At 62.8% G+C, this 112,136-nt stretch carries 110 protein-coding genes (1 of these 110 running past the window's edge); 57 read left to right on the forward strand and 53 right to left on the reverse strand.

What is annotated here, in order from left to right; all coding sequences use genetic code 11:
* Together AB4Z43_RS23935 and AB4Z43_RS23940 are read left to right on the forward strand one after the other, a co-directional pair.
* Window positions 1–1,050, forward strand: a 1,050-nt coding sequence (locus AB4Z43_RS23935) for a porin (protein WP_441939093.1), incomplete at its 5' end; no start/stop codon positions are given.
* Window positions 1,051–1,290: 240 nt separating this feature from the next.
* Window positions 1,291–2,367 carry a tyrosine-type recombinase/integrase gene (locus AB4Z43_RS23940; protein ID WP_276315230.1) on the forward strand — a complete coding sequence of 359 codons (1,077 nt, stop codon included), beginning with the start codon at window positions 1,291–1,293 and terminating at the stop codon, window positions 2,365–2,367.
* 70 nt (window positions 2,368–2,437) lie between these two features.
* On the opposite strand, the gene AB4Z43_RS23945 is transcribed toward AB4Z43_RS23940, so the two are convergent.
* Together AB4Z43_RS23945 and AB4Z43_RS23950 are read right to left on the reverse strand one after the other, a co-directional pair.
* Window positions 2,438–3,337, reverse strand: a complete 900-nt coding sequence (locus tag AB4Z43_RS23945; protein WP_441939094.1) for an alpha/beta fold hydrolase — start codon at window positions 3,335–3,337, stop codon at window positions 2,438–2,440.
* Window positions 3,338–3,704: 367 nt separating this feature from the next.
* Window positions 3,705–5,735: a lytic transglycosylase domain-containing protein gene (locus AB4Z43_RS23950; protein WP_441939096.1), complete on the reverse strand. Its 2,031-nt coding sequence runs from the start codon at window positions 5,733–5,735 to the stop codon at window positions 3,705–3,707.
* A gap of 303 nt (window positions 5,736–6,038) precedes the next feature.
* Here AB4Z43_RS23950 and dapA point away from each other — a divergent pair, with 303 nt between their 5' ends.
* From dapA to AB4Z43_RS23965, 3 genes are all read left to right on the forward strand, one after another.
* Window positions 6,039–6,920 carry a 4-hydroxy-tetrahydrodipicolinate synthase gene (gene dapA, locus AB4Z43_RS23955; protein ID WP_027046657.1) on the forward strand — a complete coding sequence of 294 codons (882 nt, stop codon included), beginning with the start codon at window positions 6,039–6,041 and terminating at the stop codon, window positions 6,918–6,920.
* A 25-nt stretch (window positions 6,921–6,945) separates the two neighbouring features.
* Window positions 6,946–7,425, forward strand: coding sequence for an SsrA-binding protein SmpB (gene smpB / locus AB4Z43_RS23960; RefSeq protein ID WP_006202221.1), 480 nt, complete (start codon window positions 6,946–6,948; stop codon window positions 7,423–7,425).
* 86 nt (window positions 7,426–7,511) lie between these two features.
* Window positions 7,512–8,255 carry a glycoside hydrolase family 25 protein gene (locus AB4Z43_RS23965; protein ID WP_441939098.1) on the forward strand — a complete coding sequence of 248 codons (744 nt, stop codon included), beginning with the start codon at window positions 7,512–7,514 and terminating at the stop codon, window positions 8,253–8,255.
* Window positions 8,256–8,286: 31 nt separating this feature from the next.
* Here the strand turns inward: AB4Z43_RS23965 and AB4Z43_RS23970 are convergent, their stop codons facing one another.
* Entirely contained in the window at window positions 8,287–8,649 is a 363-nt protein-coding gene (locus tag AB4Z43_RS23970) for a winged helix-turn-helix transcriptional regulator (protein WP_064985103.1), read from the reverse strand.
* 110 nt (window positions 8,650–8,759) lie between these two features.
* On the opposite strand from AB4Z43_RS23970, the gene AB4Z43_RS23975 reads away from it, so the two are divergent.
* Window positions 8,760–9,773 (forward strand): zinc-binding alcohol dehydrogenase family protein, encoded by a 1,014-nt coding sequence (locus tag AB4Z43_RS23975; RefSeq protein ID WP_441939101.1) that lies wholly within the window; start codon window positions 8,760–8,762, stop codon window positions 9,771–9,773.
* A gap of 10 nt (window positions 9,774–9,783) precedes the next feature.
* On the opposite strand, the gene AB4Z43_RS23980 is transcribed toward AB4Z43_RS23975, so the two are convergent.
* Together AB4Z43_RS23980 and AB4Z43_RS23985 are read right to left on the reverse strand one after the other, a co-directional pair.
* Window positions 9,784–10,440: a uracil-DNA glycosylase gene (locus tag AB4Z43_RS23980; protein WP_441939102.1), complete on the reverse strand. Its 657-nt coding sequence runs from the start codon at window positions 10,438–10,440 to the stop codon at window positions 9,784–9,786.
* 11 nt (window positions 10,441–10,451) lie between these two features.
* Window positions 10,452–11,033 (reverse strand): LabA-like NYN domain-containing protein, encoded by a 582-nt coding sequence (locus AB4Z43_RS23985; RefSeq protein WP_010915096.1) that lies wholly within the window; start codon window positions 11,031–11,033, stop codon window positions 10,452–10,454.
* Window positions 11,034–11,353: 320 nt separating this feature from the next.
* On the opposite strand from AB4Z43_RS23985, the gene rpoZ reads away from it, so the two are divergent.
* The 9 genes from rpoZ to era all read left to right on the forward strand — a co-directional run bounded on the left by rpoZ (window position 11,354) and on the right by era (window position 18,905).
* Entirely contained in the window at window positions 11,354–11,755 is a 402-nt protein-coding gene (gene rpoZ / locus AB4Z43_RS23990; RefSeq protein ID WP_019857193.1) for a DNA-directed RNA polymerase subunit omega, read from the forward strand.
* Between the two features lie 128 nt (window positions 11,756–11,883).
* Window positions 11,884–14,112: a RelA/SpoT family protein gene (locus tag AB4Z43_RS23995; RefSeq protein ID WP_019857194.1), complete on the forward strand. Its 2,229-nt coding sequence runs from the start codon at window positions 11,884–11,886 to the stop codon at window positions 14,110–14,112.
* A gap of 31 nt (window positions 14,113–14,143) precedes the next feature.
* On the forward strand, window positions 14,144–14,722 hold the full coding sequence (gene pyrE, locus AB4Z43_RS24000) for an orotate phosphoribosyltransferase (RefSeq protein ID WP_441939341.1): 579 nt from the start codon (window positions 14,144–14,146) through the stop codon (window positions 14,720–14,722).
* A 66-nt stretch (window positions 14,723–14,788) separates the two neighbouring features.
* The gene (locus tag AB4Z43_RS24005; RefSeq protein WP_019857196.1) at window positions 14,789–15,169 is read left to right on the forward strand and encodes a VOC family protein; all 381 of its coding nucleotides are present in this window, start codon (window positions 14,789–14,791) and stop codon (window positions 15,167–15,169) included.
* Between the two features lie 263 nt (window positions 15,170–15,432).
* Entirely contained in the window at window positions 15,433–16,032 is a 600-nt protein-coding gene (locus AB4Z43_RS24010; protein WP_019857197.1) for a DUF2062 domain-containing protein, read from the forward strand.
* Window positions 16,029–16,442, forward strand: coding sequence for a holo-ACP synthase (acpS, locus tag AB4Z43_RS24015; RefSeq protein ID WP_064985015.1), 414 nt, complete (start codon window positions 16,029–16,031; stop codon window positions 16,440–16,442). The genes AB4Z43_RS24010 and acpS overlap by 4 nt, the downstream gene beginning before the upstream one ends.
* Window positions 16,443–16,520: 78 nt before the next feature.
* On the forward strand, window positions 16,521–17,270 hold the full coding sequence (gene lepB / locus AB4Z43_RS24020) for a signal peptidase I (protein WP_010915103.1): 750 nt from the start codon (window positions 16,521–16,523) through the stop codon (window positions 17,268–17,270).
* Window positions 17,271–17,274: 4 nt separating this feature from the next.
* A complete protein-coding gene (rnc, locus tag AB4Z43_RS24025) occupies window positions 17,275–17,988 on the forward strand; it encodes a ribonuclease III (RefSeq protein WP_019857200.1) in 714 nt (237 codons plus the stop codon).
* On the forward strand, window positions 17,973–18,905 hold the full coding sequence (gene era, locus AB4Z43_RS24030) for a GTPase Era (RefSeq protein WP_010915105.1): 933 nt from the start codon (window positions 17,973–17,975) through the stop codon (window positions 18,903–18,905). The genes rnc and era overlap by 16 nt, the downstream gene beginning before the upstream one ends.
* A gap of 184 nt (window positions 18,906–19,089) precedes the next feature.
* On the opposite strand, the gene AB4Z43_RS24035 is transcribed toward era, so the two are convergent.
* Window positions 19,090–20,595 carry a winged helix-turn-helix domain-containing protein gene (locus AB4Z43_RS24035; RefSeq protein ID WP_069091771.1) on the reverse strand — a complete coding sequence of 502 codons (1,506 nt, stop codon included), beginning with the start codon at window positions 20,593–20,595 and terminating at the stop codon, window positions 19,090–19,092.
* Between the two features lie 131 nt (window positions 20,596–20,726).
* Window positions 20,727–21,530 (reverse strand): CPBP family intramembrane glutamic endopeptidase, encoded by an 804-nt coding sequence (locus AB4Z43_RS24040; RefSeq protein WP_038645647.1) that lies wholly within the window; start codon window positions 21,528–21,530, stop codon window positions 20,727–20,729.
* A 715-nt stretch (window positions 21,531–22,245) separates the two neighbouring features.
* On the opposite strand from AB4Z43_RS24040, the gene AB4Z43_RS24045 reads away from it, so the two are divergent.
* From AB4Z43_RS24045 to AB4Z43_RS24080, 8 genes are all read left to right on the forward strand, one after another.
* Window positions 22,246–23,397: a porin gene (locus AB4Z43_RS24045; RefSeq protein ID WP_019857204.1), complete on the forward strand. Its 1,152-nt coding sequence runs from the start codon at window positions 22,246–22,248 to the stop codon at window positions 23,395–23,397.
* A gap of 133 nt (window positions 23,398–23,530) precedes the next feature.
* Window positions 23,531–24,292 (forward strand): DNA repair protein RecO, encoded by a 762-nt coding sequence (recO, locus tag AB4Z43_RS24050; RefSeq protein ID WP_019857205.1) that lies wholly within the window; start codon window positions 23,531–23,533, stop codon window positions 24,290–24,292.
* A 184-nt stretch (window positions 24,293–24,476) separates the two neighbouring features.
* Window positions 24,477–27,230, forward strand: a complete 2,754-nt coding sequence (locus tag AB4Z43_RS24055; protein WP_441939109.1) for a DUF2339 domain-containing protein — start codon at window positions 24,477–24,479, stop codon at window positions 27,228–27,230.
* Window positions 27,231–27,391: 161 nt separating this feature from the next.
* Complete coding sequence (locus tag AB4Z43_RS24060; protein WP_027046662.1) at window positions 27,392–27,910, forward strand: RNA polymerase sigma factor; 519 nt, start codon at window positions 27,392–27,394, stop codon at window positions 27,908–27,910.
* Window positions 27,907–28,698 carry an anti-sigma factor family protein gene (locus AB4Z43_RS24065; RefSeq protein ID WP_038645654.1) on the forward strand — a complete coding sequence of 264 codons (792 nt, stop codon included), beginning with the start codon at window positions 27,907–27,909 and terminating at the stop codon, window positions 28,696–28,698. Before AB4Z43_RS24060 ends, AB4Z43_RS24065 begins: the two co-directional genes overlap by 4 nt.
* A 207-nt stretch (window positions 28,699–28,905) precedes the next feature.
* Window positions 28,906–30,012, forward strand: coding sequence for a peptidase C39 family protein (locus AB4Z43_RS24070; protein WP_038645656.1), 1,107 nt, complete (start codon window positions 28,906–28,908; stop codon window positions 30,010–30,012).
* Window positions 30,009–31,472 (forward strand): RimK family protein, encoded by a 1,464-nt coding sequence (locus AB4Z43_RS24075; protein ID WP_069091775.1) that lies wholly within the window; start codon window positions 30,009–30,011, stop codon window positions 31,470–31,472. Before AB4Z43_RS24070 ends, AB4Z43_RS24075 begins: the two co-directional genes overlap by 4 nt.
* 21 nt (window positions 31,473–31,493) lie before the next feature.
* Window positions 31,494–31,766, forward strand: a complete 273-nt coding sequence (locus tag AB4Z43_RS24080) for a DUF3303 domain-containing protein (protein WP_019857211.1) — start codon at window positions 31,494–31,496, stop codon at window positions 31,764–31,766.
* A gap of 18 nt (window positions 31,767–31,784) precedes the next feature.
* On the opposite strand, the gene AB4Z43_RS24085 is transcribed toward AB4Z43_RS24080, so the two are convergent.
* Window positions 31,785–32,702, reverse strand: a complete 918-nt coding sequence (locus AB4Z43_RS24085) for a LysR substrate-binding domain-containing protein (RefSeq protein ID WP_441939112.1) — start codon at window positions 32,700–32,702, stop codon at window positions 31,785–31,787.
* A gap of 113 nt (window positions 32,703–32,815) precedes the next feature.
* Here AB4Z43_RS24085 and AB4Z43_RS24090 point away from each other — a divergent pair, with 113 nt between their 5' ends.
* Complete coding sequence (locus tag AB4Z43_RS24090; RefSeq protein WP_441939114.1) at window positions 32,816–33,706, forward strand: fatty acid desaturase family protein; 891 nt, start codon at window positions 32,816–32,818, stop codon at window positions 33,704–33,706.
* A gap of 16 nt (window positions 33,707–33,722) precedes the next feature.
* On the opposite strand, the gene AB4Z43_RS24095 is transcribed toward AB4Z43_RS24090, so the two are convergent.
* The 3 genes from AB4Z43_RS24095 to ygfZ all read right to left on the reverse strand — a co-directional run bounded on the left by AB4Z43_RS24095 (window position 33,723) and on the right by ygfZ (window position 37,425).
* Window positions 33,723–35,864: a putative bifunctional diguanylate cyclase/phosphodiesterase gene (locus AB4Z43_RS24095; protein ID WP_441939116.1), complete on the reverse strand. Its 2,142-nt coding sequence runs from the start codon at window positions 35,862–35,864 to the stop codon at window positions 33,723–33,725.
* Window positions 35,865–35,929: 65 nt separating this feature from the next.
* Window positions 35,930–36,565, reverse strand: coding sequence for an HD family hydrolase (locus AB4Z43_RS24100; protein ID WP_019857215.1), 636 nt, complete (start codon window positions 36,563–36,565; stop codon window positions 35,930–35,932).
* Window positions 36,565–37,425 (reverse strand): CAF17-like 4Fe-4S cluster assembly/insertion protein YgfZ, encoded by an 861-nt coding sequence (gene ygfZ / locus AB4Z43_RS24105; protein WP_038645660.1) that lies wholly within the window; start codon window positions 37,423–37,425, stop codon window positions 36,565–36,567. Before ygfZ ends, AB4Z43_RS24100 begins: the two co-directional genes overlap by 1 nt.
* A 75-nt stretch (window positions 37,426–37,500) precedes the next feature.
* On the opposite strand from ygfZ, the gene AB4Z43_RS24110 reads away from it, so the two are divergent.
* Complete coding sequence (locus tag AB4Z43_RS24110) at window positions 37,501–38,832, forward strand: dihydroorotase (protein WP_027046667.1); 1,332 nt, start codon at window positions 37,501–37,503, stop codon at window positions 38,830–38,832.
* A gap of 34 nt (window positions 38,833–38,866) precedes the next feature.
* On the opposite strand, the gene AB4Z43_RS24115 is transcribed toward AB4Z43_RS24110, so the two are convergent.
* The 4 genes from AB4Z43_RS24115 to AB4Z43_RS24130 all read right to left on the reverse strand — a co-directional run bounded on the left by AB4Z43_RS24115 (window position 38,867) and on the right by AB4Z43_RS24130 (window position 41,213).
* Window positions 38,867–39,658: a hypothetical protein gene (locus AB4Z43_RS24115; protein ID WP_019857218.1), complete on the reverse strand. Its 792-nt coding sequence runs from the start codon at window positions 39,656–39,658 to the stop codon at window positions 38,867–38,869.
* A 71-nt stretch (window positions 39,659–39,729) separates the two neighbouring features.
* Entirely contained in the window at window positions 39,730–39,987 is a 258-nt protein-coding gene (locus AB4Z43_RS24120) for a hypothetical protein (protein ID WP_008874920.1), read from the reverse strand.
* A 350-nt stretch (window positions 39,988–40,337) separates the two neighbouring features.
* Window positions 40,338–40,715: a TIGR02301 family protein gene (locus tag AB4Z43_RS24125; protein WP_019857219.1), complete on the reverse strand. Its 378-nt coding sequence runs from the start codon at window positions 40,713–40,715 to the stop codon at window positions 40,338–40,340.
* Between the two features lie 72 nt (window positions 40,716–40,787).
* Entirely contained in the window at window positions 40,788–41,213 is a 426-nt protein-coding gene (locus AB4Z43_RS24130; RefSeq protein ID WP_019857220.1) for an NUDIX hydrolase, read from the reverse strand.
* Between the two features lie 126 nt (window positions 41,214–41,339).
* Here AB4Z43_RS24130 and AB4Z43_RS24135 point away from each other — a divergent pair, with 126 nt between their 5' ends.
* Window positions 41,340–42,101 carry an SOS response-associated peptidase gene (locus tag AB4Z43_RS24135; RefSeq protein ID WP_038645664.1) on the forward strand — a complete coding sequence of 254 codons (762 nt, stop codon included), beginning with the start codon at window positions 41,340–41,342 and terminating at the stop codon, window positions 42,099–42,101.
* Window positions 42,102–42,172: 71 nt separating this feature from the next.
* Here the strand turns inward: AB4Z43_RS24135 and AB4Z43_RS24140 are convergent, their stop codons facing one another.
* Window positions 42,173–42,328 (reverse strand): hypothetical protein, encoded by a 156-nt coding sequence (locus tag AB4Z43_RS24140; protein WP_019857222.1) that lies wholly within the window; start codon window positions 42,326–42,328, stop codon window positions 42,173–42,175.
* A 417-nt stretch (window positions 42,329–42,745) separates the two neighbouring features.
* Between AB4Z43_RS24140 and cysS the strand changes: the two genes are divergently transcribed.
* The 8 genes from cysS to rarD all read left to right on the forward strand — a co-directional run bounded on the left by cysS (window position 42,746) and on the right by rarD (window position 49,800).
* Window positions 42,746–44,179, forward strand: coding sequence for a cysteine--tRNA ligase (gene cysS / locus AB4Z43_RS24145; RefSeq protein ID WP_019857223.1), 1,434 nt, complete (start codon window positions 42,746–42,748; stop codon window positions 44,177–44,179).
* Between the two features lie 280 nt (window positions 44,180–44,459).
* On the forward strand, window positions 44,460–44,867 hold the full coding sequence (locus tag AB4Z43_RS24150) for an endonuclease domain-containing protein (protein ID WP_441939122.1): 408 nt from the start codon (window positions 44,460–44,462) through the stop codon (window positions 44,865–44,867).
* Window positions 44,864–45,250, forward strand: a complete 387-nt coding sequence (locus AB4Z43_RS24155) for a VOC family protein (RefSeq protein ID WP_441939124.1) — start codon at window positions 44,864–44,866, stop codon at window positions 45,248–45,250. Before AB4Z43_RS24150 ends, AB4Z43_RS24155 begins: the two co-directional genes overlap by 4 nt.
* Window positions 45,251–45,253: 3 nt before the next feature.
* Window positions 45,254–45,745 (forward strand): GFA family protein, encoded by a 492-nt coding sequence (locus tag AB4Z43_RS24160; RefSeq protein WP_019857226.1) that lies wholly within the window; start codon window positions 45,254–45,256, stop codon window positions 45,743–45,745.
* A complete protein-coding gene (locus tag AB4Z43_RS24165) occupies window positions 45,742–46,218 on the forward strand; it encodes a GFA family protein (protein WP_027046669.1) in 477 nt (158 codons plus the stop codon). Before AB4Z43_RS24160 ends, AB4Z43_RS24165 begins: the two co-directional genes overlap by 4 nt.
* Window positions 46,215–47,165 carry a prolyl aminopeptidase gene (gene pip / locus AB4Z43_RS24170; protein WP_019857228.1) on the forward strand — a complete coding sequence of 317 codons (951 nt, stop codon included), beginning with the start codon at window positions 46,215–46,217 and terminating at the stop codon, window positions 47,163–47,165. The genes AB4Z43_RS24165 and pip overlap by 4 nt, the downstream gene beginning before the upstream one ends.
* Window positions 47,162–48,784, forward strand: a complete 1,623-nt coding sequence (gene cimA, locus AB4Z43_RS24175; RefSeq protein WP_441939127.1) for a citramalate synthase — start codon at window positions 47,162–47,164, stop codon at window positions 48,782–48,784. The genes pip and cimA overlap by 4 nt, the downstream gene beginning before the upstream one ends.
* A gap of 83 nt (window positions 48,785–48,867) precedes the next feature.
* Window positions 48,868–49,800, forward strand: a complete 933-nt coding sequence (gene rarD, locus AB4Z43_RS24180; protein WP_202360325.1) for an EamA family transporter RarD — start codon at window positions 48,868–48,870, stop codon at window positions 49,798–49,800.
* Here rarD and AB4Z43_RS24185 read toward each other — a convergent pair.
* Both AB4Z43_RS24185 and AB4Z43_RS24190 read right to left on the reverse strand, forming a co-directional pair.
* Window positions 49,778–50,773: a transporter gene (locus tag AB4Z43_RS24185; RefSeq protein WP_441939129.1), complete on the reverse strand. Its 996-nt coding sequence runs from the start codon at window positions 50,771–50,773 to the stop codon at window positions 49,778–49,780. The two genes, rarD and AB4Z43_RS24185, sit on opposite strands and share 23 nt — an antisense overlap.
* Window positions 50,774–50,947: 174 nt before the next feature.
* Window positions 50,948–51,238: a muconolactone Delta-isomerase family protein gene (locus tag AB4Z43_RS24190; protein WP_019857232.1), complete on the reverse strand. Its 291-nt coding sequence runs from the start codon at window positions 51,236–51,238 to the stop codon at window positions 50,948–50,950.
* Window positions 51,239–51,345: 107 nt separating this feature from the next.
* On the opposite strand from AB4Z43_RS24190, the gene AB4Z43_RS24195 reads away from it, so the two are divergent.
* Entirely contained in the window at window positions 51,346–52,257 is a 912-nt protein-coding gene (locus AB4Z43_RS24195) for a LysR substrate-binding domain-containing protein (protein ID WP_441939131.1), read from the forward strand.
* A 56-nt stretch (window positions 52,258–52,313) separates the two neighbouring features.
* Here the strand turns inward: AB4Z43_RS24195 and AB4Z43_RS24200 are convergent, their stop codons facing one another.
* Window positions 52,314–52,925, reverse strand: coding sequence for a TIGR00730 family Rossman fold protein (locus AB4Z43_RS24200; protein ID WP_019857235.1), 612 nt, complete (start codon window positions 52,923–52,925; stop codon window positions 52,314–52,316).
* A gap of 142 nt (window positions 52,926–53,067) precedes the next feature.
* On the opposite strand from AB4Z43_RS24200, the gene AB4Z43_RS24205 reads away from it, so the two are divergent.
* Window positions 53,068–54,543 carry a LysM peptidoglycan-binding domain-containing protein gene (locus AB4Z43_RS24205; protein WP_064984996.1) on the forward strand — a complete coding sequence of 492 codons (1,476 nt, stop codon included), beginning with the start codon at window positions 53,068–53,070 and terminating at the stop codon, window positions 54,541–54,543.
* 13 nt (window positions 54,544–54,556) lie between these two features.
* Here AB4Z43_RS24205 and AB4Z43_RS24210 read toward each other — a convergent pair whose 3' ends face one another.
* Window positions 54,557–55,354 carry an NAD(P)H-dependent oxidoreductase gene (locus tag AB4Z43_RS24210; RefSeq protein WP_038645681.1) on the reverse strand — a complete coding sequence of 266 codons (798 nt, stop codon included), beginning with the start codon at window positions 55,352–55,354 and terminating at the stop codon, window positions 54,557–54,559.
* Between the two features lie 93 nt (window positions 55,355–55,447).
* Here AB4Z43_RS24210 and AB4Z43_RS24215 point away from each other — a divergent pair, with 93 nt between their 5' ends.
* From AB4Z43_RS24215 to AB4Z43_RS24230, 4 genes are all read left to right on the forward strand, one after another.
* A complete protein-coding gene (locus tag AB4Z43_RS24215; RefSeq protein WP_441939134.1) occupies window positions 55,448–56,404 on the forward strand; it encodes a LysR family transcriptional regulator in 957 nt (318 codons plus the stop codon).
* 39 nt (window positions 56,405–56,443) lie between these two features.
* The gene (locus AB4Z43_RS24220) at window positions 56,444–56,791 is read left to right on the forward strand and encodes an ArsR/SmtB family transcription factor (protein ID WP_038645685.1); all 348 of its coding nucleotides are present in this window, start codon (window positions 56,444–56,446) and stop codon (window positions 56,789–56,791) included.
* A 25-nt stretch (window positions 56,792–56,816) separates the two neighbouring features.
* Window positions 56,817–58,700, forward strand: a complete 1,884-nt coding sequence (locus tag AB4Z43_RS24225) for an ABCB family ABC transporter ATP-binding protein/permease (protein ID WP_019857240.1) — start codon at window positions 56,817–56,819, stop codon at window positions 58,698–58,700.
* An 87-nt stretch (window positions 58,701–58,787) separates the two neighbouring features.
* Window positions 58,788–59,135, forward strand: coding sequence for an antibiotic biosynthesis monooxygenase (locus AB4Z43_RS24230; RefSeq protein WP_441939136.1), 348 nt, complete (start codon window positions 58,788–58,790; stop codon window positions 59,133–59,135).
* A gap of 22 nt (window positions 59,136–59,157) precedes the next feature.
* Here AB4Z43_RS24230 and AB4Z43_RS24235 read toward each other — a convergent pair whose 3' ends face one another.
* The gene (locus tag AB4Z43_RS24235) at window positions 59,158–60,021 is read right to left on the reverse strand and encodes an SMP-30/gluconolactonase/LRE family protein (protein WP_441939138.1); all 864 of its coding nucleotides are present in this window, start codon (window positions 60,019–60,021) and stop codon (window positions 59,158–59,160) included.
* Between the two features lie 330 nt (window positions 60,022–60,351).
* On the opposite strand from AB4Z43_RS24235, the gene AB4Z43_RS24240 reads away from it, so the two are divergent.
* Both AB4Z43_RS24240 and AB4Z43_RS24245 read left to right on the forward strand, forming a co-directional pair.
* Window positions 60,352–61,050: a phosphatidylserine decarboxylase gene (locus AB4Z43_RS24240; protein ID WP_019857245.1), complete on the forward strand. Its 699-nt coding sequence runs from the start codon at window positions 60,352–60,354 to the stop codon at window positions 61,048–61,050.
* Between the two features lie 3 nt (window positions 61,051–61,053).
* Window positions 61,054–61,872, forward strand: coding sequence for a CDP-alcohol phosphatidyltransferase family protein (locus tag AB4Z43_RS24245; RefSeq protein WP_032929550.1), 819 nt, complete (start codon window positions 61,054–61,056; stop codon window positions 61,870–61,872).
* 27 nt (window positions 61,873–61,899) lie between these two features.
* Here AB4Z43_RS24245 and AB4Z43_RS24250 read toward each other — a convergent pair whose 3' ends face one another.
* Together AB4Z43_RS24250 and AB4Z43_RS24255 are read right to left on the reverse strand one after the other, a co-directional pair.
* Window positions 61,900–64,122, reverse strand: a complete 2,223-nt coding sequence (locus tag AB4Z43_RS24250) for an AMP-binding protein (RefSeq protein ID WP_441939140.1) — start codon at window positions 64,120–64,122, stop codon at window positions 61,900–61,902.
* A gap of 138 nt (window positions 64,123–64,260) precedes the next feature.
* A complete protein-coding gene (locus AB4Z43_RS24255) occupies window positions 64,261–64,668 on the reverse strand; it encodes a tautomerase family protein (protein WP_038645694.1) in 408 nt (135 codons plus the stop codon).
* 114 nt (window positions 64,669–64,782) lie between these two features.
* Between AB4Z43_RS24255 and AB4Z43_RS24260 the strand changes: the two genes are divergently transcribed.
* The gene (locus AB4Z43_RS24260; protein ID WP_038645696.1) at window positions 64,783–65,646 is read left to right on the forward strand and encodes a LysR substrate-binding domain-containing protein; all 864 of its coding nucleotides are present in this window, start codon (window positions 64,783–64,785) and stop codon (window positions 65,644–65,646) included.
* Window positions 65,647–65,875: 229 nt separating this feature from the next.
* Here the strand turns inward: AB4Z43_RS24260 and AB4Z43_RS24265 are convergent, their stop codons facing one another.
* The 3 genes from AB4Z43_RS24265 to AB4Z43_RS24275 form a co-directional block, all read right to left on the reverse strand.
* Window positions 65,876–66,772, reverse strand: coding sequence for a DMT family transporter (locus tag AB4Z43_RS24265; protein ID WP_038645697.1), 897 nt, complete (start codon window positions 66,770–66,772; stop codon window positions 65,876–65,878).
* Window positions 66,773–66,832: 60 nt separating this feature from the next.
* Window positions 66,833–67,714 carry a DMT family transporter gene (locus AB4Z43_RS24270; protein WP_441939143.1) on the reverse strand — a complete coding sequence of 294 codons (882 nt, stop codon included), beginning with the start codon at window positions 67,712–67,714 and terminating at the stop codon, window positions 66,833–66,835.
* A gap of 210 nt (window positions 67,715–67,924) precedes the next feature.
* Window positions 67,925–69,796 (reverse strand): WG repeat-containing protein, encoded by a 1,872-nt coding sequence (locus AB4Z43_RS24275; RefSeq protein ID WP_081296147.1) that lies wholly within the window; start codon window positions 69,794–69,796, stop codon window positions 67,925–67,927.
* 147 nt (window positions 69,797–69,943) lie between these two features.
* Here AB4Z43_RS24275 and AB4Z43_RS24280 point away from each other — a divergent pair, with 147 nt between their 5' ends.
* A complete protein-coding gene (locus AB4Z43_RS24280) occupies window positions 69,944–70,450 on the forward strand; it encodes an OsmC family protein (RefSeq protein ID WP_027046675.1) in 507 nt (168 codons plus the stop codon).
* 50 nt (window positions 70,451–70,500) lie between these two features.
* On the opposite strand, the gene AB4Z43_RS24285 is transcribed toward AB4Z43_RS24280, so the two are convergent.
* From AB4Z43_RS24285 to rpsF, 17 genes are all read right to left on the reverse strand, one after another.
* Window positions 70,501–70,719, reverse strand: coding sequence for a hypothetical protein (locus tag AB4Z43_RS24285; protein ID WP_015318519.1), 219 nt, complete (start codon window positions 70,717–70,719; stop codon window positions 70,501–70,503).
* A gap of 172 nt (window positions 70,720–70,891) precedes the next feature.
* Window positions 70,892–71,533, reverse strand: coding sequence for a hypothetical protein (locus AB4Z43_RS24290; RefSeq protein ID WP_019857253.1), 642 nt, complete (start codon window positions 71,531–71,533; stop codon window positions 70,892–70,894).
* A 118-nt stretch (window positions 71,534–71,651) separates the two neighbouring features.
* On the reverse strand, window positions 71,652–72,392 hold the full coding sequence (locus tag AB4Z43_RS24295; RefSeq protein WP_038645702.1) for an SDR family NAD(P)-dependent oxidoreductase: 741 nt from the start codon (window positions 72,390–72,392) through the stop codon (window positions 71,652–71,654).
* 24 nt (window positions 72,393–72,416) lie between these two features.
* Window positions 72,417–73,886: an amidophosphoribosyltransferase gene (gene purF, locus AB4Z43_RS24300; protein WP_019857255.1), complete on the reverse strand. Its 1,470-nt coding sequence runs from the start codon at window positions 73,884–73,886 to the stop codon at window positions 72,417–72,419.
* Window positions 73,887–73,989: 103 nt separating this feature from the next.
* Entirely contained in the window at window positions 73,990–74,658 is a 669-nt protein-coding gene (locus AB4Z43_RS24305; RefSeq protein ID WP_019857256.1) for a CvpA family protein, read from the reverse strand.
* A gap of 47 nt (window positions 74,659–74,705) precedes the next feature.
* Complete coding sequence (gene radA / locus AB4Z43_RS24310; protein ID WP_019857257.1) at window positions 74,706–76,109, reverse strand: DNA repair protein RadA; 1,404 nt, start codon at window positions 76,107–76,109, stop codon at window positions 74,706–74,708.
* 61 nt (window positions 76,110–76,170) lie between these two features.
* On the reverse strand, window positions 76,171–76,713 hold the full coding sequence (locus tag AB4Z43_RS24315) for a hypothetical protein (protein WP_441939147.1): 543 nt from the start codon (window positions 76,711–76,713) through the stop codon (window positions 76,171–76,173).
* A gap of 20 nt (window positions 76,714–76,733) precedes the next feature.
* Complete coding sequence (locus AB4Z43_RS24320; protein WP_019857258.1) at window positions 76,734–78,224, reverse strand: replicative DNA helicase; 1,491 nt, start codon at window positions 78,222–78,224, stop codon at window positions 76,734–76,736.
* Window positions 78,225–78,423: 199 nt separating this feature from the next.
* Window positions 78,424–79,677, reverse strand: coding sequence for an RNA polymerase sigma factor (locus tag AB4Z43_RS24325; protein WP_038645706.1), 1,254 nt, complete (start codon window positions 79,675–79,677; stop codon window positions 78,424–78,426).
* Complete coding sequence (locus AB4Z43_RS24330; protein WP_027046676.1) at window positions 79,674–80,039, reverse strand: YciI family protein; 366 nt, start codon at window positions 80,037–80,039, stop codon at window positions 79,674–79,676. The genes AB4Z43_RS24325 and AB4Z43_RS24330 overlap by 4 nt, the downstream gene beginning before the upstream one ends.
* 28 nt (window positions 80,040–80,067) lie before the next feature.
* Window positions 80,068–80,781: a DUF1428 domain-containing protein gene (locus AB4Z43_RS24335; protein ID WP_441939150.1), complete on the reverse strand. Its 714-nt coding sequence runs from the start codon at window positions 80,779–80,781 to the stop codon at window positions 80,068–80,070.
* Window positions 80,782–80,923: 142 nt separating this feature from the next.
* On the reverse strand, window positions 80,924–81,895 hold the full coding sequence (locus tag AB4Z43_RS24340) for a small ribosomal subunit Rsm22 family protein (RefSeq protein WP_019857262.1): 972 nt from the start codon (window positions 81,893–81,895) through the stop codon (window positions 80,924–80,926).
* 1 nt (window position 81,896) lies between these two features.
* The gene (locus tag AB4Z43_RS24345; RefSeq protein ID WP_019857263.1) at window positions 81,897–82,220 is read right to left on the reverse strand and encodes a YnfA family protein; all 324 of its coding nucleotides are present in this window, start codon (window positions 82,218–82,220) and stop codon (window positions 81,897–81,899) included.
* Window positions 82,221–82,300: 80 nt separating this feature from the next.
* A complete protein-coding gene (locus AB4Z43_RS24350) occupies window positions 82,301–83,593 on the reverse strand; it encodes an SAM-dependent methyltransferase (RefSeq protein ID WP_038645716.1) in 1,293 nt (430 codons plus the stop codon).
* A 175-nt stretch (window positions 83,594–83,768) separates the two neighbouring features.
* A complete protein-coding gene (rplI, locus tag AB4Z43_RS24355; protein WP_010915167.1) occupies window positions 83,769–84,353 on the reverse strand; it encodes a 50S ribosomal protein L9 in 585 nt (194 codons plus the stop codon).
* Window positions 84,354–84,570: 217 nt separating this feature from the next.
* A complete protein-coding gene (gene rpsR / locus AB4Z43_RS24360; protein WP_006203718.1) occupies window positions 84,571–84,819 on the reverse strand; it encodes a 30S ribosomal protein S18 in 249 nt (82 codons plus the stop codon).
* The gene (gene rpsF / locus AB4Z43_RS24365) at window positions 84,819–85,319 is read right to left on the reverse strand and encodes a 30S ribosomal protein S6 (protein WP_010915168.1); all 501 of its coding nucleotides are present in this window, start codon (window positions 85,317–85,319) and stop codon (window positions 84,819–84,821) included. Before rpsF ends, rpsR begins: the two co-directional genes overlap by 1 nt.
* A gap of 464 nt (window positions 85,320–85,783) precedes the next feature.
* Here rpsF and AB4Z43_RS24370 point away from each other — a divergent pair, with 464 nt between their 5' ends.
* Window positions 85,784–87,430: a pilus assembly protein gene (locus AB4Z43_RS24370; RefSeq protein WP_038645721.1), complete on the forward strand. Its 1,647-nt coding sequence runs from the start codon at window positions 85,784–85,786 to the stop codon at window positions 87,428–87,430.
* A 45-nt stretch (window positions 87,431–87,475) separates the two neighbouring features.
* Here the strand turns inward: AB4Z43_RS24370 and AB4Z43_RS24375 are convergent, their stop codons facing one another.
* The gene (locus tag AB4Z43_RS24375; RefSeq protein WP_441939155.1) at window positions 87,476–89,404 is read right to left on the reverse strand and encodes an LTA synthase family protein; all 1,929 of its coding nucleotides are present in this window, start codon (window positions 89,402–89,404) and stop codon (window positions 87,476–87,478) included.
* Window positions 89,405–89,683: 279 nt separating this feature from the next.
* Between AB4Z43_RS24375 and fabD the strand changes: the two genes are divergently transcribed.
* From fabD to gmk, 7 genes are all read left to right on the forward strand, one after another.
* Window positions 89,684–90,631, forward strand: coding sequence for an ACP S-malonyltransferase (gene fabD, locus AB4Z43_RS24380; protein WP_441939157.1), 948 nt, complete (start codon window positions 89,684–89,686; stop codon window positions 90,629–90,631).
* Between the two features lie 59 nt (window positions 90,632–90,690).
* Window positions 90,691–91,428 carry a 3-oxoacyl-[acyl-carrier-protein] reductase gene (fabG, locus tag AB4Z43_RS24385; RefSeq protein WP_441939159.1) on the forward strand — a complete coding sequence of 246 codons (738 nt, stop codon included), beginning with the start codon at window positions 90,691–90,693 and terminating at the stop codon, window positions 91,426–91,428.
* 199 nt (window positions 91,429–91,627) lie between these two features.
* Entirely contained in the window at window positions 91,628–91,864 is a 237-nt protein-coding gene (locus tag AB4Z43_RS24390) for an acyl carrier protein (RefSeq protein WP_006203723.1), read from the forward strand.
* A 34-nt stretch (window positions 91,865–91,898) separates the two neighbouring features.
* Window positions 91,899–93,161, forward strand: a complete 1,263-nt coding sequence (fabF, locus tag AB4Z43_RS24395) for a beta-ketoacyl-ACP synthase II (protein ID WP_441939161.1) — start codon at window positions 91,899–91,901, stop codon at window positions 93,159–93,161.
* A gap of 102 nt (window positions 93,162–93,263) precedes the next feature.
* Window positions 93,264–94,529 carry an endolytic transglycosylase MltG gene (gene mltG / locus AB4Z43_RS24400; RefSeq protein ID WP_019857270.1) on the forward strand — a complete coding sequence of 422 codons (1,266 nt, stop codon included), beginning with the start codon at window positions 93,264–93,266 and terminating at the stop codon, window positions 94,527–94,529.
* Window positions 94,530–94,684: 155 nt separating this feature from the next.
* Window positions 94,685–95,575, forward strand: coding sequence for a YicC/YloC family endoribonuclease (locus AB4Z43_RS24405; protein WP_069093372.1), 891 nt, complete (start codon window positions 94,685–94,687; stop codon window positions 95,573–95,575).
* A gap of 21 nt (window positions 95,576–95,596) precedes the next feature.
* Window positions 95,597–96,253, forward strand: a complete 657-nt coding sequence (gene gmk / locus AB4Z43_RS24410) for a guanylate kinase (protein WP_441939343.1) — start codon at window positions 95,597–95,599, stop codon at window positions 96,251–96,253.
* Between the two features lie 6 nt (window positions 96,254–96,259).
* Here gmk and AB4Z43_RS24415 read toward each other — a convergent pair whose 3' ends face one another.
* The 7 genes from AB4Z43_RS24415 to lptF all read right to left on the reverse strand — a co-directional run bounded on the left by AB4Z43_RS24415 (window position 96,260) and on the right by lptF (window position 104,246).
* On the reverse strand, window positions 96,260–96,553 hold the full coding sequence (locus AB4Z43_RS24415) for a DUF1330 domain-containing protein (RefSeq protein WP_069091805.1): 294 nt from the start codon (window positions 96,551–96,553) through the stop codon (window positions 96,260–96,262).
* A gap of 64 nt (window positions 96,554–96,617) precedes the next feature.
* A complete protein-coding gene (rsmA, locus tag AB4Z43_RS24420; RefSeq protein WP_441939164.1) occupies window positions 96,618–97,457 on the reverse strand; it encodes a 16S rRNA (adenine(1518)-N(6)/adenine(1519)-N(6))-dimethyltransferase RsmA in 840 nt (279 codons plus the stop codon).
* Window positions 97,458–97,482: 25 nt separating this feature from the next.
* Entirely contained in the window at window positions 97,483–98,499 is a 1,017-nt protein-coding gene (gene pdxA / locus AB4Z43_RS24425) for a 4-hydroxythreonine-4-phosphate dehydrogenase PdxA (protein WP_171880394.1), read from the reverse strand.
* A gap of 13 nt (window positions 98,500–98,512) precedes the next feature.
* Entirely contained in the window at window positions 98,513–99,445 is a 933-nt protein-coding gene (locus tag AB4Z43_RS24430) for a SurA N-terminal domain-containing protein (protein WP_441939166.1), read from the reverse strand.
* Window positions 99,446–99,535: 90 nt separating this feature from the next.
* Window positions 99,536–101,962 carry an LPS-assembly protein LptD gene (locus AB4Z43_RS24435; protein ID WP_019857277.1) on the reverse strand — a complete coding sequence of 809 codons (2,427 nt, stop codon included), beginning with the start codon at window positions 101,960–101,962 and terminating at the stop codon, window positions 99,536–99,538.
* Window positions 101,962–103,047, reverse strand: a complete 1,086-nt coding sequence (lptG, locus tag AB4Z43_RS24440) for an LPS export ABC transporter permease LptG (protein WP_027046677.1) — start codon at window positions 103,045–103,047, stop codon at window positions 101,962–101,964. The genes AB4Z43_RS24435 and lptG overlap by 1 nt, the downstream gene beginning before the upstream one ends.
* A complete protein-coding gene (lptF, locus tag AB4Z43_RS24445) occupies window positions 103,044–104,246 on the reverse strand; it encodes an LPS export ABC transporter permease LptF (protein ID WP_019857280.1) in 1,203 nt (400 codons plus the stop codon). The genes lptG and lptF overlap by 4 nt, the downstream gene beginning before the upstream one ends.
* Before the next feature lie 355 nt (window positions 104,247–104,601).
* Between lptF and AB4Z43_RS24450 the strand changes: the two genes are divergently transcribed.
* Both AB4Z43_RS24450 and AB4Z43_RS24455 read left to right on the forward strand, forming a co-directional pair.
* Window positions 104,602–106,113, forward strand: a complete 1,512-nt coding sequence (locus tag AB4Z43_RS24450; protein WP_027046678.1) for a leucyl aminopeptidase — start codon at window positions 104,602–104,604, stop codon at window positions 106,111–106,113.
* Window positions 106,114–106,122: 9 nt separating this feature from the next.
* Window positions 106,123–106,572 (forward strand): DNA polymerase III subunit chi, encoded by a 450-nt coding sequence (locus AB4Z43_RS24455; RefSeq protein ID WP_441939169.1) that lies wholly within the window; start codon window positions 106,123–106,125, stop codon window positions 106,570–106,572.
* Window positions 106,573–106,650: 78 nt separating this feature from the next.
* Here AB4Z43_RS24455 and AB4Z43_RS24460 read toward each other — a convergent pair whose 3' ends face one another.
* Window positions 106,651–107,055 (reverse strand): DUF995 domain-containing protein, encoded by a 405-nt coding sequence (locus AB4Z43_RS24460; protein WP_236952095.1) that lies wholly within the window; start codon window positions 107,053–107,055, stop codon window positions 106,651–106,653.
* Between the two features lie 180 nt (window positions 107,056–107,235).
* Window positions 107,236–108,159: a glycoside hydrolase family 26 protein gene (locus tag AB4Z43_RS24465; protein ID WP_202379288.1), complete on the reverse strand. Its 924-nt coding sequence runs from the start codon at window positions 108,157–108,159 to the stop codon at window positions 107,236–107,238.
* Between the two features lie 619 nt (window positions 108,160–108,778).
* Here AB4Z43_RS24465 and AB4Z43_RS24470 point away from each other — a divergent pair.
* The 3 genes from AB4Z43_RS24470 to AB4Z43_RS24480 form a co-directional block, all read left to right on the forward strand.
* Window positions 108,779–110,653, forward strand: a complete 1,875-nt coding sequence (locus AB4Z43_RS24470) for a glycosyltransferase family 2 protein (RefSeq protein ID WP_441939171.1) — start codon at window positions 108,779–108,781, stop codon at window positions 110,651–110,653.
* 303 nt (window positions 110,654–110,956) lie between these two features.
* Window positions 110,957–111,367 (forward strand): hypothetical protein, encoded by a 411-nt coding sequence (locus AB4Z43_RS24475; RefSeq protein ID WP_441939173.1) that lies wholly within the window; start codon window positions 110,957–110,959, stop codon window positions 111,365–111,367.
* 332 nt (window positions 111,368–111,699) lie between these two features.
* Window positions 111,700–112,136 carry the 5' portion of a DUF995 domain-containing protein gene (locus tag AB4Z43_RS24480; protein ID WP_441939175.1) on the forward strand. It continues 208 nt past the right edge of the window, so only the first 437 of its 645 coding nucleotides appear in the window; its start codon is at window positions 111,700–111,702; its stop codon lies beyond the right edge, outside the window.

Here is a 112,136-nt window from a genome sequence, read left to right on the forward strand (position 1 = left end):
CTGATCGCAGTTTCCGGTGCGCGCGCCGCCGACGCCGTCGTCGTCGCCGAGCCGGAACCCGCTGAATACGTCAAGATTTGCGACGTCTACGGCGCTGGCTACTTCTACATCCCCGGCACCGAAACCTGCCTGCGCATCGGCGGCTATGTGCGCTATGACATCGGCGGCGGCGACGTCGAATCGTTCGATGGTGCGCTCGCCGTTGATCATCAGGACGGCAGCATCAATCACACTTGGCAGAAGAACGCGCGCTTCACGCTGAAGACCTGGACCGGCCAGGAAACCGAACTCGGCACGTTGAAGACCTACACCGAGACCCGTTTCAACTTCGGCAACACCGCCTTGAGCAATGAGGCCTTCAACAAGGGCGTCTCTCTGAACTTCGCCTGGATCCAGCTCGGTGGTCTCCGCGTCGGTAAGGACGAATCGGCCTTCGATACGTTCATCGGCTACGCCGGCAACGTCATCCAGGATACGCTTGTCCCGTACGGCTCGTTCGACACCAACGTCGTCCAGTACTATTTCGACGCTGGCAACGGCTTCTCGGCCGTTGTCTCGCTCGAAGAAGGCGCTGGCGCCAACACGATCGACAGCTATGTTCCGCACGTCGTCGGTGGCGTGAAGTGGACGCAGGGCTGGGGTGCGATCACCGCGGTTGCCGCTTACGACAGCAACTACGAAGCATGGGCCGGCAAGGCTCGCTTGGACGTGAACGCCACCAACGAACTGTCGCTGTTCTTGATGGCTGGCTTCGGAAACAAGGACGACGTCACGGAGCTGAACACGGGCCACAACTTCTTCAAGCTGTGGGACGGCAGCTGGGCAGTCTGGGGTGGTGGTAGCTACAAGTTCAACGAGAAAACCTCGTTCAACGTGCAGGCCTCCTATGACGATGGCAAGAAGTTCGGCCTGGCGGCCAACATTGCATATGATATCGTTCCCGGCTTCACGGTCACCGGCGAAGTTGACTACATCAACGCGTCCGCCAGCGACTGGCATGGCAAGTTCGATGGCATCGGCGGTATGCTCCGCTTCCAGCGCTCGTTCTAAGGGCTGGTTCCTTACAGGTGAAATCCAGCCCGGGCGCACAAACGCCCGGGCTGTTTTTGTTTCGTGACTGGGTCAACGCAAACGAAGGAAGAGGGGGAATCGGTAGCTGAACAAGTCCGCAGAGTGATTTCGTGGGATTCGCAGATGGGCGGATGAGATCACAACCGCGTGATTAAATCTCTTGAAAGGACGCTTCCAAGCGGATAGGGCTGATCTATCCACTCGGGGGTGAGACGAATTATGACCAACGAAGCGATTCAAGAGGGTAGCCCCCCGGATCCGTTTTCGATGTTTTCTTCTCAGAATTCAAAGATTAAGTACACTTACAACAAGATAAGAGAAGTAAAGTCGTACCGAGTCGGAGAGCTTTTTTCAGCCTATCGAGACATACTGTGGGATGATGGGCGGCATAAATACAATGTCAGCTCTTTCATCGGCGAGATAGACGAGATCCTCCTTGGGGAGCGTTTCAGCGCCTTTGACCAGAGTACCCTTGACAACCTTATCGGCACATTGCGCCAGCGCGGCAACAGCAACGCAACCATCAATCGAAAGATGGCTGCCCTTAGCAAACTGCTGCGCAAGGCTTACAAGATGGGAGATATCCACAGTCTGCCCGAGTTCCGCCGCCAGAAGGAGCGGGCGGGACGGATTCGCTTCCTCGAGAGGGAGGAAGAAGCAAGGCTGTTCGCTGCCATCAGAAGCCGCAGCGAGGATGCCTACAGGCTTTCCGTCTTCCTGGTCGACACTGGATGCCGTCTTGGCGAAGCGCTCGGACTGATTTGGAACGACATCCAGGAACATCGCGTCTCCTTCTGGATCACCAAATCCGGCCGCAGCCGCACCATTCCGATGACCGAACGGGTCAAGGAAGTGATCAAGCTGCCTCCGACCGAGGGCCGTCGGCCCAAAGGTCCGTTCACCAAGCTTAGCCAGGCGCAATATCGTGCTATCTGGAACGAGGCTAAGGCTGAAGTCGGTCTTGGTGCCGACGATCAGGTCGTGCCGCATATCCTGCGCCACACCTGTGCTTCGCGTCTTGTCCAGGGCGGCATAGACATCAGGCGCGTGCAGATGTGGCTCGGCCATCAGACCTTGTCGATGACCATGCGCTACGCGCATCTGGCCACCAATGATCTCGACGGCTGCGTTGTGGTGCTCGAAACGCCGCGAAGCGAAGAGTCGGCGCGCGACGCCGAAAGCTCTGTGTTCTCGTCACCATTGACCGCGGCTTCCGCGCCAAAGCGGGGCAAGACGAGCGAGGCGGGCGCAGCGAAGCCAGCCAAAGCGTCCGGGAAAAGCTCGAAGGTCAAATAGTTCCCCAAACAGTTCCTAAGGCCTGCATATACTGTCATGGCGGCCCCAGGACCAGGTCTGGTCTTGGGGTCTACTTCGTTTGACGCCCGCGCTCAGCCCGATCAAGGAAGGTCGCTATATCGCTGGGGAGGCTGCCGGTTTCAAGGAACGGCGCGTGGCCCTGGCCGTCGATCGTCATCGCTTCCATCATCTGATGACGCTTTCGCATCCCGTCCAGCGTTTCAGCCGACAGCAATTTCGAATTGGCGCCACGTATGGCGAGCAGGGGAATGGCGGCCAACGCCTCGAACTGCGGCCACAGCGCCGGCAATGGCTGTGACAGGTCGAGATTGGCGACCGTATCGACCAGTTTCGGATCAAAATCCGGCAACAGCCCTTGAGCCGTCTCGCGGTAGAGCGCTCCCACCATCCGCCTCCAGTCGGCGTCGCTGAGCTTGGAAAAATCCTTGCCGTGAACGCTGCGCTGGGCATCCATCGCCTCGGGGAAGGTTTTCGGCMTCGGTGCGCGTTCGAGATAGGACTGGATGTGGGCGAGGCCGGCCGGCTCGATCACCGGCCCGATGTCGTTGAGAACAATGGCTTTCAGCACGGCCGGCCGCAGCGCGCCAAGCACATGGATGATCAGTCCGCCGCGGGAGGTGCCGATGAAAGCGGCCTCCTCGATGCCAAGCGCGGCCAGCCCGGCAAGGATGTCGCTGGCCTCGACGCCGACATTGTAGTGGCTGACATCGGGATCGTAGGCCGACTGTCCGCGTCCGCGATAGTCGAACGCAACCACTTGGCGCGGTACTGGCGATCGCATCGAAAGATAAAGTGCCAGCTCATGAAAATCCCGTGCGTTGCGGGTCAAGCCAGGCAGGCAGATGACCGGCAAATGTCCGGACTTCGCTTCGCCATAGACGCGGGCATGAAGTCTCAGCCCGTCAGGCGCGGCGTAGAAGAAGTCGCCAAATTCTTCGGTGCTCGACATCTGAAAAAGACTCCCAGGCCGGATTGTTTTCGACTGCTACAGACGAGTGCAGGATCGGTCAAATGAAGGCCTTTCCTTCTCCCCTTGTCAGGTGGGAGGGGGGCGCGTAGCCGACGAAAAGCCAATTCGTTGGCTTTTCGAACTTCGAACTGTGAAGACCCGATTCGCCGTCGGGCGGATCGGCCACCATCCGGCCCTTCGCAGACTCCCAGCCTTCGGGCGTTGAACCCCTTCAAAAGGTCCACTGGATTTCCCCGCTGCTTGTTGCGTCCCGGCGTTCGCTGGTCTCTCATCGTGCCACCGGCGCGATGAATTCGCTTACGCGAGCCGGCTGCTTACCCCACAAGCGGAGAGGCACCGAGAAGCCTCAACTCCGCCCGTTCACGAGGTCGCCGACGATGTCGTATTTGCCGGAAATACGCATCTTGTAGACTTCGTAATTCTCCATCACGCGCTGCACGTAACTTCTTGTTTCCGTGTAGGGAATCCGCTCGATCCAGTCCACCACCGCATCGATGTCCTTGCCGCGCGGGTCGCCGTACTTCGCCACCCACTGGCTGGCCCGGTTGGGGCCGGCATTGTAGCCGGCGAAGGTCAGCACGTAGGAGCCGTTGAAGCGATCGAGCTGCTCGCCGAGGAAGGCCGAGCCGAGTGTGGCGTTGTAGCCGGCGTCGGTGGTCAGCCGCGCCTGCGAAAACTGCAATCCGGCCTTCTTCGCCAGTTGCTTGGCGGTTCCCGGCATCAGCTGCAGCAGCCCGCGCGCGCCGGCGCTGGATACGGCACCGATGTTGAATTCGCTCTCCTGGCGGGCAATCGCATAGGCCAGCGCCTTGCCCGAACCGGAAATATTGGCCGAATCAGGAATGACGCCGAGCGGATGCGACAACGCGCCGACATCGATGCCGCGCGCGCCGGCGATCTTGCCGACCTTCAGCGCCATGAAATGGTTGCCCTGCTTCTCGGCAAGGACAGCAAGCAGCGCCAGTTCGCCCGGGCTGGTCAATTGGCCGGCAAGGTCGCGATAGAGTGTTTCGGCATAGCGATCATAGCCTGCCTCCTGCAGCCGCTTGATCGCGCTGACCGCCTCGCGGCCGGCAAAATTCTGCCGGTCGGCGGCACTGGGCGTGGGATAGACGATGTTGAGCGCCTGCCGGCCGACACGTTCGGCGGCAAGCTGCCCGTAAAAGGTCGTGCCGTAGTTGGCGGCGCGCCCAAAATAGTCCTTGGCGTTGCCGGGACCGCCGACTTCCGCGGCACGGCCGAGCCAGTAATAGGCGCGCGACAGGGTCATCGGCCCTTGGGCAAGATCGGCGATGCGCGAAAAATGCGCCGCGGCAAGCTTGGGGTCGTTGAGGCCACGCAGCGCATACCAGCCGGCATGGAACTCGGCCTCGGCCGCATTGGCCGCACTTTCAGCGGCATGCGTGGCGACAATCTTGTACGCTGTCTTCATGTCGCCCTGGTCGACCAGTTCGCGCGACAGCACCCGGCGCTCGACCCACCAAGCGTCCGGGTCGACCAGAGCCTCGCGGTCCGTCGGCGCCTTCATCACCACGGCGGCGGCGCCGGCAAAATCCTCCTGCTTGCGCAGATATTCGGCCTGCGCGAAGAAATAGCCGGCAGAACGCTGGGATACCGGGACGGCCGTCAGCAGTTTCAACGCATTCTTGTCGCCTCTATCGGCCGCGGCCCAGGCCTCGGCAAACTGCTGGGCGCCGGCGAGGCCGGCAATGCGCAGCGCGGAATTCACCCGGTCGGCATAGAACATACGGTCCATGCGAAAACGGTGGTCGGCGGCAGGGATCAGACCGCCGAATTCTTTGATCAGCGCCGTCTCGTCCTTGGCTTCCAGGACCGTGGTGCGCCAGAACGGCGACAGGACCGAGCGCGCGGCCTTGACATTGCCCGTCGCCACATAGGCGCGGGCGAGAACCATGACGCCCTCGAATGTTTGCGGCTGGCTGCCATCGAACGCCGCAATGACGATGTCGGGAGCGGGGTTTTCTCGATAGAGCGCCCGCTCGCTGTTCTTGCGCAAGGCAATGGTACCCGGCCAGTTGGGCAGCATCTTCGCGGCGGCGGCGATGTCGCCGCTCGGAACCTTGTCGCCACCGTAAAGTGCGATCGCCCAGGCCAGAATGTGCTGGTCGAGCGATTGGGCGGGAAGCGCATCGCGCACACCGCGAGCGCCGGGGATATCGCCGGCGGCCAGTGCGTCGAGCCCAGTTTTCAACGGGGCGACGCTGGGTGAGGGGGCCTGCTGCGCACTGTCCTGCGGGCTCGGCATCGGGATCGCCGAGGTGACCCGCGCATCCACGCTGCCGCTGATCGCCACGCCGGGCATCAGCGCGGCGATGGCGCCTAGCAGTGCGAAGAGGTGAGGCCGACGGGTCGGCATGGTCTCGTGTCTTTCCTTATCCCAGCATTCTACCAGCAGGCGAAGATGCCTCGAAGCCTAAACTTAGGTCGTGAAGGGCTCGTGAACAAAGAGTTATCGAGGCCGTTCGAATTGCGCTTGCTGGCACCATGGCGATGCTTGCCGCGCAACCATGTCGAGACTATGGTGCGCCGCTTCGCTTTCGGTTAGAAGGCGCGCACGATAAACTGATCGACAAAACACCGATGCATGTCGCCCAAAAGTGGATACCGGTTTTGGGACAACGACATGCATAAACAAACTAGTCCCAAGGAGTTGGACGACATGCTGAGAGGCTCGCTTACTGCGCTCGTGACACCGTTCGAAAAGAGCGGGCGTTTCGACGAGAAAGCCTTTCGCGCCTTTGTCGAATGGCAGCTCGGGGAAGGCACGACAGGATTGGTTCCCGTGGGCACCACCGGCGAGTCGCCGACGCTGTCGCATGATGAGCATCGCCATGTCGTCAAGGTCTGCATCGAGGTGGCCAAGGGCCGCGCTCCGGTTGTCGCCGGCGCCGGTTCCAACAACACGGCGGAAGCCGTCGGCCTCGTGCAATATGCCGAAAAGGTTGGCGCCGACGCTGCGCTCGTCGTCACGCCCTACTACAACAAGCCGACGCAGCGCGGCCTCTACGAGCATTTCGCCGCCGTCGCCAGGGCGACCAAGCTGCCGATCATCATCTACAATATCCCACCGCGTTCGGTGATCGACATGATGCCGGAGACGATGGGCCGGCTGGCGCACGACTTCAAGAACATCGTCGGCGTCAAGGACGCGACCGGTAAGGTCGAGCGTGTGTCCGAGCAGCGCATGACCTGCGGCAAGGATTTCATCCAGCTTTCCGGCGAGGATGCCTCGGCGCTCGGCTTCAACGCCCATGGCGGCGTCGGCTGCATCTCGGTGACCTCGAACGTCGCACCGCGGCTGTGCGCCGAATTCCAGGAGGCGACGCTTTCCGGCGACAGCGCCAAGGCGCTTGAATTGCAGGACCGTCTCTTGCCGCTGCACAAGGCGATCTTCCTGGAGCCCGGCGTGTCCGGCGCCAAATACGCGCTGTCGAAGCTGGGCAAGGTCGAGAATGTGCTGCGCTCGCCACTGGTCACGGTGGAGGAGTCGACCGCGGCGAAGATCGATGCGGCCATGAAGCACGCCGGCTTGATTAATTGAGGATGAGGCGCCACCTCTCCACATCATGAATCAAGTCAGAAAAGCCGATCCCAACAACAAGACCGTTGCGGAAAACCGCAAGGCGCGGTTTTCCTATGAGGTGCTCGACACGATCGAGGCCGGCTTGGTGCTGACCGGCACCGAGGTCAAGTCGCTGCGCCAGGGCCAGGCCAATATCCAGGACAGCTATGCCTCGGTCGAAGGCGGCGAGATCTGGCTGATCAATTCCTATCTGCCCGAATATCTGCAGGCCAACCGCTTCAACCACGAGCCCAGGCGGCGGCGCAAACTCCTGCTCAACAAGCGCGAGATGGCCAAGCTGTCGCAAAGCGTCGACCGCGAAGGCATGACGCTGGTGCCGCTGAAAATCTATTTCAACGACCAGGGCCGCGCCAAGCTGCTGCTCGCCGTCGGCCGCGGCAAGAAACTGCACGACAAGCGCGAGACCGAGAAACAGCGCGACTGGTCGCGTGAGAAGGGCCGGCTCTTGAAGGAGCGTGGGTGAGAGACATCAGGCGGTAGCCCTCGAAAAGCCAGGTTGGCTTCCAAATTTCGGGCGAGAGCGACCGAGAGATACCAGGGGGGATCGCTTTGAAGAACCGGATCATCCTCTGGGGATCGATGAGCCTGGTTTTTGCAGCGATGGCCGTGGCCGGCGGCTTCTTTTACTTCCACACCTATTCTCCCGACCGTAACAAATATCCGGTCAGGGGCATCGACGTCTCGCATCATCAAGGCCAGATCGACTGGCGGCGGGCTGCCGCCGACGATGTCGCCTTCGCCATCATCAAGGCGACCGAGGGGGGCGATCATGTCGATCGCGCTTTTGCCACCAATCTACGTGAGGCCCGTGCGGCCGGCATCGCCGTAGGCGCCTATCATTTCTTCACCTTCTGCCGGCCCGGCGCCGACCAGGCGAAGAATTTCATCTCGGTGGTACCGCACGATCAGCCCTTGCTGCCGCCGGTGGTCGATGTTGAGTTCGGCGGCAACTGTCCGCAGCGCCCATCGCCCGAACCGTTGAATGCCGAACTCCAGGCTTTCCTCGGACCTGTCGAGGCGGCGTTCGGCAAGACGGCGATCGTCTATCTGACCGATGAGGCGGAGGCTGCCTATGCCGGGCAGATCGCTGCTCGCCCGCTCTGGCTTCGCTCGCTGCTGGTGGAACCGGACCGCCACGACTGGGTCTATTGGCAGTACCACAACCGGGGCCGCGTGGATGGCATCGAGGGTGACGTCGACCTGAACGTTCTGCAGGGCGGGCCGGCCGTGCTGGCCGCGCTGTCCACAGCATCACCGGGATCGATCCTTCCGGAAGCTCCGCCATCCCCGTGAACTCATTCAGAGGACAGCGCTCACTGCCGCTTTATGCTGCAACCTGCGGAACCTGCGGCGCCAGCGTCACATTCGCATCGCCCCACTCTTTCAGGGCTGTGATCACCGGCCCCAGGCTTCTGCCACGCGGCGTCAGGCTGTATTCCACCTTCGGCGGCACTTCCGGATAGATCTTGCGAGCAATCAGGCCATCGGCTTCCAGTTCGCGCAGCTGGTTGGTCAGCATGCGCTGTGTGCAGTTGGGAATGCGCCGGCGGATCTCGTTGAAGCGCAGCGTCCCTTCGAACAGATGGTAGAGCACGACGCCTTTCCATTTTCCGTCGATATAGCGCAGCGTTCCCTCCACGCTGCAGCCAGGGCTGCAATCGAGTCGTTCATGGCGAATACGCGGCATGACGGTATCCTTTTCGACACTATGTGCTTTATATGTGCATTCTTGCGCCTTGCGCACATAATCCGCATCTCTGCCGCATACAAAGCTCAACAGCAATTGCGGAGATCGAAATGCGCGCCGTCGGCTATCAAGTCCCAGCCCCCATCACCGATGAGGCGTCCCTTGTCGACATCGACCTGCCCAAGCCGGAGCCGAAAGGCCGTCAATTGCTGGTCGAGGTAAAGGCGATCTCGGTCAATCCGGTCGACACCAAGATACGGCGGAGTGCCAAACCCGAAGCCGGAAGCTGGCGTGTGCTTGGCTGGGACGCCGCCGGCCGGGTCGTTGCAACGGGGCCGGATGCCACCCTGTTCAAGCCCGGAGACGACGTCTTCTATTCCGGTGCGCTCGCGCCGCAAGGTACCAATGCCGAGTTCCACCTTGTCGATGAGCGCCTCGTCGGCCGCAAGCCCGGCTCGCTCGAGTATGCGCAGGCCGCGGCGCTGCCGCTGACGGCGATCACCGCCTTTGAGGCGCTGTTCGATCGCCTTGACGTGAAGAAGCCTGTCGTGGGTGCCGCGAATGCCATCGTGATCATCGGCGGCGCTGGCGGCGTCGGCTCGATCGCGGTGCAGCTTGCGCGCCAACTGACCGATCTGACGGTGATCGCCACCGCATCGAGGCCAGAGACACGCGACTGGGTGCTTGGGCTTGGCGCCCATCATGCCATCGATCATTCCAAGCCGTTGGCTGCCGAAGTCGCGGCACTTGGTATCGGCGCACCAGCCTTCGTGTTCTCGACAACCAACACCGACCGGCACCTGGCCGAGATTGCCGAATTGATCGCACCGCAAGGCCGGTTCGGGTTGATCGACGATCCCCAGACGCTCGATATCAATCCGTTCAAACGCAAAAGCGTTTCGGTGCATTGGGAACTGATGTTCACCCGCTCGCTGTTCGAGACGCAGGACATGGCCGCACAGGGCGAACATCTGAACGAGCTGTCGCGCCTGGTCGACGCGAGCATCATCCGCACCACCTTGGGTGAAACCTTCGGTCCTATCAATGCCGCCAATCTGAAGCGCGCCCATGCGCTGATCGAAACCGGCAAGGCCAAGGGCAAGATCGTGCTGGAGGGGTTTTGAAGGGCGGCGGCTATTTCTGCAGGAACGCCGCGATCTCGCTGAACACGCTGACGAACATCGCCTCCGTCAAAACGCCGGTGTTGGTGTTGTAGCGCGAGCAGTGATAGCTCGAAAACAGCGTGACGCCGCCGGCCGGCAGCTGCCCGCCATGCTTGAACGGATAGGCGGCGACGCGCCCGCCCAGCGCGCGCACGGTCGACTGGTGCGCGATGGACCCAAGCGCCAGCACCGCGCGTAGCTTGGGAAAGCGTGCGATCGTCGGCACCAGGAAGCTGCGGCAGGTCGAGATTTCGGCGCCCACCGGCTTGTTCTCCGGCGGCACGCAGCGCACTGCATTTGTGATCGCCGTGCCGACAAGCTCCAGCCCGTCATCGGGCCGCGCCTTGAACTCACCGCGTGCAAAGCCGTGCGCGATCAGCGTCGAGTAGAGCAGGTCGCCGGCATAGTCGCCGGTGAAGGGGCGGCCGGTGCGGTTGGCACCGCGCAAGCCGGGCGCCAGCCCGACGATCAGAAGCTGGACGCTGTCCTCGCCCTGCGGCGGCAGGAAGGTCGGCACCGGCGCGTTGAACCAGGACGGCTCGCGCTGCCGCCACTGCGCAATGAAATCATGCAGCCGCGGGCAGAGCGGGCAGTCGCGACCCGGTTCGGCTTGGGAGAGGGCGGTCAAGGCAACCGGCCTCAGTAGTCGTCCTCATCGACTTCAGCCGGTTCGGGCCGTCGCACGGGCCGCTCGGAAGGATCGCGGCCGACTTCGTTCTTCAGCGTCGTCAGGTCGATGAAATGGTCGGCCTGGCGGCGCAGATCGTCCGAGATCATCGGCGGTTGCGAGGCCATGGTCGAGACGATCGACACCTTGCGGCCGCGCCGCTGCAGCGCCTCGACCAGCGTGCGGAAGTCGCCATCGCCGGAGAAAATGACATAGTGGTCGACGACATCGGCGAGCTCCAGCGCATCGACCGTCAGTTCGATGTCCATATTGCCCTTGATCTTACGGCGGCCGGTCGAATCGGTGAACTCCTTGGCGGGCTTGGTCACCACCTTGAAGCCGTTATAGTCGAGCCAGTCGATCAGCGGGCGGATCGAGGAGTATTCCTGATCCTCGACCAGTGCCGTGTAATAATAGGCGCGCAAGAGATAGCCGCGCTTCTGGAAACTCGACAACAGCTTGCGATAGTCGATGTCGAAGCCGAGCGCCCGCGACGTAGCGTAGAGATTGGCACCGTCGATGAACAAGGCGATTTTTTCACGTGGGTCGAACATGGAAAATATTCCTTTTCGAAAAATGCGGCCGTCTAAACGAAATGCGGTAGCGACTATCGGTCAGGCTCATAATAAACCGGCTGACCTTGTCCATTCGAGATAACGCCAGTTTGGTGGCAATCCAAGGCGTGATGCGGCAATGCAAGCAATTGTGATCGCGGCGTCGAACGAACGACGCGGGCTGTTTGCCAGATCCGGTGTTTGGGCAGGGATTGAGCACCCAATAGTCCCGCCAATGCCATGATGCTTGTATTTTGGCCGCGTTCGGGTTATGGACCGCCCCTGTTTTCCATCAAATCCAGGCATGAAAGGGGCAGTCCATGGCCCGCGTAACCGTTGAAGATTGCATCGACAAGGTCGACAACCGCTTCGAGTTGGTGCTTTTGGCCGGCCACCGTGCCCGCCAGATCAGCCAGGGCGCGCAGATCACCGTTCCTCGCGACAACGACAAGAACCCGGTCATCGCCCTGCGCGAGATCGCCGACGAGACGCTGTCGCCCGACGACCTCAAGGAAGATCTGATCCATTCGCTGCAGAAGCATGTCGAGGTCGACGAGCCCGAGGCTGAAGGCGAGGTGATCGCCGATCAGACCGGCGGCGCTGTCGCGGCCGCTGAAACCGACGATGCCGAGGACAACATCACCTTCGATCGCATGACCGAGGAAGACCTGCTGGCCGGCATCGAAGGTCTGGTACCGCCGGAAAAGAGCGACGACTACTAAGAGAGTTTTCTGGACCTGCCCGGAACGCGTTTCCGGCACTTCCGTCCCGGCAGTTTCGTGGCTATCTATGACATGCGCCGTACAGCAGTGCGGCGCATGATTCATTTCATCGCTGAGAGATTCCGCCCATGATGCGTCAGTATGAGCTTGTCGAGCGCGTCCAGCGCTACAAGCCTGACGTCAACGAGGCGCTGCTCAACAAGGCCTATGTCTATGCCATGCAGAAGCATGGCCACCAGAAGCGCGCTTCCGGCGATCCGTATTTCTCGCATCCGCTCGAAGTCGCCGCCATCCTCACTGAAATGCACATGGACGAGGCAACGATCGCCGTCGCCCTGTTGCACGACACCATCGAAGACACCACGGCGACGCGGGCCGAGATCGACGATCTGTTCGGCCCCGAAATGGGCAAGCTGGTCGAGGGCCTGACCAAGCTGAAGAAGCTCGATCTCGTCTCCAAGAAGGCCGAGCAGGCGGAGAACCTGCGCAAGCTGCTTCTGGCGATCTCGGAAGACGTTCGCGTGCTGTTGGTCAAGCTTGCCGACCGCCTGCACAACATGCGCACCCTCGACCACATGCCGGAGGCCAAGCGCCTGCGCATTGCCGAGGAGACGATGGACATCTATGCGCCGCTGGCCGGGCGCATGGGAATGCAAGGCATGCGCGAAGAGCTGGAGGAGATCGCCTTCCGCTACATCAATCCGGAAGCCTATCGCGCCGTCACCGCGCGGCTTGCCGAGATATTCGAGCGCAACAAGGGCGTGCTGACCGACATTGAAAAGGCGCTGTCGGGGCTGTTTGAAAAGCATGCCATCAACGCCGGCGTGAAGAGCCGCCAGAAGAAGCCCTGGTCGGTGTTCCGCAAGATGGAGGCCAAGGCGCTGTCCTTCGAGCAGCTGTCCGACATTTTCGGCTTTCGCGTCGTGGTCGATACGGTCGAGGACTGCTACCGCGCGCTTGGCGCCATCCACACCACATGGTCGATGGTGCCCGGCCGCTTCAAGGACTACATCTCGACGCCGAAGCAGAACGACTATCGCTCGATCCACACCACCATTGTCGGGCCGTCGCGTCAGCGCGTCGAGCTGCAGATCCGCACCCGCGAGATGAACAAGATCGCCGAATACGGCGTCGCGGCGCACTCGATCTATAAGGACACCGGCGGCAAGACGAACGGTGCCGGCCATGCGATCTCGAAGGAGACCAATGCCTATGCCTGGCTGCGGCGCACCATCGAGCAGCTTGCCGAAGGCGACAATCCCGAGGATTTCCTCGAGAACACCAAGCTGGAACTGTTCCAGGACCAGGTGTTCTGCTTCACGCCAAAGGGCATGCTGATTGCCTTGCCGCGCGGCGCCACGCCCATCGATTTCGCCTATGCGGTGCACACCGATGTCGGCGACACCTGCGTCGGTGCCAAGGTCAACGGCCGCATCATGCCGCTGATGACGGAACTGAAGAATGGCGACGAGGTCGAGATCATCCGCTCCAAGGCGCAAGTGCCGCCGGCGGCGTGGGAATCGGTCGTCGTCACCGGCAAGGCGCGCGCCGCCATCCGCCGGGCCACCAAGAACGCCATTCGCAAGCAGTATTCCGGCCTCGGCGCGCGTATTCTCGAACGCGCCTTCGAACGCGCCGGCAAGAATTTCACCAAGGAAAGCCTGAAGCCGGTGCTGCACCGGCTGGCGCGCAAGGACATCGAGGACGTGCTGGCGTCCGTCGGTCGTGGCGAACTTGCCTCCACCGACGTCATGAAGGCGGTCTTCCCAGACTACAAGGACGAACGCGTCACGCCGGCCGCGCCCAAGCAGCGCGAGGAGGGCTGGTCGAAGATCCGCAACGCCGCTGGCATGCTGTTCCAGATTCCGGGCCGGGCCGCGCGCAAGGACAAGGACCAGCCGCGTGACGGCGCCGTGCCGATCCGCGGCGTACGCGGCGACCTGCCGGTGCGCTTCGCGCCGGAGGGTGCTGTGCCCGGCGATCGCATCGTTGGCATCGTCCAGCCGGGCACCGGCATCACCATCTATCCGATCCAGTCGCCGGCGCTGCAGGCTTTCGATGACCAGCCCGAGCGCTGGATCGACGTGCGCTGGGACATTGACGAGCGCACCAAGGAGCGCTTCCCCGCGCGTGTCTCGGTCACCGCCATCAATGCGCCGGGCTCGCTCGCCGATATCGCCCAGGTCGTTGCGTCCAATGACGCCAACATCCATACGCTGTCGATGGTGCGCACGGCGCCCGACTTCACCGAAATGCTGATCGATCTCGAAGTCTGGGATCTGAAGCACCTCAACCGGCTGCTGTCGCAGCTCAAGGACAATTCGAGCGTCAGCGACGCACGGCGTGTGAATGGCTGACATGGCTGATCTATCTGGGGGGCAGGCGCAGATGAAGACCGATGAAGTGCTGGGCATTTTCCGCGAGGCGGGTGCTGTTCTGGAGGGGCATTTCATCCTGACGTCGGGCCTGCGCAGCCCGGTCTTCCTGCAGAAGGCGCGGGTGTTCATGCATGCCGACAAGACCGAGCGGCTTTGCAAGGCGCTGGCCGAAAAGATCCGGGCAGCGGTGCCAGGCAAGATCGACTATGTCGTCGGCCCGGCGATCGGCGGCCTGATCCCGGCCTACGAAACCTCGCGCCATCTCGGCGTGCCGGCGATCTGGGTCGAGCGGGAAGGGGGCGAGTTCCGCCTGCGCCGCTTCGAGATCGCCAGGGGTGCGCGCGTCGTCATCGTCGAGGATATCGTCACCACCGGCATGTCGATCCGCGAAACCATCGAGTGCCTGCGCGAGCTTGGCGCCGAGGTGGTGGCGGCCGCCTGCATCATCGACCGTTCCGCCGGCAAGACCCATGTCGGCGTGCCGCTGATCGCGCTCGCCGAATACGAGGTTCCGGCCTATCCGCCGGACCGGCTGCCGCCGGAGCTTGCCGCGATACCGGCGGTCAAGCCTGGCAGTCGCAATATCTGACCATGCATGTCGCCCAAAAGTCTGCGGCGGTTTTGGGAGTGACGACATGCGTGAAGGCAATTCGAAATGATCGTCGGGATCGACCATTTCGTGCTGACAGTGGCGTCGCTCGAAGCGACCTGCGCCTTTTACCAGCGCGTGCTGGGTTTCGAGCGCATCGACACGCCGGGCCGGCCGACAGCGCTGGCTTTTGGCGGCCAGAAGATCAATGTCCACGAGATCAGCCGCACTTTCGAGCCGAAGGCGAAGGCGCCGACGCCAGGGTCAGGCGATTTCTGCCTGATCACCGAACGGCCGCTCGACGAAATCCGCGCCCGTCTCGAAGCCAATGGCGTCGTGCTCGAACTGGGGCCGGTCGAACGCATCGGGGCGCGCGGTCCGATGATGTCTGTCTATTTCCGCGATCCGGACGGCAATCTTGTCGAAGTCAGCCAGTACTTGCGGTAGTGTCTCAGACATCCGGCTGCGACAATAGGCCGAAGCCATTCTCAAATTCGCCGCGATTGTCAGGTGTTGGAGACGTGAACCTTACCAAAGATTATGGTGGCGCGGCCGCTGCACAGGTAGCCTTCGGTTGTTGTCGGGGTTGCGGATCGCTATATCAAAGTCGCGATTGCCTTCGGGTGACCGTAAAGCGCAAGATGTGGCGGTTGAAGTCCGGCTGAAGACAGCCGGAACGCAAGCTGTAACGTATCGGGAATAGGAAGAGAGTGCTTTTTCGTCGCCGCAAGCCTGATGGTCTTTTGGAGCGGGTGCGCACCTATCTGTGGCCGCGCCGCTCGTTCTCGCGCTCGCTGCAGTATTTCTCCAAGCGCATCCTGCGGCTGAAGGCCACGCCGCACGCGGTGGCAGCCGGTGTGGCGGCTGGTGTCTTCGCTTCATTCTTTCCCGTGGGCTTCCATTTCATCATTGCCGCCGTTCTGTGTTGGGTGATCGCCGGCAATCTGGTGGCGGCGGCACTGGGCGCTGTTTTCTTCGGCAATCCGCTGACTTTTCCCATTCTGTGGGGCGCGTCCTGGGAAACCGGCAAGCTCATCCTGCACGATCGCCTGCCGGCACATGGTCCGCCGGCGCATCTGGGGGAGATGCTGCACACGCTTTCTTTCGCGAAACTGTGGCATCCCGTGCTGGAACCCATGCTGATCGGCGCGGTGCCGCTCGGGCTGGTGTTTGGCCTCCTGTTCTACGGCGTCACGCGCTGGGGCATGAATGTCTTTCGCGAGCAGAGGCGCAAGCGGCTGGCCGAGCGCGCAAGCCGCCGCCAGCAACCGCCTCATCCTGGAGCAAGCATTGGTTCCGCTACGCGATGATCATCGGTGTAGGCAGTGATCTGATCGATATCAGGCGCATCGAGAAATCGCTGGAACATCACGGCCAGCGCTTCGTCCAGAGGATCTACACCGAGGTCGAACAGGCGCGTTCGGAAAACCGACGAGCCCGCGCTGCCTCCTACGCCAAGCGCTTCGCCGCTAAGGAGGCCTGCGCCAAGGCACTGGGTACGGGCATGGCGCAAGGCGTGTTCTGGCGCGACATGGGTGTCGTCAACCTGCCCAGCGGCGCGCCGACCATGGCGCTGACCGGCGGCGCGCTGGCACGGCTCGAAAAAATCCTGCCCCCAGGGCACAGGGCGGCGATCCACCTCACCATCACCGATGATTTCCCGCTCGCTCAAGCCTTTGTGATCATCGAGGCGTTGCCCGTCGAACAAGCGCCACATTGATTGCATCTGACGACCGGCATTGACGTTGCCCAGCGCGCGCCGAGACTCTATACCATCCAACGCACAATCGAGGACGACATGAGCGTGGCTGAAAAATCCCAGAAGAAATCCGGCGGGCTTGGCGAAACCGTCAGCGTCATCGTCCAGGCGCTTTTGCTCGCGCTGGTCATCCGCACGCTGTTGTTCCAGCCCTTTTCGATCCCGTCGGGATCGATGCGGCCGACGCTTCTGGAGGGCGACTATCTGTTCGTCACCAAATGGTCCTACGGCTATTCGCGCTATTCGCTGCCGTTCGGGCCTGACCTCTTCTCGGGCCGCATCTGGGGCTCCGAGCCCAAGCGCGGCGACGTTGTGGTGTTCAAGTTCCCGCCGGATCCGTCCGTCGACTACATCAAGCGCGTGGTCGGCCTGCCCGGCGACAAGATCCAGATGAAGAATGGCCAGTTGTTCATCAACGGTGTCGGCGTGCCGCGCGTAAAGACCGGCCAGATCGACAATCCCGATATCACCGAAATGCCTCAGCCGATCGACGTCTACCGGGAAACCCTGCCCAACGGCGTCAGCTACGACACGCTCGACCTCAATCCGAATTCGATCGGCGACAACACGCGCGAATTCGACGTGCCGCCCGGCCACTATTTCATGATGGGCGACAACAGGGACAATTCCGCCGACAGCCGGTTCACCGTCGGCTACGTTCCGGCTGAGAACCTGGTTGGTCGCGCCAACCTTGTCTTCTTCTCGATCGCCGGCAAGGCGAGCCCTCTCGAAATCTGGAAATGGCCGTCGCTGATGCGCGTTTCGCGCCTGTTCCATTTCGTCAACTAGGGTCATGGCGGCAACAAGACGGTTGACCGCCGATGCGCTCGCCGAAGCGCTGGTGGAACGCACGGGCCACGCCTTTGCCGACCGCCAGCGCCTGCAGCGCGCGCTGACCCATGCCAGCGCCCGCGGCGTCAATGCCGGCACCGATTACGAGCGTTTCGAGTTTCTCGGCGACCGGGTTCTGGGCCTCGTCGTTGCCGATATGTTGCTGGCGGCGTTTCCCGATGCGGCGGAAGGCGAATTGTCGCTGCGGCTCAATGCGCTGGTCAACGCCGAGGCGCTTTCCGAGATAGCCGAACATATCGGGCTGCCGGACCTGATCCGCGCCGGATCGGATGTGCGCGGGCTGGAGGGGCGCAAGCGCGTCAATCTGCGCGCCGATGCCTTGGAATCGCTGATCGCCGTGCTCTATCTCGACGGTGGCCTCGAGGCGGCACGCGCCTTCATTCACAAATACTGGCGCCCGCGTTCGCAGGCTTCCGGTGCCGCGCGCCGCGACGCCAAGACCGAATTGCAGGAATGGGCGCATCAGGCGGCAAGTGCCGTTCCGGCCTATCAGATCGACAGCCGCGAGGGGCCGGACCACGATCCGTTGTTCACCGTCAGTGTCAGGGTCGGTGCATTTCAGCCGGCGACCGGCAGCGGTCGTTCCAAACGTGAAGCGGAGCAGGCAGCCGCGGCTGCCCTTCTGTTGCGCGAAGGTGTATGGAACGCGGCATGACCGATATTGAAACTGCTGAAACCCCCGCCACGCATTCCGGCTTCGTCGCGCTGATCGGCGCGCCGAATGCCGGCAAGTCGACGCTGGTCAACCAGTTGGTCGGCGCCAAGGTGTCGATCGTCACCCACAAGGTGCAGACGACGCGTGCCATCGTGCGCGGTATCGCCACGCATGACAATGCGCAGATCGTCTTCGTCGACACGCCCGGTATCTTCAAGCCCAAGCGGCGTCTCGATACGGCGATGGTGACCACCGCCTGGGGCGGCGCCAAGGATGCCGATATCGTGCTTTTACTGATCGATGCCGAACGCGGCATCCGGGGTGATGCCGACGCCATCCTCGAACGGCTGAAGGATGTGCGCCAGCCGATGGCGCTGATCCTCAACAAGGTCGATCGGGTGAAGCACGAGACGCTTCTGGCCCTGTCCGCGGCGGCAAACGAGAAAGTGCCGTTCAAGCGCACCTTCATGGTCTCCGCACTGACCGGCTCCGGCTGCAAGGACCTGCTCGACTATCTGGCGCAGGCTCTGCCGGCCGGCCCCTGGTACTATCCGGAAGACCAGATTTCCGACCTGCCGATGCGCCAGCTCGCGGCCGAGATCACCCGCGAAAAACTCTATCTGCGGCTGCATCAGGAACTGCCCTACTCCTCGCATATCGAAACCGAGAAATGGGAAGAGAAGCCGGACGGCTCGGTGCGGATCGACCAAACCATCTATGTCGAGCGCGACAGCCAGAAGAAGATCGTGCTCGGCCACAAGGGCGAAACCATCCGCGCCATCGGCCAGGCGGCACGCATGGAGATCGCAGGTATCCTCGAGCAGAAGGTGCACCTCTTCCTGTTCGTCAAGGTGCGCGAGAACTGGGGCGATGATCCCGAGCGTTACCGCGAGATGGGGCTCGAATTCCCGCACTAGAGCAATTCCAGGAAAAGTGTAAGCGGTTTTCCGTCCGGAATTGCGTCAAAACAAAGAGTCAGAGTGGTTCGCCGTTTCCATGAAACGGTGAAACGCTCTAGCGGCCTTTGGATAGCAAGCTTACCATTGACACGGCTTTGGTCCGCCGGGGGCCTGTTCCCCGCAAGTGGAAAGGAACATCGGACTACCGCGGCTGTCCAAGCGCCAGCAACACGCCATTGGCGAGATGCTCCGCGTCAGCCCTGTTTTCGAACGGAACGACAGACCTCGCATACTCGACCGACGAGAAATCGGAGCCATCGGCGTTGACCAGCGCGGCCTGGCGCCTTGCCGCTTCCATGTTGCCGAGCTGCGCATAGCACGCGGCAAGTCGCGTTCGGATCCATGGCGTCGGCCGCGTCGCCAGTTCCAGCGCCTCGGCGGCCGGCCTGTACTCACCCAGCATGTAGAGCGCCAGCGATCGATCGTACTGGTACCAGTGCGGATTGAGCGGATCGATCCTGATCGCGCGCGCCAGCCAGGCAAGCGCCTCGAGCGCCCGCCCGCGCATGGTTAGCAGATGCCCCATCTGCCCGATGCATTCGGCGTCGCCTGGATTGAGCTGAAGCGCGATCCGCAAATGATGCTCGGCCGCCTCGTGGTCGCGCAGGCTGAGCCGCACCAGTGACTGAATGCGGTGTGCGGTTGCCTGATCGGGGGACAACGCAATACCCTTGTCGGCAAGGTCGCGGGCCTTCGCCAGCAGGGCATCGCTGGTGGGTCCGAATTCGCTGTTCAGCACATACGACAGCGCCAGATAGGTATGGGCGAGGCCATAGCCCGGATCTTTGGCTATCGCGGCCTCGAACAGCTCTGCCGCTCCTTGCAGGTCGCTCTGCGCCGGGTCGCGCAGCAAGGCGACGCCGCGCAGCACCAGCTCATAGGCGGCCAGGCTGGTTACCGGTCGTCGTGCGGCGCGCTGCAGCCCGGCATTAGTGACCCGCACCACCAGCCGGCCGACGATTTCCTCGACAATATCCTGCTGGATGGCGAACAGCCCGGCAGCCTCGGCCTGATAGCGATCGCCCCAGATCTGGGTGGCGCTGGCTGCATCGACAAGATTGACCGCGGCGACGATGCGGTCCGCCTGCCGCCGCACCGAGCCCTCGACAAGATAGTCGGCGCCGATGCGCGAGCGGATGGCCGGCCATTCGGCGGGCGAATGGGACGCAAACGAAAAGCTTGAGTTGCGCGCCAGCACCGTCACCGTGCCGAAGCGGGCGAGGCTGTTGATAATGTCTTCTGCAAATCCGTCGACGATTGCGTCGTCGGCCGGATCCGCGCTGTCATTGCGGAATCTAAGCACCGCCACGATCGGCTGTGCGCCAGGTTCGCGCACCGCTTCAGTCTCGGCCACCAGCATGTAGCCACGCTTCGACACCGTTCGCACCAACTCTTCGCCGAGTACCTTACGGATTTCGCGCACCGATTGCGTCAGCGAATCCTCGGTGACGAAAACGCCTGGCCAGACCGTGTCCATCAGTTCTGATTTCGGCACCACGCGGCCGATGTTGCGGGCCAGGTGCGTCAGCAACGCATAGGACTTCGGCCGCAGAAAGGCCGGCTGGTCGGCCCGGCTGAGCGTGCCCTTGCCCAGATCGAGCGTGAAACCGCCGAACTGAAAAATCTGGTCGGTGGCCAAGACCGCCATCAAAAGGCCTGCTCCGTGGAAGCCATGCCGGCATTGGGCTATGGCTGACGGGCTGGGTCAAGACCCATACGTGTCCAGCGGCCGACGAAGAGGCGCGGCGCCCGGCTTCGGACACCGCGCTCAATACGAGCCTAGACCGCGCCAGCCACGGCGAGTTGCGTCCTTGGCCGCCGGACGAAGCTTTCGGTGCCGTAGTAAGCGACGATGGCCACCGCGATGATTGCCCAGATCGCCACGGCGATCCACTGCTGCTGCACATAGTCACCGCCGATGAACACCTTGCCTAGGAAACGGACGCTGTTCTGGTGCGTGACGTGCATGATGATGGCAAGAAGCACGCTGCCGGTGTTCTGATAGAGCCAGGTGAACACCACGCCCGCCAGGACGACGTTGATCGTGCCGTAAAGGCTGAGGTCGCCGACAAGCCCGAGCGGGAAGTGCCAGATAGCCCAGATCACACCGAGGATCAGGCTGCCGGCGAGTGCCGGCTGACTGGCAAGCAGACGTGGCGTTGCAAAACCGCGCCACCCCGGCTCTTCGCCGAGCGGGCCGCTGAAGAGAGCGTAGAGCGCAATGATCGGCAGCATCTCGGACAGCGCCGGGACGTTGCTCCAGGCCGGCGCCGCTGCGCCAAGCATCGGATTGATCAGGATCGAGGCCAACTGCGTTCCGAACGGCAGGCCGAACGCCACCAGATACCATATCGGACGAACCCGCCACCTCACCATCGCGCTGAGGATGGCCTTGACCGAACTCCAGCCGCCGGAGACAGCCGCGACGACAAAGCCTGAGACCATCGGACCGAACGTGAACCAGGGAATGCTGTCGCCATTCGACATGTAGAACGGAATGAAGGCCAGCCAGGTGAGGCCAATCGTCAATGAAAAGAAGGCAGTCAGCTGGTGCCTTCGCACCAGGCTCAACAAGGAAGTCATCGCAGGTCCTCTCAGCGGGCAGGGATCTATGAGAGGTCGCCGGACTGCCCGATCGGTCGACATGCCTCTGGAAACAACCCAGCCGAATTGTTCAGCAGGCCGTGTTGGCCACATCGGCCGACCCAGGATTTTTGGCGCTTTTGCAGCCAAGAATCCCGAGCGCTTTCTGAAAGATTTCCGATTTTATGGCGGGCCGAGCCTGTTTGCGCCGTGTCCAGTCTGCTCCGTCACGCGATTATCAATGGGGCAGCATTCCAGGCGATGCTGGTTTGCCTCGGCAAAGCCGATCGGCTGCGCCGGCATCGTCGCAGCACTGGCGTGCCCTCAAACGATGATGAATTGCCATGGTCATTTCTGCGAAAAGCAATAAGGATATCTTCGAAAAGTCGATGTTATATTGGCGAATGCAGCGGACGTGCCAAAATACATTGCCTCGAGAATATGGTTAGCCGAGAAATTTTCGGCATATATATTTATTTTATGACGTTGTTCCGATTGTGCCGCAGCTAGTGTTATTTGTGCAACACGGCATAAAACTGTTCCGTGAATCGCCGTTATTTTCAAAACCGTCATTGAAGGCGGAAGATTGATGGGTATGTTCGCCGCGAAAAGGGGACGCGGTGCGCGCCTTTTTCGTTGTGGAGGTGAGGCGGGAAAACATATCCGCCAGCCACAAATCCGAAGCCATTTAAACTATGACTGGAGAGGTCAGAAAATGAACATCAAGAGCCTCCTTCTCGGCTCAGCCGCGGCCCTGATCGCGGTCTCCGGCGCTCGCGCCGCCGACGCGGTCGTCGTCGCCGAACCGGAACCCGCCGAATACGTCAAGATCTGCGACGTCTACGGCGCCGGCTACTTCTACATCCCCGGCACCGAGACCTGCCTGCGCATCGGCGGCTATCTCCGCTATGACATCGGCGTCGGCGATTCGGGCACGCTGGATGGTGTCAACAACGTTGCCGATCACATGGGCGACGGTAGGCACGACACCTACTACAAGAACATGCGCTTCGCGCTGAGGACCTACACCGGTCAGGAAACCGAGCTCGGTACGTTGAAGACCTTCACCGAGACCCGCTTCCAGTTCGGCAACAAGTCTGGTGACTATACTGGCGGCGCCACCGACTGGCAGGCTGTTAACAAGGCGGTAACGCTGAACTTCGCCTGGATCCAGCTCGGCGGCCTGCGCGTCGGTAAGGACGAGACGACGTATGACTCGTTCATCGGCTACGCCGGCAATGTCATCCAGGACACCATCATCCCGTATGGTATCAAGGACACCAACCTTATCAGCTACTATTTTGACGCCGGCAGCGGCTTCTCGGGCGTCGTCTCGCTCGAAGAAGGCACCGATGCTTCGGGCATCAGCGACACGATCGACAGCTACGTTCCGCATGTCGTCGGTGGCTTGAAGTACAAGGGTGACTGGGGTGCGATCACCGGTGTCGTCGCCTATGACAGCAACTACGAGGAAGTGGCCGGCAAGGTTCGCTTGGATGTCAACGTCACCAAGGAACTGACCCTTTTCGTCATGGGCGGCTATGGCACTGACGATAATCTCCGCGACTTCTCCAAGGGCCGTGGCCAGTACAAGCCGTGGGGCGGCAACTGGGCCGTCTGGGGCGGCGGCACCTACAAGTTCAACGACAAGACCGCGTTCAACGTCCAGGCTTCGGCTGACGACGACAAGAACTACGCTCTTGCGGCGAACGTCGCTTACACCATCGTCCCCGGCTTCACGATCACGACCGAAGTCGACTGGGATCACTACGGCAACTATGGCAACCCGTCCCTCTACGGCAACTGGAGCAAGGCCAACAAGAAGGACAGCGTCGGCGGCATCGTTCGCTTCCAGCGCTCGTTCTAACCGATCGACTGACCTTACCAGGCCGCCCGCAGCGTATCGCTGCGGGCGGTTTTTTATGCGTGGGTGCGAGAGCCGGCCCAGGCGCCAAGCCCATACCTTGATTTCGCCACCCGATCGGTGAAAAGCTCTGGGCATGGAATGGCGCGACGAGGGAATCATTCTCGGCACTCGCAAGCATGGCGAAACCAGCGCCATACTCGAGGTGATGACCCGTGTGCATGGCCGCCATCTCGGCCTCGTGCGCGGCGGTCGCTCGCGCAAGCAGCAACCTGTTCTCCAGCCCGGCAATCGCGTCGATCTCTTATGGCGGGCGCGCCTTGACGAGCATCTCGGCACGTTCCAGGCCGAGGCGATCGAGATGAACGCTGCCAGGCTGATGGACAGCGCCGTTGCCGTCTACGGCCTGCAGACCATGGCCGCGCATCTGCGACTCTTGCCCGAGCGTGACGCCCATGGCGGCCTTTACGAGGCGCTTTCCGTGATGATCGTCCATCTCGACGATCCCGATGCTGCCGGCGAACTGGTGGCGCGCTTCGAACTTCTGATCCTTGACGAACTTGGCTTCGGCCTCGACCTCAGCCAATGCGCCGCCACCGGCACAAGGCAGGATCTGGCCTATGTCTCGCCGAAGTCGGGCCGCGCGGTGTCGCGCGAAGCTGGCGCGCCATGGCGCGACAAGATGCTGGCGCTGCCCGCCTTTCTGCAACGCGGCTCCGGCCTGCGCGGAGATCCAGCCGCGATCGAGGACGCCTTCCGGCTCACCGGGTTTTTCTTCACGCGCCACGTCTATGAGCCGCGCGGTATCGAACAGCCCGATGCCCGCGCCGGCTTTCTCGCCGCCTTGCGCAAGCATCATGCGACGCGCAAGGCCATTGCCGGAGACAATGCCGCATGATGGAGGTCGAACTTTATCGGGGTCGGATTCGTCGCTCGGCGGCAAGCTCTTGGCTTTCGGTACCGAGACATGTTCCAGCCGCCAATCTGGCGGCGCGTTGAGTTTTTCAGCCGTTTAGCCGCCGTATTTGGATGTCAGTGAGATGAAACGTCAGTGAAAACTGGCCTGGTTTGGGGGAACCGCCATGTTTGAAAGCCTGATCGGGCTTGTCGCCATCATCGCCTTGTTCGTCATTATTTCGCGTCAGCAGAGCCGCATCGGTCTGATCGAACGCGAACTTGGCGCGCTGCGCAGTCTCGTCCTTTCAGGCGCCGTGCCGCCGGTGGCCAAGCCGGCAGAACAGATGGCGGCCGATGGCAAGGCCGAAGCGGCGCCGGTGGTCGCGGCCACGGCCGATATTGCCTCGCCGGCGGTGAGTGAACCGGTCGTACAGGCGCCGGCTACAGAAACGGAAGCTCCGGCTGGCGAGGCTGTGTCCGGCCCCTGGTCCACGAGCGAGGCTCCGAAGGCAGCAGAACCTGTCGAGCCGGTTGCAGCCTCCAAGGCCCCCGGCAAGCCGGATATCGAGACGGCACTCGGCACGCGCTGGGCGGTCTGGGTCGGCGGCATCGCGCTGGCACTGGGTGGCCTGTTCCTGATCCGCTACACAATCGAGGCTGGCATCTTCGGCCCCGGCGTGCGGCTCACCATGGCGGCGGTGCTTGGGCTGGTGCTGGTTGCCGGCGGCGAGTTCATACGCCGCACCGGCTTCAAGGTGCCGGTGCAAGGCGTTGCCGGCGCCTATGTTCCGGCGATCCTGACGGCGGCCGGTGCCTTCATCCTGTTCGGCACTGTCTATGCCGCCCATGGCATTTACGGCTTCATTGGCCCGGCGCTTGCCTTCACGCTGCTTGGGGCCATCGGTGTGGCGACGATCGCGGCTGCCCTGGTCCATGGCCTGGCCCTGGCCGGCATCGGTCTTGTCGGCGCCATGGTGACGCCGATGCTGATCGCCTCCCAGGCGCCCAACCCCTGGGCGTTGTTCGGCTACCTCGCCATCGTGCTCGCCGCCACCAGCGTCATCGCCCGCATGCGCGACTGGAAAGCGCTGGTGGCGGCGGCCTTTTTCGGCACCGGCATCTGGACCATTCTCTATATGACCGACGCGCCGGCTGCGAACCTCTCCTCCATCCTGTTCATCGACGCCGTCACCCTGGCCGTCCTCGCTTTTGTCTGGCTCGGTCGCCGTGATGAAATCGTCGCCGCCAGGGCCTTCGACTGGCCGTCCATCGTGCCTGCCCTGTTCGTTGCCTTCTCGGCGCTGGGCCTGTCGGTCGACCCAGCCTTCGCCGCGGCCGGCTATGCCTTGCCGGGCGCTGCGATCCTCGCGGCGATGGTGGCCGTCGCGCTTTATCGCCCGCTGGCGCTACCGCTGCTTTACGCCGCCGGACTGGCGACGGTCATGATCTATCTCGGCATCATCCCGCCAACCTCGATCGTGTCCGACTTTTCGGCCGGCGCACTCGGTGTCGATGGTTTGCCCGTGGCGACGTCCAATGCCCTGACCTTGCGCATCGGCATTGCGCTCGGCCTGGTCTTCATCGGCGCGGGCCTTTGGGCCGCCCGCAAATTCGCGGCATCTTCCTCGCTTCGATCCGCCTCATGGGCGGCATCGGGTGTCATCGTGCCGTTGGTCATCCTGCTGGCGCTCTGGTTCACCTTCGGCAATCTCGACCGCGACTTTGTCTACGCCGCCGCCGCAGCACTGCTGGTCGTGGTTTTCGCCGCCGGTGGCGAGTGGATCGCGCGCGCCGAAGAGCCGCCGCTCAAGGGCGGCATAGCGGTGTCGTTTGCCCTCGGAGGCGCGGCGATCGCCGGCCTCTTGATGCTGCACATGGCTTTCAATTCCGGCTGGACCACCATTCTGCTTGGTGCAGCAGTCATAGTGCCGGCGCTGGCCACGCGTTGGCGCTCCTACCCGGTGCTAGGCTGGATTTCGGTTGGCGCGGTGATCGCCGTGCTTGGCCGCGTCGCCTTCGATCCGACCATCGTCGGCGCCGAGTTCCTGTCGACGACACCGGTGTTCAACTGGCTGCTGCCGGGCTATGGCGTCCCGGCGCTCGCCTTTGGCTTCGCCGCCTGGCAACTCGCCCGCACCACCAATGGCCGGCCGCGCCTCGTCATGGAAGCCGCGGCGGCGCTGTTTGCGCTGCTTGCCGTCGCCATGCTGGTGCGTCACGCCATGCATGGCGGTGTCATCGACACGGGTCCGATGACGCTCGCCGAACAGGCGATCTACACGCTGATTGCCATCGGCGCCGGCGCCATCCTGGTCGCCATCGACATGCGCTCGCCAAGTTCGGTGCTGCGCTATGGTTCGATGGCAGCGGGCGTGGTTTCGGTCGCCCTGATCGTCATCCGGCACTTCGTGGTGCTCAATCCGCTGTTTACGGACGAATCGACCGGCCGGATCCCGGTCTTCAACCTGTTGTTCCTTGCCTATCTCCTGCCGGCCGTCGCCGCCGGCGGACTGGCGCTCTATGTCAGGGGCAAGCGGCCAACATGGTATTCGGCAATGCTGGCACTGGTCGCGGCGCTGCTTGCCTTTGCCTATGCCACCCTGTCGGTCAGGCGGCTGTTCAAGGGTGAGTTCATCGGCCTGTGGAGCGGGCTCGGCCAGTTGGAAACCTACACCTATTCGGCGCTCTGGCTGGTGATCGGCGTGGCGCTGCTCACCGCCGGCGTCTGGCTGAAGTCGCAGGTGCTGCGCATTGCCTCGGCCGCGTTGATCGCAATCGCCGTGCTGAAGGTCTTCCTCTTCGACATGTCGGAGCTGGAGGGCGTACTCAGGGCGCTGTCCTTCATCGGTCTCGGCGCCGTGCTGATCGGCATTGGCCTGTTCTACCAGCGGCTTTTGACCAGGGCGGCGAGGGAGGAGATACCGGTCGTCGAACAATGACGGCAGGCGTTCAATCAAGCCGGGAATAAACCGGCTCCCGCCAGCGTTGTCTCATTGCTTGGGTGACCGGGGCGGTGGACCGCTTCGCGCTGGCCGCTTGCGTCGCGCAGGGAAGGCGCGTTGAATCGGGATCAACAAGGGCGATTTCAGAACCAGCGGTCATGGACGAAAAGAAGGCAGCAATCCTTGGCGAAATACCGCGCCTGCGCCGCTACGCACGCTCGCTGTTGCGCGACCGGGATTCTGCCGACGACCTTGTCCAGGACTGCCTCGAGCGCGCACTCGTGCGGCTCGACAACTGGCAGACGGGAGAAAGCCCCAGGAGGTGGCTGTTTACGATCATGCATCATTTGTTCATCGACCAGATGCGCAAGGTGAACCGTCGCGGCGAAGCGGCGATGCTGCCCCTGGAAGCGGGCGAGGCGGTGGCCCAGCCGGCAGAGCAGTTGGACGGCATCGCCTCGCGTGAGATCTTCAACGCGCTGCAGGCAATAAGCCCCGATCGCCGTGCGGCTCTTGTCATGGTCGCCATCGAAGGCTTCTCCTATGCCGAGGCCGCCAACATGCTGGGCGTGCCCGCCGGCACGCTGATGTCGCGCATTGCGCGCGGGCGTGAGGAGCTGCGCGGCTTGCTGGATGACACGGCGCGTCGCCGCGCGATAAGGATCGTCGAGAAATGATCCGCCGCGATTTTTCAGAACGTGACATCCATATGGCGCTCGACGGCGAACTGCCGGCCGACGAGCGCGCCGCCTATGATGCCTGGCTGGACGCCAACCCCGAGATGAAGGCCAGGAGCGCCCGCTTCACAGCCGACCGGGAGGCGTTGCGCTCGGCCTTTGCCGGCGTGCTGGATGAACCTGTTCCCGCGCGCTTGCGCAAGGTGGTGCTCGGCGAAGCGCCGGTTAAGACTGCGGTGCCGCGCTCGCGCTGGTGGCTTGCCGCTGCCGCGGCGGTGCTTTTGGCCACGGGTGGATTTGGCGGCTACTTTGCCGGCATGGACGGCATCGGACAGGAGGACCCGGCGGAAGATCGGCTCGCCGAACAGGCGATTGCCGCCCATGTCATCTACGCCGCCGAGAAGCGGCATGCCGTGGAAGTGCCGGCCAGCGACAAGGATCATTTGCAGACCTGGCTGTCCAACCGGGTCGGGCTGAAGCTCGTGGCGCCGGACCTGACCGCGAACGGCTTCCAACTGGTTGGCGGCCGCTTGCTGCCGGCCGGCGACAGCAAGGCCGCGATGCTGCTCTACGAGGACGACAAGGGCGAGCGCATATCCCTCTTCGTCACCGCGGAATCGGTGGAGAATGCCAAGGGCACCTATGCTTCGGCGCAGGACGGCCCGCAGGCCGTCTACTGGCTGGACAAGGGCTATGGCTGCGCCGTCGTCGGCTCGCTGCCGCGCGAGCAATTGGCAGTCGTGGCCAAGAATGCCTATGGCCAGCTTCTGGCGGGTCTCGCAAGCTGAGTTGGCCGCAATTGTTCGCAGCCGGTGGCCTATCAAACAGGGATCCTGCTCAAAGCCCGCGAGCTTCCTTGCCACCGCCGAAACTGTCACAATTCGGCCCTAATCAAGGAGCGATAGCGCTTGATGAATACTGGCGCTTCGGCCGGTGTTTGCGACGCTTTTGATCGGGGCCGTTTCCGCAACGCAATCGAGGTTTTTTCAAGTCGCATGCCTGCCGAGATCCGTACGGCCCGCGCGTCTGACGTCGATGATCTCGCCGCCATCGAGAAAGCCGTTTTTTCGAGCGATCGCATTTCCCGTCGCTCCTTTCGCCTTTTCATCGAGCGCGAGACCGCTGAGACGCTGGTCGCCGAGCTCGACGGCCGCGTCGCCGGCTACGCGATCGTGCTGTTCCGCAAGGGCAGTGGGGTGGCGCGGCTCTATTCCATAGCCGTCGGTCCATTTTTCGGCGCGCTTGGCATCGGGCGCCAGCTTTTGACTGCGGCGGAGGAGGCGGCCTTCGGGCACGATCGCATGATGCTGCGTCTCGAAGTGCGCGAGGACAACGACCGCGCCATCCGCATCTACGAGCGGGCCGGCTACCGCAAGATTGGCCGCGAGCCTGGCTATTACGAGGACGGCGCGACCGCGCTTCGTTATGAGAAAACCCTGCGCGGCGACCTTCCGGTCGCCACAAGGGTGCCGTTCTACCAGCAGACCTGCGAGTTCACCTGCGGCCCATGCTGCCTGATGATGGCCATGGCCAATTTCGACCGCGACTTCGTGCCCGATCCGGTGATGGAAATCCGCCTCTGGCGCGAGGCCACGACCGTCTTCATGATGTCGGGGCCGGGCGGCTGCGAACCATTCGGCCTGGCTGTCTCGGGTTATGAAAGCGGGCTCGCGGCGGAGATCTTTGTTTCCTTCTACGGCGCGCTGTTTCTGCAATCGGTGCGCAGCGAGGACAAGCGCCGCGTGATGGAACTGGCCCAGGTCGACTTTCGCCGCCGCGCGGAACTTTACGGCATCCCGGTGAATTACCGCTCCTTCACCATCGATGACATCAGAACCGCGATATCAGAGGGAAAACTGGTGCTGGTGCTGATCAGCGGTTTCCTGATGTTTGGCAAGAAGGTGCCGCACTGGGTGCTGGCCATCGGCGACGATGGCGATCATATTCTTATCCACGATCCCTGGGTCGAGGACGAAAGGCAGGAAACCATCCTTGATGCCGCCAACATTCCCGTGCCCTACGGCATCTTCATGAACATGGCGCAGTTCGGCCGCGACGGACTGCGTGCCGCCATCACTCTGGGGAAGCGCGACACACAATGACCTGGGTCATCCTTACCGGCCGGCAGAGCGATCTCGACCAGGTGGCGACACCGCATAAGATCATCACCAATCGCGACTATCTCGCGCATCCGTCGCTGTTCCGCGGCCAGCGGCCGAAGGTCATCAACCTGTCCAACAATTACGGCTACCAGAGCCGCGGCTACTATGCCTCGCTGCTGGCGAGTTCGCGCGGCCACAAGGTCATTCCGACCGTTGAGACGATGATCGACCTGTCCGAACGCAAGCTCTACGAACATGCGCTGCCGGAACTGGAACTGGCGCTCAACAAATGCCGCAAGGATCTCGGCGGCGCCTTTCCAGCCAAGGTGTGCATCTTTTTCGGCATCGGCCCGTCGAAAGTCTGGGACCGCTTCGCCAAGCTGTTGTTCGACTGGTTCCGGGCGCCGGCGCTCGAGGTTCACATCAAGGACAGCGCCGAATGGGCTTCGATCCGCAAGATCGGCTTCCATCCGTTGGCGCGTATGACCGAGGACGAGGAAAAAAGCTTCATCCAGTGCCTGGAGACCTACACCAACCGTGAATGGCGCGACACCAAGGGGCGCACGCCGGCGCGCTACACCTTCGCCACGCTGGTCGATCCGCACGAGGAACTGCCGCCGTCGGAAATCTCGTCGCTGCGCTACTGGGCCAAGATCGCCGAAAAGATGGGCGTCGAAATCGAGCCTATCACCAGGAAGGATCTTGCCAAGCTCGCGAACTACGATGCGCTGTTCATCCGCGAGACCACTTCGATCTCCAACCACACCTATCGTTTCGCCCGCCGCGCGCAGCAGGAAGGCATGCCCGTCATCGACGATCCGCTGTCGATGATCCGCTGCACCAACAAGGTCTATCTTAACGAGCTGATGGCCTACAACAAGGTACCGGTGCCGCCGACCGTGATGATCGCCGGCACCTCCGACTTCGAAGTGGCCGCGCAGACGCTGGGCTTCCCGCTCGTGCTGAAGATCCCGGATTCGTCCTTCTCGCGCGGCGTCAAGAAATGCGAGAATCTTGAGGAACTGACACGGCTTGCGACCGAGTGGCTGGAGGATTCCGACCTCCTCATCGCGCAGAAATTCATTCCGACCGAATATGACTGGCGCGTCGGCGTGCTCGGCGGCCAGCCGCTGTTTGCCGTGCACTATCTGATGGCCAAGAAGCACTGGCAGATCGTCAACCACAAGGCCAATGGCAAGCCCGACCAAGGTGGCATCAAGACCTTCACGCTGAAGGAGACGCCGGCCCATGTCGTCGAGACGGCGGTCAAGGCGGCGCGCTGCATCGGCGACGGCCTCTATGGCGTCGACCTCAAGGAGACCAAGGACGGCGTCTTCGTCATCGAGGTCAACGACAACCCCAATCTCGACCATGGCTGGGAGGATTCCGGCGAAAAGGACGAGGTCTGGGTGCGGCTGACGCAGTGGTTCCTGGAGCGGCTCGACCGGCCGGGGCGGTAACAAGTCCACCAAGGGGAAAACATGCAGTTCATCGTGATCGAGGATTTCACCGGCTGCGACCGCAAGGATATCTACCGCCGTTTCCGCGATCGGGGCCGCCTGAAGCCGGAGGAGCTTGTCGTTCACCACAGCTGGATCGCCGCGGACATGAGCCGCTGCTTCCTGCTGGTGGAGACGGACGACGTCACGCTGCTGCAACGCTGGGTGATCGAATGGGCCGATCTGGTCGAGTTCGAGATCATTCCGGTGGCGACGAGCAAGGAAATGGTGGCGGCCTTGAGCGGGCACCTGTGACCACGCGAGCCCGACGGGTCAATGCAGCGCCGGCGAGCCCACGGCGCGACGGCATTCCTCGATCAGCCAATCGCGGAATGCCGCCACGACATCGCGCCTGGCGCTGCGCTCGGGAATGGTCAGGCAATAGGGCTGGCGCAGTGCGATCGCCCTGGCGGCGGGCCGAACCAGCCTGCCGTCCTCCACCGCCTCGGCACAATAGACCCCTTGCGCCAGTGCCACGCCCAGCCCCGAAATGGCGAGGTCGAGGGCGGCGCGCGACGAGTTGGCCGACAGGCCCCGCTGCGCCGCCCGGCCAGGTTGGACACCTTCAGCCTCGAACCAGTTGCGCCAGGACGGAAACGAGGCGCCGGTTGGTCCCCAGTCGGTGTGGATCAGCGACAGCCCGGCGAGCGGACCGGCGTCCGCCTTGATCGCGCTGGCAAGCCTCGGTGCGCAGACCGGATAGACGGCGTCCCGGGTGATGTCCTCGGTCGGGTGCTCGCGATAATGCGGACCGTAGGAGAGCCTGATGTCAATCAGTTCGCGGTCGAACGGCACCGGGTCGTCGTCGCCGCGCAGCGAGATGTCGGCGGCGCCGTGGCTTGCGACGAAGCCCGACAGACGCTGCGAAAGCCAGCCCATCGCCATGGAAGGCGGCACCGACACCACCAGGCGCGGGCGGAAGGCATCGCCGCCCAATTCGCGCGAGACACTGCCGATTTCGTGGAAGGCCATGGTCAACCGAGGCAGCATCTCCACGCCGGCCTCGGTGAGCACAACCTTGCGGTTGACCCGATGAAACAGCTTGCGCCCCATCTGTTCCTCGACGGTGCGGATAAGCTGGCTAACGGCGGCCGCCGAGACCGAAAGCTCTTCCGCCGCCGCAGCAAAACTGCCCGTACGCGCCGCGGCCTCGAAGGCCTGAAGTCCTTTGAGCGATGGAGATGTGACCATGATCGCCAGATAGATAAGATGAACTTATCCAAATCGCAGGAATCGTCGTTTTTGGAAAGCTTTTTCACCAACTAGAGTAGGTCTTATCAAATCGCCAGCCTGGATCGAAATCGATGGACCATCGCGACATCATCGCGTCACTTACCCCGGAGGAGCGTAGTCGCCTGACCGCCAAGTCCAATGCTGTGGGTCTCGTTCAGCTCGGCGCCCATTGGGGAGCGATAGTGATCATTGGATCGCTGATCGCCGCGAAAGTGCCATTCTGGCCGCTGCTGATGCTGCCGCAAGGCATCCTGATCGTCTTCCTGTTCACGCTGCTGCACGAGACGGTTCATCGCACGGCCTTCGACACGCAGTGGCTGAACGATGCCGTGGCGCGGGTGTGCAGCCTGGCGCTGGCGCTGCCGGCCGACTGGTTCCGTTATTTCCATTTCGCCCATCACCGCTTCACGCAGGACCCTGAAAACGATCCGGAGCTCGCCTTTCCCAAGCCGGAAACGCTGCGGCAGTACCTCGTGCATGTTTCCGGCATCCCGCTGTGGTGGGGCCATCTCAAGACGCTCTACGCCAATGCGGTTGGCGGCAGCCAGGAAAGCTATGTGCCGCCGAAAGGCCGACCCAAGGTGCGGGCCGAAGCGCGCGCCACGATTGCCTTTTACGCCGTCGTTCTTCTGTTCGCCGTCTATTTCCGTCTCTCCGTGCTTCTCTATGTCTGGATCATTCCGGCTCTGCTGGGGCAGCCCTTTCTGCGCCTCTATCTGCTCGCCGAGCACGGCCGCTGTCCGTTCGTGGCCAACATGCTGGAGAATACGCGAACCACGCTGACCAACTGGGTGGTGCGCAAGCTGGCCTGGAACATGCCGTTCCATGCCGAGCATCATGCCTATCCGGGCGTGCCGTTTCACCAATTGCCGCAGTTTCACGCGCTGATCGAGCGGCATCTGAAGGTGGTCGAGCCGGGCTATGTCAGCTTCCACGAGAAATACGTGGAAACGCTGAGCTGACCTTGCGCCTACGCTATCAGCCGGTCTGGCTGCGTAGCGCACGCGCCTTCAACAGACGCTGGATGTCCGCCGCCTTCGAGGGGATACCGATCAGATAGCCTTGCGCCTCTTCACAGCCATTGTCGCGCAGCATGTCGAGCTGCGCCTCGGTCTCGACGCCCTCGGCGGTGACGACAATGCCAAGCTCGTTGCCGAGCCCGATAATGGTGCGGACGATCGCCGCCGTGTCGCGATTGCTCATGTCGCGGATGAAGGAGCGGTCGATCTTGATCTTGTCGACCGGGAAACGCCTGAGATAACCGAGCGAGGAATAGCCGGTGCCGAAATCATCCAGCGCGATGCGGATGCCGAGATCGCGCAATTGGCGCAGCGTCTTCAGCACGGTTTTGCTCTCGTCCATCAGTACGGTTTCTGTGATTTCCAGCTCCAGCTGTCCGGCCAGCACACCTGAAAAGGCCAACGCCGAGATGACACTGCGGGCAAACCCGCCGCTTTTGAGCTGCACGGCCGAGACATTGACCGCGATGCGCAAGCCGGGCGGCCAGCTGGCCGCCGCCGCGCAGGCCTTCCTCAGCGCCCATTCGCCGAGCGGCACGATCAGGCCGGTCTCTTCGGCGACGGGAATGAACGCGTCCGGCGCGACGGTGCCGCGCGCCGGGGAATGCCAGCGCATCAAGGCCTCCGCGCCGATGATCTCGCCGGAGGCGATGTTCATGATGGGCTGGAAATCGAGATCGAACTCCTGACGCGGCTGTGCGGCCTCGAGGTCGACCTCGAGAGCCCGCCGGGCCTGCACTATGGCGTCCATCGCGGGCTCGAAAAAGCGATAGAGGTTTCTCCCTTCGCTCTTGGCCCGATAGAGCGCCGTATCGGCGTTTTTCAGCAGCGTGTCGGCGTCCCTGCCATCTTCAGGGAAAACAGCGATACCCAGGCTGATGCCGATGTGCATATCCCGGCTCTTGTCGCGAAACGGTTTTGCGATGGCCTCGGCGATGCGCTTCGCCAGTTTTTCAGCATCGGCGACGCCCCTTGAGTTGAACTGCATGACGACGAACTCGTCGCCGCCGAAGCGGGCGACGACGTCAGTCTCATTGCGCAGGCAACGCTGCAGCCTTTCGGCGACGCTTTTCAAGAGCCAGTCGCCGGCGGGATGTCCCCAGGTGTCGTTGATCGCCTTGAAGCGGTCGAGATCGAGCGAGAAGATCGCCAACGGCGGTGCCGCCGCATCCTCCAGCGCCTGGTCGAGCCGCTCGCGAAACATCGAGCGGTTGGGCAGTCCGGTCAGCGTGTCGTGATGCGCAAGATGGATCATGCGCTCTTCGGTGCGTCGACGTTCGGTGACGTCGTCGAAGGTCACCACCCAGCCGCCGCCGCTCATCGGCTGGCGCGTGACCAGGACCGTCCTGCCGTCGGTTAGATAACGATAGGCCGAGTGCATTTTTGCCGCCGCCAGGCAGGCCTCGGTCTTGGCGACTTCGCTGTCGACGTCGATCTTCTGGTAGATGCCGAGTTCCAGCAGTTTTTCGAGCGCGTCGCGATGCGTCGTCCCGAGCGGAAAGTCCCCCGCGGTGACGTTGTAGAGCTCCAGAAAACGCCGGTTGCGTACGATCATCCTGCCGTCGGCGTCGTACATCAGCAGGCCTTGCGACATGTTGGCGAGTGCCGCGTCGAAACGGCGATGCTGCTCCTTGAGGTCCTGCTCGGCGCGCCGCTGTTCGGTGATGTCCTCGTAGATCGAGACCCAACCGCCCACGGCCAGCGGGCGGTGCGAGATGTTTATGATGCGACCGTCCGACAGCGTCTCTTCGTAGGTCGAGGGTTTCGCCTGGTCGATGTAGGGTTTGCGGATGGCATAGAGCTCGTCGGCGCTTTGCGAGGCGATGCCGATGTCGACGCTGTGGCGCAGAATGTCGATGAAGCGGATGCCTGGTCGTACCAGCTTGGCGTCGAGGCAGAAGATGTTGAGGTAGTTGCCGTTGCAGATGATCATGCGTTCGTCGGCATCGAACATGCACAGCCCGTGCGACATGTTCTCGACAGCGGCAGAAAAGCGTTCGTTCTGTTCGCGCAGCTCGTCTTCCATGCGGCGAGAGCGCTCCACGCCTTCGGGCGCCCGTTTCGGGACGATCGAACCATCCTTGACGTCCACGACGGGCATGAGGCGCGCCTGCGGTGCGTGATCGAACACCACACTGTTGCCGTTTCCGGTTAATTTAGCGTTCTCTACCCTACCGCCGACGTTGCAACTGGATGCCGCGACTTCTCAAGCGCCGAAAACCGCCTCAGGAAGGCATCTTGCGCCCAGGTCACCGAGCGTGGTGTGAAATCGAAGCGCTCGGCGGAGAAACCGCGCGGACGGCCGAAGAATTCGGTCGCCTCGGCGGTCGAGAAGCCGGCCAGCAGCGTTGCCTCGAAATAGGCGGCGATCTGGTCGGCGCGTTTGATGTCCCTGCGCAGTGCCGCGGCCGGTTCGGGAGGCAGCGAAAAGCGCTGATGGATGGCGCGCTGCAGGCGCAATTCGCAGTCCTTGTAGCTGCCGCCCATCACCGACTTGAACGGCGAGATCATGTCGCCGATGACATATTCAGGCGCATCGTGCAGCAGCGCGGCGAGCCGGTCGGTGGCAGAAGCCTGAGGCACCAGATGATTGAACAGGGCTTCTACCAGCAGCGAATGCTGGGCGACCGAAAACGCATGCTCGCCGCTGGTCTGGCCGTTCCAGCGGGCGACGCGGGCGAGCCCATGGGCAATGTCGGAAATCTCGATGTCGAGCGGCGAGGGGTCGAGCAGGTCGAGCCGACGGCCGGACAGCATGCGCTGCCAGGCGCGCGGCGGCGCACCGGTGCGGTCCGCCGCCATCAGGCTTCCTCCGCGCTGACGGTTTCCTGCGGAAAACTGAATTTGGCCCAGGCGGGAATGGCGAGCCTCACCGGAACATCGCCGGCCAGGATCGGCTGGCCAGCGTCCAGCGCCGCCTTGACCCTGTCGATGCGGGCAATGGCAAGCCCGATGTCGCCGGCGGTCGAGCCGAGCGTGCCGACCGGCCGGCCCTCGACGGTGAGTTCGGTGCCGGAGGCGGGCAGGGCAAGCCCAGCCTGCACGATCAGCACACGTCGCCTGGCGGTGCCGCGATGCTGCATGCGCGAGACCACTTCCTGGCCGACATAGCAGCCCTTCCTGAAGCCGACGCCGCCGGTCTCGTCGAGAAGCACGTCATGCGGGAAGGCGTCGCCCAACGCATAGTCGGCACCGCTCTCCGCGATGCCGTGGGCGATGCGGAAGGCCTTCCATGCGGCGATTTCGCCGGCATCCGCAATGCCGGCATAGGTGCGTGTGACGCTTTCCCTGGCAAAGCGCCTGTCGGCAAACGCGGTTGAATCATTTTCTGAGGCGATTGACTCTTTTCCCCACGCAACAGCGACAAGCGACTGTTCCGACTTGGCAATCTCGACCTTGGCGCGAAGCTTGTAGAGTATGAGCCGGCGCACGAAATCATCTGCAATGTCGGCTCGGCATTCCAGCCGGAAGGCGTTTTCGCCGGCACGCGAGATCAGGAAGTCGAACAGGATCTTGCCTTGCGGCGTCAACAGCGCGCCCGGCTTTGCTTCGCCGGCGCCGAGCGTATCGAGATCGGTGGTCAGGATGTTTTGCAGAAAGTGCTCGGCATCCTGGCCGGAGACGGAGATGAGCGCGCGGTCTTTCAGCAGGGCAAAGGGCATGGGGAGGATAAAAGCCTGATCTTGCAAAACGGTTGGCCATTACGTAAGCCGCTGACACTCCCCCCGCAAGAGAGCATGGCCATGACCTACGACCTCATCCTGACAGGCGGCACAGTGGTCAACCATGATGGCGAGGGGGCACGTGACGTTGGCGTGAAGAACGGACGCATCGCCGCAATAGGCGATCTCCGCCAGGCCTCGGCCGGCGAGACGATCGACTGTCGCGGCCTGCACATCCTGCCGGGCGTCATCGACAGTCAGGTGCATTTTCGCGAGCCGGGACTGGAGCACAAGGAAGATCTGGAAACCGGCTCGCGGGCGGCGGTGCTTGGCGGCGTCACCGCCGTGTTCGAGATGCCCAACACCAACCCGTTGACCACCAGCGAGGCAACGCTGGCCGACAAGGTTCGGCGAGGCAGCCACCGTATGCATTGCGATTTCGCGTTCTGGGTCGGCGGTACCCGCGACAACGCCAGGGATGTCGGCGAGCTCGAGCGGCTGCCGGGCGCCGCGGGAATAAAGGTTTTCATGGGTTCGTCCACCGGCGACCTGCTGGTCGAGGACGACGAAGGCGTCGCCTCGATCCTGCGGAACACTCGCCGCCGTGCCGCCTTTCATTCGGAGGACGAGTTCCGGCTGCGCGAGCGCCTTGGCGAACGCATCGAGGGCGACCCGTCATCGCATCCGGTCTGGCGCGACGAGACCGCCGCCTTGCGTTGCACCGAACGGCTGGTGCGCATCGCGCGCGACGTTCGCGCCCGCATCCATGTCCTGCACATCTCTACCGCCGAAGAGATCTTGTTCCTCGAACAGCACAAGGACGTCGCGACCTGCGAGGCGACGCCGCATCATCTGACGCTCAGCGCCGACGACTATCTCAGGCTCGGCACACTGATCCAGATGAACCCACCCGTGCGTGACTCCCGCCACCGCGATGGCGTCTGGCACGGCATCGCGCAAGGCATCGTCGACGTGCTCGGCTCCGACCACGCACCGCACACGCTGGCCGAAAAGGCAAAACCCTATCCAGCCTCGCCCTCGGGCATGACCGGCGTGCAGACGCTGGTGCCGATCATGCTCGACCACGTCAACGCGGGCCGGCTGACCTTGCAGCGGTTCGTCGACCTGTCCAGCCACGGCCCGCAGCGCATTTTCGGCATGGCCAGAAAAGGCCGCATCGCCGCCGGCTACGACGCCGACTTCACGGTTGTCGATATGAAGCGGCGCGAGACCATCACCAATGCGCAGGCCGGCTCCAAGGCGGGCTGGACGCCCTATGACGGCAAGGAAGTCACCGGCTGGCCGGTCGGCACCGTCATTCGCGGCCGCCGCGTTATGTGGGAAGGCGAAATCGTCACACCGGGCCAGGGCAGGGCGGTGGAGTTTTCCGAGGCCCTTGTCGTCTGAGCTTCCCTATCCCCTACAAGCAGGAGCAAGCCGCTCAGTCCCCGGCGACGAAAAATGTCCATTGCCCGGCAGGCGTGATGCCGACGCGATAGAAGATATAAGCGCCGAACTGCTTCATGTCGTCGAAATCGCCGGCGGTGACGATCTTGAACAGCTCGACCCGCTGCTTGGCGTCGAGCTTGTCCAGCGGCAGCGCGAAGAAATACGGCCAGACATAGAGTTCCTGCGCTGTTCCGGCGTCGACATGGACATAGCCGGCGCTGAGCACTTCCTCCAGTATGGCCAGGATCTCCTGGCCGTCAGGGTCGCCGGACAGCCCTTTGAGGAAGGCAATGGCGTCGCCGTCGATGTCGGCCAGTGACAGCTGGGTCATGCTGTCGCCCTTGCCGATCAGGGGCCGGAGCTTTTCGATGTCGCCGCTCTTGCAGGCCTCGATGATCAGATCATGCATGCGCCGCACGGGCTCGGGCAGCTTGCCAAGGTCGTATACGACTTCAGGCAAGGGCGCCTCGGGATCGACACGCGGCCTGTTGCTGCCGCCATCCGCTGGACTGTCGGGCTCTGCCGCGTCCGGAGCGGCAGGCTGCTGGCCGGTCGAAGGCGGCGTTCCCACCGGGTCGGGCATGGGAATCGCGCCGCCGGGCGACGAGACGTCATCATCCGCTGACGGGGTGACAGGTGAGGGAAGGTCTTCGCGTTGGATCTCGCTCAGCGCATAGGCCGGGCTGCTTGCCAGGCACGTCACAAAGGCAATCGCGGCACAGCAAGCGGCGAGACGGATGTAGAGGACCAAGCCCTTTGGCCCGCCTGACATCGGAAAATTCACTGCCCGTATCTCCTTGGCTCCCGGGCATGATGCCCAAACGGCACTCGATCGTCAAAGAACCGGATGTCGGTTCAGTGCCGCAGCCGCTCGGGTTCGAAGGCGCCAGCAATCACCTTTTCACGCATGCGGTCGAGCAGGGCAAGGGCCGATGTCTCGCCGTTGGCGCGCAGCATTTCACCGAACGCGGTCTCAAGCGCCGCCTCGGCAATGATCTCGGGCTCGATGCCGGCCGAAAGGCCCTCGGCCCAGGCTTCGCTGTGGCTTTCCACCGCCGTCAGGCGTTTTTCTTCCCTGACCAGCGCATCGATGTCGTTGACACCATGTTCCATAGCGATGTCCACCCTTTCAAGCTGCGATCCATCAGTGCGGATCAGGCTTGATCTGTTCCGTTTACACGCAGCCCTAAGTAAGTATCTGTAAATACGACATTTTTTTGATCGTCTTTACAGCAGACGGCTGTGTTTGGCGAAGCTGCGTTTCAACCCGGATCAAACTTAGCCGATTAGGCCTGCCTGCGGGGTGAAAACCTTCAGTTTGAGTTAATTTCGCATTCTTGCGGTAACGTTTGATTAACGCTGTTGCAGAAGTGCAACATCAGGATTGCACCAAGACACAGACCGCTACAAGCCAGATTTGTCTGATAGGACCGGCGACGGCTCGGATATCTGTTGATGGACGCCTAATTGCCATAGCGCGAGGCGATATCGCGCGACAGCGTCTCGCCTTCCTTCATGTAACGGCTAATGGCTTCCGTGGCTGAAGCGGTGCACTGCGTATAGGTGCCGCCGAAGGAACGATAGCCGCGATTGAAGCTGGCGATGAAGCGGGCGCGACGCTCCGGATCCGGATTTTCCGATTCGAGCAGTTTTTCCATTTCGCCACGCCACTGGTCGCCCTTCTCGCCGCACAGATTGCGCAGGAAATGCAGCGACCCCAGCACCTCCGCCAACCGCATCAGCCCCGGCTCGAACGGCGACTCGACGCTGAACGCCGGCCGCACGGCCACGGCCGTACTGACGGCAAGGCATAAAGCGACAAGAAAACGAGCACGGCTCATAAGTCTATGTGACCAAACAATTTGTCGCCTGCAAGGCGTTTCCGGCCCGGCGGTTGGGGAATTCAGCGGCTTTCAGGGGGAACCAGCAAGTCGGCCAAGCAGATCTTCCGCCACCGCGAACACCGAGCCGGCAAGCGGCAGCGCCGCCATCTCGCGGAGTGTGTAGAAGGCTGCTGTCTCGGCATCGTCGCTCGCCACGGCCTCGCCGCCGGCATAGGCGGCGCCGAAGACCGTGAGGCGGTAATCGACCGGGTGAGAATCGTCCCTGCCGTCGATATGAATTACCCGAAGCGGGCGAAAACCGGTGGCACGCAAACCGGTCTCTTCGTGCAACTCGCGCTTGGCGGCATCCTCCAGCGTCTCGCCGGCCTCGGCCTTGCCGCCGGGAAAGGCATAGAGACCCTGCGAAGGTTGCCGCGCCCGCTTGACCAAGAGCACGGTGTCGCCACGCACCACGGCTACCGAGACCGCCGGCAGTATCTTTCGTGTATCGCTCATGGCTTCCCAACCGTTCGACCGCCGCAGCCCGCTGTGGACGGGTCAGCGCCGGACAGCTTTAGCGGTTGCAGTGCGGCTGTTCCATCGCCACTTTCTGGAACCATTCGAAGGCAGGAGCAATCGATCATGTGCGGACGTTTTGCCTTGGCCGCCACACCGAATCAGACCGCCGCCTTTCTCGGCCTGGCCGAGCTGGAGGATTTCCCGGCGCGCTACAACATCGCGCCGACGCAACCCGTGCTGATGGCGACCGCCGGCGCGCCGCGTGCACCGGGCTCCAATTTGCCGGATCGGCAACCGATGCTGGTGCGCTGGGGCCTCATTCCCACCTGGGTCAAGGACACAAGGGAGTTTCCGCTGCTGTTCAACGCGCGCTCGGAAGGCGCAATCGAAAAGGCCTCGTTCAAGGCCGCCATGCGTCATCGCCGCGCGCTGGTGCCGGCGTCTGGCTTCTACGAATGGCGGCAGAGCGGGGGCAAGAAGGGGCAACCCTACTGGATCCGGCCCAGGCATGGCGGCCTGGTCGCCTTTGCCGGCCTGATCGAGACCTATGCCGAGCCTGGGGGCTCGGAAATGGACACCGGCGCCATCCTGACGGTCAATGCCAATGCCGACATCGCTCATATCCACGACCGGATGCCGGTGGTGATCGATCCCGGGGATTTCGCCCGCTGGCTGGATTGCCGCACGTTGGAGCCKCGCGATGTTGCCGACCTGCTGCGGCCGGCGCAGCCCGATTTCTTCGAGGCTATCCCTGTCTCCGACCTCGTCAACAAGGTCGCCAACACCGGCCCGGAGATTCAGCAGAGGGGCGAGGTCGGGCCGGAGCCCGAGAAGACCAGGCGCCAGAAGCCTGGCGCGGACGACAGTCAGATGACGTTGTTCTAAGGGATACCGCTATTTCGAGGCGTATGTGAGCGCCTCATGCCCGGCGCCTTTGGCGCCGGCCGCACACTCCTTCAGGCAGCGCGGGGTGATACGATCTTCGGCGCCGGCTTCTTTTTCTTCGCGGTATGAAGAAGGGCGGCGACGATCGCGGCCGGGCCGATGGCGCGATAGTGGCTGGCCAGCGCCGGTTGCTTGGCGCGGTTGGCTTCCTGCTTGCTTCGAGGCATGTTTCTCTTCCCAGGTAACGTTTTCGTGTTCGCGTTTGACCGTTGAATCCGACCAAATCGTGACGTTTGGTGATCTAGCCGGCGAATGTTTCATGACTGTGCCGACATGTTTAATAAAATGTTTCACTGCCTGATTCCGCGTGATCGGGCGACGCGTTTGCCAATCTTTACGGCGTTTTTCTTGGAAGCAGCGGCTTGACGGCAACACTGACCAAGGCGATAAAGCCGCCCATGAAAACGTCTTTCGCCATTTGTGGCATTTGCATTATTGGCTAGCCTCGCGCTGGTCCGGACGTTTTCGCCTCATCTTTCCCCAGATTGGACAAACGCCCCGGCCAGCAGGCTGGAGTCTGATTTGCGCCTCGGCGCGGGACTGGCTCCATCCAGATAAAAAGTTCTGAACCGGGAAGGCATGGAATGTCCGACGCATCGCAGGGCCTGCGCCTCTACAACACGCTGACGCGAACGAAAGAGAATTTCGTTCCGATCGATGCGCTCAACGTGCGCATGTATGTCTGCGGCCCGACCGTCTACGACTTCGCCCATATCGGCAATGCCAGGCCGGTCATCGTCTTCGACGTGCTGTTTCGCCTGCTGCGCTATCTCTATGGCGAGGCGCATGTCACCTATGTGCGCAACATCACCGACGTCGACGACAAGATCAACGCGCGTGCACTGCGCGATTTCGGCAGCGAGATATCGGCCGGAAAGCTGTCGCTCAACGAAGCCATCCGGCGGGTGACCGAAAAGACCGCCGACCAGTTCCACAGGGATGTCGCCACGCTTGGCTGCCTGGAGCCAACGGTCGAACCGCGCGCCACCGAATTCGTCGAGCCCCGCGCCGATGGCAAGGCCGACATGATCACCTTGATTCAAAGCCTGATCAAACGCGGCCATGCCTATGTCGCGGCAGGTGAAGTTCTGTTCGACACGGCGTCGATGCCGGACTACGGCCAACTGTCGAAGCGCAATCTCGACGAACAGCAGGCCGGCGCCCGCGTCGCCGTCGATGCGCACAAGAAGAACCCCGGCGATTTCGTGCTGTGGAAGCTGTCCTCACCGGAAGAGCCGGGCTGGCAGAGCCCATGGGGCAGGGGTCGGCCCGGCTGGCACATCGAATGCTCGGCGATGTCGGCGGCTTATCTCGGCGAGGTGTTCGACATCCATGGCGGCGGCCTCGATCTCATCTTCCCGCATCATGAGAACGAAATCGCCCAGTCGCGCTGCGCCCACGGCACGTCAGTCATGGCCAATGTCTGGATGCACAACGGCTTCCTGCAGGTCGAGGGGCAGAAGATGTCGAAGAGCCTCGGCAATTTCTACTCGATCCACGAACTGCTGGAGACAGAGACCTTCGGCGGCCGCAGCTGGTCGGGCGAGGTGCTGCGGCTGGCGATGCTGATGACGCACTACCGCGAGCCGATCGACTTCTCCGTGCGCAAGCTGGAGGAGGCGGAGAACACGCTGCGCAAATGGAAACGCGCCGCGGATCTGGTGCCTGCGGCCGGGCAGTTGCCGGTGGAGGTCATCAGTGCCTTGTCGGACGATCTCGCCACCTATGCCGCCTTCCAGGTGCTGACGCAGTTGGCCAGCGAGGCCGCGGAAGGCAACGAAGCCGCCGCCGCGCTGAAGGCGTCACTGCTGTTCCTCGGCTTCGATGTTGCCTCGGCAAAGGTGGATGAGGACAAGGTTGCCAAGGCGATCGCCGATCGCCTCGCCTTTATCGCGGCGAAGAACTGGGCCGAAGCCGACCGCATCCGCGACGAGCTTTTGGCGCAGGGTGTACAGTTGAAGGACGGCAAGGATCCGGCCACCGGCGAACGTGTGACGACTTGGGAGGTCAAGCGGTGAGGGTAGCGCCAAGCACCTTTGCAAGTTTGGCGGAGGCGCCGGTGACAGCCGATCTCCCCCCTTGCGGGGGAGATGTCCGGCAGGACAGAGGGGGGTGTGAAGGAACGCCAAGGTTTCCGTTTGTCCCCCCTTATTCCAATCACTTCTTGAGAAGGCAGCGGTCGCAAGCTGACAGGCCGGCGGGACAGCACCCCCCTCTGCCCTGCCGGGCATCTCCCCCGCAAGGGGGGAGATCAGCCCTCGTGGCCGATTTCGCTAGTTGCCGGCGAAGGAGTGTTTGATGGGGCACGACCTCGTTCCATCCCGTCAGCGAAGAAACGCCAAATCCATGCGTCGCGTCATGACCGATGCAGAGTTGAAACTCTGGAACGAGTTACGTGCTCACCGGCTGATGGAGATGAGCTTTCGGCGGCAAGTGCCGATTGGGCCCTATATCGTGGACTTTGCGTGTTCGGCTCATCGCCTCATTGTCGAGGTCGATGGCAGCCAGCATGCTGACGCGGAACATCTCCAGTACGACGAGGCGCGAAGCGTCTATCTGAAGGCCAGCGGCTGGACCATCCTGCGTTTCTGGAACGACGACGTCATTCGCGATATCGACAATGTCTGCCAGCACATCGTGATCGAGGCCGGTTTGGTCGGTGCCGAAGTGCCAGCACGTGAGCCAGCAAGGGAGGCATTTCCATGATCGACCATCTCGGCATCGATGTTGCCGACTTCGAGGCTTCGAAGGCTTTCTTCGACAAGGCGATGGCGCCGCTTGGCGCTTCGCTGCTCTATATGGTGCCGCTGGAATACACCGGCGGTGCCAAGGTCGGTGGCTATGGCCGTGATCGGCCCGTGTTCTGGCTGCAGGAAGGCAAGGGTGGTCAAAAGGCCCATCAACACGTTGCCTTCACCGCGCGCAGTCGCGCCGAGGTCGATGCCTTCTATGCCGCGGCCCTGGCAGCCGGCGGCAAGGACAATGGCGCGCCGGGCCTGCGCCCGCACTATCATCCGAACTATTATGGCGCCTTCGTCTTCGACCCCGACGGCAACAATGTCGAGGCCGTCTGCCATGAGCCGGAGTGAGCCATGAGCCTTGACAACCGGCCGGTCTACACAGGCGGCTGCCAATGCGGCGCGGTGCGCTTCCGCGTCGAAGGCACGCTTGGCGACGCCTCGATCTGCCACTGCCGCATGTGCCAGAAGGCGAGCGGCAATTTCTACCTGCCGTTGGTCTCGGTGCGCGGCGCCAGGGTTGACTGGACGCGCGGCGAGCCCAAGCGCTTTCGTTCCTCCAATGCTGCCTGGCGCGGCTTCTGCGCCGAATGCGGCACGCCGCTGACCTTCGAGGCGCCCGACGGCATGGCGCTGGCGATCGCCGCCTTCGACGATCCGGCTGACATCGCGCCGACCATCCAGTGGGGCACCGAGGCAAAACTGCCTTATGTGGATTCGATCCCGCAACTGCCGGGCGAGGATACGATGGCGGACATGGGTTCGGCTCCCTATCTCGCCGAGCTTGTGTCCTATCAGCATCCCGATCACGACACCGACCAATGGCCGCCGGAGGAAAGACCATGACCGAGACTGTCCGAACCGGCGGTTGCCAGTGCGGCGCCGTGCGCTTCCGCGTCAAGGGGGCGCTTGGGCGCCCGTCCATCTGCCATTGCCGCATGTGCCAGAAACAGTTCGGCTCGTTCTTCGGCGCGCTGGTGACGGCGCCCAGGGACGGTATCGAATGGACCCATGAGGAACCGAGCTATTTCCAGTCTTCGGTCAACATCGATCGCGGCTTCTGCGCCCGTTGCGGCACGCCGCTGACCTACCGCCAGCCCGGCGGGCTGGAGATCGCCATCGGCGCCTTCGACGACCGCTCGGACCTGGCGCCGCAAATTCAGGTCAATTACGCGTCCCGGCTGCCCTGGGTGGAAAAAATCTTCGAGGCGCCGGTTCATGACGATCCCGACTTTTACGCAAGGCAGGAGCAGATCATCTCCTTCCAGCATCCCGATCACGAAACGGCCAACTGGCCGCAACAGGGCCTGAAACTATGAGCTTGCGCACCCTCTACCCGGAGATCGAACCGTTCGACAGCGGCATGCTCGATGTCGGCGATGGCCATGAGGTCTATTGGGAGCGTTCCGGCACCAAGGGCGCCAAACCGGCCGTGTTCCTGCATGGCGGACCTGGCGGCACCATCTCGCCCAAACACCGGCGGCTGTTCGACCCAAAACTCTACGACGTCATCCTGTTCGATCAGCGCGGCTGCGGAAAGTCGACGCCGAACGCCTCGCTGGAGGCCAACACCACATGGCATCTCGTCGCCGACATCGAGCGACTGCGCGAAATGGCCGGCTTCGACACATGGCTGGTGTTCGGCGGCTCCTGGGGCTCGACGCTGGCGCTCGCCTATGCCGAGACGCATCCCGATCGTGTCAGCGAACTCGTGGTGCGCGGCATTTACACGCTGACCCGCGCCGAGCTCGAATGGTACTATCAGTTCGGCGTCTCCGAGATGTTTCCCGACAAGTGGGAGCGTTTCGTGGCGCCGATCCCCGAGGCTGAGCGCGGCGACATGATGGCCGCCTACCGCAAGCGGCTGGTCGGCTCGGACCGCAAGGCGCAGCTGGAAGCAGCCCGCGCGTGGAGCCTGTGGGAAGGCGAAACCATCACGCTGCTGCCCGAGCCGGAAACCAGCGACAAGTTTGGCGAGGACGACTATGCCATCGCCTTCGCCCGCATCGAGAACCATTATTTCGTCCATGCCGGCTGGCTCGACGAGGGGCAGCTGCTGCGCGATGCCTGGAAGCTCAAGGATATCCCCGGCACCATCGTCCATGGCCGTTACGACATGCCGTGTCCGGCGCGTTATGCCTGGGCGCTGCACAAGGTCTGGCCGAAGGCCGACTTCCACCTGATCGAGGGCGCCGGCCATGCCTATTCGGAGCCGGGCATCCTCGATCGGCTGATCCGCGCGACGGACAAATTTGCAGGCAAATGACCATGACCCGCGAGCGTCTCTATCTCTTCGACACCACATTGCGCGATGGCCAGCAGACGCCGGGCATCGACTTTTCCGTCGAGGACAAGATCGCGATTGCAAAACTGCTCGACGATTTCGGCATGGACTATGTCGAGGGCGGCTATCCTGGCGCCAATCCGACCGACACGGCGTTCTTTCAGCAGAAACGCACGGCAAGCGCCAAATTCGTTGCCTTCGGCATGACCAGGCGGGCAGGGGTGTCGGCATCCAACGACCCCGGCCTTGCAGCGCTTGTGCAATCGAAATCCGACGCCATCTGCTTCGTCGCCAAGAGCTGGGACTATCATGTCCGCGTAGCGCTCGGCTGCACCAACGAGGAGAATCTGGAGTCGATCAAGACTTCGGTCGAAACCGCTGTGGCTTCGGGCAAGGAGGCGATGGTCGATTGCGAGCACTTCTTCGACGGCTTCAAGGCCAATCCGGACTATGCGTTGGCCTGCGCCAGGACGGCCTACGATGCCGGCGCACGCTGGGTGGTGTTGTGCGACACCAATGGCGGCACGCAGCCTTCGGAAGTGCGTACCATCGTCGCCAAGGTCATCGCATCAGGCATTCCCGGTGATCATCTGGGCATCCACGCCCATGACGACACGGGCCAGGCGGTCGCCAATTCGCTGGCCGCGGTCGAGGCCGGTGTGCGCCAGATCCAGGGCACGCTGAATGGCATAGGCGAGCGCTGCGGCAACGCCAATCTGATCTCGATCGTGCCGACGCTGGCGCTGAAGCCGGCCTTCGCGGATCGCTTTGTATCAGGCATTTCGGCCGAAGCGCTGACCGGGATTTCGCGTCTGTCGCGTGCATTCGATGAATTGCTGAACCGCGCGCCGGAAGCGCAGGCGCCCTATGTCGGTGCCTCGGCTTTCGCCACCAAGGCCGGCATCCATGCCTCCGCCCTGGCCAAGGAACCGGCGACCTATGAGCATGTGCCGCCGGAATCCGTCGGCAACCGCCGCCGCGTCATGGTCTCCGACCAGGGCGGCAAGGCCAATTTCCTCGCCGAGCTGAAGCGGCGCGGCATCGAGGTGCCCCGGGACGATCATCGGCTCGACGCGCTGATATCAGTCGTCAAGGAGCGCGAGGCCGAGGGCTATGCCTATGAGGGCGCCGATGCATCCTTCGAGCTCCTGGCGCGCAAGATGTTGCACGGCCTGCCGGAATTCTTCAATGTCACCTCATTCCGCTGCATGGTCGAGCGCCGCTTCGACGCCAATGGTCAGTTGAAGACGGTGTCCGAGGCGATCGTGAAAGTACTTGTCGACGGCGAGGAGAAGATGTCGGTGGCGGAAGGGCATGGCCCGGTCAACGCGCTTGACATCGCGCTGCGCAAGGATCTCGGCAAGTACCAGAGCGAGATCGTCGACCTCGAGCTCGCCGACTTCAAGGTGCGTATCCTCAATGGCGGCACCGAGGCCATCACTCGCGTCCTGATCGAATCGCATGACGGCACTGGTGCGCGCTGGTGGACGGTCGGGGTTTCCGAAAACATCATCGACGCCTCGTTCCAGGCGCTGATGGATTCGATCATCTACAAGCTGATGAAGAACCGCGAGATGGCCGGACTTGTTGCTGCCGAATAAGGTTGAACCATCAGCGGAAGTCCATTGATCCATCAGAACTTTGTGATGGTCTTGCCAAGGTTACTGGGCCATAGGGTTGGGCCATGGTCACTGAAGCAATTGCCCTGGACGCAGAGTCAAAGGCCCGTCGCGGCTTCCTGCTGGCGCTGGGCGCCTATCTCTTGTGGGGTGTGCTGCCTTTCTACATGAAAGCGGTGGCGCATCTGCCTCTTGCCGAGGTGATCGCCCACCGCATCGTCTGGTCCGTGCCGATCGCCGCGGCGGTCCTGGTCTGGGCCGGCCGCACGGCGGACTTCAAGGCGGCCATTCGTTCGCCTCGCACCATCGCCATGGCGGCGCTGACGGCGGCGCTGATCTCGGTCAACTGGGGCATCTATGTCTGGGCGATCGCCGTCGATCGCACCGTCGAGACCGCGCTTGGCTATTACATCAACCCGCTGGTGGTGGTCGTGGTCGGAGCCGTGCTGCTGGGCGAAAAGCTCGACCGGTTGCAGATCGCGGCGGTCGCGTTGGCGACGGTTGCCGTCACGGTGCTGACAATCGAGGGCGGCAAGCTGCCCTGGGTGTCGCTGGCGCTGGCGTTTTCCTTCGCCGCCTACGGCTTCTTCCGCAAGACGCTGCCGATCGGGCCAAGCCAGGGCTTTCTGCTCGAAGTGCTTTTGCTGTCCGTGCCGGCTCTTAGCTATATCGTCTACCTGATCGCGACCGGACAGGACCACATCGTGTCGAGCACCGGCACCGACACGGCGCTGCTGATCGGCTGCGGTCCGGTCACGTCGGTGCCGCTGCTTTTGTTCGCGTTCGGCGCCAAGCTTTTGCGCCTCTCCACCATCGGCATCATGCAGTACATCGCGCCGACCATGGTTTTCCTGATCGCGGTTCTGATCTTCGACGAGCCGTTCGGCACGGCACAAGCCATAGCCTTTGCCCTGATCTGGACGGCGCTGGCGATGTATTCCTGGTCGATGCTGATCACCGCGCGACGGGCGGCGGCTACATCTGTCCGAGCCGCCTGACGAAGAGATAGGTCACGCCGGCGATCAGCAGCGAGACCGCGGTCACCACCCAGAAACCCATCGGCGTGTCGACCAGGGGCAAACCGCCGACATTCATGCCGAACAGGCCCGAGATGATGGTCATCGGCAACAGCACCGCCGTCATGACGGAGAGAACGTAGAGAAGCTGGTTCGACTGCATGGTCAGTTTCGCCATCAGCTCGTCCTGCAACAACCTCGTGCGTGCCTGCAACTGCTCGCCGTCATTATAGAGGGTGAGTGCCCGGTGCGAGAGTCTGGCCGCCATATCATTGATCAGATCAGGCAGCTCGTCGCGATGCGAATGGTCGAGATGCCGGAACAGGTTGGTGAGCGTCGCCATCTGCCGGTGAATCACCACCAGTTGCCGGCGCGCCTCGACCAGCGCCTGGCGTTCATTGTGCCATGCATCGCGCACGACGCGGTCCTCTATGCCGTCAAGCGCATCGCCAAGCTTGCCGAGTTCACCCGACATGCCATCGAGCGACTGGCCCATGACCGCCTCGATCAGGTCCGACGGCGAGCGGAATTTCCGCGATCCATTCTCCACCGCCTTGCGGATGGCGTCGACCGACTCCAGCGGCTGTTTGCGGGCGCCGATCAGCATCGTGTCGTTGAAAGCGAAGCGGAAATGGACGAGCCCGCGCGCCTCCGAGAAATCGTGCTTGAGGTCCGGCAGATCGCCATAGAGCCAACCATCCTCATAATCGATGTGGCAGCCATGGCTGGGGGCGAGGAATGCGTCACGCGCCGGGGCCGGCAGGGCCTGCTCGGCGCCGATCTCCTGGCGCGCGTGGAGGTCGGTGATCTGGTAGCTGCGCCAGGTCCAGTGGGCGTGCGCGGGATCCTTGGTGCGCACGCCTTCAGCGGTGAAATGGTAGATGAAGAACAGCCCGTGCTCATCGGGCAAATAGGGCGAAAGGTCGGTGCCTTCGGCGGGGAGGGCGATGTTCACTGTCGCTTCTCCAGATGGTCCAAGCAACGAACCGCGCAACCGGCTCACTGCAAGGTCTTAGCATGCGGGAAGCCGGTTTCGTGTGACAGTTTCTTGACAGTCGATCACAGTGTGTCGAGCAGGGAAGCGCGGTGGCGGCACCTTCACCGCCACCGCATTGCGATTGGGGGTAACTCAGCGCTTCGGCCCAAACCCGGGATAGGGGTTGAGGGGCACGATCGCGGTGACGTCCATCATGCCGGCCTTGATCAGCGGCAAGGTGGCGAGGTAGCCGCGCACTTCGGTGTCGTCGGCCGCCTCGAACATCATGCCGCTGCCGGGGATGTCGCCACGGTTCCAGACCTGGCGCACGGCACCTTCGGCGTAGAGCGTGCGGCGCTGTTCGGCTTCGCCGGGCAGAAGCGGTGCAAAGTCAGCGTCACTGAACTTTGCGGTGTTGCGGGTGAGAAGGGCGAAGAACTGCATGTGGGTCTCCTTTGGTTGGTGGCCGACTATCCCTGCGGCTGGTCAGACTGTCCAAGACTGATTAGGATAGAGTTCAGACCTGAAAGGACTAAATCGTCGGAGAAAAAGTGTTCGACCTGCGCCAGCTCCGCTACTTCATCACCGTCGCCGAAACCGGCAATGTCGGTCGCGCCGCCGAGATCCTGCACATCTCGCAATCGCCACTCAGCCGGCGGATCATGCAGCTCGAGGAGCAACTGGGCGTCACTCTGTTCGAACGGGCAAAGCAGCGGGTTCATCTCAACGCCGAGGGCCGAGCCTTCCTCGCCGAGGCCCGCGCTCTGATTGCCAATGCGCGGCGCGTGGAGGAGTTCGGCCGCAGCCTTGCCAGCGGCGCGGTCGGCCGTCTCGCCATCGGCTATGTCGAGGGCGCAGTGCATGCCAGGCTGGTCGCCGATATGCTCAGGCAATTCCGCCGCGAGCGGCCGCAATTGCATCTCAGCCTGATGAGCCTGCGCTCTGCCGCGCAACTGGAAGGGCTGCGCCAGCGCACGCTCGATCTCGGCCTGGTCTATTCACCGCCGCCGGCCGACTATCCTGAAATTGCCTCGATGCAGGTCCGCCGCGAGCCGATGGTGCTGGCGATACCCGAGGGCGATGCGCTTACGGATGTCGCCGACATCGGCCCGCATCATCTCGACGGACGCCCGTGGATCACGGTGGTGCGCCAGCCCGCCGACACCAACCGCGGCCAGTTCCTGGCCGCTTGCATCGAGGCCGGCTTCGTGCCCGACATCGCCTATGAGACCGCCGATCCCTTGACCTCGCTCGGCCTGGTCAGCGCCGGACTGGGCCTGGCGACGGTGCAGGAAAGCCTGCGAAGCGCCGCGCCGCCGGGAATAGTCTTCCGCGACCTTCCCTGGTTCAAGCGCAGCGTGGCGATTTACCTCGCCTGGCGCCGGCAGGATGAGCGCCCGGTGATTGGGGATTTGCGGAAGGCAGTAGGCAGTAGGCAGTGGGCAGTAGGCAGTAGGCAGTAGGCAGTAGGCAGTAGGCAGTAGGCAGTAGGCAGGCCCTATTCCCCACTGCCTATTCCCTACATCTTGTCTATCACCGACTGCACACCCTCGGTCGGGGCGTCGACGGAGGAGCCTGCCACCATGATGGCGGCGACGATGGCCTCCGGATCGTTGACGACCAGCGGCTTGACCCGTTGCGCGGTGTGGATGAAGCCCTCTGCCGTCATGTGATCAAGCAACGCCGTCATCGGGTCCCAGAATCCGTTGATATTGGCGAAGACGATCGGCTTGCGGTGATGGCCGAGTTGCGCCCAGGTCATGATCTCGACGATTTCCTCGACTGTGCCGATGCCGCCAGGCAGCGCCACAAAGGCGTCGGATTTCTCGAACATCTTATGCTTGCGCTCGTGCATGTTGTCGGTGACCAGCAACTCGTCGAGCCGGTCGAGCGCGGTTTCGGTTGCTTCTCTGTTGATCAGGAAGCGGGGAATGATGCCGGTCACCTTGCCGCCGGCCTTGAGCGCGCCTTCTGCGACGGCGCCCATAATGCCTTTGGTGCCGCCGCCATAGATCAGCCGCAGGCCCGCTTTGGCAATCGAGCGTCCAAGCAGGTGCCCGGCCTTGGCATAGATTTCATTGCGGCCCGGAGACGAGCCGCAATAGACGCAGACGGATCGAATCGTGTTCATGCTGATGATTGGTGATTGGGTCTGAAAGCGTGGTCAAGCCCTAAGGGTTGACAAGCTGAGCTTTTTCTTGACTGCCCGTTTTTCTTGTCGGCATTGGCAAAACACGCTAGACCGGCATTAGGTGGCTAAGGGGTAGGGAAATATGGCAATTAATCCATTGAAGGCGTTCCTGTTCGCGGCGGGTGGGACCGTCGCGGCCGCGGGAACTGCCTACATATCGGGCGCACTCGACCCGTATCTTCATCCAACGCCGCCGGCGAAGGTCGCGGCCTCGACGCCGCCCGAGGCGCCGAAACCGGCTGATACCGGCACGGAAGGGCGACTGCCGGCGCCGGCTGTGCCGGCCGCTCCCGCCGCGGCGCCTCAGGCGACTGCTCCAGCCGCGCCCGCGACAGAGGCTACAGCTCCGGCAGCGCCTGCACCGGCCGCACCCGCAGCGGCCGGCCCGACCGCGCCGACTTTCGATGTCGTGCGCGTCGAGGGCAATGGCTCGATCGTCATTGCCGGCAATGCAGCGCCCAATTCAAAGGTCGAGATCCTGAGCGGCACGACGGTGCTTGGCTCGACTATGGCGGGTCCCGATGGCGCCTTTGTCATCGTGCTCGACGATCCGCTGAAGCCTGGCGACTATACGATTACCCTGCATTCGACCGTCGGCACGGTCGTAACCGTCTCGGTGCAGACCGCTGTCGTTTCGGTTCCCAAGAATGCCGCCGGCCAGGTGCTGGCCATGGTCGAGGAGCCGGGCAAGCCGGCCGAACTGCTGACGGTTCCCGCGCCCGAGACCAAACCGGCAGCACCTGCCACCGGCGACCAGGCTGCCGCTCCGGCTGCACCGGCGCCAGCTCCGGCCGCTCAAGCGCCCGCAACTGCCGCTCCGGCGCCCGCCGCGCCGGCGACACCGCCCGCCGCCGTGGCCGGACCCAAGATCGTCGTCGAGGCGGTCGAGATCGACGGCAACAAGATCTTCGTCGCCGGTCTCGCCGATCCGGGCCGCAAGGTGCGCGCCTATGCCAACGACATCCTGCTCGGTGACGCGCTGACATCGCCGGACGGTCATTTCCTCATCGAAGCGACGCGCGACATTCCAGTCGGCAGCTACACCATCCATGTCGACGGCCTCGATGCCGACGGCGTAAAGGTCGTGGCCCGCGCCGCGGTGCCGTTCGAGCGCGAGCCGGGCGAAGCGGTTGCCGCCGTGGCGCCTGCCGGGACCAAGCCGGCGGATGCCAAGCCAGCTGAGACCAAGCCAGCCGCACCGGCAGCCGCCGAAGCACCTGCCGCACCGGCAGCGCCCGCTGCGGAGGCTCCGGCCGTTGTCGCTGCCACCACGCCGCCAAGCGACGTGCCGGAGGCCGTAGCGCCCAAGCTCGAACATGCCGACGGCGCCGTGATTATCCGCCGCAACGACACGCTGTGGCGGATTTCGCGACGCGTCTACGGCCACGGCGTGCGCTATTCCACCATCTATCTCGCCAACCAGGACCAGATCAGGGATCCCGACCACATCTGGCCCGGCCAGGTGTTCAAGGTCCCGGAAAAGTCCAAGGAAGGCGAAGCCGCCGACCTCAAGGCAATGGGCGAGCAGGCGACGACGGCGCCGACTAAGAAGCAGTAGGAGCCCGCATCGATCAGCTGACATCGCCTGCTTGGTTGGAGTGAAGCGCGAAACCGTTTGCCCCGGGATCGCCCAGTTCAGGGCGGAGATTCATGCTCGGAATGAGATAATCTCCGCCATTTTGCCGACGGTATGGGATGGGCGCCGTCGTCGCCAGCGTCCGCATCCTCTCACGCAGCCGTTCAGCCACGGGTTCGAAGCCGGTCTCGTCGAGACGATCGACCTGGTAGACGACGAACGGCGGAAGTACGTCGTATCCGGGGTAGTAGAGGATCCCGTGATTGATCGGGAACAGCAGATCGTCGATGGGGCCGTTGATCCCGCGTGGCGTGTAGTGCTCCTCCCAGCCTCCTGCGGTCACGATCAACATGGCGCGTTTCCCGACAAGGGTGCCCTCGCCATAGCGATCGCCCCAGCGCCGATCGCTATGCTCACCAACGCCATAGGCGAATCCATAGGCGAACACACGGTCGACCCAACCCTTGAGGATTGCCGGCATGGCGAACCACCAGAGCGGGAACTGCAGGATCAAGGTGTCGGCCCACAGCAGCTTCTCGATCTCCGCCTTTACATCTGCGGTTAGCGTGTTGGCCTCGAAACCCTTCTTGGAAGCCACGACCGGGATGAGCCGCGCATCGGGTTCCAGCGACGGGAAGTCGGCGCGATCGATTTCGGATTTCCAGCCTTCGGCGTACAGGTCCGATACGCGAACCTCATGCCCTTGAGCCTCGAGTTCCCTGATAGCGACATCACGAAGGGCGCCGCTCAGCGAGCGTGATTCAGGATGGGCGAAGACAAGCAGAACTTTCATGGGTCAGATCCGGTATTGAGGAAACTGACGCAAACGTAGCCAACGGTGATACGATCCACTATATGCAGGTAATGCATAACATTGTGCCGAATAATGGATAAATCAGACATTACATTCGAGCGCATGCGCAGCTTCGTTCGCGTCGCCGAGCGTGGCAGCCTGTCGGCCGTCGCGCCGGAGCTTGGTGTCGGGCAGTCAACGATCACGCGGCACGTTCGGGAGCTCGAAGAAGCGGTCGGCGTGCCTTTGCTCAGCCGAACGACCCGGCGGGTCACGATGACCGCCGAAGGCAGCCGCTATTATGCCAATAGCGTTCAGATCCTGCGCCTCGTCGAACAGGCCAGCGATGAGGCCCGGGGCACGCGCGGCGCGCCCGCCGGCACGATCCGGATAAGCTGTACGGCGGCTTTCGGTGTCTTGCACGTCAGCCGCCTGATCTTCGCTTTTCAGGACCGTCATCCCGACATTGGAGTGGACCTCAGCCTCACCGATGAACGGGTGGACCTCGTCCGCGAGGGTGTCGATATCGCACTTCGGCTGGGGCCGCTCACGGACAGTTCGTTGAAGCTGAGGACCCTCGGCCAGTCGCGGCGTCTGCTCGTGGCCTCTCCTGACTATCTGGCGGCGCGGGGAAGACCGACCGTCCCTTCGGATCTGTCCCGCCATGAGGGCATCCGGATGTCGAACGTGGCGGGCAGCGAAACGCTTGTTTTGCAAGGCGCCGGCGGCGAACGCCACACGGTGCCTTTCGCCGGGCGGCTGCGGATCGATCATGGACTTGCCGCGCGGCAGGCCATGATCGCCGCTCGGGGGATCGCGCCGGCGCATCGATGGCTTGTGGACGATCTTCTGGCTGCGGGCTTGCTCGAGACGATACTGGCGGATTATTCGCTGCCGTCCGTTCCGTTGAACATGTTGATCGTCCCGGAGCGCGCAGGCGTCGCAAGGGTCCGCTTGCTGGTTGAGTTTCTGGTTGAACAGATTGCCGCCATTCCAGGGATCGAGAAATCCCGGAGCATTAGCTGCCGTCCGATCTGCCCGGAAGAGTAGCTTGCGGCGGTGCCGTCCATCGTTTATCGCCGATGAACGATGACCGAATCCGCCCTTGAAACAGACCGCGCTGCCGGCGCTCTACCCAACCGCGGCTCGGATAGCCACGCCGTCGCGGCGCGATTTTCGGCGTTGTCGCATCCGGCCCGGATCGAGATACTGAAACATCTCTCGGCCAGCAATTCCTGCTGCTGCCGCGAGGTCGTCGACCGTTTCGATCTGGCGCAGTCCACCGTGTCCCAGCATCTGAAAATTCTGGTCGAGGCCGGTCTGGTCCGCTTCGAGTCCGACCGTCAGCGCTCGCGCTATGCCGTTGATCGCGCAGCCCTTGCCGATGTATCGGCATCGTTGAACGCCCTCGTCAATTCCTGCTGCTCCGGCCGCTGACCCTCTCACCCAAAAGGCAAGAAAAGTGGTCGAAAAAACCGTCTCCGCCGACACCTCAACGCTGACGACATTGCGCAATTTGTGGCCCTATATGTGGCCAGCCGAGCGCGCCGATCTCAGGGCGCGCGTGACTTGGGCGACGCTGCTGCTGGTCGTCGCCAAGCTAACGCTGGTCGCCGGTCCCTATTTCTTTAAATGGGCAACCGATGCGCTGGCGGGCGGCTTCAAGACGCCGCCGCCGCTGCCATCTTTCATGCTTGCCCCGGTGATGCTGGTCGTCGCCTACAATGTGCTGAGGCTGGTTCAGCTTGGCTTCAACCAGTTGCGCGACGCGCTGTTTGCCCGCGTCGGCCAGCATGCGGTGCGCCAGCTTGCGTTCCGCACCTTCGTTCACATGCACCAGCTGTCGCTTCGCTTCCATCTGGAGCGCCGCACCGGCGGTCTGTCGCGCATCATCGAGCGCGGCACCAAGGGCATCGAGACGATCGTGCGCTTCATCATGCTCAACACCGCGCCGACCATCCTCGAATTCGCGCTGACCGCAGGCATATTCGGTTTCACCTATGGCTGGAAATATGTGGCCGTCGTGGCAATCACCGTCTGGCTCTACGTCTGGTTCACGGTCAAGGCCAGCGACTGGCGCATCTCGATTCGCCGCGACATGAATGACAGCGACACCGACGCCAACACCAAGGCGATCGACTCTCTGCTCAATTTCGAGACGGTCAAGTACTTCACCAATGAGCGCATGGAAGCCGACCGCTTCGACCGTTCGATGGCGCGCTACGAGGTCGCCGCCACCAAGACCTGGACCTCGCTCGGCTGGCTGAATTTTGGCCAGGGCGTCATCTTCGGCCTCGGCACGGTCGTCGTCATGTGCATGTCGGCGCTGGAGGTGCAGGCCCATACGCAAACCGTCGGCGATTTCGTCTTCATCAACGCCATGCTGGTGCAGCTTTCCGTGCCGCTCAACTTCATCGGCTTCATCTACCGTGAAATTCGCCAGGGCCTTACCGATATCGAGCACATGTTCGACCTGCTCGACGTGCCGCAGGAGATCGTCGACAAGCCGGACGCCAAGCCGCTCACCGTCGGCGCGGGCAAGGTCGAGTTCCGCGACGTGCATTTTTCCTATGATCCGAACCGCAAGATCCTGAAGGGTGTTTCCTTCGAGGTGCCGGCCGGCAAGACGGTCGCCATTGTCGGGCCTTCGGGCGCCGGCAAGTCGACCATCTCGCGACTGCTGTTCCGTTTCTACGACGTGCAGGCCGGCCAGGTGCTGATCGACGGCCAGGACATCCGGGATGTCACCCAGGACAGCCTGCGCGCGGTGCTCGGCATGGTGCCGCAGGACACGGTGCTGTTCAACGACACCATCGCCTACAACATCCGCTACGGCCGCGTCGGCGCGAGCGAGGAGGAAGTGCGCAAGGCCGCCGAACTCGCCCAGATCGGGCCGTTCATCGAAAAGCTGCCAGACGGCTACAAATCGATGGTCGGCGAACGCGGGCTGAAGCTTTCCGGCGGCGAAAAGCAGCGCGTGGCGATCGCCCGCACCATCCTGAAGGCGCCGCCGATCCTGATGCTCGACGAAGCGACTTCGGCGTTGGACAGCCACACCGAGCAGGAGATCCAGGCCGCGCTCGATCTTGTCAGCAAGGGCCGCACCACCATTGTCATTGCCCACCGCCTGTCGACGGTGATTTCCGCCGATGAGATCATCGTGCTCAAGGACGGCCAGATCGCCGAACGCGGCACCCATGTCGAGCTGATGCGCAAGCACGGCCTCTATGCCTCGATGTGGGACCGCCAGCGCGAGGCGACCGAAGCCGAGGAGCGCCTGCGCCTTGCCCGCGAGGGCGACGAGCTCGGTGTTGTCGTTCGCCGGCGGACGTCGGAGGTCAATTGATTTTTCCGCTTGACCTCGACTTAGGTTGAGATTGTACGCCGTTCGTGGAGCCCGAAAACGCCATTATCCAGGAACGGAACAATCGAAATGAACGGCATAAATCAGAACGTTAACGGCGGCAGCGTGTTCAGGGTGGACAAGTTCGTCGTCCCGGCCGCCGCCCGCGAGGAGATCCTCGTCAAGGTCAAGACGACGCATGAATTGCTGCGCCAGCAGCAGGGGTTCGTGCAGGATTTCCTGCTCGAGCAATTTTCGGGGCCAGGCGAATTCAACCTGGTGACGATCGTCGAATGGGAAAGCCAGGCGGCCGTCGACAAGGTCGTTCCGATCGTCAAGGCCGCGCATGAGCGTATCGCCTTCAGTCCGCAGGAGACGATCGCGCGCCTCGGCGTGCGGGCCGACATCGCCAACTATCAGCGGATTCCCGAGGCATAGAGCAACGTGAACTGCTCTAGGCTTACGGCCAGCCAATACCGGGTGCCGGCGCTTCAACGCTCAGCACCTGGCCGGTGCGGGCGTCGCTGACCATGTGCTCGAAGCCGCGCCACTCGGCGGCGACGATGAACAGCGTCCTCCTGTCCGCGCCGCCCAGCATGCAGGCAAAGCAGCCGCGATCGACGGTGACGATCTGCAGCACCTCGCCGCCTTCGCGCACCCGTACGCAGCGCTTGTTGGGAACATCCGCGTACCAGACCGCGCCTTCGGCATCGAGGCAGATGCCGTCGGGATAGCCGTCGAGGTCGGCCCACACGCGCCGGTTGGACAGGCTGCCGTCGGCGGCGATATCGAAGGCGGTCAGCCGGTTGCCATGGGATTCGGCAAGGATCAGCGTCTTGTTGTCCGGCGTCACCGCCATGCCGTTGGCAAAGGCGATGTTGTCAGCCACTTGCCGGACCGCGCCGTCCGGCATGATCAGCACGATGGTGCCCGGGCCGAAATACTCACCGGCAGCCGGCGCCGGCCCGCCGCCATTGACATAGATGTTGCCGCGCCCATCGACGACGATCTCGTTCCACGGGCTTTTCGACAGGCCGCGCAGATCGGCATGGGTGACGAGCCTGCCATCGACCTCCTGTCGCAGCAGCAAGCCTTCCCGGCCTGAGACGACCAGCAGCCGCCCATCCGGCAGCCAGTCGATGGAATAGGGCAGGACGGCCGGCACAGTGAGCATGATTTCGCGATTGCCGTCGGCATCGATCGCTATGATCTCGCCGGTGCCCCAGTTGCAGAACCACAGGCGTCCGTCATGCCAGCGCGGCGATTCCCCGAAGGCGAGGCCAGCACTAACGAGACGCGCCGGGGTGACCGATTGTATCCGCATTACGGAACTCCTTGTTGCGCGTCATCATGGCTGAAAGCCTTGGATGTCTCACCAAGGACGGGCGAGGGGGCTTCTTTCCGACAGCCGCTTTGTTATTTCGTTTAGGAAAAGTTGCCGATAGGGCGCTGGCACCGCATCACGGTGGCTTGTTCGTTGTCATCGGTATCGGCGCCGGCGGGTGTTGACCGCGCCGCCAGCATTTTGCAGGTACTGTAGCCCATCGTCAGGCCCGCCAGCCGCAACGAATGCGGCGTCGCCGATTGTTGCGTTGCGGCGAAGGGGGCTTTCAGCTATTGAGGCCCGACCTGAAACGGAGCCCGGCCCAGCCCGATGAGCCTTGTCGATACGGTCAAGAACGCGTTCGTACCGATCCATCGCGAGGGCTATCCCTTCATCGCGGCCTTTGGCGCGGGCACACTTTTCCTTGGCTATTTCTCCTCGGTCCTGTTCTGGATCGGCCTGATCCTGACCGCCTGGTGCGTCTATTTCTTCCGCGATCCCGAACGCGTCACGCCGGTCGATGACCGCTTGGTCGTGAGCCCCGCCGATGGCATTATCTCGGCTGTAGGGCCGGCCGTGCCGCCGCGCGAGCTTGGCCTCGGCAATGTCGAGATGACCCGCATCTCGGTGTTCATGAACGTCTTTTCCTGCCATGTGAACCGCTCGCCCGTGCGCGGCCGCATCGCCAAGATCGAGCATCGGCCGGGAAAATTCCTCAACGCCGAACTCGACAAGGCCAGCACCGAGAACGAACGCAACGGCCTGGTCATCGAAAGCCCCAACGGCACGGTGGCGGCCGTCCAGATCGCCGGCCTGGTGGCGCGCCGCATCGTCTGCTGGGCCGAGGCCGGCGGCTCGATCGGCACTGGCGAGCGTTTCGGCCTGATCCGCTTCGGCTCGCGTGTCGACGTGTTCCTGCCTTTGACCGCGACGCCACGCGTCGCCGTTGGCCAGACGGCCGTCGGCGGTGAAACCGTGCTCGCCGAATTCGGCGGCGTCGCCGGCACCCCGCTGGTCAGGATTTCCTGAGCCTTGGGCGCGCCGTTCAAGAAGTTCGAGGCCCATGCCAGCGGCGGTCCGCGCATCCGCGAGATCCCGATGCGCATGGTGCTGCCCAATCTGGTCACCGTTCTGGCCATCTGCGCCGGCCTGTCCGGCATCCGCTTTGCCTTCGAGGACCGCTTCGAGACGGCGGTTGTGATGGTGCTGCTGGCCGCCTTTCTCGATGGCATCGACGGCCGCCTGGCGCGGATGCTGAAGGCGACCTCCAAATTCGGCGCGCAGATGGATTCGCTCGCCGACATCGTCAATTTCGGAGTCGCGCCGGCCTTGGTGCTTTATGCCTTTCTGCTCGACCGCGCCGGCTCGCCCGGGTGGATCGCCGCCCTTCTGTTCGCCATCGCCTGCGGGCTCAGGCTCGCCCGCTTCAACGTGCTCGACGACGAGAAGGCCGAGCGTCCGCTGTGGCAGTCGGAATATTTCGTCGGCGTGCCGGCGCCGGCGGGCGCGGTGCTGGTGATGCTCCCGCTCTATCTGTTTTTCCTGAGGCTCGGGCTGGAGCCAAGCCGGCCGGCCGCCTTCGTCGCCACCGGCTTCACCATCCTTGTCGCCTTCCTGCTGGTCAGCCGGCTGCCGGTCTATTCCGGCAAGAGCATCAAGATCCCTGGCGACAGGGTGCTGCCGGTCATTCTGGCCGTCGTGCTCTACATCCTCTTGCTGATGACCTATCCCTGGTACACGCTGACCGCATCGGTCGCGGGTTATCTGATCTTCCTGCCGTTTTCCGTGCGCGCCTATTCCAAGCGCGCCAAGCTCGAAGGCGAGAAGGTGCCGCCTTCGGACATAGGTTAGAAGGTTCGCCGAAGTCCTTGATCTGACTCAGGCCGCAATGCCCCGCCCCAGCCTGTCGATCGCCAGCTTTCTGGTCGAGACATAATCGGTCTTGCCGGAGCCCAGCACCGGGATTTCCTCCACCTTGACGATGTCGTTGGGCACCATGAGTTCGGCGGCCCCGGCTTTCTTGCCGAACTGGCGCAGCTCTTCGGGATTGGCATCGTCGGCGGTGGTGACCAGCACGATGCGCTCGCCGCGCCTCTTGTCGGGCACCGCCACCGCCGCATGGCGTTCTTCCGGCCACAGCGACTGCACCAGCATCTCGACCGCGCCCAGTGACACCATCTCGCCGGCGATCTTGGCGAAGCGCTTGGCGCGGCCGCGAATGGTGATGAAGCCTTCGCGGTCGACGGCGACGATGTCGCCGGTGTCATGCCAGCCGCTCAGCGGCTGTAGCTCGCCGGGGCGGTCCGAGGTCATGTAGCCCATCATCAGATTGGGTCCGTCGAGCCACAACTGGCCGGCATCCGAGATGCCCTCGACCGGCTCCAGCTTCATGCGCATGGCCGGCAACAGACGGCCGACTGTACCATCGCGGCCGTGGATGGCGGTGTTGACCGCGACCACGGGTGCCGCCTCGGTCAGCCCGAAACCTTCGATGATCTCGGCCTGGAAGCGCTCGCGATAGACGCGGCGGGTTTCCGGCTTCACCGCCTCGGCGCCGGCGACGACGAAGCGCAGGCTGGAGAAGTCGCCATCCTTGGCGGTGCGCGCATAGTTGGCGAGGAAGGTGTCGGTGCCGAACATGATCGTTGGCTTCACCTTGCGGGCGATCTCGGGGATGATCTTGTAGTGGAGCGGCGAGGGGTAGAGGAACAGTTTTACGCCGGTGACCAGCGGCAGGATGGTGCCGCCCGTCAGGCCGAAGGAATGGAACACCGGCAGCACGTTGAGCAGAATATCGGCCGGCGAGATGGTGATGCGCGCCTCGGCCTGCATGGCATTGGCGAGAAGGTTCTTCTGCGACAGGACAACCGCCTTCGGCGTACCTTCCGAGCCCGAGGTGAACAGGATGACGCCCGGCTTGGCCGCATCCTGCCTCTGCAGCGGCAAGCGCCACAGCAAGGCGGCGGCAAGCTTGTCCAGCGCGGTGACGCTGGCCCGAACATCTTCCAGCCACAGCAGCCTGGCGCCGCCCTTCTCGACCGCAGCGACGATATCGGCAAGATCGGCCTTCTCGACGAAGGCGCGCGAGGAGATGACGGTGCGGATGACGGCCGTGCGCACGGCGGCGGTGACGCTCGCCGGCCCGGCGGTGTAGTTGATCATCGCCGCCACCCGGCCCGCCGAGAGAAGACCGACGAATGACAGCACGACGCCATTGGCGTTGGGCAGCATTATTCCCACCGCCTCGCCTGGCGCCGTCACCGCCTCGAAGCGCCTGCCCAGCACGCGGGCGCCGATGAACATCTTGCGGTAGCTCAGCGCGCCCGAGATGACGTCCTCGATGATCGGATGCGAGGCGCCGACCCTGGCCGCGGCATCGCGCATGGCCAGGAACAGGCCGCGGTCGAGGTCGTTGCCGAAAAGCCGGGCCTCTGCGACGCGGTCGAACAGCGCATTGGTGTTCGAGGCCTGGTCCGGATTGCGCGCCACCAGTTCGGCGATGGTCATCGGCTCCAGCACGCTCATCGCGAGCTGCGGAAACCAGTGCCGCGGGGCCTTGGCCGCCGGAGTCAGGGAAACCGGCAGGCTCCGTGCACCGGCGACAAAGATCGGCACGATGCGGGCGTCGGCCTGCATGGCAATGCGAGTGACGGCGCGAAACAGCCGAAACGTCTTGACGTCAGGCTCGACCGCATCCGGCAGATAGACGGCGAGCCGGCCCTTGCCCTTCAGCACACGCACCAGCCGGCGGCTGACGAAAAGATGTTCGGCATTGAAGGCGATCGTGCGGCCAACCTCACGCCAGGGTTCTAGCCACGGCGAGCGCGCCGAGACCTCGTCCAGAATGTGCAGCGTGTCATCCGGCAGCAGCGACAGCATCAACGCCGGTTCGAAGCGCGACTGGTGCGAGATGACGTAGATGACAGGAGCCTGCGCCTTGCGCGCGATCCTGATGCGGTTGTCGCTGATCCGGTAGGCGAGCTTGAAAGGCACGTAGAGCATCGCCTGGCTGAAACGCAGGCCGAGGCGGAATTTTTCCACCACGCCGATCAGCAGCCAGGCCAGAACGAGACCCGCAAGCAGCGCCAGTGTCAGGATCATGCCGCTTCTCTCCCAACGATCTTTGTCATCGCGGCTCTTACGCGGCCGCGTCGGCGCAGAGCCTAGCGCAAGTGGGCGCTAGGTCAATGTGGGAAGAGACGGTGTTCCTTCTCCCTCCGGAGGGAGAAGGAACGACCCCTACGCCGCCTTCAACCGCCCGCTGATGAAGCGGAACTCCTGCGTCTTGCCGCCATAGCCATAGGCGGCTGCCGGCACTTCATGCACGAAGGCATAGCTTTCCTCGTGCACGCCGCCCAGCAGGCGACCGAAGGCATCGAAGAGAGCCTTGAGATAGGCTTCCAGCTCGAGTTTGGTGTTGGTGCCGTCGACCACCTTGATATCCAGCCAGAACGTGTTGGTGCCATGCTCGGCCAAGGATTTGCCGCCGGCGAACCAGTGCTGCGGATCGATATAGGATACGGCAACGGCGGTGATCGTCGGATCCTTGCGCAATTGCGTGGCGGTGATCTCGGTTATTTCCCTGGCGATACTGGCGGACAAAGCGGCATCTGGCTTGCCGGTGACGCTGACATTGATGATGGGCATTTTTCATCTCCTTGGTTTCTGGCGGCATCTGACCGCCGTTGGAGAGATTATGTCACTGTCATTTAGTCAAAAAAATCGAATTGTTTTGAAATAAAGATTCGATATTATCGAACTATGGAAGCGCTCGATCCGGATCTGCTCAAAACCTTCCTCGCTTTTGTCGACAGCGGTTCGCTGGCGCGGGCGGCCATCAGCGTTGGCCGTTCGCCTTCGGCCGTGACCGCCCAGATGCAGCGGCTGGAGGAGATCGTCGGCGAGCCGCTTCTGGCGCCGCAAGGCAGGGGGCGCGGCCTGACGCCGGCCGGCGAGGACCTCGTCGGCCACGCCAGGCGCATTCTTGCCGCGCACCGTGAGGCGTGGCTGGCGCTGAAGGGCGCGCGGGCTGCAGGGCGTGTCGCCATCGGCACGACACAGGATTTCGCCGACAGCGGCCTGCCGGAGCTTTTGCGTGCCTTCGCCACCAGCCATCCGCGCGTCAGGATCGAATTGCGGGTTGGCCGCTCCGCCGAACTGGCGCAGGCACTGCAGGCCGGCAGCCTCGATCTGGCGATTGTCATGCGCCAGGCGGCCGCGCCGGACGAGGTCGGCGTCCTGCGTGAGCCGATGATGTGGCTGTGTTCAGGGAAAGGGCTGGCCTCGCGGCAGGAAGAATTGCCACTGGCGCTGCTCGATCCCTATTGCGGGTTCCGCGAGGCCGCACTGGCGGCGCTCGATGCTGCCGGCCGCCGCTACCGCATCGCCGCCGGCAGCGCCAGCCTGGCCGGACTGCGCACCGCGGTGAATGCCGGCGTTGCGCTGACCTTGCGAACCCCGCGCTTTGCCCATTTCGGCATTGTCGAAGCGCCGCGCGAGTTGGGCCTGCCGCCGGTTCCGATGGCCGAATTCGCGATCCGGCTGCGTGCCGGTGCCGATGCTTCCGCGGGCGATCTGGCGGCGCTGCTCAGCGGCAACCTGGCCCTGTCCCAGCCGCCCGGCTGATTTGGCGCCAGCCTATCGCAAGAAACCCCGACCTGCGGTCGGGCTCCTTGGCAAAGAAAAAGCCGACCTTGCGGTCGGGCCTATTTAGAAAGAAAAAGCCGACCTTGCGGTCGGCTTGGGAGTAGGACGGGCCGAGGGGTTTGGGGGGACTCGGGGGGTGGCCCGTCACACCAATAATGTCTGAGTCCGATGATGGTTCCGTGACCGCGTCACTTTATTAAGAAATATTTCACGCTGCCTGCTTCGAGCGGGCTGCCAGCCAGTCGCGGCCGGCATGGGCGAGCACCGCGCAGAGCACAATGGCGCCGCCGACCATGCTGGCGACAGGCGGTATCTCGGCCAGGAAAAGGAAGGCAAACAGGATCGCGAACGGCACTTCCGCCGAGCCGAGCAGGCCGGATTCAGGCGCCGGAATAAGCCGCGCCCCTTCCGTCCACAGGATCGACGACAATGCGAAGGACGCGCCGAAGGTGACGAGCAGAACGGCATCCCTTGCCGACACCGCCAGGGGATCGGTGATGAACCAGCCGAGAATGAACAGCAGGAAGGCTGAAACCGCGCCGGCCCACACCACCGGCGTGTCGCGGAAGGCGCGCACCATGATCATGTAGAGCGCGCTGCCGGCCGTCATCAGCAGCGCCAGCCCGTCGCCGAACAGATGGCCGGTGCCGAAGCCCGACCAGACCATGATGCCTACGCCGCACAGCGACACGGCCGCCGCGAGCATCGTCTGCAGGCGGAAAGGCTCGCGCACCAGCACCCAGGCCAGCAGGGCGGCAATGAAGGGCGACGTGGCGTAGATGACCGCGACATTGGCGACGTAGGTGAATTTGAACGCCGAGATGAAGGCGATGCTCGCCAGCGCGCCTTCCACCGCCAGCAGCCAGCCCCGCCAGCCAAGCCGCAGCGTGCCGCGGTTGCCCGAGCGATGGCGGCGCCACAGCACATAGAGGCTGATCAGGATCGAGCCGACAAAGCCGCGCCAACAGGTGATGGTCAGCGGATCGGCATGGATCGACTTGGTCAAGACACCGGTCAGGCCGAACACCGCCGCCGATGACGACACCAATATGATGCCAAGCGTGCGTTCGGTGGTTTCGGTTGTGGCGGCTGCGACGTCAGTCATGCCGGCAACCTACCCCGTCCGGTGCTGACATCGTAGGGTCAGCAGTGAGCGCCATCCGCATCACAGCCGCTTGCGGAAATGCTCGCCGCCGACAATCAGCAGCCCGGCGGCGATGATCAGGGCGGCACCCAGGAACACTTCGCGGCGCGGCACGTCGCCCCAGATCGCGAAGCCGAGCGCGAACGCCCACAACAGCGAGCTGTATTCGAGAGGCGCGAGGATCGATGTCGGCGTACGCTTCATGCCTTCGAAGAGGAGGTATTGCGCCAGGCCGCCAAGCGCGCCGACGCTGGCAAGAAGCAGCAACTGGGCCAGACCAGGCGTATGCCACAGCGCCGGCACCGCCGAAAACAGCAGGAAATAGAAGTTATTGAGGAGAAGCTGGATCATCGAGCGTTCGGCAAGCGCTGTCTTGCGCAGGAGCACGATGGCAATGGCCCACAAGAGGGCGGCCGCAAGCACCAGCAGCACCGGCACGGACAGGCCGAGATGGGTCGGGTCGCAAGCGACGAAGACGCCGGCAAAACCGATCAAAACCGCCAGCCAGCGCAACATCGGCACCTTTTCGCCGAGCAGGAACACCGAAAACACGGTGACGATGATCGGCGCTGCGTAGTAGACGGTGGTCAGCTCGGCGAGCTGCAGGCTGCGCGCGGCGTTATAGTAACAGAGCCAGGCGGCAAGGGTGAAGGCGCTGCGCACCAGCATGGGCCGCACGATCGGCGAGCGCACCGTGTCGGCAAACAGCTGCCGCCCGCCAATTGCCGCGCAGGCGCCAAGAATGGTGATGCTGCGGTAGAACATGATCTGCCAGACCGTCATTCCCGTGACCAGCAGCTTGATCGAGGCGTCCTGCGTCGAAAACAAGAGATAGGCGGCACCGGTCAGCAGGATGCCAGCGAGAACCCTTTCGCGTGTTTCGAGAATGGCGACATCGGCCATAGGCGCGGACCAAAGGTGCGGGAAGCGACAGGGATGGCTTGAGGACTCTGCGAAATCATGCCTCGGCTCCCAGCTATACGGGTGAAAGCCGACACCGCGCTACGCCAGCCCTGAGCTTGCATTGGCGCAGGGGCCACCGCGACCGTCCTTATGAGTGCGAGCCGGCCTGACGCATCCGCCATGGTCTTGCAGCAGCGGCTGACAAGTCACTTAGAACCCTGAGCCAACAATCTTGGGCGGTGCCTTGCGAACCCCGCGGCCATAGTCGAGAAGCGCGCGCTCCCAAAGCACGCTGCTCTCGTATCGATCATCGGAAAATTTCTCAAAACTGGCGTCAAAGATGATTCTGCCGTTGAAATTTGGGCTGCATTCAGCCGGATTGCGGATGACGCCTTGGGTATCGATCTGGCACCACATCCGACGCATGTCGTCAGCGACCCAGGCAAGACCGTTCGCGTAGCACCGCAGCGCCCGATATTTTGGCGGAACGAAAACGGTCCCGTCGGCTGCGGCAAGTCCCCACAATGTTTGGCCGGTGGTGTCGGTGCTGAAGAAGTGACCGCCATCCTCGCCGCAGGCAAGTACCGCTGCTCGATCCTTCTTGCGGGTCGGTTCGGGTACCTGCTGTCCCTGAGCATTGACCCATGACTTCCGACCATCGACGTCAATTACGAAAACGCCATCATCATCGGGCCGGAGATTGTCAAACTGCGGAGCTGCCGAGTATCTGCCCTTGGCATCGATCACGCCCCACTTTCCACCTTCCTCGACAGCGGCATATCCGTCCTGAAAATTGTAGACGTTGTCAAAGCTTGGCTTCGACATCAGCAAATGGCCGCCTGTGTCGACAAATCCCCACTGGCCGTTGAGGGTAACCGGGGTTGGCCGGTCGCAGTCCAGCTTGAGAAAAGCCTGCTCAAACAGATAGGATTCGGTGGGCTTGCCATTCGCATCGACGAAGCGAAACTTGCCTGACCGTTTTTCCACCTTGATGCCGGAAGGGCATTGGGAAAGGATTTCTCCGTCTTCCGGGTTCGCGACAATCTGGCCGCGCCGGTCGAGCCCAACCCATTGATCGCCGATGCGAACTATACTGACATCGCCTTTCTCAGCCAATCTGGCGTCGTCGAAATAACGGCTGCCAAGGAGTTGGCCGCTTATGTCGACGATTCCCTTTTTGTCATCGTTTCGAACCAGCTTGAGGCCATTTCGCCAATAGAAGGTGCCATCGAACTTGATCGGCACGACGAGATCTCCTTTGGAGTCTACCGCGCCGCATACCTTCCGCTTCGACGGATCGGACGGGGTCGGCTTTATATTGCACACGGTGGCGAACCCATCGGTGAGTGGGGACACGTCCTCATATCGGGGAGTGATTTGCCAGGTTCCATCCGATCGCAGGAGCCCGAACTCGCCCAAATTGTTGTCTTCGGTGCTGGCCCAAAGCAACAGATGGTCCGGGTCGTCGAAGTATCGAAGTCTGTAGATTTCCGAACTCAGGGATCGGGTCCGAACGTGCCAGAGGCGATATTGCGGCGAGGGGTTTTTGACAAAGTCGAGCTGCAAAGTCCGTTTAGCGTCCCTCAGGCTTTCGCAGCCATTGAAACCAGCCGCCTGCCAGGCACCTTCGCTGACAAGAACCGTATCTTCTCCGAACGGCATCGCGCGCGCATAGTTGGGTTCGACGACGAAGTTGCCCGAGCGATCTATGACGCCCGCCTTGCCATCAAGCACGACCTCGGCAAGGCCTTTTGTGAAGCCCGCAACCACGTCGAATTTGGCGGGAACCACGAGCTTGCCCGCACGGTCGATGAAGCCAAACTTTCCGTTGATTCTGACGCCGGCGAATCCGTCGGAAAAAGGCAGTGCGACTTCGAACCGCCATGGGATGACCTGATTTTTTGACTGGTCAACGTAGCCGCACAGGTTGAAACTGCCACCACAGGCGACCGTCAAGCCATTTGGCTCTGCCGGCTTTCCTGCAAACTGGCCGGGTGAACAGGACATGAGGACGAATGAGGCCGCTTGGTCGGTCGGGGCAAAGACCACCAGGGCGCCAAACCCCATCGCCAGCGCGTGCATCAGACATTTCCCAACCAATGCCGAGCTCCCTCAAACCGACCGAACGCGACAACCATAGCTTCGGGTTGTGGCAGAAATCCTATTCTGCAGATCTGCCGGAACTGTCTCGATCACGACGCTAAGCAAACAGACGAAAGAGGCAACGAAATGGACGCCACCGAACTTAAGGCGATGCAGGCGCCGCTGAAGCAGGCCTATCGCGAGGATGCCTCGCAGGCGCTGATCACGCTGAGAGCGAAGGGCTCTATCGACGACCAGTCGGTGGCCTGCAAGGTGGAGACGGGCAGGGCGATCGCTGTCGCTGGTCTGCATCCGGCAACCGGCGGCTCAGGCCTCGAGCTCTGCTCCGGCGACATGCTCTTGGAAGCACTCGTGGCTTGCGCCGGGGTGACGTTGAAGGCAGTGGCGACGGCGCTCGAGTTCAAGCTCGGCGCCGCAACGGTGGAAGCCGAAGGCGATCTCGATTTTCGCGGCACCCTTGGTGTCGCCAAGGATGCACCGGTCGGTTTTCGTGCCATCCGGCTCAATTTCGCTCTCGGCACGGATGAACCGCAGGAGCGCATTGATTCACTGCTGAAGCTGACCGAACGCTATTGCGTGGTGTTCCAGACCATCAGCCAGAAGCCGGAATTGACGGTGAGTGCCCGGCACTGAAAACAACAAGGCCCGCAGCCAACGGCTGCGGGCCTTGTTGCGACGGATGCTTACTGCGCGGCCGGTTCCTCGGCATCGCCCTCATCGGTGAAGGGCGAGGCGCTCGGCACGCACTGCACGGACCAGCCAGCGGGGGTCGGCTGCTTCTGATATTCGGTGATGGCTGCGGTGCACTGTTCGCGCTTGTCGAAGGTGCTGGGCAGCACCACCATGCCGCCCTGTGGACCGGCGATTACCAGATACCAGACCAATGCTGCGGTCGTAGCCATGGGAGTTTCCTTGTTCTGCCCAGTTTGGGCTCTCGCTGTTGTGGGAGTCGCTACGATCCTAACAACTCCGGGGAAATGACGAAAGCATGACCGCCGCGCAGCTTTTCCCCCTCAGATCACAGCCGCGTGATGATGTGGCGGGTCTCTGAGTAGGGTTTGCGACCTACGCTGCTCAGTTGGTTGCAAAGCAGTAAAACAACCCGTCGCCACCGGTGCCCTTCAGGGCTTCCTGGCTGCAGCCGCCGCGTGAGGCATGCGAGGAATTCCACGATTTTGCCGCCGCCGAATCGTCGAGCCCGGTGCGGTCATGATGACCCATCATTGCCGCCCCTTCGGCGCCGCTCATCGTCCAGTCGCCGCAGGTCTGGTCGGCAATCCTGGTGCCGTCGGGTTTCGACCCTGTCAGCATGTCATGCCGGTTCGGTGTGTCGCCGCGGCCATTCACTACTTCGCCCTTTTCATTCAGCGCCGTCTGCTTGGTGATGCCGTTGGCGTCGCCGTGCAGCGAGGCGACATCGTCGGCGATTTTCTCACCCTTGGCGTTGAACCAAGGGCCTTTGCCGATGCGGTCGCGGGCATCCTCGGCGCTTGTTGAGAGATAGGCATGCCAGCTCTTGCCGGTGACGCCGGCTGCTTCGGCCAGCGAAGCGCAATGCGCGTCGGCTCCCTTCAGGCCGCCGAGATCGGCGCCCTTGCCGGAGCCGACACTGGTGACGAAGAAACTCATCTTGGCATCTTGCGAGACGGCCACACCTGATGTCGCGCCGAGAGCGGCTGCAAAGGCGGTGGCGGCAACGAAGAGAAGTCTGCGCATATCGATCCTCCTGTTTCGAATGTCCTACGTTCGAAGAACGTAGCCGGAGGCTCTTTTAATCCCTGGCATAGGCTACCCAAATGCGGTTCCGGGAGCCGTCAAAAACCAGGGCGCGAATTTATTCGGGCTGCCTGTAGGCGACGAAGCGATTGTGCTTGGCCTGGAAGATCAACCCGGTCTCTTTCAGCTCCGGGCTGGCCAACGGCACGATACGCTTGGCGATCTCGGAAGGGTGCGGCAGCGTCTCCGGATCCTCGCCTGGCACGGCCTGGGCCCGCATGGCGGTGCGGGTGGCGCCTGGGTCGGCGGCATTGACGCGCAGCGGCAGGCTTTGCGTCTCATGCGCCCAGGAGCGCATCATGGTCTCGACCGCCGCCTTCGAAGCCGCGTAAGGTGCCCAGAAAGCGCGTGCCGAATGCGCCGCGTTGGACGACAGGATGATGGCCCGGCCGGCATCCGAAAGCCTGAGCAGCGGGTCGACCGAGCGGATCAGCCGCCAGGTCGAGGTGACGTTGATGGTCATCACCTTTTCGAAGGTCTTGGCCTCGACATGGCCGATCGGCGAGATGACGCCGAGCACACCGGCATTGGCAACGAGGATGTCGAGCTTGCCCCAGCGTTCATGGATGGCGCCGCCCAGCCGGTCGATGCCGGCCATGTCGACGAGATCGAGCGGCACCAGCGTCGCCTGGCCGCCGGCCGCCTTGATCTGGTCGTCGAGTTCCTCCAGCCCGCCGACCGTGCGCGCGACCGCGATGACATGAGCCCCGGCGGCGGCTAATTCCTTGGCGATGAAATAGCCGATGCCGCGCGAGGCGCCGGTGACGACCGCGACGCGGCCGGTAAGGTCGAGGGTCATGCGAGAATTTCCGTAAGGTCTGGCCTACGCCCCACTGTTCGCCAGCAGCGACAGCGTGCGCACATTGTCGTGGCCTTCGAAGTCGAGCAGGCGGGTCGGATACTGGCCGGTGAAGCAGGCGTCGCAGAACTGCGGTTGCTCATCGTTGCGGCTGGCCTCGCCGACCGCGCGGTAGAGGCCGTTGATGGAGAGGAAGCCCAGCGAATCGACACGGATGAATTCGGCCATCTCTTCCACCGACATGCGCGAAGCCAGGAGCTTCGATTTCTCCGGCGTGTCGACGCCGTAGAAGCAGGAGGCGCTGGTCGGCGGCGAAGCAATGCGCATATGCACTTCCCGGGCGCCGGCATCGCGCACCATCTGCACGATCTTCTGGCTGGTGGTGCCGCGCACGATCGAATCGTCGACCAGCACGACACGCTTGCCCTCGATCATACGGCGGTTGGCGTTGTGCTTCAGCTTGACGCCCATGTGGCGGATCGAATCGCCGGGCTGGATGAAGGTACGGCCGACATAGTGGTTGCGGATGATGCCGAGCTCGAAGGGAATGCCGGCCGCCTGGCTGAAGCCGATCGCAGCGGGCGTGCCCGAATCCGGCACCGGCACGACGATGTCGGCCTCGACGGGGTTTTCCTGTGCCAGCTCTGCGCCGATGCGCTTGCGCACCTCGTAGACGTTGCGGCCCTCGACCGAAGAATCCGGCCGGGCGAAATAAACATATTCGAAGATGCAGAAGCGCGTTTTCTGCGGCTCGAACGGGAACAGGCTTTCAATGCCCTTGGAGGTGACGACGACCATCTCGCCGGGCTTCAGGTCGCGCACGAAACGCGCACCGATGATATCGAGCGCGCAGGTCTCGGAAGCGAGGATCCAGGCACCGTCGAGGTCGCCCAGCACCAGCGGGCGGATGCCGAGCGGATCGCGGCAGCCGATCATCTTCTTGGCCGTCATCGCCACCAGCGAGAAGGCACCTTCAACCTGCCGCACGGCGTCGATGAAGCGCGAGTTGAGGTCGCGTTCCTTGCTGGTCGCAACCAGATGCAGAAGCGTCTCGGTGTCGGAGGTCGAGGAGAAGATCGCGCCCTGCTTCTGCAGCGCGCGCTGCACCGTCATGGCGTTGGTCAAATTACCATTGTGGGCGACGGCGAAGCCGCCATCGGCCAACTCGGCGAAGAAGGGCTGGATGTTGCGCATGCCGGCGCCGCCTGTCGTGGCGTAGCGCGTATGGCCGATGGCGCGGTTGCCTTGCAGGCTGTCAATGACGCGCTGCTTGGTGAAAGTGTCGCCGATCAGGCCGACATGGCGTTCGACATGGAACTGGCTGCCGTCATAGGAAACGATGCCTGCCGCTTCCTGGCCCCGATGCTGCAGCGCATGCAGGCCGAGTGTGACGATTGCCGCTGCGTCCTGCCGGCCGAAAATGCCGAAGACACCGCATTCGTCGTGGAAATGGTCGTCGGCCTCGGCGGAAAGCACGTCGTCTGCGTCTGCCATCTTAAGCTCCGCTAAAATCGCCATATAATGCGGGTTCGCGTCGAAAGCAACGCGCGCCGTAAAGTCGTTCACACCATCGTCTGCTCGGGCGCCCTTTCGGGTGTCAGTTTGCCGGTGCTGCTGGTGCGGCCGGTGCTGGCTTGGCTGTGTTGTCCGCGGGGCCAGCGTCATTGTCGTCCGGGGCCGGCGCATTTGCATCGTCACCTGTTGCCGGCACATCCGCCGCTGGCGCATCCGGGGCGGCCGGAGTCTCGCCACCCGCTTTCGGGCTGAGCTTCTTGAGGATTGCGTTTTCGGTGTCGGCGGGCAGCAGGTTCTCGATCTTGGCGCCGATCGATTCCAGCAATGGCCGTGATTTGGCGTCGGTCACCCAGGCCGGGGCCTTGGCGCCGGCCAGCCAGTTGAAGAACAAAAGCGCCACCGCGACGACCAGGATGCCGCGCGCGGCGCCATAGAGGAAACCGAGCGTGCGGTCGAGTGCGCCGATGCGCGAATCGATGATCCAGTCGGCCAGCTTCATGGTGATGACGGAGACGACAATCAGCGCGACGACGAAGACGACGCCGGCGGAGGCCGCCATGGCGATCTTCTCATTCTCGATGTAGGGCTTCAGATAGGGCAGGACGGGCTTGTAGAAGAAGAAAGCCGCCGCCGCCGCTGCCGCCCATGAGACGACCGACAGGACCTCGCGCGAAAAGCCGCGAACCATGGCGAGCATCGCCGAGACCAGGGTGAAGCCGACCAGGATTCCGTCAAGCAGCGTAATCGGCATGTCTTTCGCCCCACTCCGATCTCTTTTTCACGGCTCGGCGAGCCGCGTCATTCTTCGTCGTCCACGCGGCTTCGACGTGAGCCGGCTATGCGTGCCACGAGGTCGGCAAGCTCGGTGGGCTGGAAAGCACCGGCCCCGATCCCTCCGGCAAGTTCCTCGCTGCCCAAGGGCAGAACCGCGCTACCAAAACCCAGCTTTTCGGCTTCCTTGAGGCGCTGCTGCGCATGCGCGACCGGCCTCACAGCACCCGACAGGCTGATTTCGCCGAAATAGACGCAATCGGCGGGAAGGGCAAGACCAGTGAGCGAGGAAACCAGTGCGGCGGCGACCGCGAGATCGGCCGCCGGCTCGCTGATGCGATAGCCGCCGGCGACGTTGAGATAGACGTCGTGCTGGCCGAAGCGAACGCCGCAATGCGCCTCCAGCACCGCCAGCACCATCGACAGTCGAGCGCCGTCCCAGCCGACCACTGCCCGGCGCGGCGTGCCGAGCGAGGATTGCGCTACCAGCGCCTGGATCTCGACCAGAACCGGCCTCGTGCCTTCCATACCGGCGAAAACGGCGGCACCCGGAGACTTGGCATGCCGCTCGCCGAGAAACAGCTCCGACGGGTTGGAGACTTCGCGCAAACCCTTGTCCGACATTTCGAAGACGCCGATTTCGTCGGTCGGTCCGAAGCGGTTCTTCACCGTGCGCAGGATGCGGTAATGGTGGCCGCCTTCGCCCTCGAAATAGAGCACGCCGTCGACCATGTGCTCGACCACGCGCGGGCCGGCGATCTGGCCTTCCTTGGTGACATGGCCGACCAGCACGATCGCGGCACCCGTGGATTTCGCATAGCGGATCATCGCCTGGGCGGAGGCGCGCACCTGGGTGACCGTACCCGGCGCCGAATCGGCAAGGTCGGTCCACAGCGTCTGGATGGAATCGAGAATGACCAGATCCGGCCGCTTGCCGTCGGCGATCGTGGCAAGAATGTCCTCGACATTGGTCTCCGCCGCCAGCTCGACCGGTGTGTCGGCGACGCCGAGCCGCTGCGCCCTCAGCCTGATCTGCGCGACGGCTTCTTCGCCCGAGACATAGACGATGCGGTGGCCTCGCGACGCCAGCGCGGCGGCAGCCTGGGTGAGCAGCGTCGACTTGCCGATGCCGGGATCGCCGCCGACCAGAAGTGCGGAGCCGCGCACGAAGCCGCCGCCGGTGGCGCGGTCGAGCTCGCCGATGCCCGAGATGATGCGCGGCGCGTCCTCGATGTCGCCCGAAAGCGTGGTCAGCACCACCGCTCGGCCCTTGCGGGCGTTGCGCGTATTGGCAGGCCCCGAGCCGATGCCACCGGAGGTGCCTTCCTCGACCAGCGTGTTCCATTCGCCGCAGGCATCGCATTTGCCGGCCCAGCGCTGATGCACCGATCCGCAATTCTGGCAGATGAACTGGACGCGCGATTTGGCCATCAGTTTATCGATTCCAAAAGATATTTCTGGCGATCCCAATAGATCGGCAACGCCTCTTCGATCATATCGAAATGGATGCGGCGCTGACCGTTGCTTTGGGCCCAATTGTCATATGCCGACCAACACGCATAGGTGAATAATTGACGGCGAAGTTGTTCTCTCGTCTGACTTCCTCGTGGAGCGTCTCAAGTAATTTCATAAGTGCGGTCGAAAGGCGGCGTTCCTTGAGCCGTTGCATCAGAAGGAATGAACATCCGATCGCAGACACGGACGTATCGTGCCGGGATTCTTGCAGCGAAAGAGCCAAAAAGCTCAGAAGATCATCGATGTCGGCGGCCCTTCCAAGCTTCCATATTCGATAGAGACCAGTCACTGCCGCGCTTCTTGTGTAGTCGTCGACATTTTTGGCAAGGAATTTCCGCACCAATTCGATGTTCTCGGACGTCGGTTCGCTCGAATAGCAAAACACCAGCAAACCGGCGTGCGATTTCGGGCTAGAAATTGACTGGGCAGATTTCAAATAATTAGCCAGTTGAGTGCGTTCGTCCTCGGAGATTTCGTACGCTTCAAACTTCATTCTCTGATAAATATCGCTAAAGTCCAATCGGTTGCTCCGCGACCAAGCTATTCAAACCTCTCCGCAATATGATGCTCTTCCGCCAGATCGGAGAAGCGGGTGAATTCGCCGTGGAAGGCGAGCGTTACCGAGCCTGTCGGGCCGTGGCGCTGCTTGGCGACGATCACCTCGGCCTTGCCGCGCATCTCGTTCATCTCGTTTTCCCACTTGACGTATTCCTCGGTGCCAAGCTTCGGCTCGCGGTTCTTGAGGTAATACTCCTCGCGATAGACGAACATCACGACATCGGCGTCCTGCTCGATCGAGCCGGATTCACGCAAGTCGGAGAGCTGTGGACGTTTGTCCTCACGGCTTTCGACCTGACGCGACAGCTGCGACAGGGCGATGATCGGCACGGCGAGTTCCTTGGCCAGCGCCTTCAGGCCCGTGGTGATCTCGGTGATTTCCTGCACGCGGTTCTGCGAGGCCCTGGCGGATGAACCCTGCATCAGCTGGATATAGTCGATGACGATCAGGTCGAGGCCGCGCTGCCGCTTCAGGCGACGCGCGCGGGCGGACAGCTGGGCAATGGAAATACCACCGGTCTGGTCGATGAAAAGCGGGATCTTCTGCATGGTCTGCGAACAGGCGACCAGCTTTTCGAAATCCATTTCGCTGATTTCGCCGCGGCGGATTTTCGACGACGAGATTTCCGTCTGCTCGGAAATGATACGGGTCGCCAGCTGCTCCGACGACATTTCGAGCGAGAAGAAGCCAACCACGCCGCCATTGGCCGCCTTGAACGATCCGTCGGCCTGCTGCGCCGGCACATAGGCCTCGGCGATGTTGAAGGCGATGTTGGTGGCGAGCGACGTCTTGCCCATGCCCGGGCGTCCGGCGAGCACGATCAAATCGGACGATTGCAGGCCGCCCATGCGGCGGTCGAGATCGCGCATGCCGGTGGCAAGACCCGACAGATGGCCGTCGCGCATATAGGCCGCGTTGGCCATGTCGACGGCCGTCTTGACCGCGTCGGTGAAGCTCTCGAAGCCGCCATCGTAGCGGCCGGTTTCGGCCAGTTCGAACAGGCGGCGCTCGGCGTCCTCGATCTGCTCGGAGGGCGACATGTCGACCGGCGCGTCATAGGCGATGTTGACCATGTCCTCGCCGACCGTGATCAGCGCGCGGCGCGTCGCCAAATCATAGATGGCGCGGCCGTAGTCGGTGGCGTTGACGACGGTGACGGCTTCGACCGCCAGGCGCACGATATATTGCGCCACCGTCATGTCGCCGACCTTTTCGTCGGCCGGCAGGAAGGTCTTCAGGGTGATCGGCGTCGCCACCTTGCCCATGCGGATGAGCTCGGCGGCGATCTCGAAGATCCTGCGATGCAGGGGTTCGTAGAAGTGGCCTGGCTTCAGGAAGTCGGAGACGCGGTAGAAGGCATCGTTGTTGACGAGGATCGCGCCGAGCAGCGCCTGCTCGGCCTCGATATTGTTCGGTGCCTCGCGATAGAGCGGTTGCTCCGCCACGCCGAATTTCCGCGCTGCCTCTGCCATGACATCCCCGATTTCAATCCCACCTTGCCGTAGCAGACCACGTTAAGGGCGGGTGAAGATTCGTCGTCCTCTCCTGCTTGTTCACAGCACAAAAAAATCGGTGGAAAGAATCCCGATTGACTCGAATCAGGCGGCCGACCGTAGCGAATCTGCATCAGGAACAAAACAGGAAAATACACTGCAACAAGGTCGGACGAGTCTAGTCGCGCAGGGTGCGATGTTCGGCGAGTTGATCGAGACGAGTCTCTAGGAAACGTCGTTCTGCCGGCTGGCGGGTCAGGTCCAGCGCCCGCTGGTAGGAGGCGCGTGCAGCTTCGGCTAGGCCTAACCTGCGCAACATATCGGCCCGCGCCGCGTGTGCCAGATGGTAGCCATCGAGGCTGCCTTGTGCCATCACGTCTTCGATCGCCGTTAGACCGGCTTGTGGCCCGTCGCGCATGCCAAGGGCGGCGGCACGGTTCAGCGTCACCACCGGGGAGGCGGCGACGCGCCCCAGCACATCATAAAGTGCAACGATCTGGGTCCAGTCGGTGTCCGCCGTCCTCGCCGCTTCCGCGTGGATGGAGGCAATGGCCGCCTGGAGGATGTAGGGTCCAACCTGTCGCGAAGCGAGCGCCCGCCCAATGAGGCCGTTGGCTTCGCCGATCAGCCCGCGGTCCCATAGCGACCGGTCCTGATCTTCGAGCAGGACGAGGTCGCCATTCGCACCGACCCGCGTCGCACGCCTTGCCTCATGCAGCAACATCAACGCCAGCAGCCCATGTGCTTCGGGCTGGTCGAGCAAATCCACCACCAGCCGGCCGAGGCGGATCGCCTCGGCGCACAGATCGGCCCGCGTCAGGCTTGGTCCCTGGGTTGCCGCGTAACCCTCGTTGAAGATCAGGTAGATCACCTGCAACGCACTTTCGAGGCGCGCCGGCAACTGGTTGCGGTCGGGGACTTCGTAGGGGATGGCCTCGTCGCGGATCCTTGCCTTGGCCCGAACGATACGCTGGGCGACGGTCGGCGCCGGCGTCAGATAAGCACGGGCGATCTCTTCGGTGGTCAAGCCGCCCACCTCGCGCAGGGTCAAGGCAATGCGTGCGTCCGGCGCCAGCGCCGGATGGCAGCAGACGAAGATAAGCCGCAGTTCATCGTCCGCTATGTCTTCAGGCGTGATCGGTTCCGCTGTCTGTTCGCTCAAGGCCAACAGTTCCGGCAAAGTGCCGGCCAGCCGCGCTTCCCGGCGCCAGCGATCGATGGTTCTGAAGCGGCCGGCTGAGACCAGCCAGGAATAGGGATTGGCCGGCAGGCCTTGGCGCGGCCATTGCTCGGCGGCGGCGGCAAAGGCCTCATGTAGGGCCTCCTCCGCCGCGTCGAACCCGCCGAGCAGGCGGATCAAGGTCGCCAGCACGCGCCGCGCCTCGGTGCGATACACCGTCTCCAGGCAGGCATGCGTGCCGGCGACGCTCACAGCACCGGCCGGGGCTGGCTGAAGTCGACGACCGGACGGACTTCAATGTGGCCGATCGTGGCCAAAGGATGTCCGCTTGCCACTCGCACGGCCTCGTTGAGGTCGCGGGCCTCGATGACGATGATCCCGCCCAGCATTTCCTTGGTCTCCATGAACGGGCCGTCGACCGCCGACATCTTGCCGTCGCGGACCTGCAAGGTCATCGCTTCTTCTGGCAGCACCAGGGCCTCGGCGGCGACGAAATGGCCGCTGGCCTTGAGCACCTCGTCGTATCCAGCGCACTCGGCAAGCGCCGCATTGGCCTGCGGACTTCCGCCGAAGAGTGTCTGAGGATGGTAGTAGATGAGACAGGCATAGCGCATGATGGTTTCCTGGTCTTAATTTGCGATGTCAGGCGTCGAGGATCGGCGCGAAGCCGCCATGGACCCTTCGATGGTTGTCGTAGGGCATGATGTCGGCATACATGCGCGGATCGGCAATCACCTTCTTCCAGCCTTCGTCACGAACCTGCTTCGACGGCCATTCCACCCAGGAATAGACGATGGCTTCCCCGTCCGTCGCCTTCACCGCTGTCCTGTAGTCGGTGACCTCGCCGTCGGAGATGTCGTCGCCCCAGGCTTCGACGATGCGGGTGGCGCCGAATTCCCTGATCACGGCGGCATGCTTTGACGCCACGGCAAGGTAAGCGGCCTTGTTGGCGATGGGAACTGGCACCAGAGAGCCATCAACATACCCGGGCTTGCCGGAAGCGCCCTCGTCGATGATCGATGCGAAGCCGCCTATCATCATGCGCTGGCCGTCGAAGGGCATCGTTGCGACGATCTTCGCCAGACGCGGATCGCTCATCATCGTGTGGTAGGCGGCGTCCGCCGCTGCCTTGTCGGGATATTCGTGCCACGAAAAGATGACGACCTCGTCCGGCGTTGCCTTCACGGCGCGCCTGAAGTCGGTGGTCTTGCCGCCGCGCACGTCGTCACCCCAGGCTTCAACCATCCGGGTCGTGCCGAATTCCTTCAGCACCGATGCCGCGTCGGTGACATGCCTGCGATAGGCTTCCTTGCTGGCGGCGGGCACGGCGGCGACAAATCCTGCGATATAGTTCACTGTCTTTCTCCTGTTGGCTGATGCTGCTTGACGCTTTGGCTTCCCGGAAGCTCCGAGAACGCCAATGGTCGAACGGCCCAGCCCGGATTCGACATGGCTGCGAAATTTTTCTTGGGCGGCGCTGTCTGAGTGCCGTGGCGCTCTATTCGGACACCAGTCTGTCGCCCCAGTCGAGCCGCCGGGCCAGCTTGAAGTCGGCGCCGTCACGCTTGGTGAACAGTTGCTCCGTGGCCGTGCCGTCTTCCTGGCAAAGCTTGAGCAGAACCTTGCCCGAACCGGATTTCGGCGGTGCGATGACCCGCGCGGCGTGCGAGGCGGCCGGCTGGCGCGACGCGGCGACAAAGATGAATTTCTCATCTTCCCACGGAACATCGGCGTCCTTGGCCAGCCGGTGCAGGCGCGAGCGGGCGACGCGACGGGAAAAGTGGCACCAGTCGGGTGGGGTAAGCGGGCAGGGCGCCTCGTGCGGACAAGGCGCCAGCAGATGCGCCCCGGCGGCGATCAACTGCGCGCGCACCGCCAGGATGCGCTGCCAGCCCGCCGGCGTGCCCGGTTCGACGATCAGCAGCGTGTCTGTCGTCAGCTGCCACAGCCGGTCGACCATTTTGGGCAACGATGCCGGCACGATCTCGTCCAGCACATAGGCGCAAGTGACGAGGTCCGCCGGCCGAAGATCGGCAAGGTCTATCGTGACGTCGCCGGCACGCCAGATGGTTCGGGTTGTGATGGCATCGGCGGCAAGCATCTCGCCGACCTTGCGCACCGCGGCACTCGCTTCCAACAGCACAGCCTGTTCGAGATCGGGCCAGAGATCGTTGGTGGCCCAAAGCACCGTACCAGGACCGGCGCCGACATCGAGCAGGGTTTTCGGCTCGAAGTCCGGCCGGGTCGCGTTCAGTGCGTCGAGACTGGCGCGGACCGCGGCATAGGTCGCCGGCAGCCGCGTCGCCAGATAGGCTTTGACCGCCATGTCCTGCGCCATGTGCAGGCGGCCGTCGCGCAGTTCAGCGCGGTAGCGGTCCGACAGGGTTTTCGCCGCTTGCTTCAGCTCAGGCAGCGGGATTTTTTCCAGGATGCGATCGACGGCTTGTCGAAGAGGGGCCGGCAGTTCCACGCTATGCTCCTCGCGGTGCGAGCACGATGAGCGACGCGCCGGCTATGCACAGTGCGGCGCCAGCAAGATCCCAGCGGTCGGGCCGCACGCCTTCCACCAGCCACAGCCAAGCCAGCGAGGCGGCGATGTAGATGCCGCCATAAGCGGCATAGGCGCGGCCCGCCGCATTGGTGTCGACCAGCGCCAGAAGCCAGGCGAACAAAAGCAGCGAGACAAAGCCTGGAGCCAGCCACAAGGGCGATCTTTCCAGCCGCCACCAGGCCCATACCGAAAAACAGCCGGCGATCTCGGCGAGCGCCGCGGCGGCATAGAGGATATAAGTCATGAAAAAGGCCTCGCGACGATCACGAGGCCTTTTTCAGGGCATGGGCCGGGAATGGCAAGCGCCAATGGCGAACGGCGTGTCTACTCCGCCACCTTGCGGCGGCGGGCGGGCTTGACTGGCTTCTCGACGGGAGCCGCCTCGCGGCGGCCCAAGTCACGCATCTCCAAGGCCTTTTCGCACTTGGCCATGTAGTCGCGGGTCATCGGCAGCGTGTCGTTCTTCTTGGCGATCTGGAACTGGAAGATGACCAGGTCCTGCCAGCGGAAGGCGGCTTCCGAAGCGGCCAGATAGAATTCCCACATGCGGCAGAAGCGTTCGTCGTAGATTGCCTTGGCCTTGTCGCGGTTGGCGGCGAAGCGCTGGCCCCAGTGCTTCAGCGTGTCGGCATAGTGCAGCCGCAAAATCTCCACGTCGGTAACCACGAGGCCGGACTTCTCGATCGCCGGCAGCACTTCCGACATGGCGGGTATGTAGCCGCCCGGGAAAATATACTTGCGGATGAAGGCGCTGGTTGCCCACGGCACGCCGGAGCGGCCGATCGTGTGCAGCAGCATGACGCCATCGGGCTTCAGCAGCGTCGACGCCTTGTCGAAGAAGGTGCGGAAGTGGTTGACGCCGACATGTTCGAACATGCCRACCGAMACGATSCGGTCGAAGCGTTCGTTGAGTTCGCGATAATCCTTCAGCTCGAAATGGACGTGGCTTTCCAGGCCTTGCGCATGCGCCCGATCGGTGGCCACGCCATGCTGTTCGGTCGACAGCGTCACGCCCTGGACGTCGACGTCGAACGCCTTGGCCAGATAGAGGCCGAGCCCGCCCCAGCCGGAGCCGATGTCGAGCACGGTCTGGCCGGCCTTCAGCCTGAGCTTGGCGGCGATATGGCGCTTCTTGGCGGCCTGCGCTTCGTCCAGCGTCATATCTGGCTGTTCGAAATAGGCGCAGGAATACTGCATGTCCTCGTCGAGGAAGAGCCGGTAGAGATCGCCCGACAGATCGTAGTGACGCTGCACGTTGCGGCGCGAGCGCGAGGCAGTGTTGATCTGCTGCAGGCGGCGGAAGGCGTGGCGCAGGCCTTCGATGGCCTTCGACCAGGTCGCGTCGATGCCGCCGCTGCCCATGTTCTGGAAGGCGATGCGCATCAGTCCGAGCACGCCGCCTTCGAGAATGTCGAGCTCGCCGTCCATGTAGGATTCAGGCACCGCCAGCATCGGATCGAAGGTGATGGCGCGTTCGGCATGCCGGGTCTTGATGTGCATGTGCACCGGCTCGCCGGTGCCGTCGCCGAAGATGACTGTCAAGCCTTTTGGCCCGGTTACCTTGAGATTGCCCGTGCGCACCAGGCGGTCGAGAACGCGCTTCAGCAGAATGTTCATAACCAAATGTCCCCTCACGGTCAGACTGGCTGCCTTAATTCTGCAACAATATATGGGGGTTCGGAAAGTTCCTTTTGGCACAAAAATGCCCGGGCGAGAGGCCCGGGCATTGGTCCAGAACGGCTGGATTAAGACAAAGTGATCGGAGCGCTGCTCCCTCGCTTGCCGTACGCGATCAGGCGTTGTCTTCGCCGCCGTCGAATTCGGCATTCGGATCGAAGAAGTTTTCCGGCCGCGCATTGTCGTTGATGTCGTCGCCATAGATGGCTTCGGCGGTGGTCAGCGTCTCGCCCTTGGCCTGGCGCTCGGCTTCGTCGGCCGTGCGGGCGATGTTGAGCGTGACGGTGACTTCGACTTCCGGATGCAGCGCGATCGCCACATTGGTGAGACCGATGGTCTTGATCGGCTGGTTGAGCAGGATCTGGTTGCGGTTGACCGAAAAACCTTCCGCCGTCAGCAGCTCGGCGATGTCGCGCGTCGACACCGAACCGTAGAGCTGGCCGGTTTCACCGGCGGAGCGCACGGCGATGAAGCTCTTGCCGTCGAGCTTTTCGGCGACCTGGCTGGCTTCCGACTTGCGCTCGAGATTGCGGGCCTCGAGCTGGGCGCGCTGGCCCTCGAACTTCTTCTTGTTGGCTTCGTTGGCGCGCAGCGCCTTGCCTTGCGGCAGCAGGAAATTACGGGCAAAGCCGTCCTTGACCTTGACGGTATCGCCCATCTGGCCGAGGCGGGAAACGCGTTCGAGAAGAATGACTTCCATGGTTTTGTTCCTTTTGGTTGGCGTCCGTCCATGAAGGCAGGCGCCGAATTCTCTGGGAACAGGTCAGGAAGCTTGAGCGCCTTGAGCGCCGGTGTCGCTGTCCTGCCTGTCGCGGCAGTTAGAGGCCTTGACCTCAACTCGGGATTTGATGGCTGAACCGGTCATGCCCGTCATGGCCGGTGAGAGGAACGGGCGGCGAACCGCCCGTTCGGGAGAATTAGCGGACCACGTAGGGCAGCAGGCCGAGGAAACGGGCGCGCTTGATCGCCTTGGCGAGTTCACGCTGCTTCTTCTGGCTGACGGCGGTGATGCGCGACGGCACGATCTTGCCGCGCTCGGAAATGTAGCGCTGCAGCAGACGCACGTCCTTGTAGTCGATCTTGGGCGCGTTGGCGCCGGAGAACGGGCAGGTCTTGCGGCGACGATGGAACGGGCGCCGGGTCGGGATCTGGTTGATGTCGACCATTATTCTGCACCCCCTTCAAAGCCTTCGCGCGGACGGCGCGGACCACGATCGCCACCGGCGTCGCCGAACGAACGCGGCGGACGATCGCCACGGTCGCCGCGATCACGGTCGCCGAACGAACGCGGGCCACGATCGCCACGGTCGCGGTCGCCGAAGCTGCCGCGCTCGGAGCGCTCTTCGCGCTTCTGCATCATGGCCGACGGACCTTCCTCATGCGCCTCGACCTTGATGGTCAGGAAACGCAGGACGTCCTCGGACAGACCCATCTGGCGCTCCATTTCGTTGAGCGCTGCCGGCGGGCAATTGAGGTCCATGAGCGTGTAGTAGGCCTTCCGGTTCTTGTTGACCCGGTAGGTGAGGGACTTCAATCCCCAGTTCTCGACCCGGCCGACGGACCCGCCATTCGCGGAGATGACGCCCTTGTACTGTTCGACAAGCGCATCGACCTGCTGCTGCGAGAGGTCCTGCCGGGCAAGAAACACATGTTCGTAAAGAGCCATTATGTCTTCGTGCCTTTCTTCGTTTCTCTCCCGGTTCCCGGCGGCAAAAGCCTCTGCAACTTCTCTGACCCGCTTGTCCCGGTTAAAGGGGCAGGGAAGAAAGGAGCATGACGAGACGGTCGAGAGCGGAGACACGGGAGGCGGAAGCCCTTCTGGCTTCACACGAAGGCTTTGATAAAACCTCCGGCCCTCCGTTCAGCCCCCAGCTGGGACCGGCAGATTGGCGGCGTCTATACAGCAATCCACTGATAAGGCAAGGGCAGGCGGCGATCCCGATGTCGCAGGGCGCCGGAAAATCAGGCGGCAGCGCCGGAATGGCCTGGTGATTTCCGGCAACCGGCCCTTAACCACAATGTCAGGTTGTGCAGGTTGCGCCCTCGCCGTCAACGGTCGATTCATCATGGAAGGCGCAAAAACCCGGGCGATCCGCGCAGATCAAGCGGTAAGCATTTTCGGGGGTAAGGATGCTTCTCAACAGGTTCTGGCGCTCGAAGAGCGGCAATTTCGCGCTGCTGATGGGGCTCGGGCTGCCGGCCATCCTGTCGGCCGTGGCCTTCGCGGTCGACGTGTCCACCGTCATGCGGGCCAAGAGCAACCTGCAGAACGCGCTCGACGCCGCAAATCTTGCCTCCTCGCATCTCGGCGACCTCGACATTAGCCGCACCGATGCCTTCGATCGCTATTTTCAGGCCAACATCGCCGGGCATGGCGAACTCGCCAACGCGCAGGCGACGCTGACCGTCGACAGGGGCGTCAACTTCATCAAGACCAAGGCGGTTGCGTCGGCCGACGTCAATTTGAACTTCGGTTTCCTGTTCGGCCGGAACAGACACATCGCCGTCGATGCCTCGGCGGTCGAATCGAACAATCAGCTCGAAGTCGTGCTGGTGCTGGACAATACCGGCTCGATGGCCGGTGCCCGCATGACGGCGTTGAGGACAGCAACGAAGTCCCTGCTGGACACACTCGAGGCGACAAAATCGCCGACGCGCCAGATTCGCGCCTCCCTGGTTCCGTTCGTCACGGCCGTCAACGTCAATGGCGATGAATTCGACCCGTCCTGGATCGACATGGACGGCAAGTCTTCCACCAACGGCGTCAATTTCCCCGTCATCGACGGCAAGCGTCCCAATCATATGGCGCTTTTCAAGCAGCTCAAGGACACCGGATGGACCGCGGCCGGATGGAACGGCACCGGATGGAAGGGCTGTGTCGAGGCGCGCCCGGGCGCTTATAACATTTCCGATACCCCACCCGACCCGGACAAGCCCGACACGCTGTTCGTTCCGTATTTTGCGCCGGACGATCCGGAAGGTGCCCAAAAGCCATCTAGCTCCTATGGCAATGCGGCCAAATACTACAACAATTCCTATCTCGACGACGTCAGCGACAACACCAAGGTCGCCAAGCTGAAAGGCAACCGTCTCGGTATCGATCTCAGCAGTCTGGCCGACCCTGTGCCACCGGCCGACAAGGGTGCCAAGGAAAAGGTGGCCAAATACGTTGCGCCGACCAAGGAGCTCATCACCGAGACGGGTTCCGCCATCACCGTCGGCCCGAACCGCGCTTGCCCGACACCCATCGTCCCCCTGACCGACGATTTCGACAAGCTGCGCAAGGCAGCTAGCGAGATGACCGAGTGGAACGGTTCGGGAACCAATGTCTCCGAAGGCCTGTCGTGGGGCATGCGGGTGCTGTCGCCCGCCGCGCCCTACACCGATGGAGCGCCGTGGAAGACAAGCGGCATCAGCAAGATCGTGCTGTTGCTCACCGACGGCGAGAACGTCGTCTATGGCGCCAGCGAACAGCCGACGAAGTCCGACTACACATCCTATGGTTATCTGGCGGGTGGCCGTTTCGGATCGGACGACCAGGCCGCCGCGGCGCGCAATGTCGACGGCTGGACCAAAAGCGTCTGCACGCAATTGAAGAACGAGGGCGTGCAAATCTACACCATGGTGCTGCAATCCGACACTGCCGCCAACCGCGCGCTTTACAGTGCGTGCGCCTCGGACCCGAGCGGCTACTATGCCGTCAACGATCCGGCCAAGCTGCCGGACGTTTTCCAGCAGATCGCCAACAAGTTCTCAAGGCTGCAACTGACGAATTGAGTGTTTGCCCCGCCAGGTCCAGGCTGAACCCGATGGGTCGGCTGATCAACTCGTGTGGGCGACAACCTTGTCGACCGTCTCGGGGAAGAAGTCGGGCGCAGCGTGGCGCTTGCCGAACATCATGTCGTACTGGATGAGCCGGAAATCGCGGATCGCCGGGTCGATCTCCTTCTGGCGCGACCAGTCGGGCGTGGCCTCGCCGGCCGGGGTCAGAAGCAGGTTGCGGTCGACGACGCGGTAGCGCTCCCGCATCTCACCCAGGAAGCCCGTATAGTAGGGATGGGTGATGCCGGCGGCAGTCAGGATATGATAGGGCAGGAATGCCGGGCTCACCGTGCCGAGGTTCGCGACCGGACCGGACCGGTTCGACCAGATGATCAGCGGCGTTTCGTGATGGTCAAGGGCGGCCTGCGGCGTCGGCTCCTTGCGCGGCGCGACATTGTCCTTGAGGAAGCCGGTCTCGACATAGACCGGCCCGAGCGGCGGCAGATGGTCGCCGAAGAAGGCGACAATCGTCGGCCGCTCCCGCTTCTTGGCCCATTCGATCAGCCGTTCAAGGCCCCGGTCCGCGTCGGCTGAACCCTCCGCATAGCTCAACAGCGAGTCGCGCGCCCACTGGCTGATCGGCGCCTGCACCGCGTGGGTCGGGTTGTAATAGCGGTTCGGTTCATAGGGGCCATGGTTTTGCAGGCTGACCGCGAAGAAGAACACCGGCTCGTTGCTGGCGTCGGCTTCGCGGATGATCTCGTCCGTCATCGCCGCGTCGGATGCCAGCGGTCCGCGCTTTTCCATGGGCGGCAGCGTCTCTTCCGACTTGAAATCGTTGAAGCCGAAATCGGCGTACACCGCGCCACGGTTCCAGAACCAGTTGGTGCCGGGATGGATGGCACGCGCGCTGTAGCCCTCGCTTTTCAGGAAGGTCGCCATGGAAGGCGTCGGCGTGCGCACATATTGCTGGTAGGGGATGCTGCCAGCCGGCAGGAAAGCGTTGGAAAAGCCGGTCAGCGCCTCGAATTCGATGTTGGCGGTCATGCCGCCGAATTCAGGCGAGAACATCGAACCGGAACGCAATGCCCGCACGGTGGGAATGGGATCCGGCGTGATGGTGACGCCGGGCAGCCTGGTCGGATCCCAGAAGGATTCGCTCATGACGATAATGATGTCGGGCTTTTCATCGGGCACCGAGGCCGTCGTCTGCGGCCGGTCGATCGCCGCGATCGCCTTGTCCGTATAGCCCGGCGGTGCCGAGACATGCGCCATCGGCACGTTGAGCGCGAAGGCGAGCGCAAAGCCGTTGGAGGCGTAGTTTTCCTTCTGGTCCCACATGATCGGGATGATCTGCAGCCGATCCCTGGTCCAGGAGAAGGTGGCATAGTCCATGATCGAGACGAAGAAGGCGAGCAGCGGCACCGCCAGCGTCAGCCGGGCAAGGCGGCCCTTGTGGCTGAGCGCTGGAACCTTGCGGCGCCACAGCCGCCAGCCATAGACGAGCAGCGACAGGCCGGCGATGATGCCGGCGACCATGGCGAGCGCGGTCATCGGCCGGTCACGCACCAGAAGCGGCAGCAGCGCGAAGATCTGGCGAGCGTAGAGAAAGTCAGTCGGGTAGAGCGGATCGCCGAGATAATGCGATTTCTGATGGCCGACAAAGGCCAGCGCCAGCGTCAAGGGCGCGACGATCATCAGGCTCTGATGGCTGCGTCCCAGAACGGCGTCGAGACCGATGAGGATCAGCGCGAACACGACGATGGTGGTCCAACCCGGCTTGAGCGGCTGCAGGAAGAAGAAAACGGTGCCGGCGACGTCACCGCGCACGATCAATTCGATGGCGAACACCAGGATGGCGGAGATCGCCAAGCTTATCAGCCCGTAACGGACGACCGGCCATCTCCGGCCCGGCAAATAGCCGGTGGACGGATCGTCTTCCAGGAATTGAGGCGCAGCTTTGCTGGCGCGTTTCGAACTCTTTGCCACTTTACTTCCCACCCGGCGACAACCCAAGTCACGCGATTGTCATATAATTGTCACGCAAAGCTAGCGCCTGTGGCGGAAATAAGAAGAGCCAGCGAACGATTCGTGAGCGGTTTTCATCAGGAGTGATCGCCAAAAAGCCCTTTCGGAACAGGCACTCGGCGTACGGTTCGGAACTGGGGCCGGGTTGAACCGGGCTTGACTTGGCGGCCTGCCTTGCGCCACAGGCAGGGAAAATTCGTGTTATCAGGTCAAGTAAAACCAGTCTTCGGGAGCCCACGCATGGCCGTCGCATTCACCTTTCCGGGACAAGGCAGCCAGGCTGTCGGCATGGGCAAGGATCTCGCCGACGCCTTTCCCGAGGCGCGCAGGGTCTTCCAGGAGGTCGACGACGCGCTCGGCGAAAACCTGTCGAAGCTGATATGGGAAGGTCCGGAAGAGACCTTGACGCTGACGGCCAACGCGCAGCCGGCGCTGATGGCGGTTTCGCTGGCGGCAATCAGGGCGCTGGAAGCGCGCGGTTTCTCGCTGAAGGACAAGGTCGCCTATGTCGCCGGCCATTCGCTGGGCGAATATTCGGCCCTTGCCGCCGCGGGTTTCGTTTCCGTCGCCGATGCGGCTCGGTTGCTGCGCATTCGCGGCAATGCCATGCAGGCGGCTGTGCCGGCCGGCGAAGGCGCCATGGCGGCCATCATCGGACTGGAGCAGGCGGATGTCGAAGCCGCTTGCACCGAGGCTGTGCAAGGCTCCGGCAAGGTCTGCCAGATCGCTAACGACAATGGCGGCGGCCAGCTGGTCATTTCCGGCGCCAAGGCCGCGGTCGAACTGGCCGCCAAATTGTGCACCGAAAAGGGCGCCAAGCGGGCGCTGATGCTGCAGGTCTCGGCACCCTTCCATTCGGCGCTGATGGCGCCGGCGGCCAATGTCATGCGCGATGCGCTCGCCGGTGTGACGAAGCATGCGCCGGCGGTTTCTGTGCTGTCCAACGTCACGGTGACCCCGACCAGCGATCCCGACGAGATCGCCCGGCGCCTGGTCGAGCAGATCACCGGCCGCGTGCGCTGGCGTGAAACGGTCGAATGGTTCGGCGCCAACGGCGTCACCACGCTTTACGAGATCGGCGCCGGCAAGGTGCTGTCGGGCCTGGCACGGCGCATCAACCGCGACATCGCGACATCGGCCGTCGGCACGCCGGCCGATGTCGCGGCCGCACTTGCCACATTCGCATAATCCACTGGCGATTTGACCCCACCCGTGTGAAGGGTGTTTTCTCAGATCAGGAGACGAAAATGTTCGAACTGACCGGCCGCAAGGCGCTCGTCACCGGCGCATCGGGAGGCATCGGCGAGGCGATTGCCCGCGTGCTGCATGCACAAGGCGCCATTGTCGGCCTGCACGGCACCCGCATCGAGAAACTGGAGGCCTTGGCGGGCGAACTCGGCGACCGGGTCAAGCTGTTTCCGGCCAACCTGTCGAACCGCGACGAAGTCAAGGCGCTCGGCCAGAAGGCGGAGGCCGAACTCGAAGGCGTGGACATACTGGTCAACAATGCCGGCATCACCAAGGACGGCCTGTTCGTGCGCATGTCGGACGCCGATTGGGACTCCGTGCTCGAGGTCAACCTGACCGCCGTTTTCCGGCTGACGCGCGAACTCACCCATCCGATGATGCGCCGCCGCCATGGCCGCATCATCAACATCACCTCCGTGGTCGGCGTGACCGGCAATCCCGGCCAGGCCAATTACTGCGCCTCAAAGGCCGGCATGATCGGCTTCTCCAAATCGCTGGCGCAGGAGATCGCCAGCCGCAACATCACCGTCAACTGCGTTGCTCCGGGCTTCATCGAATCGGCCATGACCGACAAGCTCAACGACAAGCAGAAAGACGCGATCATGGCGGCGATACCGACGCGCCGCATGGGCACGGGTGCTGAAGTGGCGTCCGCCGTCGCCTACCTCGCCTCCAACGAAGCCGCCTACGTCACCGGCCAGACCATCCATGTCAATGGCGGCATGGCCATGATTTGACGGATATGGCGGGCCTGTGAAAAGAGACCATTTCACCTTGGACCTCAGCCATTTTTCGTGTAATGCGGCCCGCAACCCGGCGGTTCGGGCAAAAACCGGTTCGTGGCCGTTGCGTTTCCGGCAGGACCATCTTTCAGCTTGATTAGCGGCATTCTGCCCGCTAACGAAGACAGACAAACAAAAGACGAGGATGCCCCAAATGAGTGACACCGCAGAGCGCGTCAAGAAGATCGTCATCGAGCACCTTGGCGTCGATGCCGACAAAGTGACGGAGCAGGCGAGCTTCATCGATGATCTGGGCGCTGACAGCCTCGACACGGTCGAACTCGTCATGGCGTTCGAAGAAGAGTTCGGCGTGGAAATTCCCGACGACGCAGCCGAGACCATCCTGACCGTCGGCGACGCGGTGAAGTACATCGACAAGGCTTCGGCCTGACGCTTTCCGCAGTCATCACTGGGGAGGACCTGCGATGAGGCGTGTCGTCGTCACGGGCCTTGGGTTGTTGTCGCCATTCGGCATGGGCTTCGAGCACAGCTGGAAGGAACTTCTGACCGGCCGCAGCGCGGCCAAGCGCATCACCGAGTTCGAGGTGGAGGATCTTGCCTGCAAGATCGCCCACGTCATTCCGCGTGGTGACGGCAGCAATGCCACCTTCAATCCCGAGGCCGTGCTCGAGCCGAAGGAATTGCGCAAGATCGGCGACTTCATCCTGTACGGGATTGCGGCCGCCGACGAAGCGCTGAAGGACTCCGGCTGGGAGCCCAAGACCCACGAAGAACAATGCGCCACAGGCGTGCTCATCGGTTCCGGCATCGGCGGCATCGAGGGCATTGCCGAGAACGCGATAATCCTCAAGGAGCGCGGTCCGCGCCGCATCAGCCCCTTCTTCATCCCCGGCCAGATCATCAATCTCGTCTCCGGCCAGGTTTCGATCCGGCACGGGCTGAAAGGCCCGAACCATGCCGTGGTCACGGCCTGCTCGACCGGTGCGCACGCCATTGGCGATGCGGCCCGCCTGATCATGTGGGGCGATGCCGACGTCATGGTCGCCGGCGGTGCCGAGGCGCCGGTGACAAGGCTGTCAATCGCCGGTTTCGCCGCCTGCCGGGCGCTGTCGACCGAGCGAAATGACACGCCGCAAACGGCATCGCGTCCCTATGACCGTGACCGCGACGGCTTCGTCATGGGCGAGGGCGCCGGCGTTGTGGTGCTGGAAGAACTCGAGCATGCCAAGGCGCGTGGCGCCAAAATCTATGCCGAGGTGACCGGCTACGGCCTCACCGGCGACGCCTATCACATCACCGCACCGGCTGAAGACGGCGATGGCGCTTTCCGTTGCATGACCGCGGCGCTGAACCGGGCCAGGCTTGCGCCCGCCGATGTCGACTACATCAACGCGCATGGCACCTCGACCATGGCCGACACGATCGAACTCGGCGCAGTCGAGCGGCTTGTCGGTAATGCCGCGTCGAAGATCTCAATGTCGTCGACCAAGTCGTCGATCGGCCATCTCCTGGGAGCGGCGGGTGCCGCCGAAGCGATCTTTTCGATCCTTGCGATCAGGGACAATGTCGCGCCCGCGACCATCAATCTCGACAAACCGGAGCGCGAAACCGCGATCGACCTGGTGCCGAACAAGCCTCGCTCCCGCCAGATCGACGTGGCGCTCTCCAATTCCTTCGGCTTCGGCGGTACAAACGCTTCGCTTGTGTTCCAGCGCTACAATGGCTGATCGTCCGGCTGCCGGGCGATGCTTCGGCATGTCGTCAATTTTGCCATATTCGCCCCTACTCTGCCGCAGGGGATTCGTTGAGAGATCAAACGGTAGGGCGAGATGACCACAAATCCGGCGGGCAATGGAGAAGTCGGGCAACGGCCGGCGAACAATACCGGACCGATCGTGCCGAAGACAGCCAGCGAGGCCTTGCGGCCGGAAGCCGGAACGCCGCCGCCGAAGCGCTCGCGCGCTTCGCGCAGCCAGGTCGTGGTGTTCATGAACTTCGTCATCTCCCTGGTGATGCTGATGGTTCTGGCCGCGGGCGCGGCACTTTACTTCGGCAAGCAGGAATTCACTGAACCCGGTCCATCGGCCAATGGCGACACCTTCCTGGTCAAGCCGAACACCGGCGTCCAGGACATCGCCGACCAGCTTGAGCGCCGTGGACTGATCAGTGACGCCCGCGTCTTCCGCCTTGGCGTGCGTGCTTTCGGCAACGATTCCGCGCTCAAGGCCGGCGAATACGAAATCAAGCCCCGGGCATCCATGCGCGACATCATGGAGCTTTTGAAAAGCGGCAAGTCGGTGATGTACTCGCTGACCATTCCGGAAGGGCTGACGGTTGAGCAGGCTCTGCAGCGTATCGCCGATGAACCCGCCTTGAGCGGCGACATGCCGGCGACAACGCCTCCCGAGGGCAGCGTTGCCACCGACACGCTGCGCTTCACGCGCGGTGCGACGCGTCAGCAGATGATCGACAAGCTGGTGGCCGACCAGAAGAAACTGGTCGACGAGGTCTGGCAGCGGCGCGCGCCGGACCTGCCCCTGGCCAATATCGAGGACTTCGTCACGCTGGCCTCGATCGTCGAGAAGGAAACCGGTAAGGGTGACGAGCGTTCGCGCGTCGCCGCCGTCTTCCTCAACCGCTTGGCCAAGGGCATGCGCCTGCAATCCGACCCGACCATCATATATGGTCTGTTCGGCGGCAAGGGAAAGCCCGCTGACCGCCCGATCTACCAGTCGGACATCCAGAAGCAGACGCCTTACAATACCTATATGATCAACGGCCTGCCGCCGACGCCCATTGCCAATCCGGGCCGCGCAGCGCTTGAGGCCGTGGCCAATCCATCGAAGACCGACGATCTCTATTTTGTCGCCGACGGCACGGGCGGTCACGTCTTTGCGGCGACGCTCGACGAGCACAATGAGAACGTCGCCCGATATCGTGCGTTGCAGAAGAAGCAGGCCGATGACGCGGCCAAGGCCGCCGCTCCCGCTGGTGCAAACGGCAACGCCGACAAGCCTGCTACCGACAAACCTGCCGACGGCAGCACTGGTGGCGACAATGGCGACGCCGGCGGCGATGCGGGCGATGCCCAATAGGCGAAGAAAGGCATTGCCCGAAAGGCGACAGCCTGACATTTGAAGGAACGCCACGCGTCCGATTTCGACGCACCTACGGCGGGGTTATTTTCAAGCAGCACTTGCCCTGTCCGGAAACTGGTTTCGGGGTGATGCGCCAGGGATGTGCAGGCGACATGAATTTACAGAGCATGACCGGATTTGCGCGTGCGGTCGCCGAACATGACGGGACCTCGATCGCCTGGGAGGTCAAGTCCGTCAACGGCAAGAGCGTCGAGGTGCGGCTGCGGCTGCCGCAAGGTTTCGAGCGGCTGGAACCGGCGGTCAGGCAAACGCTGCAGAAGCGTTTTGCCCGCGGCAATTTCCAGGCGACGCTGACCATTGGCCGCGCCGCCGGCACGCAGGCGCAACCCGTCGTCAACGAGGCGTTCCTAAAGGACCTTGCGGGTCTCGCCAAGCGGCTGCAGGAACAGTTCGGCGTTGCTCCCGCGACGGCAGACGGGTTGCTGTCGCTGCGTGGCGTGCTCGACATTCCCGAAACCGTGGAAACCGAAGAGGCGCGCGCCGCGCTCGACAGCGCCATCATGGCTGCGCTCGACGTCGCGCTGAAAGGACTCGAGCAGGCACGGCAAAGTGAGGGTGCGGCCCTGGCTTTGCTGCTGTCTGGCCACATCGACGCCATCGAGGCACTGACGCTGCGCGCGGAGGCGGATCCGTCCCGCGAGACGGCGGCGATCCGTGAACGCATAGCCGAGCAGGTCAGGCTGCTGATCGACGCGTCCGTCAATCTGGATGCGAGCCGGCTGCACATGGAGGCGGCATTCCTCGCCACCAAGGCTGATATTCGCGAAGAGATCGATCGGCTGAAGACGCATGTCGCATCTGGCCGGGCGCTGCTTGAGGGCGGCGGCGCCGTCGGCCGGAAGCTCGATTTTCTGGCACAGGAATTTAACCGCGAATCGAATACGCTGTGTTCGAAGTCGAACGCCGCAGCCGTCACCGCGATCGGGCTGGAGCTGAAGGCGGTGGTCGACCAGTTTCGTGAACAGGTCCAGAATCTGGAGTAGCCGATGGTCGCCAAGGAACCGATGGTTCCCAGGGATTTGGGATCCCGCATCCGCCGCCGGGGGCTGATGCTCGTCCTGTCGTCGCCATCCGGGGCCGGCAAGTCGACGATCGCGCGCAACCTCCTGGAAAGCGATTCCAGCCTCGAATTGTCGGTCTCGGTCACCACCAGACCGCGCCGCGGCTCAGAGATCGAGGGTGTCCATTATCATTTCCGCACCATGCGCGAGTTCGAACGGTTGCGTGATTCCGATGCGCTGCTCGAGTGGGCGGAGGTGCACGGCAATTGCTATGCGACGCCGCGCGAGCCCGCGGAACTGGCGCTGGCGCAGGGCCGCGATATGCTGTTCGACATCGACTGGCAAGGCGCACAGCAGCTGAAGGAGAAGATGCGCGCCGACATCGTCTCGATCTTCATCCTGCCGCCATCGATGAAGGAATTGAAGGCCCGCCTGAAGCGACGCGCCGAGGACCAGGAAGAGGTGATCGAGACGCGGCTGAAGAATGCCCGCAACGAGATCGAGCACTGGAAGGAATATGATTTCGTCATCGTCAATGACGATCTCGACCGCGCCTTCGCCGAGGTGCGCGGTATCGTTGTCGCCGAACGATTGCGGCGCGACCGTCGGCCAGGTCTCTTCGATTTCGTCTCAGGGCTGCTGGACGAGAAAACCGTCTGATTGGCGTCAGGCCGCCATGCCGTCGACCAGGATCAGATGGCGGCTGAGCGCGGCGTCGCGCACATCCAGCGCTGCAGCATACTCGGCGGATGCGTACCAGCGCCGTGCCTGCTCAATGTCAGGAAATTCGACAACGATCAGCGGTGTGGGATGCCACTCGCCCTCCAGCGTATCCACCTGGCCGCCGCGTACGAGATAGCGCCCGCCATAATGGGCAATGGAAGCCGCGGCACGCGAGCGGTATGTCTGGAATGCGTCTTGGTCGCGGATGGTGACATCGGAAATGATATAGGCAGGCATTTAGGTTTCTCCGGCATGCTCGCCGGACTATCTATTCCTGCATCGTCGCAATTCCAGACCGGCGCTAAACAGAATTGGTCAGCCTGACGAATTCCTCGACGCTGAGCGTTTCGGCGCGGCGGGTCGGATCTATGCCCGCACGCTCCAGCAAGGCCTCGCCGCCGAGGCTCTTCACACTCTGCCGCAGCATCTTGCGGCGTTGGCCGAAGGCGGCTTCGGTGACGCGGCCGAGTTTCTTGACGTCAGCGGGCAGGGGCGTCACGCGCGGCTCCAGATGCACCACCGAAGAGGTCACATTGGGCGGCGGCGTGAAGGCCGGGGGAGGCACGTCGAAGGCGATCCTGGCCTTAGTGCGCCAGCCGGCCAGCACCCCAAGCCTGCCATAGGCGTCGCTGCCCGGCTCGGCGACGATGCGCTGGGCAACCTCACGCTGGAACATCAGCGTCATCGAGGCGTAGAAGGGTGGCCAGTCCACGACCGTCAGCCACCGCACGAGCAATTCAGTGCCGATGTTGTAGGGCAGATTGGCCACGATCCGTACCTGACCGCTGGCTCCGGCGGCCGCGGAGGCGAGGGCGGCGAAGTCGGTTTTCAGCGCATCGCCGGAAACCACCTCCAGCCGGCCGGGATAGTGAGCGGAGACTTCGGCCAATGCCGCCAGGCAGCGCTCGTCGCGCTCGATGGCGACAACCCGGAGGGCGCCGTTGGAAAGCAGCGCTCTTGTCAGGCCGCCGGGGCCAGGACCAACCTCGATCACCGTGGTGTTTGTCAGGTCGCCCGCGCTGCGGGCGATCTTGCCGGTCAAATTGAGGTCGAGCAGGAAGTTCTGGCCGAGCGCCTTTTTCGCCTGCAGCCCATGGCGCTCGATGACATCGCGCAACGGCGGCAGCCCGTCGATGCTCATGCGTTAGGACCCCAAACGGAGGCGCTCATGCGGCCGCGGCCTTTTTGTCGGTGTCGGCGAGCGTTCTGGCGAGCTTCAATGCGGCGATCAGGCTGTCCGGCCGTGCAATGCCCTTGCCGGCGATATCGAAGGCGGTGCCATGGTCTGGCGACGTGCGGATGAAAGGCAGGCCGAGCGTGACGTTGACCGCATCGTCGAAGGCCAGCGTCTTGGCCGGGATCAACGCCTGGTCGTGATACATGCAAAGTGCAGCATCGTAGCCTGCCCGCGCCCGCGCATGGAACAGCGTGTCGGCCGCCAGGGGGCCGAAAGCATCGATGCCCTCGGCGCGCAGGATGTCGACCGCCGGCCGCACGATATGCTCGTCCTCCAGGCCCATCGAACCGCCTTCGCCGGCATGCGGATTGAGGCCGGCAATGGCCAGCCTCGGCCTGGCGATGCCAAAGCGGCCGGCGAGGTCGGCCGCGGTGATGCGCGCTGTCGCGACGATCAGTTCTGTGGTCAGGGCCTTCGGCACCTCGGCCAGGGCGATGTGGATGGTGACGGGAACCGTGCGCAGGTCCGGGCCTGCCAGCATCATGACCGGCATTGCCTGGACACCACTGTGCCGGGCCGCCAGATGCGCCAGATATTCGGTATGGCCGGGAAAGCGGAAACCGGCATCATAGAGCGGCTTCTTGGCGATCGGACAGGTGACCACGGCGGCGGCGTCGCCGGCAAGGCAGGCGGCGACAGCGCGATCGATCGCCTCGATGGTTCCGGCCGCGTTGGCCGGATCCGGCCGGCCGGGGCTGTCGATGAACCGGGCCGCCAGTGGAACGATCGGCAAGGTGCGGGCGAAAGCCTGCGCCGCCTGTGCCGGTGTCGTCTCGACGATCGGCAACGACACGCCCAGCCGGCTTGCCCGTGAGGCGATCAGCGCCGGATCGGCCAAAAGATAAAAGGCGGGCAGGGCGACCGCCTCGCGCGCCAGGAAGGCGGCGATGGCGATTTCGGGGCCGATGCCGGACGGATCGCCGACGCTTAGCGCCAGCGCGGTCATTGCGCTCTTCACGTCAGCGCTTGACGATGCGGGCTTTCGCCTTCAGCTCGTCGACATATTTCTTGCTGAGTTCGTCGGCGGCCTTGTCGCTGGAGCCTTCGCTCTGGAACACCATCTGGGCCGTCTTGTCGTCGGACACTTCGCGCGACGAGCAGATGCCGATGAACTCGACGCCACGCTCGGTCTCGCGCGTGGTGGTCGCGCCACCGACCTTGGTCGCCTTGATCTGCTCGGCCCAGTCCGGCGGCAGCTGCGGCGCCAGCACCCGGCCCAGATCGCGAACGGTGACGTCGAGCAGGCCCTTGGCGAATTCGCGCGTCGTGTTGCAGCCGTTGAAGCGGGCGCGCATGGCATCGGCCTCGCGCTTGCGCTTGGCCAGCGTCGCGCTGCGTTCAGATGCCGGGACGACGAAGATGACCTGCTGCAGCATGTACTCGGTGGCGCTCGGTTTGGCCCCGCCCTTGTCGAGCATGCGCCTGACCGCATCCTGCTCGGTCACGCTGCCGCCTTCACCGGAACGGTAACGCGCGCTCAAAGCCTGGTTCCAGGCCATCTGGGCACGGATGAATTCCTTGAAATGATCCTTGCCGACGCCGGATTTTTCCATCACGCCATCAAGCTGGCTGAGCTGCATCTTGTTGTTGGTGGCAAAGCGCTGGTAGGCCGCCTCGACCTGAGCGTCGCTGATGCGTATGCCAAGTCGCTTGGCTTCGGCAAGGCGCAGCGTCTGGTCGATCATTTCCTGGGCGGCATCGCCCTTCTTGCGCTGCAGCTTCAGGAAGGCGGCGCGATGCGCGATATCGCCCGACGTGATTGGTACGTCGTTGACGACGTATTTGATCGTGCTGGCGAAAGCCGGCGGCGTCATGACCGCCATCGACACGGATGTCGCCGCCACAAGCAGCGCGAACCCTGCTGAAAAGAGGTATTTCCTCATCGTTAGCATCCCAATTCTATCCCGGTTCCGCCCAATTTCGTCCTCTTCCGGGTGCGCGAATCCGTGCCAGCCCTATGCGGCGAAACGATGTCTCGCCGGCTACTGGATGGTGTCGATAGCGCTGGTCGACGAGCCGAAGTCGCCAAGGGTGCGGAACGACAGGTTGAAGCCGATGCTCTGCGTCACTTCCCTGGTATTCAAGTCGCGCGACTGCGAGTACGTCATCAGATAGGTGAAGCAGGAATCGTTGTAGGCGAAACCGACCCCGTCCTTGACCAGCAGGCTTTGCTGCAGATCATAGGTTCCTGTCCCGAACACGCGCCAGTTTTCGGCAAGATGCGTGGACGCACCGAGTGTCACCTCATGTCTGTCGGTCGTGAAACCGTAGAGCGGCTGGGCCTGGATGAAAGCGTACTTGGCGCTGAGCGACACCGGCAGACCTGAATAGGCTGCCTTCACCTCGGCGCGGCGAACCTCGAAAGTCTGTTCGTCGAAGCGGCCGCTGACGGAAGCCGCGAACCCGTTCGGGCTGCTGATGCCAAACAGGCCGACATAGTCGGACTTGGTGTCCTGAAGGCCCGAATAGGCGCCGACATTGACCAGATCCGGCGCGGCGAAGGAGTTCTCGCCGCCGATCTGGTAGGATTGGCCGAAAATCGCATTGGTGCCCCAGCCGTTGATATAGGAGCCCGAGTAGCGGAAGCCGACATTGGCGCGCGAGCCGCCTTCGATGCGGTCATAACCGGAGAATTTGTCGCGCTCGAACAGGGTGGTCGCGTCGAACACCATGCTCTGGGCGTCTTCATTCGGAATGGCGAGGCCGCCGACATATTGTTCGTTCGGACGCAGGAACAGCTGCGCCATCGGCTCGACGACGTGGCTGGAGCCGCTGGCCATGGAAAACAGCAGCGGCCAACGCATCTCGAGCCCGGCGGTTGCCATGTAGCGGGCGAACGACGAGCGCATATCGTCGTTGGCATTTATCAGCGGATTGGTCGCCATCTGGTTGACGGCCGCGAGCGAACCCGATGACGCGTTGACGTAGTCGACGTCTCCTTGCAGCGCCAGCAGCGGTGTCAGCACCAGCCCGTCGTCGGTTACGAAAGTCCGCTTCCATTCGGCCTCGGTGGTGAGGCGGCCGGATTCGCCTTCGATGCCGCGCACGCGCTGCACGGGCGTGCCGGCATTGTAAGGAACGTTGAAAGTCTGGTCGAGTTCATCGCGGCGGAGGACCCGCGTGTTGACGTTGAGCGACAGCTGGCCGCCGGCCACCGGCGCGTCGGGGATATAGGCGTAGTCAAGCGACGGCAGCACCCAGGGCTGCTGGTTGCTGCGCGCGGCAATATTGCTGTTGAGTGTATTTTCCTGCACATCGAAGTGCATGGCGCGCACATCGAAGTAGTTGCGGCCATTGAGCCCGGTCAGGTAGACCGTCGACTGATGGGTGCTGCCGTTGTACTTGTCGATGTTGTAGGTGCTCGAGAAGTTCTTGTCGGTCTGCAGCAGCACATCCCAGCCGAAATTCCAGCGTTCGTTGATAGCGAACTGCCCTTGCGTGCCCATCATGCCGCGGAGTTTGTTGGGATCGCCCGCCGTGCCCGAATCGACGTTGCGCCCGGCGCGGTCGATGAAGGCGTCCGGATCGCGCTGCTGAATTCCGGCGATCTTCAAACTGTATTCGCCATTGTTGAAGCGCTGGCGCCACTCGGCCTCGCCGAGGAAACCCTGTTTGGTATAGCCGCTTCCCGACACCGTCAGGTCATATGTCGGCGAAAGCGCGAAATAGTAGGGAACCTTGACGCTGTATCCCAGATGGCTGTTGTAGCTGATGCCCGGGATCAGGAAGCCGCTCTTGCGCTTCACCGTCGGGTCGGCGATCTCGAAAGCCGGCAGATAGGCGAGCGGAAAGCCGAAGAATTCGAAATTCGCATTCTCGAAGCGAACCGTCTTCTTCTCGCCATTCCAGATGATCTTCCTGGCTTTCACGCGCCAGGTCGGAGCCTTGTCTGGCTTGTCTTCGCACGGCTCGCAGGCGGTGTAGACGCCATTGTGGAAGGTGGTCAGCACGCCGCCCATGCGCTCGGCGCTCTCAGCGGCGAAATAGGCCTTGTCGATGGTTTCGACGCGCAGCGCATTGACGAAACCGTCGGCGAAATCGTCGGTGATATCGATATGCTGCGAATTGATCTTGGTGCCGTCGCTGTTGACGATTTCAACATTGCCGGTGGCAACCATCCGCTTGGTGTTGCGGTCGTATATGACCTTCTGGGCGACGAGGCGGTTGCCGCCATAGTCGATCTGCACACCACCGACGGCGGTCACCGTCTGGTTGTCGTTGTTGTAGACCAGCGTGTCGGCCGCCAGCAGCATCTGCGAGCCGGACGGAACATTGGTCGCCATCTTGCCGACTTCCTGCGCGAACGCAGGCAACGGCACGGCGCAGGCAAGCAGGCACGCCAAGGCGCTCGCCGCATAAAGGCGCGCCAAATGGGCCTGCCTGCTGCTGGGCAAAAACGCCTCCCTCACTAGCCGTCTTCCTTGTATAGCAGGAAAGTCACCCCGAAGAACATAGCTACCACGACTGGCACCGAGGCGGCTATGGCAGTCGGCACGAACCCCGCCACGCCGAATGCCTTCACCAGCACCGAAACGACATAAAGCAGAAACCCGGCAACGACGCCACCCAGAATCATCGTTGCCGATTGTCCCATCCTCGCAAATCGCATTGAAACTGTTGCCGCAATCAGCGTCATGGCGACGAGGAGGAACGGCAACGCCACCAGCGAATCAAACTGCATGGCAAACGCATTTGCCTTGAGGCCGAAGGAACGGGCAACCTCGATTTTTCCGGGCAGGTCGTAGAACGGGATGGTCTCCGGGCGCGCCAGCCGCTCCTGCACGAATTCAGGCTTCAGATTGGTCGGCACACGATCGCTTGCCGCGGGCTGGATGGTGCCGTTCCTGAAGGTCTTCACATCCTGCAATTCCCAATAGCCGTCCCGCAGGTAAGCGCGCGCGGCGTCCTTGCGCTCGACGATGTTGCCTTGCTGGTCGAGGACGAAAAAGACTGCGTCGGCCATCTCCAGGCCCTGGTCGAGGATGGCCCGCGCGCCGATGATGGTGTCGCCGGTGCTGGTTTTCTGACGAATCCAGGGGGCGGCGTCGGCCGAAACCGTATTTGATTTGCCGGAGCGCAACTGGGTTTCGATCTGTTCGGACAAGGAGAAGGCATGCGCGGCCAGCGGGTTGATGAGCCCGACCGACACAAAGCCGAACAGCAACGCGCCGATGCAGCATGGCAAAAGGAATTGCCAGGCGGAAACGCCGGCGGACCGCGCGATGACCAGTTCGTAGCGGCGGTTGAGCGAAACCAGAGTTGCCATCGCCGAGAACAGGCCGACAAACGGCACGGTCTGCAGCATGATCATCGGCATGCGAAGGCCTGAAATGGCCACCGCCGTTCCGTAAGTGAAGCCGGGCAGACCGGTGGTGCGGCCGGACAGCTCGGTGAAATCGATCAGGAAAACCAGCGCCAGCAGGCCAAGGAAGAACCAGATCGTGATCGTCACGTAACGGAAGAAGAAATAACGACCCAGCGTCCAGCCCATCAGCCGATCCCCTGACCTGAGGTGCCGCGCCTGGACCAGCGCAGTTTGAGGGCGTTCCAGCTGTCGCCGACTCGGCTGGCCAGATTTGTCATCCAGTCCGCCCAGGCCACCGGCAGTTCCATGGTCCGGTTGGAGACGATGAACCAGATCGCCACCGCGGAGGCCACTATGGGCACGCCATAGACCATGTAGGCATATTGCGGCACTTCATCGGCCTTGCTTGCGGCAAAGAAACCCAGCCAGCGCACGAAGAGGGATATGGTGATGGCCGTGATCAAAGGATTGACGCGAGCCTCGCGATGCGAGCGCGCGTCCCCTGCGACCGCCAGCGCGATCAGCGCGAACACCATGGAATACAGCCATTCCGAAAATCGTTGGTCGATCTCGGCCCGGTATTGCTGAGGGGCCTGCTGATAAAGCTTGTCGTTGACGTTGGGATTGAGCAGGTACTGGGTGGTCTGGTCCTTCGGCAGCAGCGTCACCTCGGAGGCCGCCGCCATGAAGGCCGACATGTCGAAAGCATAGGAGGTGAACCGGATGACGCTGAGGTCGCCGGTCAGCGTTTTGCGGTGGATGACGCCGTCATTCATCATCAGCACCTTTTCGCCGCCGCGTTCGACGACGCTGCCGGTCTTGGCATAATAGACGAGATTGACGCCTTCTTCGCGCGAATCGGCGACGAAGATGCCGCCCAGCCGATTGTCCGGAAGCCGCTCGCCAATTTGCAGGAACAGCCCATCCTCGATCTTGCGGAATGTGCCCTCCTGGATGATCAGCGACAACAGATCGGCGCGCGATTGCGCCACCAAAGCGCGGTTCTTCTGCCGCGCATAGGGGTCGATGCCGTTGTCGACCGCAAAGGAAAATACGCTCGCCGCAAGGGCCAGAAGCATGATTGGCCGCACGATCGTCCAGCGCGATGCGCCGGCGGCGTTGACGACGGCAAGTTCGGAATCCGAATTCATGACACTGAGTGTCTGTGCGACCGCCACCACCAGCGCGAAAGGCACGACGATCGGAATGATCGAGGGAAGAATAAGCGCGGCGACCTCGAAGAAGGTCAGCGACGACTGGCCGCTGTCGGTAACCAGGTCGATCTTGGCCAGCACCTGCGTGGTCCACACGATGGCCAGCGTCCAGACCAGCGCTGCCAGAAAGACCACGAAAGCGCGGCGCATGATGTAGCGTTCAACGACCTTCATGAAGGCTTTACTCGATTTTCTCGAACGGCATCATGCCACCACGCTAAGGGTAGCTGCCCGGCGACGCCCGCACAACTGGCTCCGATAGGCTCGATCAGGCAGGCGATCCGGTTCCCGTCCCACGTCGCGTGCCGCAATGGATCGGAGTGTCGGAGGGAATGGATAAGAAAGGACGAACATCGATGGTTAACAACAGGTTGCGGCATGAAGCGGGGCCGTGCCGCGACGAATCGCCATCGATTCCAACTGTCATATGGGTAGCCATTTTGGCAAAGTCTTGCCAAATGCCGGAAAACGACCAAATGTCGCGGATCGCTTCAAACGCTTCGCACGCCATCCCCGAAAGCAGGACATGATGAACCCGAGACCATCGATCGCCTTTGCAAAATTCGCCGCGCCGCAGACGGCGGCGAACCGGAAGGGCACGGTCTTCGTGCTGTCGGCGGATGACGGCGGCCTGAGCGATGCGGCCAGGGCTTACGATCCTGGCAAGACGCTGGAACGGGCCTTCCCGGTGGCCGAATTCACCGGCAAGTTCGCCGGCGTCGTCGAGATACTGGCGCCGGAAGGAGCGTCGCTCGACAGGTTGGTCGCGATCGGCGCGGGCAAGGCGGCGGGGCTCGATGAATATGCCTGGCTGAAACTTGGTGGCACCATTGCGGCGTCGCTGCGCAAGGCAACCGACGTCGCCGTGGTGCTCGACCTTGCCGGCGCTTCGATTGATGGCAAGGACGCCGCCAACCTTGCGGCAGGCATCCTCCTGCGCAGCTATTCCTTCGACAAATACAAGACCGGCAAGGACAAGGATGACACAAAGGCTGATCCGAAGAAGCCGGCCAAGATAACCATCCACACCGCCGACCCGGCAGGCGCCAAGAAAGCCTTCGCCGATGCCGAGGCGGTGATCGACGGCGTGCTTCTGGCGCGCGACCTTGTCAACGAACCGGCAAATATACTGGGACCGGTCGAGTTCGCGGCTCGCGCCAAGGAACTCGAGACGCTCGGCGTCAAGGTCGAGATCCTGACCGAGAAGGAGATGAAGAAGCTCGGCATGGGCTCGCTGCTCGGCGTCGCGCAAGGCTCGCCCCGCGGCGCGCGCATGGCCGTCATGCAGTGGAACGGCGGCAAGCCCAAGGACGGCCCGATCGCTTTCGTCGGCAAGGGCGTCACTTTCGACACCGGCGGCAATTCGATGAAGCCGGCTTCGGGCATGGAGGACATGAAGGGGGATATGGGTGGCGCTGCCGCCGTGACCGGCCTCATGCATGCGCTGGCCGCGCGCAAGGCAAAGGCCAATGTCGTCGGCATTATCGGCCTGGTCGAAAACGCCGTCGATGGCCATGCCCAGCGTCCCGGCGACATCGTCACCTCGATGTCGGGCCAGACCATCGAGGTGCTCAACACCGACGCCGAGGGGCGTCTCGTGCTGGCCGACGCGCTGTGGTACTGCAACGACCGCTTCCAGCCGAAATTCATGGTCAATCTGGCGACGCTGACCGGCGCCATCATGGTCGCGCTCGGCCTCCACTATGCCGGCCTGTTCTCCAACAATGACGAATTGGCGGACAGGCTTGCGGCGGCAGGGCAGGCGACGCAGGAGCGGCTGTGGCGCATGCCGCTCGGCGCCGAATACGACAAGCTGATCGATTCCAAGAACGCCGATATGAAGAACATTGGCGGCCGCTATGGCGGCGCCATCATAGCGGCGCAATTCCTGCAGCGTTTCGTCAAGGACACGCCCTGGGCGCATCTCGACATTGCCGGCACCGCCATGGGCTCGCCGTCGAATGAGATCAACCAGTCCTGGGGCTCAGGCTTCGGCGTGCGGCTGCTCGACCGGCTGGTGCGCGATCACTACGAGAGCTGACCACGATCCATGGCCGACGTGCTGTTCTACCATCTGACCGAATCGACCCTGGAGGAGGCGCTGCCAGGCCTGCTCGAGCGCAGCGTCGATCGTGGCTGGCGCGCCGTGGTGCAGACCGGCACCGAGGAACGGCGCGACGCGCTCGACCAGCATCTTTGGACATTCCGCGATGATTCTTTCCTGGCGCACGCGACCGATCGCGAGGCTTATCCCGGCGAGCAGCCTATCCTGTTGACCACCGGCGACGGCAATCCCAACGAAGCCGAGATAAGGTTCCTGGTCGACGGCGCGGTGCCGTCCGACCTTGCCGGCTACGAGCGTGCCGTGTTCCTGTTCGATGGCCATGACGCCGCCCAGGTCGAGGCGGCGAGGGGGCATTGGAAGACGATGAAGGACGCGGGCCATGCCGTGACCTACTGGCAGCAGACATCGGACCGCCGCTGGGAGCGCAAGGCCTAGCGCTATGCATGCAAGAAAGACCCAAAGCGCATCAACGCGATGCGCTTTGGTCAGCGATGTGCCGCGGATGATAAGGCTCTAGTCGCGGGCCTTGATCCGTTTCTGTTTCCAGCTGACGTAGTCGCCGTGTTTCAATTTCATGAACTCGTCCGCCAGGTTGCGATGCGAACTCCTGAAGACGTACCAGTCGCCATCCGGTAATTTGCGCTGGTAGATCACCCGTCCGGCCTGACGATGCTCGAAGCAGGTGAGGGCGTTGGAGTCGCCTCCCGCGCCATGCCATTTTGCCCGGAAGCAAACCTTGCCGCCGCCGGGAATGAACCAGATGCCGTCACCGTAACCCAGCTTGCCCTTGTCCGAAGTCCAGGCGCTGAATTGACGGCGCTGCGCGGCAAAATAGCCCGCACCATTTCGACCCCAGAGCCATGAACGGTTCTGGTACATCTGATAGATGCCCTCGTCGGGCACCGCCTCGGCCTTCATGGCCAGGTCGGCGGTTTGCGACGCCGTCTTGGCTGTTGCCGGAAGCTGGAAAGCCAGGACGGCTATGGAACAGGCAAGTGCCGTTCCAATGGAATTCCCCAATATTCGTTTCACGACCCCACCCCTACAATTTACGTACACTCAGTTTTTACGCTTGCACTCGACCCTGACAGAGTACGCCTAGGGCAGGACATGCTGAGTAACCCTCCAGTCGGGTAGCCCATAGCCACCCAACCATGGCCACACCTCCTTCTGGTTGAAGTAGACCACCGAGGTCAGGGCCGGAAACTCCGAATAGGATTTGCGGGAATCGGCCTCCCACTGCGAGACATACTCCTGCTTGCCGACATAACCGAGTTCCGCCACGACGACCGGCTTGTTGAAACCCGCGACGCGGTCATATCCGGGCTTCAGCGTCTCGGCGAACGTACGGTCACGACCGGCCTCGTCATTGTCCTTTTTCTGCAGGCCGAATACCGACAGGCCGATGACGTCGACATAGTCGTCGCCGGGGTAGTACTTCTCCAGACCCTCTTCACCTTTGGGTGACCACATGTATTTGGCGGCCGGAGCAGCCTTGCGGCAGAGATCGACCTCGCGCTTGTAGGCGGCGATCCAATCCTTGGGAGCCCAGTTGGCCCAGGTGAAGCGGCCGTTCTTGTCTTCCATCTCCTGCGCCCAACGAATGGTGACGGGGCTCTTCATGGCCCCCACCAGGTTGCAGATCGCCTGCATGTTGGCGTCATATCTGCCGCTCAATATGCCGTCGCGCAGTTCGTTCGGGGTGATGCGCCAATCCTTCGACCAGGTCCAAGGCTCGATGGTGATCAAGAGCGACCGGTTTCGCTGAAGGGCATAGGCATCGGCCAAGGGAAGGGTCGTCAGATCGACGTCTTCCCAAGGTAGGAACAACTCCTCGATGCTGGCGGTCTTGTCGGCGCTGAAGTCGCCGTAAGGGTCATAGGATCCGAACGCCGACGCGGCGCTGCTCGTCTGAACGGGATCCGTCGCGGCTGCCGAGCCGGCGTCCGCCGAAGTCGGCAACGCGGCGCTGCCGCCCAAGGCCAACGCGATTGCAAGCGCACTTGCTGCGATATGTTTCATGATAATCTCCCATGGCTTCGACATCCTGCGGAAGTCGAAGCCTCGCCCACGCGTCGACACGTGATCGACGCAACCATCCAAACCCGATCGGCTTTATCGGCGGAATCTGCGGGATTTCGGAGCGACGATTGGCGGGAGTGCTGCGCACGGATTCCCGCCAAGAAAATCATCTCTCAAACGCCGGCACGAGGAGCTCAAGAGAAAAGGTTCGCCGCGATACTCACAAATTCGCGTCATATTCCGATATATCATCCCGGGCTAATTTAAGAGCCGGTCGCCATAGAGAGTCAAGTACAATTAACGGTTGCTTAACCATGATTCGCTGGGCATGGTTAACGGGCCGACCTTGCCGGAATCCCACCGGGCGCCTTTGGCCCCATCAGCTATTTTCCAACGCTGAAAAATTTCACCGAACGTCTATTCCGGAGCCGGCCATTGGCCTCGTGGCGAAAGTTTGGGCTCCCGTTCAAGGGGTTAGGTTAACCAACGTTCAAGAAGGATGGTTAAGCAGCATTTAATTTAGTTGACACTAACGGAGCGACCGCCGATTCTGCCTGCGGGGATTTAAGGGCCTTGCAGCGGTCGTTGGCTGCAGCCCTAAGTGGCGGCGTGTAGGGACATGAGTTTAGACGTAGGCATCGTCAGCCGTACGGGCAGACGGGCAAAGCGGCCCGGGTCAATTCCGGCCGTCTCGGCTGAGAAGGCTCCTTTTCTCGTGCCCGTACTCTCTCCGATCCAGCAATGGATCCTGCGGACAGGCCTGGCTTTCTGGTTCGCCACCCTCGGTTTTTTCTGGGCCTGGTGGCTGAAGCCGGAACATATCGAACACATCGGATCGTTCACCTTCGCCACACTCGTGCTGGCCTGGCTGACCTTGATGCCGATGTACTTCCTGCTCAACGTGCACGCGTCACTGAAACCTTCAAAGCTTTACAGCGTCCCAAAGAGTTCGCGAGTCGCCATGGTGGTGACCAAGGCTCCATCCGAACCCTTCGCCGTGGTCGCGCGCACGCTGGAAGCAATGCTCGCGCAGGATTATCCGCATGACACCTGGCTGGCCGACGAGGATCCTTCCGAGGAGACGGTCCGCTGGTGCGATGCCCGCGGCGTGCTGATATCGACGCGGCGCGGCAGGGAAGACTACCACCGCAAGACATGGCCGCGCCGCACCCGCTGCAAGGAAGGCAACCTGGCCTTCTTCTATGACCACTATGGTTATGAGCGTTACGATTTCGTCGCGCAGATGGACGCCGACCATGTGCCGACGCCGACCTATCTCAGGGAAATCCTTTATCCCTTCGCCGATCCCGCGGTCGGCTATGTCTCGGCGCCGAGCATCTGCGACAACAATGCCGCCGAAAGCTGGTCGGCGCGCGGCCGGCTGTTTCCGGAAGGGATGTTCCACGGCCCCTTGCAATCCGGCCATACCGGCGGCGGGGCGCCGCTCTGCATCGGCTCACACTATGCGGTGCGGACCAAGGCACTGAAGCAGGCGGGCGGTCTCGGCCCGGAACTGGCGGAGGACCATTCGACCTCGATGCTGATCAACGCGGCCGGATGGCGCGGCGTGCATGCGACGGACGCTATTGCCCATGGCGATGGCCCGCAAACCTTTGCCGATCTTGTCACTCAGGAATTCCAGTGGTCGCGCAGCCTAATGACGATCCTGCTCGAATATTCGCCCACATACTTTCCCAAGCTGTCGCCGAGACTGCGGTTCCAGTTTCTGTTCTGCCAGCTCTGGTATCCGCTGTTCGCGGTCTTTGCGCTGCTGATGTACGCAATGCCAATGTATGCGCTGGTCACCGGGCGCAACTTTGCCAATGTCATGTATGCCGACTTCCTCTTCTACTACCTGCCCAACGCCGGCGCCCTGGTTGGCCTGGTCATGATGCTGAAGGCATTCGGCCTCTCGCGACCGATGACGGCCAAGACGATCAGTTGGGAAGGCACGCTGTTCCTTTTCTTCGCGCGCTGGCCGTGGGTGCTGGCCGGCACGGTGTCGTCGCTGCGCGACTATCTGACCAAGTCGTTCGTGGATTTCCGCGTCACGCCAAAGGGCAGTGGCCCAAAGAGCCTGATTCCGCTGCGCGCCTTCGTTCCCTACGTGGTGCTGGCGGTCGGTGCGGCGCTGCCTGTCCTGCTCGTCGACCACCCCTTCGACGCCACCGGCTTCTACTGGTTCGCTGCCCTCAACGCCTTCCTCTACGGGCTTCTGGTGTTGGTCATCGTCGTGAGGCATGTCATCGAGAACAGGATCCCGCTGCGCGCGAATGCCGCGAAACTCGCCTTTCAGGCATCGCTGGCGATGCTGGCGCTTGCCGTGCCGACCGCGGGTTTTTACGATCGGGGCATGGAAGGCGTCTACGGGCTGCAGCAGGGAGCGGGCGGCTTCCGCATCGTCCGCATCGCCTATGTGGTTTCCGGCGCCGGCCAGGGCAACATCGGCACCCGCAATTTCTACTTCGATCCGGGTTGGGAAACGCGGCGCTGACGCCCAGCTTCATCCGCGCGCAAAGAGTTCTCCTGCACTACATTCACCTTGATGGATGGCTTCGATTGCCGGCCGGTGACATGATGCGGCTTCAGGCACGAGCAAATAAGATCAAATTTTAATAATATCCGATCGAGCGCTGAAAGGCGGCACTGACCATGCCGTTTGCGCGAATTTTAATAAGTATCCTCTAATATTCGAACATGATGTGAATGGCGGTTGGCTGTTCACGCGGCGTGGAAGACACCAAAGAAAAATATCTCCGCGTCCAATCGACTTGCATTTCTCGGCAGGGGATAGGTGATGAACAAGTTGATGAGGGATTTGGCTGCCAAGGGCAGAAAAAATGCCTGGTCTATAGCCGCCATTGCACTGATCTCGATCGTTTCCGGTTGCCAGAGCATGGACGCGACCACGACCGGCTCACTCGCTGGCACGCCCATGGTGCATGCATCCGCCAAGAAAATTCACACCGTCGGCAAGAAGCAGGTTCGCGTGTTCCGCCACAAGCGCCTCATGCAGATGACCAGTGTGACGCGCACGACTGAAACGGCCTACGCCGCCTTCGTCCGGCCGCAGCCGGCCAGGATCGTCACGCCGGCGCCGGTGAAGGTTTCTTACAGGCTGGGCAGCGCCGGCCCGCTCCTGGGCCATTCGCCCTGGATCTGCGGTCCAAGCGGATTTGGCCAGCGCGCGACTTGCCGCGCGCGCTAACAAGAGTTGAGTTGGGGGGCCGGAATCCGGGCGTGAGAGGTCAGGCGGCACGGGTCGCGCCAGCACCTCCTGCGCCCGGATTTCCATTCGCGCCGATACCAATCGACAAGCGTCTTCGATCGGCTCTCGTGGCCTGACGTCGAAGTCTCGGGCGGGTCTGGTTTACCGGAGCTTGCCGATCCCTCGACCTTGGCCACCTCGCCACGGCGCAAAAGATTGACATCGGTCTTTGCCCGACTGTTAATGCTCGCAAGCCAACTGCTGACCGCGCGACCTGGGAAATCCAGCGTTGTGTCGATGGAGAGAACGCTCCGGGCGGGGCGTTCTGGGTCATGGTCGTGTCGGCGCTATGCTGGATCGGGGGTACGAAAACCGAAATGCGACCGCAGATTGCGCTGACAGTTTCGACCGGATTGCCTTGGCCTTGCACAAGTCGTGAGCGGGAAGGCGGCCAGTCTGCCAGACGCGCCTGGCTTGTGCCCCTGCTGGTCGTTTGTGGTCAGTTGGCGCTTTCCGGAGCGGCTCACGCGGCCAACGAAAAGAACCCCAAGCCCGCGGAAGCCGCCGCCACCGTGCCGACGGCTTTCGAGCTGCAGCGTCTCTACACCGACCGCACATGGCTGTGGAAAGATGGAGCGGCCTATTTTGGACAGACCGGCCGCCCCTTCCGGGCCTGGACTTCGGGGCAGGATTCAGCCTCTGTCGCCGAGGGCAGGTGGCTGGTGACGAAGGACGGCAAGATGTGCATGGACGCCGCCTGGCGATCCAA

The sequence above is a fragment of the Mesorhizobium sp. 2RAF45 genome, assembly GCF_052115225.1.
Lineage (GTDB): Bacteria > Pseudomonadota > Alphaproteobacteria > Rhizobiales > Rhizobiaceae > Mesorhizobium > Mesorhizobium jarvisii.

Excerpts from the sequence above, each read along its gene's own strand:
- AB4Z43_RS23940 (WP_276315230.1), top strand. The coding sequence starts at position 1,291 with ATGACCAACGAAGCGATTCAAGAGGGTAGCCCCCCGGATCCGTTTTCG.
- AB4Z43_RS23950 (WP_441939096.1), bottom strand. The coding sequence starts at position 5,735 with ATGCCGACCCGTCGGCCTCACCTCTTCGCACTGCTAGGCGCCATCGCC.
- dapA (WP_027046657.1), top strand. The coding sequence starts at position 6,039 with ATGCTGAGAGGCTCGCTTACTGCGCTCGTGACACCGTTCGAAAAGAGC.
- smpB (WP_006202221.1), top strand. The coding sequence starts at position 6,946 with ATGAATCAAGTCAGAAAAGCCGATCCCAACAACAAGACCGTTGCGGAA.
- AB4Z43_RS23970 (WP_064985103.1), bottom strand. The coding sequence starts at position 8,649 with ATGCCGCGTATTCGCCATGAACGACTCGATTGCAGCCCTGGCTGCAGC.
- AB4Z43_RS23975 (WP_441939101.1), top strand. The coding sequence starts at position 8,760 with ATGCGCGCCGTCGGCTATCAAGTCCCAGCCCCCATCACCGATGAGGCG.
- AB4Z43_RS23985 (WP_010915096.1), bottom strand. The coding sequence starts at position 11,033 with ATGTTCGACCCACGTGAAAAAATCGCCTTGTTCATCGACGGTGCCAAT.
- rpoZ (WP_019857193.1), top strand. The coding sequence starts at position 11,354 with ATGGCCCGCGTAACCGTTGAAGATTGCATCGACAAGGTCGACAACCGC.
- AB4Z43_RS23995 (WP_019857194.1), top strand. The coding sequence starts at position 11,884 with ATGATGCGTCAGTATGAGCTTGTCGAGCGCGTCCAGCGCTACAAGCCT.
- pyrE (WP_441939341.1), top strand. The coding sequence starts at position 14,144 with ATGAAGACCGATGAAGTGCTGGGCATTTTCCGCGAGGCGGGTGCTGTT.
- AB4Z43_RS24005 (WP_019857196.1), top strand. The coding sequence starts at position 14,789 with ATGATCGTCGGGATCGACCATTTCGTGCTGACAGTGGCGTCGCTCGAA.
- acpS (WP_064985015.1), top strand. The coding sequence starts at position 16,029 with ATGATCATCGGTGTAGGCAGTGATCTGATCGATATCAGGCGCATCGAG.
- lepB (WP_010915103.1), top strand. The coding sequence starts at position 16,521 with ATGAGCGTGGCTGAAAAATCCCAGAAGAAATCCGGCGGGCTTGGCGAA.
- rnc (WP_019857200.1), top strand. The coding sequence starts at position 17,275 with ATGGCGGCAACAAGACGGTTGACCGCCGATGCGCTCGCCGAAGCGCTG.
- era (WP_010915105.1), top strand. The coding sequence starts at position 17,973 with ATGGAACGCGGCATGACCGATATTGAAACTGCTGAAACCCCCGCCACG.
- AB4Z43_RS24035 (WP_069091771.1), bottom strand. The coding sequence starts at position 20,595 with ATGGCGGTCTTGGCCACCGACCAGATTTTTCAGTTCGGCGGTTTCACG.
- AB4Z43_RS24040 (WP_038645647.1), bottom strand. The coding sequence starts at position 21,530 with ATGACTTCCTTGTTGAGCCTGGTGCGAAGGCACCAGCTGACTGCCTTC.
- AB4Z43_RS24045 (WP_019857204.1), top strand. The coding sequence starts at position 22,246 with ATGAACATCAAGAGCCTCCTTCTCGGCTCAGCCGCGGCCCTGATCGCG.
- recO (WP_019857205.1), top strand. The coding sequence starts at position 23,531 with ATGGAATGGCGCGACGAGGGAATCATTCTCGGCACTCGCAAGCATGGC.
- AB4Z43_RS24055 (WP_441939109.1), top strand. The coding sequence starts at position 24,477 with ATGTTTGAAAGCCTGATCGGGCTTGTCGCCATCATCGCCTTGTTCGTC.
- AB4Z43_RS24060 (WP_027046662.1), top strand. The coding sequence starts at position 27,392 with ATGGACGAAAAGAAGGCAGCAATCCTTGGCGAAATACCGCGCCTGCGC.
- AB4Z43_RS24065 (WP_038645654.1), top strand. The coding sequence starts at position 27,907 with ATGATCCGCCGCGATTTTTCAGAACGTGACATCCATATGGCGCTCGAC.
- AB4Z43_RS24070 (WP_038645656.1), top strand. The coding sequence starts at position 28,906 with ATGCCTGCCGAGATCCGTACGGCCCGCGCGTCTGACGTCGATGATCTC.
- AB4Z43_RS24075 (WP_069091775.1), top strand. The coding sequence starts at position 30,009 with ATGACCTGGGTCATCCTTACCGGCCGGCAGAGCGATCTCGACCAGGTG.
- AB4Z43_RS24080 (WP_019857211.1), top strand. The coding sequence starts at position 31,494 with ATGCAGTTCATCGTGATCGAGGATTTCACCGGCTGCGACCGCAAGGAT.
- AB4Z43_RS24085 (WP_441939112.1), bottom strand. The coding sequence starts at position 32,702 with ATGGTCACATCTCCATCGCTCAAAGGACTTCAGGCCTTCGAGGCCGCG.
- AB4Z43_RS24090 (WP_441939114.1), top strand. The coding sequence starts at position 32,816 with ATGGACCATCGCGACATCATCGCGTCACTTACCCCGGAGGAGCGTAGT.
- AB4Z43_RS24095 (WP_441939116.1), bottom strand. The coding sequence starts at position 35,864 with ATGCCCGTCGTGGACGTCAAGGATGGTTCGATCGTCCCGAAACGGGCG.
- AB4Z43_RS24100 (WP_019857215.1), bottom strand. The coding sequence starts at position 36,565 with ATGGCGGCGGACCGCACCGGTGCGCCGCCGCGCGCCTGGCAGCGCATG.
- ygfZ (WP_038645660.1), bottom strand. The coding sequence starts at position 37,425 with ATGCCCTTTGCCCTGCTGAAAGACCGCGCGCTCATCTCCGTCTCCGGC.
- AB4Z43_RS24110 (WP_027046667.1), top strand. The coding sequence starts at position 37,501 with ATGGCCATGACCTACGACCTCATCCTGACAGGCGGCACAGTGGTCAAC.
- AB4Z43_RS24120 (WP_008874920.1), bottom strand. The coding sequence starts at position 39,987 with ATGGAACATGGTGTCAACGACATCGATGCGCTGGTCAGGGAAGAAAAA.
- AB4Z43_RS24125 (WP_019857219.1), bottom strand. The coding sequence starts at position 40,715 with ATGAGCCGTGCTCGTTTTCTTGTCGCTTTATGCCTTGCCGTCAGTACG.
- AB4Z43_RS24130 (WP_019857220.1), bottom strand. The coding sequence starts at position 41,213 with ATGAGCGATACACGAAAGATACTGCCGGCGGTCTCGGTAGCCGTGGTG.
- AB4Z43_RS24140 (WP_019857222.1), bottom strand. The coding sequence starts at position 42,328 with ATGCCTCGAAGCAAGCAGGAAGCCAACCGCGCCAAGCAACCGGCGCTG.
- cysS (WP_019857223.1), top strand. The coding sequence starts at position 42,746 with ATGTCCGACGCATCGCAGGGCCTGCGCCTCTACAACACGCTGACGCGA.
- AB4Z43_RS24150 (WP_441939122.1), top strand. The coding sequence starts at position 44,460 with ATGGGGCACGACCTCGTTCCATCCCGTCAGCGAAGAAACGCCAAATCC.
- AB4Z43_RS24155 (WP_441939124.1), top strand. The coding sequence starts at position 44,864 with ATGATCGACCATCTCGGCATCGATGTTGCCGACTTCGAGGCTTCGAAG.
- AB4Z43_RS24160 (WP_019857226.1), top strand. The coding sequence starts at position 45,254 with ATGAGCCTTGACAACCGGCCGGTCTACACAGGCGGCTGCCAATGCGGC.
- AB4Z43_RS24165 (WP_027046669.1), top strand. The coding sequence starts at position 45,742 with ATGACCGAGACTGTCCGAACCGGCGGTTGCCAGTGCGGCGCCGTGCGC.
- pip (WP_019857228.1), top strand. The coding sequence starts at position 46,215 with ATGAGCTTGCGCACCCTCTACCCGGAGATCGAACCGTTCGACAGCGGC.
- cimA (WP_441939127.1), top strand. The coding sequence starts at position 47,162 with ATGACCATGACCCGCGAGCGTCTCTATCTCTTCGACACCACATTGCGC.
- rarD (WP_202360325.1), top strand. The coding sequence starts at position 48,868 with ATGGTCACTGAAGCAATTGCCCTGGACGCAGAGTCAAAGGCCCGTCGC.
- AB4Z43_RS24190 (WP_019857232.1), bottom strand. The coding sequence starts at position 51,238 with ATGCAGTTCTTCGCCCTTCTCACCCGCAACACCGCAAAGTTCAGTGAC.
- AB4Z43_RS24200 (WP_019857235.1), bottom strand. The coding sequence starts at position 52,925 with ATGAACACGATTCGATCCGTCTGCGTCTATTGCGGCTCGTCTCCGGGC.
- AB4Z43_RS24205 (WP_064984996.1), top strand. The coding sequence starts at position 53,068 with ATGGCAATTAATCCATTGAAGGCGTTCCTGTTCGCGGCGGGTGGGACC.
- AB4Z43_RS24210 (WP_038645681.1), bottom strand. The coding sequence starts at position 55,354 with ATGAAAGTTCTGCTTGTCTTCGCCCATCCTGAATCACGCTCGCTGAGC.
- AB4Z43_RS24215 (WP_441939134.1), top strand. The coding sequence starts at position 55,448 with ATGGATAAATCAGACATTACATTCGAGCGCATGCGCAGCTTCGTTCGC.
- AB4Z43_RS24220 (WP_038645685.1), top strand. The coding sequence starts at position 56,444 with ATGACCGAATCCGCCCTTGAAACAGACCGCGCTGCCGGCGCTCTACCC.
- AB4Z43_RS24230 (WP_441939136.1), top strand. The coding sequence starts at position 58,788 with ATGAACGGCATAAATCAGAACGTTAACGGCGGCAGCGTGTTCAGGGTG.
- AB4Z43_RS24235 (WP_441939138.1), bottom strand. The coding sequence starts at position 60,021 with ATGCGGATACAATCGGTCACCCCGGCGCGTCTCGTTAGTGCTGGCCTC.
- AB4Z43_RS24240 (WP_019857245.1), top strand. The coding sequence starts at position 60,352 with ATGAGCCTTGTCGATACGGTCAAGAACGCGTTCGTACCGATCCATCGC.
- AB4Z43_RS24250 (WP_441939140.1), bottom strand. The coding sequence starts at position 64,122 with ATGATCCTGACACTGGCGCTGCTTGCGGGTCTCGTTCTGGCCTGGCTG.
- AB4Z43_RS24255 (WP_038645694.1), bottom strand. The coding sequence starts at position 64,668 with ATGCCCATCATCAATGTCAGCGTCACCGGCAAGCCAGATGCCGCTTTG.
- AB4Z43_RS24260 (WP_038645696.1), top strand. The coding sequence starts at position 64,783 with ATGGAAGCGCTCGATCCGGATCTGCTCAAAACCTTCCTCGCTTTTGTC.
- AB4Z43_RS24265 (WP_038645697.1), bottom strand. The coding sequence starts at position 66,772 with ATGACTGACGTCGCAGCCGCCACAACCGAAACCACCGAACGCACGCTT.
- AB4Z43_RS24270 (WP_441939143.1), bottom strand. The coding sequence starts at position 67,714 with ATGGCCGATGTCGCCATTCTCGAAACACGCGAAAGGGTTCTCGCTGGC.
- AB4Z43_RS24275 (WP_081296147.1), bottom strand. The coding sequence starts at position 69,796 with ATGCACGCGCTGGCGATGGGGTTTGGCGCCCTGGTGGTCTTTGCCCCG.
- AB4Z43_RS24280 (WP_027046675.1), top strand. The coding sequence starts at position 69,944 with ATGGACGCCACCGAACTTAAGGCGATGCAGGCGCCGCTGAAGCAGGCC.
- AB4Z43_RS24285 (WP_015318519.1), bottom strand. The coding sequence starts at position 70,719 with ATGGCTACGACCGCAGCATTGGTCTGGTATCTGGTAATCGCCGGTCCA.
- AB4Z43_RS24290 (WP_019857253.1), bottom strand. The coding sequence starts at position 71,533 with ATGCGCAGACTTCTCTTCGTTGCCGCCACCGCCTTTGCAGCCGCTCTC.
- AB4Z43_RS24295 (WP_038645702.1), bottom strand. The coding sequence starts at position 72,392 with ATGACCCTCGACCTTACCGGCCGCGTCGCGGTCGTCACCGGCGCCTCG.
- purF (WP_019857255.1), bottom strand. The coding sequence starts at position 73,886 with ATGGCAGACGCAGACGACGTGCTTTCCGCCGAGGCCGACGACCATTTC.
- AB4Z43_RS24305 (WP_019857256.1), bottom strand. The coding sequence starts at position 74,658 with ATGCCGATTACGCTGCTTGACGGAATCCTGGTCGGCTTCACCCTGGTC.
- radA (WP_019857257.1), bottom strand. The coding sequence starts at position 76,109 with ATGGCCAAATCGCGCGTCCAGTTCATCTGCCAGAATTGCGGATCGGTG.
- AB4Z43_RS24320 (WP_019857258.1), bottom strand. The coding sequence starts at position 78,224 with ATGGCAGAGGCAGCGCGGAAATTCGGCGTGGCGGAGCAACCGCTCTAT.
- AB4Z43_RS24330 (WP_027046676.1), bottom strand. The coding sequence starts at position 80,039 with ATGCGCTATGCCTGTCTCATCTACTACCATCCTCAGACACTCTTCGGC.
- AB4Z43_RS24345 (WP_019857263.1), bottom strand. The coding sequence starts at position 82,220 with ATGACTTATATCCTCTATGCCGCCGCGGCGCTCGCCGAGATCGCCGGC.
- rplI (WP_010915167.1), bottom strand. The coding sequence starts at position 84,353 with ATGGAAGTCATTCTTCTCGAACGCGTTTCCCGCCTCGGCCAGATGGGC.
- rpsR (WP_006203718.1), bottom strand. The coding sequence starts at position 84,819 with ATGGTCGACATCAACCAGATCCCGACCCGGCGCCCGTTCCATCGTCGC.
- rpsF (WP_010915168.1), bottom strand. The coding sequence starts at position 85,319 with ATGGCTCTTTACGAACATGTGTTTCTTGCCCGGCAGGACCTCTCGCAG.
- AB4Z43_RS24370 (WP_038645721.1), top strand. The coding sequence starts at position 85,784 with ATGCTTCTCAACAGGTTCTGGCGCTCGAAGAGCGGCAATTTCGCGCTG.
- fabD (WP_441939157.1), top strand. The coding sequence starts at position 89,684 with ATGGCCGTCGCATTCACCTTTCCGGGACAAGGCAGCCAGGCTGTCGGC.
- fabG (WP_441939159.1), top strand. The coding sequence starts at position 90,691 with ATGTTCGAACTGACCGGCCGCAAGGCGCTCGTCACCGGCGCATCGGGA.
- AB4Z43_RS24390 (WP_006203723.1), top strand. The coding sequence starts at position 91,628 with ATGAGTGACACCGCAGAGCGCGTCAAGAAGATCGTCATCGAGCACCTT.
- fabF (WP_441939161.1), top strand. The coding sequence starts at position 91,899 with ATGAGGCGTGTCGTCGTCACGGGCCTTGGGTTGTTGTCGCCATTCGGC.
- mltG (WP_019857270.1), top strand. The coding sequence starts at position 93,264 with ATGACCACAAATCCGGCGGGCAATGGAGAAGTCGGGCAACGGCCGGCG.
- AB4Z43_RS24405 (WP_069093372.1), top strand. The coding sequence starts at position 94,685 with ATGAATTTACAGAGCATGACCGGATTTGCGCGTGCGGTCGCCGAACAT.
- gmk (WP_441939343.1), top strand. The coding sequence starts at position 95,597 with ATGGTTCCCAGGGATTTGGGATCCCGCATCCGCCGCCGGGGGCTGATG.
- AB4Z43_RS24415 (WP_069091805.1), bottom strand. The coding sequence starts at position 96,553 with ATGCCTGCCTATATCATTTCCGATGTCACCATCCGCGACCAAGACGCA.
- rsmA (WP_441939164.1), bottom strand. The coding sequence starts at position 97,457 with ATGAGCATCGACGGGCTGCCGCCGTTGCGCGATGTCATCGAGCGCCAT.
- pdxA (WP_171880394.1), bottom strand. The coding sequence starts at position 98,499 with ATGACCGCGCTGGCGCTAAGCGTCGGCGATCCGTCCGGCATCGGCCCC.
- AB4Z43_RS24430 (WP_441939166.1), bottom strand. The coding sequence starts at position 99,445 with ATGCTAACGATGAGGAAATACCTCTTTTCAGCAGGGTTCGCGCTGCTT.
- lptF (WP_019857280.1), bottom strand. The coding sequence starts at position 104,246 with ATGAAGGTCGTTGAACGCTACATCATGCGCCGCGCTTTCGTGGTCTTT.
- AB4Z43_RS24450 (WP_027046678.1), top strand. The coding sequence starts at position 104,602 with ATGAACCCGAGACCATCGATCGCCTTTGCAAAATTCGCCGCGCCGCAG.
- AB4Z43_RS24455 (WP_441939169.1), top strand. The coding sequence starts at position 106,123 with ATGGCCGACGTGCTGTTCTACCATCTGACCGAATCGACCCTGGAGGAG.
- AB4Z43_RS24460 (WP_236952095.1), bottom strand. The coding sequence starts at position 107,055 with ATGAAGGCCGAGGCGGTGCCCGACGAGGGCATCTATCAGATGTACCAG.
- AB4Z43_RS24465 (WP_202379288.1), bottom strand. The coding sequence starts at position 108,159 with ATGAAACATATCGCAGCAAGTGCGCTTGCAATCGCGTTGGCCTTGGGC.
- AB4Z43_RS24470 (WP_441939171.1), top strand. The coding sequence starts at position 108,779 with ATGAGTTTAGACGTAGGCATCGTCAGCCGTACGGGCAGACGGGCAAAG.
- AB4Z43_RS24475 (WP_441939173.1), top strand. The coding sequence starts at position 110,957 with ATGAACAAGTTGATGAGGGATTTGGCTGCCAAGGGCAGAAAAAATGCC.